The sequence below is a fragment of the Pseudoalteromonas piratica genome (assembly GCF_000788395.1).
Classification (GTDB): domain Bacteria; phylum Pseudomonadota; class Gammaproteobacteria; order Enterobacterales; family Alteromonadaceae; genus Pseudoalteromonas; species Pseudoalteromonas piratica.
The window spans coordinates 57,672-173,014 of the sequence record NZ_CP009888.1 but is presented as its reverse complement, the minus strand read 5'-3'; the positions used below and the strand labels follow the sequence as shown (position 1 = coordinate 173,014).

Below are 115,343 nucleotides of genomic sequence, written 5' to 3'. Positions count from 1 at the left end.
TTTATTGGCTTAATCGGAGTCGGGTGTCTGGTTAAAGAGGCATATGACTTTATTTATGGTGGCGATGTGAATGTGGTTGCTGGATTACTTATGTTGTTTGCTAGCCTTACAATATTTAAAAAGCAAGGTGCACAAAACACATAAAAAAGGCGCCTAAGCGCCTTTTTTTATGTGTTTACAGATCAAATGGGGCGACGCCTACACCTTCAATGCGATAACCTACTTTGGCCAGTTCGCCTTCCCAGCTTTCGGTTTTCATTTTCCCGGTGACAGAAATGGCATCGTAAAGGCTTTCGATTGGTACGCCATCTTTAAAGGTTACGTGCACAATCTGATTTGGTGGTGGTGGTGGTACATGAATACATGCACCGAAATACGGCACTAATAAAAACTCGGTGATCACTTGATCATCACCCTCAAGTGGCACAACAAAGCCAGGCAATGTCACCATGGTATTATTCAGCTCTTTAACAATGGGGGCGTTTAAATCGGGTTGCACCCAATTGGCTTCAGAATTTTCATTGTGCGCGGCTTGTCCTTCAACTGGTGATGAAGAATAGCCTTTAGGAATAAGATCTTCCCAGTAAAGCTCTTTTGCTTTTCCATTGGCAAACAGCTGATTACTTAATAACGTTATTAAGGCGAAAAAAGTAAACAATAGCGAATGTCGTTTCATATAATTCTCAAACTTTTATGGTTAAGCCATCGCTCAATGCGTAACGATATGCTTTGTAAGCAGGTAAACAACCAAATAAGGTACCAAGCAAAATAATACCAGCCAATAAGCTCATTTGATATTGGCTAAGTGCCATAAGTTGCAAGTGAATACCGCTGATGCTGCCAAGCATGTTAGCAAGCAACACAATTACAAGATAATAAAATGCGATAGCCAGCAAGGTGGCGCATACTGTGATTAATAGTGCTTCTAACCCGAGCAGAGTGAATATAGTACGCGGTGTAGCACCCACTGAACGTAAAATCGCAAGTTCGCGGCGGCGTTGACTGAGACTTGCCAATAAATTAGTCAACATGCCAAGTAAAGCGATGACGACAACAGCACCCGAGATAACCAATAAGGCTTTTTCAAATACACCGACTACTTCCCATAACTGGCGTAGGGTGAATTTGGGCATAATCGCCAGCAATGGCTCTTGCTTATATTGGCTGATATTGCGTTGTAGTTGCAGTGCAAAAATCGGATTTTTGAGGCCTAATAAAAATGCGCTGATTTGTTTTGGCTGACCAGTGAGTTCCGCATTTGATAGTGCAGGCAACTTGCTATGTTCATCACGCTGTTCGCTGTGGTGTTGATGATCATCATGGTGGTCATGGTCATGATGCTCATCAGCTTGATGCTTTTTACTAATGCTGGTCGCAGTTGCTGAGCCATGAATATTATCAATTGCCACTAGTGGCACATGCACGCTGTTATCTACCGCTGTGCCGGTGGCCGCTAAAATACCGACTACTTTAAATGGGTGATCGTCATGATGGTGAAAACTTGTATTGCCAGCGCCATGCGACAGTACAATCGAGTCATCTAAATGGTAATGCAGTTTTTTAGCTACGTTGCTGCCAAGCACCACATGATTTACTTGTTCAAAAGCGTGCCCTTTTGAGAATGCGAGGTTTTGCTTATTGGCATAACGGTAATGAGCAAAGTAGTCATTATTGGTACCAATAACGCTAAAACCTTTATGGCTATCACCAAGTGAAAGTGGAATAGCCCATTTTACTGAGCGCTTGCTAGTAATATCTTGATAGCTTTTGAAGCTTAAATTGTTAGTTGGGTGACCGATGCGAAATACTGAAAAAAGCAATAGTTCGGTGCTGCCGGTGCGGGCACCGACAATTAAATCGGTGCCTGATACGGTATTATAAAAGCTTGCTTTGGCATCAACACGGGCGCGTTCAATAAGCAGTAACAAGGTAATACTGAGCGCTATCGCAATGGTCGTAATCGCAATACTAGAAAAACGGTTAAGTAAGCTTTTGCGTGAGAGGGTTAATAAGCTCATAGTGCTTTCTCCTGCATAAAACTTGAAAGTGCCACTTGCCTATCAAATAAATTTGCGAGCGTTTGGTCGTGGCTGACAAACAAAATACTGGTTTGATTATTATTAGCTTGCTCAAAAAGCTGGTTAATAAATCCTTCTCGGGCGTCGTTATCAAGGGCTGAAGTTGGCTCATCGGCAATGATTAGTTCTGGTTCACCAAGTAATGCTCTGGCAGCGGCAACGCGTTGCTGTTGCCCGATACTGAGTTGATTGACTGGCTTAGCAATATTGTGTTCACTTAAACCAAGCGCCATTAATAATGTAGTTGCTCCCTTTTCGACACTGCCGTATTTGACTGCAGCTTTTTCAGTACGTATTTTTGAGAACTCACACCCTAGTGTCACGTTTTCGGTCGCCGATAAAAAAGGGATTAAATTAAATTGCTGAAAAATATAGCCAATATGATCTGCGCGAAAGCGATCTTTCTGTTTTTGTGAAAGGGTAGAAAAAGCGGTGTCTAAAATCGAGATTGAACCGCTTTTATGTTGCTGCACTCCGGTAATTAACGACAGCAATGTTGATTTACCACTGCCGCTTGGGCCGTAAATAAATACATGTTCGCCTTTTGCTAAGGCAAAATCATGCAGTACAAATTGGCTGCGAGCGCCTGGGTAAGAAAAAGTGAGATTATTAATCGCTAGCATTGGTGCACAAAATTAATTTAAATTGGTGTGATACTATAACAACAACACCTTGAAACCAATCTTTTGCGATAGTGATTCATGCGCTTGCTTTTTTTGTTCAATTATTGAGTTTAGAGTGACTTTTCACTAAAATTGGCGCACCCCAATTTAGAGCGTATAACGCGCTTTTCTAGTATCAAAAATATCTTTTGGAGTTTCCATGAGTTCATATAAGGTTTTGGACGTAAATGACGATTTACCGATCCGTACCAAAGGTAAGGTTCACAGCGGTAAAGTTCGCAGTGTTTATTGGTTAACCGAGCAAGACAGCGTTCGTTTAATCGAAGAAAAGGGATATAACATTCCAAAAGATACACCACTTGCACTGATGGTTATTTCAGACCGTATTTCAGCCTTTGACTGTATTTGGCAAGGTGAAAACGGCCTAAACGGTGTGCCTGGTAAAGGTATTGCACTTAACTCCGTGGCGTCTCACTGGTTTAAATTATTTGATGAAGCCGGCCTTGCGGGTAACCACATTGTTGATATTCCACACCCTTATGTATGGATTGTACGTAAAGCAGAAACTGTTCGCGTTGAAGCAATTGCACGCCAATACATTACGGGTAGCATGTGGCGCGATTACGCAAAAGGCGTTCGCAACTTCTGTGGTATTGATTTACCAGAAGGGCTAGAAGCTCACCAAAAATTAGATAATGTGCTTATTACACCTTCGACTAAAGGTATTATTAAAGGTGTACCAGAAGTGCCAGAAGTTGATGATGTAAACATTACGCGCGAAAATATCGAAAACAATTTAGCAGCATTTAATTTTAAGTCGGCAAGCGATATCGATTTATACGAGAAGTTACTAACTGAAGGCTTTAAGTTAATTAGCGAGCAACTTGCTGAGCTTGACCAAATTTTTGTGGATACGAAATTTGAGTTTGGCTACGTTGAAGAAGTGGATGGTTCGCAAAAGCTTATTTATATCGATGAAGTTGGTACGCCAGATTCATCACGTATTTGGGATGGTCCAGCTTACCGCGAAGGTAACATTGTTGAGAACTCAAAAGAGGGTTTCCGTCAGTTATTAATCAATAACGTACCGGACAGCGATGTATTACTTAATAAAGATCGCATGGACGAACGTGAAGAACTTGCCAAAGGTTATAAACTACCGGTTGATGTGATGATGCAAGTATCAAACACTTACGTTGGTATTGCGAGTAAAATCGTTGGTAAACAGTTAGACATCCCAAGCGACCCGCGTCAAGAAGTGATCGATATTCTTGATAAAGAGTATGGTCTCATCGACTAAGTTTTAATGCGCCTTAAATAACCTTTATTTAGGGCGCTCTCTTTTGTTCCACCTTATTTATCTACTCAGCTATTTCTTACTTTCTATTTCTTTGGCGCTTTAGCCTAATGATAAGGCTTTTCCCAACGCATTTTTGCCGTGTTTGTGACATTTTTATGTGATGTTAATTTTGTTTACAAAGCTAATGTAAACGAATGTAACTGGGTTTTTGTGGTTATATAAAATAGAGTTGAAAATAGGACTTATTTTCATTTAGGTATTAAAAGTCAGGTCTGATGAGTTTTGCTGATTATTTGGAAATATTATCCCTTTTTTTCGATTAATTGGGAGAGTTATTGCAAAGAGCGATTTAGAAGTTTAGCTCTTAAGGTGTTTGGATGTCTGCTTATATTTAAAGTGTGTATTGTTTTGTTGATCTGGAATATGTGATTTTTGTTGTTGAAATGTTAAATCTTGGTTAACGTTATTCCCGAATACAGATACGAATTAATGATTACGTGTCTTACTTAATAAAATCTGGGAAAGCTATATGAAATTAAAAACATTAACAACATCAGTACTACTGGCACTAAGCACAGTAGCTACTGCGCAAGCGGCAGATGAGAGTCGTTTTATCATCCAAGTTGATAACAACAATAAAGGCGTAGTAAAAGCGCTTGCTAAAAAACTTGGCGGTGACATTAAACTCGATTCAGATGGATTTTTTGCTGCAAGCTTCTCAGGGAAAGATTTATCTGAAGTTAAAGGTCTGCTAAACAATCCGCATATCAAACTTATTGAGCAAGACTTTGTGCGTAAGCCAATGTCACTTTACAGTGATGATGTTGGTGATGCGATGACACAGCAATTAACACCTTATGCTGTATATCAATCTCAAGCTGACCAACTCGCATTTGATGCATCTTCAGATATGAAAGTATGTGTTATCGATTCAGGCCTTGATCAATCTAACCCTGATTTTGTTTGGGGTAACATCACAGGTGATAATGACTCTGGTACGGGTAACTGGAATGAGCACGGTGGTCCTCACGGTACTCACGTAGCGGGCACAATTGGTGCAGCTGATAATGGTTTTGGTGTAGTGGGTATGGCTCCTGGCGTACCTATGCACATTATTAAAGTATTTAATGCAGAAGGTTGGGGCTATTCATCAGATTTAGCACATGCAGCAAACCTATGTAGTCAAGCTGGCGCTAACATTATCAGCATGAGCTTAGGTGGCGGTGGTTCTAATAGCACTGAATCAAATGCATTCGCTGACTTTACAGCGGCAGGCGGTTTAGTGGTTGCTGCTGCAGGTAATGATGGTAACAATGTGCGTTCATACCCTGCGGGTTACCCTTCAGTAATGATGATTGGTGCAAATGACAATAACGACCAAATTGCAGACTTCTCACAATTCCCGAGCTGTACATCAGGCCGAGGTAAACGTGCAACTGAAGATGAAACTATTTGTGTTGAAGTGACAGCTGGTGGTGTAGATACACTTTCTACTTACCCTGCAGATATGGCAACAAGTGCATCTCTTTCTGCGGATGGTGTGGCAATGAATACATCGTCAATGGAAAATGCGGGTGAAGCGACTGCGTCTACCTTCTTTATGGGTACAGCTGAGGCGGTTGATTCAGGTGCGGCTGGTAAAATTTGTGTGATTGACCGTGGTAATATTTCATTCCACGATAAAGTACTAAACTGTGAAAACTCAGGCGGTGTTGGTGCGGTAATTATTAATAACGAAGCGGGCATGCTTTACGGAACATTAGGCGACACTAATGCGACGACAATTCCTGCAGTTGGCGGTGCATTTGAAGACCGTGCTACGCTTCTTAATGCGGCATCAATGACAGTTAAAATTGGTACGAGCGATTACGGCTTTATGAGCGGTACGTCAATGGCAACACCAGCGGTTTCTGGTATTGCAGCCTTAGTTTGGTCAAACCACCCAACGTGTACAGGTACTGAAATCCGTAATGCACTTAAAGCAACTGCTTATGATGCTGGTGCAGCAGGTAAAGATGTTTACTTCGGTTACGGTATCGTAAAAGCAAAAGCAGCTGATGATTACCTAACAGCGAATGGCTGTGCTGGTGGTGACAATGGCGGCGGTGATAACGGTGGTGGTGAAGGTGATATCACGTTATCGGCACAAGGTTACAAAGTGAAAGGTTCTAAGCAAGTTGATCTATCTTGGTCTGGCACTACGGTATCTTCAATGGACGTTTTCCGTAATGGCTCTATGATTGCTACAGTATCGAATACGGGTAGCTACACTGATGCAGTTGGTGGGAAAGGTGGCGGTAGCTATACTTACCAAGTATGTGAAGCAGGTACATCTACTTGTTCAGCTGAAAAGACAGTAGTTTTTTAATTGATTTTCTAATCAACCCTAAACAAAGCCGCGTAAGCGGCTTTTTTTATGTTCTTTAGTATAGAGTTGTACTGGCGATTCCCCCTAAATAAACTATTCTAAAAATTGCAATAGTTGTGTTTGGGGCATAAACCAATGAAACTCTCTTCTCTTAGTGTATGCATCGCCTTCTCTATTAGCGCGGGTGTATATGCCGAACCAGATAATAATCGATACATTATTCAAGTCGACAATGCCAATAAAGGTGTCGTTAAAGCACTTGCAAAACGTTTTGGAGGCGACATAAAGCTCGATAGTGATGGCTTTTTTGCTGCGTCGTTTACTGGGAAGGATCTCCAAACCTTAAGAGGATTGTTAAATAACCCTCACATTAAATTAATTGAACAAGATCACCCGCGTACAGCTTTCAATTTGTTTAATGATGATATTGGCGATGCTATGACACAACAATTAACCCCGTATGCTGTCTATCAAGCGCAAGCAGACAAGGTATTGTTTGATGGTAACAGTGGTATCAAGGTGTGTGTGATTGACTCAGGCTTAGATCAATCTAACAGCGATTTTGTGTGGGGCAATATAGATGGTACTAACGATTCCGGTACAGGGAATTGGTATGAGCAAGGTGGACCCCATGGCACCCATGTCGCTGGCACAATTGGTGCTGCTGATAACAATGTGGGTGTTATAGGCATGGCTCCTGGCGTATTAATGCATATTGTTAAAGTGTTTAATGCAAGTGGTTGGGGGTATTCGTCAAGCCTTGCTCATGCAGCGAATGTTTGTGCTGCAGCAGGCGCAAACATTATTAATATGAGTTTAGGTGGTGGTGGCGCCAGTTCAACTGAATCAGCAGCTTTTGAAAACTTCGCAAGCGCTGGTGGACTTTCAATTGCCGCAGCGGGTAACGATGGCAATAGTGTTCGCAGTTATCCTGCAGGCTATTCGTCAGTAATGATGGTTGGTGCAAATGATGCAAATAATCAAATCGCTAGCTTTTCACAATTTCCGAGCTGTGAAACAGGACGTGGCAAAAAACGTAAACAAGATGAAACCATTTGCGTAGAAGTGACTGCTGGCGGTGTTGATACTTTATCTACCTACCCCGCAGGCACAGCCAGTAATTCGGCAGTATTAGCTGATGGAATAGGTATTGCGTCTAGTGCTATGGAAAATACTGGCGATGAAAGTGCTTCGCCTTACTTTATGGGGCTTGGGGATACGGTCGATAGTGGTGCAAACGGAAAAGTGTGTGTAATCGATAGAGGGAGTATTAGCTTTCATGATAAAGCGCTTAATTGCCAAAACTCGGGAGGCATTGCTGCAGTTATTGTGAATAATGAAGCTGGGCTCTTTAGCGGCACATTGGGCTCTCCAAATAACACCAGTATTCCTACTGTTGGTGTAGCATTAGAAGATAGAAGTCAAATGTTGAACGCACTTTCCATAAGAGTAAAAGTAGGTGCCAGCGATTATGGCTATATGAGTGGTACATCTATGGCAACGCCAGCCGTTGCGGGTGTTGCAGCATTGGTTTGGTCAAATCACTCTGATTGCAGTGGTGAAGAGATTCGAAGTGTTTTGAAAGCGACGGCACTTGATGGTGGGGCTGCCGGCAAAGATGTGTATTTTGGTTATGGCATAGTGCAAGCAAAAGCCGCTGATGATTACTTAATTGCTAACCCGTGCGGTGGTGATGGTGGTGGCGACCCAGGTACTACAGACCTTAAGATAACTGGTTATAAAGTAAGAGGTGTGCAACATGTCGACCTTGTTTGGTCGGGCTTGATGGGGAGCCTAGTTGATATTTACCGAAACGGCAGTGTTGTTGATTCTGTAAATAATAATGGCGAATACACAGATAACATTGGTGTGAAAGGGGGAGGGAGCTACACCTATAAAGTGTGTGAATCCGGTTCGACTCAATGTACTTCAGAACAATCGATAGTGTTCTAGTAATTAAGATACGTCATATTAAATTCATTAAATAGTGAATGTGCCTTCCTATAATTAAATAGGAGGGCACGCTATTGAAACTCGATCCTACCCGTTGGGTACCAAAGCATTATTACAAGCGCATTTTATTATGTGAGTTTGTTTTTTTATTCTTTTGTGTGCCCGTATTTTTATATTTTGTACGTGATTTAATTGCACCTTATCTTTTACTTTTTTTAGTCTCAGTGGTTGGCTGGTGTGTATTACTTTTACTGAGTGATCCGCGTTTCAAACGTTTTCGTCTTTGGAACCCAGAGCAATTAAAAATTTCACTCGATAGGGTTGTTTTAACTTTCTTGATAGCTGCATTGTTTATGGCTGTTGCCAGTTGGTATTTTACCCCACAGTGGTTTTTTACTTTGCCAACCCAACAAACTAAATGGTGGTTTTTGTTATTAGTAATTTACCCAATTTTTTCAGCGTGGCCGCAAGAAGTTATTTTCCGCACATTTATGTTTCATCGGTACAAGCGCCTTTTTAAAAGTAAAACTCTCCGAGCTTACCTCAGTGCGACCAGTTTTGCTTTGGCGCATTTATTGTTTGCGAATTGGATAGCTGTGATTGGTGCTTTTATTGCTGGTTTGGTGTTTTCATTTACTTATATTCATTCTCGTAGCACCTTATTGGTTGCGGTAGAACACAGCCTGTGGGGATGTTGGTTATTTACGGCGGGACTTGGTATGTATTTTGATAGCACAATGCGTTTATATGGTGAATAAGCAATTAAACGTTTAATGTTTAAAGTAATAGCGATAGCCAATTTGGTATTGGGTCTCTTTTTTATCGATTGCTTGGTTTAAATACCAGCGTGAAGGGCGATGAGAATCGATATAGTTAAATTCAGTTAATATAAATGATTGCTTCGAGAGTTTATAACGGTATGCAAGTGAAAAAGCATTCCCTTGTTCATCATTATTGTCACCCCAAAGGCCATCTAAATCATCCACATTAAAATGTTCAAAACGAGCGGCAATATGATGAACTGACCAAAAGTGACGGAGCATTATAAAGGCATTGTCAAAATCATTATCGACGACTCTTTCTTTATAAGGGGAGGTCATGTATGTGTTACCAGCCATAACTTGCGCTATTACTTCCCACTCTTTTGTAAAACGGTATTTTAAAGCGGAGTGAAAAAATTCAGTTGTCCAAGTGTATTGGCCATTTTCAACTAGGCCTTCCTCGGCAAAGTTATCGTAAAATCCAATATTAAATTTAAGTTTATTGTCGTATTTCCAATTTGCAGAAAGATGTAACCCAAAGCGATTATCAAGTTCTAAAAACGGGTCTGATTCAGCTGCTTGAAACTTGAGTTTACCCTCACGCGCTGGAAAGTCTTGGACAATTAACTTTTCATGTAAGAGGGTTTGCCTGCTGCCAATAGTCCAACCATGCCACGCAAGCATGGCTCCCGCTGGATCATTGTTTTGAAACAGTGACACATCAGCTGAAAAGCTGTGCTTTGACCCAGAGAATTTACCAAGTTTTTCAAGAGACAGGTTTACGCCTGTATTACGGAGTTCTTCACCAACCCAATTATTTAAACTGCTCGATGTTAACGTATATGGGGTGGACCATGCTGTGGCCACATTTTCAAAACTTATGGTTGGGTAAAAAACGCCAATTTTTGATTTTACTCGCCATCCGTTACTTGAAGGTAACCCTTTGTAATTAATATACCCTTCAGTTATGCCAATGGCACTATTACCTTTATTTGCAAACGCATTAGCGACGACAGAAGCAGACCACTTGGAATTAAGCTCTAAATCGATATGCGCGCCAAGTTGACCCAGCGCAATACCGCTACCACTGTCATAGCGATATTTTCCGTAGTCACCCGCTAAATAGCTTTTTGCATCATCACTTGCAACATGAAAGGCTCTAACATCGATTATTCCTTTTAAGCTAGCATCGAAAGCAAAAGAGTTTACGTGCCACCCAACTAGAAGTGGGCAAATTAGTGTTTTAATTAACAGTTTTTGCATTTGCGATGCTCTGCTTTTGGTATTTTGACTGAGATAACCATGCTTCAAATTCGTGCGCAGGTAAAGGCTTACTAATAAAGTAACCTTGTGCTAACTCACAATTTTGCGATTTAAGCCAAAGTAATGTTTCTTCATCTTCAATGCCCTCAGCAACCACAGTGAGACCCATACTATGAGCCAGTTTGATAGTGGAGCGAACAATAATTTTATCGTTTTCGTTTTCAAGTAAATACTGCACAAAAGAACGGTCAATTTTCAACTCTTGTACCGGAAGTTGTTTTAATTGTGCAAGTGATGAATAGCCTGTGCCGTAATCATCAATAGAGAGTTTAAAACCGCTTTTGTTGAGGTAGTTTAAAACTTCTGTTGCTTTAGTCGGATCATCTACCACGGCATCCTCAGTCACTTCCAGTGTAATGGCACAATCATCAAGTTGATGTTTATTTTTGAGAGCGATTACATAATCTGGATAAGACTTATCTAAAATATTCTCAGCAGAGATATTGATCGCAATATTTATTTTAATGCCATTTGCTAACCACTTTAAATATTGATCCACTGCAGTTTGAGTTACCCAACGCGTTAATGCATCCATTTGCCCAGTTTTTTCAGCAATACTAATAAAACTATCAGGTGGTATTAACCCTTTTTCAGGATGCTGCCATCTCACTAATGCCTCCACATGGCTAATTTCCATTGTTTTTAGCGACAGTTTTGGTTGGTAAAATAATGTAAGCTGGTTTTCTTCAATCGCCGTGCGAAGGTTATTGGTTAAGAAAAGTCGTTCTATGGCATTTTGGTCAAAAACAGGATCGTATACTTGGAAAGTGTGTTTATCATTTTTTGCACGTTGAATTGCCACATTAGATTTTTGTAATAATTCAGCAACTGAACAGTTAGGGTGTTGAGCAGAGCGCACAATACCAAATGAGTATTGAAGGTGAAGTTGAATGTTTTGAAAGTGACATTGCATCGTCAGCGCTTGCTGTAATTTCTCTATTAAGGTAGCTACATGCTGTTCATCAGCTATGAGTACAAAGTATTCAGCCCCAAGGTGGTAGCTATCAAAACCATGCTCTGTTTGAACGAGTTGGCTTGCAACTTCATTGATTACATAATCACTTGCTTGGTAACCGAGAGTATCAGCAATGTCTTCTGCACGCAGAATACATAATTGTATTATTAGAAAATCGCTTTTCGACTTCTGACGCCGCTCTATGGCGGTAATTAATGCATTTCGATTCGGAAGGTGAGTTAGCTGATCATGAAAAGCTTGAAAGCTAATCGTTTCTTCTCGCGAAATAATTGCTTTTGTCATCACGTTAAACTCACGTGAAAGCTGCTTTAATTCGCGACTGCCAGTAACATCGACGTTGCCATCGTAATTACCTTTTGTTATCGATTTTACTTGGCTAACCAAATTCTTAATTGGACGAGTAATATCTCTGGCAATTGCAACAGCGCCAAACGTTGACAGAATCACGGTAATGAAAACCAATAGAGTTAATTGCTCCCATTGGATATCAATGCTTTTAAGTAAATCAGCTCGAGACTCAAACAATACAGCTGAAATATAGCCATTGTTGGTATTTCCGAGCTCTAACCGGCTATATAAATATTGTTGTTCAGTATTAGCGATTATCCGCTTAAATACATCAGCTTTTATTGGGTAGTTTTGTTCATCTGAACTAGCAATAACATTGTAGTGTTTTCCATCAAAGCTCGCAAAACCAACATTCACATCGGTCAGAGCTGCCAGCTCATTGGCAAGCATATTATTAATTTGGTAACCAAAGCCTATCCAACCGACTAATCGCGCACCACTTTTAATAGGTGCAAAGCTTAATTGATATAATGCATTATCAATAAAGACGAGTTGGGTGGCTTCTTGTTTTAATAAATCTGTGGACTGGCTAAAGGGTTTGCCTTGCTCTTTTCCTATTCGTACTTTTTTATTTCCTTCGGCATCTGTAAACGTAACAAGCTGCGCAAAAACAGTGCCTTCACTATTTATTGCCATAGCAAGATCGCTATCAATGCGTTTTCGATGATTATTAAGTGCCACTAAAAAGCTTTTGGTATCTTCTTCTAACACCGATTTGAGGCCATAATCTTTGGCCGCAGTTTCAGCAAAAGCAGAAAGATAGTAACGACGATTGTTAAATTGAGTTTGAAAGATATCGGAAGCATTGCTCAGGCGGTTATTTAATTGAGTGCTTTCGAGCTTAATATTTGCATGGTAAGTAAAATAAAAGCTCACCAACTGTACGAGTAAAAGTAAAAATAGAAATAAAATTAGAATTTTACTTTGTAGGCTACGCACTTTTAGCAGTCTCATAATCAATTAGTACTCTTCTAAAAAATCAAATTCTTGTTGTCCAACTTGTTTTGGAATCGGCAATAGCGGCTTGGCTAAAGTTAATGTGATTGACTGTTTTTCGTTTTTGAAAGAATGTGTTTCAGTTATTTGATGAGAAGGTGTATCGAGTTGAGGGTGCCAAACAGAAACTTCGTATTCCCCTGAACTTGCAAGTGACATACTTAAGACGCCATCTGTATTGGTCTTAGCGAAATAAGGAGTATCAACGACAAGCAGAAAGCCACTCATCCAATCGTGAATATTACAGCCCATTGCGACTTCTTCTACACTGTTAATATTCTCAACTTGCTTAGATAAACCCGTTTTTAACTTAAATTCAAAACGATTTTTCCCAGACACTGAGTAAATATGGTGTGTTATGTCATCTTTGTTAGAAAAAACAATACTCTGACCTTTTTGCATAACAGTAATGTAAGGTGCAAATTTTTTATCTTTTTGATCGATTACAAGTTGCTGAGTATTAATTGATAGGTCTTTAATACCAGATTTCGGTGTGAGGTAAACGACAATATCGTTGATTGGGGTGTTATTTTTATCAACGACCTTAATATCGATTGCTAGCGCATTCGCGTTAGCAATCATCATCATTGTTGAAAGTGAAAATAAAATATTCTTCAAAAGATGTTTCCCCATGCTGTGCCCACATTGATTTACTTGTTTAATTTTCAGAGTTGATTCAATGAGCTAAAAGTAAGTTTAGACCTGTTTATAGCTAGAGCGAGGTTTTAGGGAAAAAATTGCAATATTTATTAAAAATATAAAAAAGCCAATCATTGTTGATTGGCTTTCAATAAGGTAATGCTGAAATTAATTATTCTATATTCTGAATTTGCTCACGCATTTGCTCAATCAGTACTTTGAGCTCAACTGCCGCATTAGTTACTTCAGTATTTATCGATTTAGACGCTAAGGTATTAGCTTCACGGTTAAATTCTTGCATCATAAAATCCAAACGACGACCACATGCGCCACCTTTTTTAAGGATTTTTCGGGTTTCTTTAACGTGTGACTGCAAACGGTCAAGTTCTTCAGCCACATCTTGTTTTTGCGCAAGGTAAATCAGTTCTTGCTCAAGTCGGTTTTGATCGATTTCAGCTTTGAGCTCTTCTAACCGTGTAGTAAGTTTCTCGCGCTGCCATTTCATTACTTCAGGCATTTGCTCAGTCACAATATCGACTTGTGCTAAAATTGCCGTTAGTCGAGTATCAATCATAGTTTCTAAATTTGCACCTTCAGAACCACGCGCATCAATAAAGTCCGACACTGTTTTATCAAAACCACTTAGCAGCTCAGTTTGCACTGAGTCCATGTCCATTTCTTCAGCTTCCATTACGCCAGGCCAGCGAAGAATGTCCATTGGGTTAATGTCGCCTTTCACTTGGTCTTGTAACCAAGATGCATTATTCATTATTTGTTTTGCTAATGATTCATTAATTTTCATTTCGCCAACATGTGCTGGGTTAGCATTAAACTTAAGGGCAACTTCTACTTTCCCGCGTTGTAATTGCTTACGAAGTTTCTCACGGATAACAGGCTCTAGTGCTCTAAATTGTTCGGGTAAGCGAATAAAGGTTTCTAAGTATCTTTGGTTAACAGAGCGAATTTCCCAAACGCCGTTACCCCAGTCACCCTTAACTTCGTGGCGAGCGTAGGCTGTCATACTATGGATCATGTGCGGTTTCCTAAGTTTTTAGAAATGATAATTTGTGCTTGGTCGCATTATAGCGGAAGTTGTTTAGCAGCTTACAGTAAATTTTACTTTATAAAAATATAAAGAGGGTGGCTTTTATTACTTTTACCGTAGCGAATAAAAGAATTACTTCTTATAATATGCCAAATCTTGAATAGTGAGGATATCCAATGCGTCCTAGTGAACGAACGCCCAACCAAATTCGCCCAGTTTCTTTTACTCGTAATTATACAATGCATGCTGAAGGTTCAGTATTAGTTGAGTTCGGCAATACCAAGGTATTGTGTACTGCAACAGTTGAAGCAGGCGTGCCGCGCTTTATGAAAGGGCAAGGTAAAGGTTGGATTACTGCCGAATACGGTATGTTACCGCGTTCTACACATAGCCGTTGTGGTCGTGAAGCTGCAAAAGGTAAGCAAGGTGGTCGCACTATGGAAATCCAACGCCTGATTGCACGCTCGTTACGTGCAGCTGTTGACTTGGCAGCACTTGGTGAAAATACAATCACAATTGACTGCGATGTTATCCAAGCTGATGGTGGTACGCGCACAGCTTCAATTAGTGGTGCATGTGTCGCATTAGTAGATGCGCTTACTTACATGCGTACCAAAGGTATGATTAACGCTAATCCTCTTAAGCATATGATTGCGGCAATCTCGGTAGGTATTTATAACGGCGAAGCGGTAACGGATCTTGAATATCTTGAAGATTCAGAAGCTGAAACGGATATGAATGTGATTATGACTGAAACAGGTAAGTTTATTGAAGTGCAAGGTACAGCAGAAGGCGAACCGTTCTCTTACGACGAATTAACTGACTTACTTGAATTAGCTAAGCATTCAATTCGCGAAATTATTGACCTTCAAAAACAAGCATTGGCGTAATAGGGTATAACATGAAAGATTATCAAAAAGAATTTATTGAATTTGCACTTGAAAAGCAGGTTTTAAAATTTGGTGAGTTTACACTTAAGTCTGGTCGTACTAGCCCTTACTTCTTTAATGCGGGTTTATTTAATACAGGTCGTGACCTTGCTCGTTTAGGTCGCTTCTATGCTGCTGCATTGCAAGATTCAGGTATCGACTTCGATGTGTTATTTGGTCCTGCATATAAAGGTATTCCAATTGCAACAACAACAGCTGTTGCATTAGCTGACCACCATGACCGTGATGTACCATATTGCTTTAACCGTAAGGAGAAAAAAGATCACGGTGAAGGCGGTACATTAGTAGGCTCTGCGCTTGAAGGTAAAATCATGCTGGTGGATGACGTAATCACGGCAGGTACAGCTATTCGTGAATCAATGGAAATTATCGCAGCAAATGGCGCTGACTTGTCAGGTGTTCTGATTGCGCTTGATCGTCAAGAAAAGGGTAAAGCTGAATTATCTGCAATCCAAGAAGTTGAACGCGATTTTAATACACAGGTCATTTCAATTGTAAAATTAGCTGACCTAATCACCTACCTAGAACAAAAAGGTGATATGTCAGAACACTTAGCTTCGGTTAAAGCTTATCGCGACCAATACGGTGTAGCTTAATTACATAATAATTTGATATAAAACCCCGATAATCGGGGTTTTTTTATGGATAAATAAAATGAGCGAAATAAATAAACCAAACGGCGGTGGATTACAGCGCGTATTTAAAGCCAGCTATTGTTCTTATTTAGGTATTAAAGCAGCAATAAAAGAAGAAGCGGCTTTCCGTCAAGAATTGTTTTTAGTATTAATTATGTTTCCGGCTTCATTTTGGTTGGCTCAAGACTTGATTCATTGGGCTGTATTAGTGTCGGTATTATTATTAGTACTTATCGTAGAGTTACTTAATTCTGCAATAGAAGCATTAACTGATCGCGTAAGCACAGAAAGACATGTTTTATCGGGTCGTGCAAAAGATATGGGTTCAGCAGCAGTGACTTTCTCACTATTAATAGTGGGTATTGTTTGGGGTGTAAGCCTTTATATAAAGATCTTTGCTTAATTTGCTGTGGTGTAAAATTAGCCATTTCATAAGTTATCTCGCTTTAAAAGTGATAATTATGTTACGAAAGTTGCAATTTATAGGTGTTTTGTACGCATTTCGCCCAAACGATCCAAAAAACTAAAAAAAGTTTGAAATAGGGGTTGATCCAAATTCGGATCTCTCTATAATGCGCCTCCACCAACACGGGGAACGACGCAGCATAGCAGCGAATCACGAGTTGGTTGAGTCAAGTAAAACTGAGTTTTGAAACTTTCTTAAAAATATAAGAAAAATAATCAAAATTAAGTGTTGACAAAAAATTAGGAAAGCGTAACATACGCAGCCCTAACAGCGGCGAAGCGTCGCGGCAAGCACAAGGTTGTTTGCACTGTTCTTTAAAAATTTAAGCAATCATCTGTGTGGGCACTCGTACAGATTAAGTTCTAACATACGCTTTTAGCGTAACAAAATTTAGACTTAATTGAACTGAGTGACCAATTGATACGAAAGTATCAGCACAGTCAATTCGATATCTTTTGATATCAAAATCAGAATTCATTGAGTCGGAACGTATGTTCCAAAAACACTTTTAATTGAAGAGTTTGATCATGGCTCAGATTGAACGCTGGCGGCAGGCCTAACACATGCAAGTCGAGCGGTAACATTTCTAGCTTGCTAGAAGATGACGAGCGGCGGACGGGTGAGTAATGCTTGGGAACATGCCTTTAGGTGGGGGACAACCATTGGAAACGATGGCTAATACCGCATAATGTCTACGGACCAAAGGGGGCTTCGGCTCTCGCCTTTAGATTGGCCCAAGTGGGATTAGGTAGTTGGTGAGGTAATGGCTCACCAAGCCGACGATCCCTAGCTGGTTTGAGAGGATGATCAGCCACACTGGAACTGAGACACGGTCCAGACTCCTACGGGAGGCAGCAGTGGGGAATATTGCACAATGGGCGCAAGCCTGATGCAGCCATGCCGCGTGTGTGAAGAAGGCCTTCGGGTTGTAAAGCACTTTCAGTTGTGAGGAAAGGTTAGTAGTTAATACCTGCTAGCTGTGACGTTAGCAACAGAAGAAGCACCGGCTAACTCCGTGCCAGCAGCCGCGGTAATACGGAGGGTGCGAGCGTTAATCGGAATTACTGGGCGTAAAGCGTACGCAGGCGGTTTGTTAAGCGAGATGTGAAAGCCCCGGGCTCAACCTGGGAACTGCATTTCGAACTGGCAAACTAGAGTGTGATAGAGGGTGGTAGAATTTCAGGTGTAGCGGTGAAATGCGTAGAGATCTGAAGGAATACCGATGGCGAAGGCAGCCACCTGGGTCAACACTGACGCTCATGTACGAAAGCGTGGGGAGCAAACGGGATTAGATACCCCGGTAGTCCACGCCGTAAACGATGTCTACTAGGAGTTCGGTTTTTCGGAACTGTCTTCCAAAGCTAACGCATTAAGTAGACCGCCTGGGGAGTACGGCCGCAAGGTTAAAACTCAAATGAATTGACGGGGGCCCGCACAAGCGGTGGAGCATGTGGTTTAATTCGATGCAACGCGAAGAACCTTACCTACACTTGACATCCAGAGAACTTACTAGAGATAGTTTGGTGCCTTCGGGAACTCTGAGACAGGTGCTGCATGGCTGTCGTCAGCTCGTGTTGTGAGATGTTGGGTTAAGTCCCGCAACGAGCGCAACCCCTATCCTTAGTTGCCAGCGATTCGGTCGGGAACTCTAAGGAGACTGCCGGTGATAAACCGGAGGAAGGTGGGGACGACGTCAAGTCATCATGGCCCTTACGTGTAGGGCTACACACGTGCTACAATGGCGCATACAGAGTGCTGCGAACTCGCGAGAGTAAGCGAATCACTTAAAGTGCGTCGTAGTCCGGATTGGAGTCTGCAACTCGACTCCATGAAGTCGGAATCGCTAGTAATCGCGAATCAGAATGTCGCGGTGAATACGTTCCCGGGCCTTGTACACACCGCCCGTCACACCATGGGAGTGGGTTGCTCCAGAAGTAGGTAGCTTAACCTTAGGGAGGGCGCTTACCACGGAGTGATTCATGACTGGGGTGAAGTCGTAACAAGGTAGCCCTAGGGGAACCTGGGGCTGGATCACCTCCTTATACGATTTAGAACTTTTTGTTCGAAGTGTCCACACAGATGATTGTTAGCTAAGCGTTTGCTTAGTTAATTTGCTCTTTAAAAATTTGGAAAGCTGACAAACTTTAAATTAAGTGCTTACTTGTAAGTGCATTATTTAATTTAGAGTTCTCAAAATAAAGTAAAGAAAATATGCCGCAACATTAAGTTGTTGTTGGTATCTACTTTAGTATTCAATATTTAACTTCTGGCGGAGTTAAAAACTGTCTTTAGCAATACAAACCATTTTGGGTTGTATGGTTAAGTGACTAAGCGTATACGGTGGATGCCTTGGCAGTTGGAGGCGATGAAGGACGTATTAACTTGCGATAAGCCTAGTCAAGCTAGTAAAAAGCGCTTGAGACTAGGATTTCCGAATGGGGAAACCCACCACTTAGTGGTATCACTTACTGAATACATAGGTAAGTGAGGCGAACCGGGAGAACTGAAACATCTAAGTACCCCGAGGAAAAGAAATCAACCGAGATTCCGAAAGTAGCGGCGAGCGAAATCGGATTAGCCCTTAAGCTGTAATGTAGTTAGTGGAACATTCTGGAAAGTTTGACGATACAGGGTGATAGTCCCGTACACGAAAACTTATTTACAGTGAAATCGAGTAGGTCGGAGCACGTGAAACTTTGACTGAATATGGGGGGACCATCCTCCAAGGCTAAATACTCCCAACTGACCGATAGTGAACCAGTACCGTGAGGGAAAGGCGAAAAGAACCCCTGTGAGGGGAGTGAAATAGAACCTGAAACCGTATACGTACAAGCAGTAGGAGCAGATTCGTTCTGTGACTGCGTACCTTTTGTATAATGGGTCAGCGACTTATATTCAGTAGCGAGGTTAACCATTTAGGGGAGCCGTAGTGAAAGCGAGCGTTAACTGCGCGTTTAGTTGCTGGGTATAGACCCGAAACCCGGTGATCTAGCCATGGGCAGGTTGAAGGTCAGGTAACACTGACTGGAGGACCGAACCGACTATCGTTGAAAAGCTAGCGGATGACCTGTGGCTAGGAGTGAAAGGCTAATCAAACCGGGAGATAGCTGGTTCTCCCCGAAATCTATTTAGGTAGAGCCTCGGACGAATACTATTGGGGGTAGAGCACTGTTAAGGCTAGGGGGTCATCCCGACTTACCAACCCTTTGCAAACTCCGAATACCAATAAGTAATATCCGGGAGACACACGGCGGGTGCTAACGTCCGTCGTGGAGAGGGAAACAACCCAGACCGCCAGCTAAGGTCCCAAAGTGTATGTTAAGTGGGAAACGATGTGGAAAGGCCCAGACAGCCAGGAGGTTGGCTTAGAAGCAGCCATCCTTTAAAGAAAGCGTAATAGCTCACTGGTCGAGTCGGTCTGCGCGGAAGATGTAACGGGGCTAAACATACCACCGAAGCTGCGGCTGCGAATTTATTCGCGGGGTAGGGGAGCGTTCTGTAAGCTGTTGAAGGTGTGTCGGGAGGCATGCTGGAGGTATCAGAAGTGCGAATGCTGACATGAGTAACGATAAAGCGGGTGAAAAACCCGCTCGCCGGAAGACCAAGGGTTCCTATCCCATGCTAATCAGGGTAGGGTGAGTCGACCCCTAAGGCGAGGCCGAAAGGCGTAGTCGATGGGAAACGGGTTAATATTCCCGTACTTGGAATAATTGCGATGGGGGGACGGAGCAGGCTAAACAAGCATGGCGTTGGTTGTCCATGTGAAAGTATGTAGGCTGGAAACTTAGGCAAATCCGGGTTTCTAAGGCTGAGATACGAGACGACACTCTACGGAGTGGAAGTTGTTGATGCCATACTTCCAGGAAAAGCCTCTAAGCTTCAGATTATTTCGAATCGTACCCCAAACCGACACAGGTGGTCAGGTAGAGAATACTAAGGCGCTTGAGAGAACTCGGGTGAAGGAACTAGGCAAAATTGTACCGTAACTTCGGGAGAAGGTACGCTCTTATCTGTGATGAGACTTGCTCTCTAAGCGGACGAGAGTCGCAGTGACTAGGTGGCTGGGACTGTTTATTAAAAACACAGCACTCTGCAAATTCGAAAGAAGACGTATAGGGTGTGACACCTGCCCGGTGCCGGAAGGTTAATTGATGGGGTTAGCTTCGGCGAAGCTCTTGATCGAAGCCCCGGTAAACGGCGGCCGTAACTATAACGGTCCTAAGGTAGCGAAATTCCTTGTCGGGTAAGTTCCGACCTGCACGAATGGTGTAACCATGGCCACGCTGTCTCCACCCGAGACTCAGTGAAATTGAAATCGCAGTGAAGATGCTGTGTACCCGCGGCTAGACGGAAAGACCCCGTGAACCTTTACTACAGCTTGGCACTGAACATTGACCCTACATGTGTAGGATAGGTGGGAGGCTTTGAAGCACAGTCGCTAGATTGTGTGGAGCCGTCCTTGAAATACCACCCTTGTAGTGTTGATGTTCTAACATAGGCCCCTGAATCGGGGTTGTGGACAGTGCCTGGTGGGTAGTTTGACTGGGGCGGTCTCCTCCCAAAGAGTAACGGAGGAGCACGAAGGTTTGCTAAGTACGGTCGGACATCGTACGGTTAGTGTAATGGTAGAAGCAAGCTTAACTGCGAGACAGACACGTCGAGCAGGTACGAAAGTAGGTCATAGTGATCCGGTGGTTCTGAATGGAAGGGCCATCGCTCAACGGATAAAAGGTACTCCGGGGATAACAGGCTGATACCGCCCAAGAGTTCATATCGACGGCGGTGTTTGGCACCTCGATGTCGGCTCATCACATCCTGGGGCTGAAGTCGGTCCCAAGGGTATGGCTGTTCGCCATTTAAAGTGGTACGCGAGCTGGGTTTAGAACGTCGTGAGACAGTTCGGTCCCTATCTGCCGTGGGCGTTTGAGAATTGAGAGGGGCTGCTCCTAGTACGAGAGGACCGGAGTGGACGAACCGCTGGTGTTCGGGTTGTGATGCCAATTGCATTGCCCGGTAGCTACGTTCGGAATCGATAACCGCTGAAAGCATCTAAGCGGGAAGCGAGCCTCGAGATGAGTTCTCACTTTAACTTGAGTTAACTGAAGGGCCGTTGAAGACTACAACGTTGATAGGCGAGATGTGGAAGTGCTGTGAGGCATTAAGCTAACTCGTACTAATTACCCGTGAGGCTTAACCATACAACGCCAAAGTGGTTTAGACTCGTTAGAAGTTGAATAGTCTCTGAAAAAAGAGACAAATACTAAAGTAGACATTTACTTAAAAAAAGCTTTCCAGATTTAGATTTAAGACAAGCTCTTAAGTCAACCAGATTTGCTTGGTGACTATAGCGTTTTGGAACCACCTGACCCCATGCCGAACTCAGAAGTGAAACGAAACAGCGTCGATGATAGTGTGGGTTCGCCCATGTGAAAGTAGAACATCGCCAAGCTCCTAATTAAAGAAACCCGTTGCAGAGATGCGACGGGTTTTTTAAAGCCTAAAATTAATAAAAACAAGCAAAACGAATTTTGCTTGGTGACTATAGCGTTTTGGAACCACCTGACTCCATGCCGAACTCAGAAGTGAAACGAAACAGCGTCGATGATAGTGTGGGTTCGCCCATGTGAAAGTAGAACATCGCCAAGCTCCTATTTAAAGAAAGCCTCAACACTCTGTTGAGGCTTTTTTGCATTGAGTGATTAATTATTTCACCGGGCTATAATTCACCACTCGAAGTGGGGGTCATGATGATGATTTTTGTCGATCCTTATAATTCAATTCCTGTAGCTTAGTTACATTGCTCATCTTCATAATTACTCCCGCATTATCCTACTTGCCTACATTCATGTAAGACACAGATCTCATTTCAAAGTAGAGTGAAAATGTGTTCCGATTACTTTTTATTTTCAGACTGTGAGGCTCAGAAATATTCCTGATATTCTTGCTAGTTAATGTCTCCCATAACTGTTGTATGCGAATCGAGAAAAGTGCATAAGGTGGAAATTGTTAAACGCTAATAACATTTCCACATTTCTAAATATTAATTAAACAAAAACCCTGAAAAATCTAGTTCGTCATTTTGTTACTAACCAACAGTCCAAAGCTATGAGTTTTTATATGTGCTTTTAGTTAATAGATTGCAGCTGATTTATATAATGAATTTGTCTTAGTCAGTAATAACGCCAGTTAGTATGTGAGATATTTCTTACTCTTTCTGTGGTTAGTATCTTTTTTATTACTGCTTTTTCTCGAGTCTAAACTCTAATTGTCTGATATATATGGTTTTTATATATTGTTGCAATTATGTTTCAAATAATTATTGCTATGCACTCCTTTTATGTGTTCCTAGATTAATTACACTATTAGATATCAAAAGGCTAGGGAGCAGGCTGAAAATGGAATTATTTGAACAAGATATAAAGGATATTGAAAAAAACCGAATAAGCTTTTATTTAGCTTGTTTAGAAGAGTTCTCTCAGTTTGGCTACAGCGACCCTTACATCGAACAGATCAAAAAAGATTTAGAACTGCTGAAAACTAAATCTTCATACCAAGATTCATAGTTTACGAGTTTGGGGACTCGTTAGCCAAGGCGGATGCCTTGGCTTTTTTAGTTTTAGTGAACCTCAATATAAATCAATTTACCCTAAGTAAATCATTGTAAAGAAATACCTGTTTCCTGCATTATCTTCTTGTTTTTAGTTAAGTTCTGTTTAGTCTTATTTGCTGGACAATATAATGTTAATTCATATATGTTAAGGAGTTAAATAAACTCAAGGGAATTATCATGATAAAAAAAGCACTTGCACTTGCTGTGTGCACAGCCTTGGTTGGTTGTGGTGCAGACAAAAGCGAAGAGTCTACTCAAGTTGAAAATAAGGTTGAGCAAACTATTGCTCAGACCGTACTCACTTATCCTGAAACTAAAAAAGGTGATGTGGTAGATACTTATTTTGATACTCAAGTTGCCGACCCATATCGATGGTTAGAAGATGATATGAGTGATGAAACTGCTCAGTGGGTTAAAACGCAGAATAAAGTGACTTTTGATTACCTTTCGCAAATCCCTTATCGCGATAAACTAAAAGAGCGCTTAACCAAGTTGATGGATTATGAAAAAGTCGGTGCGCCTTTTAAAGAAGGCAAATACACTTATTTTTATAAAAATGATGGCTTACAAAACCAATATGTTATTTATCGCCAAGTTGAAGGTGGTGAGCCAGAAGTATTCCTTGATCCAAATACATTCAGTGAAGATGGCACAACTTCTTTAGCAGGTATTACTTTTTCTAAAGATGGCTCATTAGCTGCGTATCAAATTTCTGAAGGCGGTAGTGACTGGCGTAAAGTCATTATTATTGATGTTGAAACTAAGAAACAAATAGCCGACACCTTAGTCGACGTTAAATTCAGTGGCCTGTCATGGGTTGGTAATGAAGGTTTCTATTACTCAAGCTATGATAAGCCAAAAGGTAGTGAACTCTCAGCTAAAACAGACCAGCATAAACTCTATTTCCACAAGCTGGGCACAAAGCAATCTGACGACAAAGTTGTATTTGGTGGGACCGATGCAGAAAAACATCGCTATGTTGGCGGTTATGTAACAGAAGACGATCGTTACTTGCTAATTTCAGCTGCGGTATCAACGTCGGGTAATAAGCTCTTCATTAAAGATTTAACTAAGCCAGATAGCAAACTAGAAACTATTTTAGACCACACTAATTCAGATACTCAGGTTATTGAAAACCAAGGTTCTAAACTTTACTTAGTAACAAACCTAGATGCACCAAATAAACGCATTGTAACGGTTGATGCAACTAATCCTTCGTCTGAAAACTGGAAAGACTTAATTCCAGAGACTGAAGACGTGCTAAACGTTTCAACAGGTGGTGGTTATATCTTTGCACGATATATGGTAGATGCTATTTCAAAAGTGCAGCAATACGATATGAACGGCAAGCTTATTCGTGATATTGAGCTTCCGGGCGTTGGCACAGCGGGTGGCTTTGGCGGAGAGAAAGAAGATAAAGAACTTTACTACTCTTTCACTAATTACAAAACACCGGGTACAACGTTTAAGTTTAATGTTGAAACAGGCCAGAGCGAAGTTTACCGTAAGTCAGGTGCTGATTTTGACCCTGCACAGTACGAATCAAAGCAAGTATTTTATAAATCGAAAGATGGTACTGAAGTACCAATGATCTTAACTTATAAGAAAGGCTTAAAGCTTGATGGCTCTAACCCGACTATTTTATATGGCTACGGTGGCTTTAATGTTAGCTTAACACCGCGCTTTAGCCCGACGCGTGCAGCATGGCTAGAGCAAGGTGGTATTTATGCTGTAGCGAACCTTCGTGGTGGCGGTGAATATGGTAAAAAGTGGCATAAAGCGGGTACGCAATTACAAAAACAAAATGTATTTGATGACTTTATCGCAGCTGCAGAGTACTTAATTGCTGAGAACTATACGTCAAGTGCAAAGCTTGCGGTAAATGGTGGCTCTAACGGTGGTCTACTTGTAGGTGCAGTTATGACTCAGCGCCCTGAGCTATTCAAAGTTGCATTACCGGCAGTGGGTGTTTTAGATATGCTGCGTTACCACACATTTACAGCGGGTGCTGGTTGGGCGTATGACTATGGTACAGCAGAACAAAGCAAAGAAATGTTCGAATACTTAAAAGGTTATTCACCTGTTCACAATGTGAAAGAGGGTGTTGAATACCCGGCGACTATGGTAACTACAGGCGATCATGATGACCGTGTAGTACCAGCGCATTCATTTAAGTTTGCTGCTGAGCTTCAAGACAAGCAAGCAGGTGTTAACCCTACACTTATTCGTATTGAGACCAATGCAGGTCACGGTGCGGGTACACCAACGAGCAAAATCATTGAACAGTACGCTGATATTTATGGCTTTACACTTTACAACATGGGTGTGAAAAAGCTGTAATTCCAGCTAATATAGTTTTAATCAAAAGCGCAAATTCGATTTGCGCTTTTTTTTTTCATAAAATTTAGAATTCTTTGGCTTAGATCATTGCCAGCCATGGCTTGCTAATTTAGACTTCTATACATCTAACGTATTAGGACTTATCCATGTTTGCATTACCAGAAATCAACCTTAAAGGAAAAGTGTCAGATGAAGAATGGCAGCTGCGAGTCGATCTTGCTGCTTGTTATCGTTTAGCGCATTACTATGGTTGGGACGATACCATTTATACGCATATTTCAGCACGTTTACCTGGAAAAGATGAGTACCTAGTAAATGCATTTGGTTTAACCTTTGATGAAATCACGGCATCAAATCTAGTAAAAGTGAACTTACAAGGTGAAATACTTGATGATTCGCCGTTTGAGATTAATCCAGCCGGTTTTACAATTCACAGTGCGATTCATGAAGTGCGTCATGATGCGCAATGTGTCATTCATCTGCATACCAATGAAACCATTGTGGTATCAAGTTTAGAAGGTGGCTTAAAGCCGATTTCACAGCATGCAATGTTCCCACTGAGTAACATTGCTTATCACGGCTATGAAGGCTTAGCTGTAAATGCTGAAGAAAAAGCACGCTTGCAGGCCGATTTAGGTAATGCGCATACGTTAATGCTGCCTAACCATGGTGCATTAACCTTAGGTCCTTCGATTGGTGAAGCCTTTATGCGTTGGGCTGATTTACAACGTGCCTGTGAAATTCAGGTGATGGCACTTTCAACTAGCCAACCACTTATTGCCATAGACCAGCAAATTTTAAATACGGTGAAAGAGCAGCAAAACAAAGTACACACAGGTAGCACGGGTGGTCAAAAATCTTGGCCTGCAATGCGTCGTTTAGCGTATCGTATCGATCCTAGCTTTACAGAATAATAAGCAAATAAGTATCAAAGTGCTTCAATGGGTTTGAAGTACTTTTTTAATCTCTAAACCTTTGCAAAGTGCAAAGTAAAAATTAAACGTTTGGCAACAATAATTAGGAGCCCAACAAATATGAAAGTAACTCGCGTCGAAGTGTTTGATACCCATTGCCCCGAACGCCCGCAATGGAACCCCGTTTTTGTTCGTATCCATACAGATGAAGGGATCTCTGGTGTTGGTGAAGCCGGCCTTGCTTATGATCTAGGCCATAGCGCCGCAGCAAATATGATTAAAGAATTTGCAGAAGCGTTTTTAATTGGTTTCGACCCTTTCCAAACTGAAAAGTTATGGTCACGTATGCTGCGCGAAAGTTTTTGGGGCCTAGGTGGCGGCCCGGTCGTTTATGCAGCAATGAGTGCGATTGATACCGCTCTTTGGGACATCAAAGGTAAAGCGCTTAACTTACCTGTATACCAACTACTTGGCGGCAAGGTAAATGACAAGCTACGTACTTATGCATCGCAACTACAGTTTGACTGGGACGATGAGTTCAAAGCACTCGTGCAACCGCAAGAATACGCAGAAGCCGCATTAAAAGCGATTGCTGAAGGTTATGATGCGGTTAAAGTAGACCCAATCATGTATGACAAAGATGGCAATACTTACTACGAGCGCACCAAAATTATTTCTCGTGGCGAAATGAAGCTTTACCGCGCACGTATGGCAGCTATTCGCGAAGCGGTTGGCGATGAAGTCGATATCATCTTTGAATGCCATAGCTTACCAGGCGCAACAACAGCGATTCAGCTAGGAGAAATCGCTGAAGAGTTTGATTGTATGTATTACGAAGAACCAGTTAACTACTTAAATCATTCGCTACACGCTAAAGTTGCCGACAAAGTTGCTGTACCAATTGCCGGTGGCGAACGTTTATATAACCGCTGGGGTGTACGCCCGTACCTTGAAGATCAAAGTGTTGATGTATTACAACCTGATATTGGTTTGTGCGGTGGCTTTACTGAGACCAAAAAAGTGTGTGACTACGCTGATATTTTTGATGTGCGCATTCAAGCGCATGTATGCGGCGGCCCTGTGGCAACTGCGGCATCACTGCACCTTGAAACAGCTATTCCAAACTTTTTAATTCACGAGCATCACACCTATGCAATTAAAAAGTGGAACCGCGAATTATGTATTCAAGATCCGCAGCCTAAAAATGGTTTCTTCGAAGTATCAGAAGCACCAGGTATTGGTATTGAACTGAACGATGACGTGATTATGAAATCGCCACGTATTGAGATTAAATAAAACTGTAAACTAAGCTCATTATAATCAGGAATACCTAGCTGTTAGATTGGCGTTTTACAATGCTAAACCAACCTAAAGTATTCCTGATTAATCTTGCTAAAAGTACCGAACGCCTTAAGAAAAGTAGCGCACGATTAGCTGCGCAGAATATTCAATTTGAACGTATTCCAGCCATTGATGGTACAAAACTCACCAACGAAGAAATTCAAGCGCATTATTCATCGCAATTAAATTCAAAACAGTATTACCGCAATCTTGGCTATGGTGAAATTGGCTGCTTTTTAAGTCATCGCTTGGCTTGGCAAAGAATTGTTGAACAAAAGCTGCCTTATGCAATTGTATTAGAAGATGACTTTCAACTAGTGGGTGATCTCAGTGCGTTATTTAGTACCATTGACTCTCTAGAGTGTGATTGGCAACTATTAAAACTTGCCGCCTACCAAAATCGAACTCGCCCTATTAAAGTAACAAAACAAGTTAATAAGCAGTTTGATTTAGTGCTCCATAAAAAGCCGCTTACTGGCTGTTGTGCCCAAGCAATTACTTATGAGACAGCGAAGCGGTTACTAAGGGTAACTGAACAATTTGGTTGTCCAGTAGATACGCAAATTCAACGCACTTGGCAAACAGGTGTTTCAGTTTATTCGCTTATGCCCTTTGTGATTCAGCAAGACGGTAAAGTAGGCAGTGAAATTACTGCTGCATGTCAAAATCAAGTTATACGAAAGCATATTTTTAAGCGCAAAGTACAACAATTAAATGATATGGTTAACCACTACAAACAAACACAAAAGGCGCAAAATACGATTTTATCTTGGTAGTAACTAACTGCTAGCGTTATTGTTATTTGAAATAAAAAACATTAAAAACAGAAGCTTCTACATAACACTACCAATCACTACATAAAACTACATTTCTCAAATATTGTCATGTTAAAAAATGGTTTCTAATACGTTTCAAGATATGATGAAAAGTATAGGAAATGTTATGAAGAAAGTTGCTTTACCACTAGCTCTTGCCAGTGTTGCAGTGCTTAACGCGCCTCCTACAGTTGCACAAAATGCCACTGTGATGAAATTAAAATCGTTTGAACAATATACCCCACGTATTATTAATGGTAAGCCTGCCGTTGAAGGCAACTACCCGTTTATGACCTCACTTATTTCTGCTCAGGCTGAGGGAATTTCTCCATTTTGTGGGGCTTCATTTATTGGTGGACGTTATGTTTTAACCGCATCGCATTGTATTGAGGGCGCATCAGCTGACAACGTTCATGTTTGGATTGGTGGCTATGATACGACTAAACCTGAATCAGGTAAGCGTTTTAGTGTGGCACAAATCTATGAACATGAAAGCTATGGTGATGTTGGTCTGAATAACGATATTGCGATTGTTGAGTTAACAGAAGAAGTAACTGGGATCACGCCAATAAAGTTAGTTACGCCTGAAATGGAAGCGAATCTAAAAGACGGTTCTGAACTTATCGTAATGGGTTGGGGTAATATGAACCCAAATGGTAATGAAGCGCCAGAGTACCCTGAAATTTTGCAAGAAGTGACCGTTCCTCTTTACAACCGGGAACAATGTATTGCTGATTATACGCAAGATGGTGAAACCGGTATTACTGATAATATGATCTGTGCAGGCTTTGTTGAGGGTGGTAAGGATTCTTGTCAAGGCGATAGTGGTGGACCACTGATTTATAAGCATCAGGATGAATGGTACCAAGCTGGCGTAGTTAGCTTTGGCGATGGTTGCGCAGCGCCAAATGCTCCAGGTGTGTATGCGCGTGTTTCTAAATACAATGATTGGGTTGAAGCTAAAAAATCAGGTGTTTCTTACCAACAAATTACACGTCAGGGTTATGTTGAACAAACGTTTGATGAACAAGCTGTGTTCACGATTAAGAATGTTGGTTCAGATAGCTTTATGGTGACTAACGCAACGATTCAAGATAGCCAAGGGCTAGAATCAGTTGAGGTGGCTGAAAATCAATGTGATGGTAAAACACTTTCTTTTGATCAAACTTGCGACATCAATGTACGTGTTAAAACCGCACAAGAAGGCAACGCAGGCTTTATTTTAAAGTTAGACACGAATGATGCTGTTAATAAAGAAGCGGTACTGTTTTATGGTGCTAAAGTGCTCGCACAAGTATCTAACAATATGAATGAAATTGTGGGCAGTGATAATAACCATGTTAAATGGTGGAGTGGTGGCGACCTTGCTTGGCAAGTACAAACGAGTAAAGCTTCGCAAGGCGATTCAGCAATGGCTAGTGGCGATATTACCGATTATCAAGACAGTGTACTTTTAGCTACCATTGATAACGATCGTATTGAAAAGTTTAACTTTAAGCATTTAGTGTCTTCAGAAACTGATTGGGACTTTTTAACAATCCGTCACAACAATGAGTTAGTTATTAGTACATCGGGTATTGAAGCAACGGAATTTACAGCCCAAGAAATTACGTTAAAAGAAGGGGTGGATCGTATTACGATGATCTACAGCAAAGACGAAACGGATATCGATCCAAATGGTGATGACAAAGCTTATATTGATGAAGTGAGTACTGTACTTAAAAATACAGCGCCAGAGAGCAAAGTAAAACAAGCTAATATTACCGTTGAAGAAGAAAAAGCGTTTGTGTTAGATGCAAGTGATAGCACTGATGCAGAAGGTGATAGTTTAAGCTATCAATGGGAAGTGACGTCAGGAAGTATCACTATTCCAGATGCAACTAAAGCGGTCGTTAATTTAACGGCACCCACTTACAAAACAGCAAAAAGCTTGGCATTTAAAGTGACTGTAACCGATGCGTATGGTGCAACGAGTAGTAAAACAGTTAATGTAACAATCAATAAAAAACCAAAAAGAAGTAGTGGTAGCAGCGGTATACTTGCCCTTCTATTAGGTCTTGGATTGGTTGCACGCAGAAAACTAGTTTAAATTTATCCACATTGGAGTAGCCAGCAACTATTGCTGGCTTTATGATTATGAAAAAAATTTACCCCATCTTTTTTATGTTGCTAGTGAGCTTACTGGCGTCAGCATGCAGCGGCACAACGTTATCAAATAAAATGACTGAAGCAGAACGTAACAATCTCGAAAAAATTTACAGTTTTGATCTGTCAGCAGAAACCATAACATTTGTTGTGAAGTCGACTGGTTGCACAAATAAAGACGATTTCGAGTTACTTTATCAAGCACACCAAGGACATCATGAGTTTGCATTAAAGCGTCTTAAACAAGATATGTGTCGAGCAATGCCTCGAGCCTACCCTGTGAGCTTTAAACTGCCTGCTGAGGGGATATCGTCTGACAACTTAACAGTGCTTAATGCCATTGATGAAAATACGCCTGTTAAAGGGATTAAAAGAGGGCGATAATTAAGTTAAAGAAATAACGCTGCGGATAGTCGAGGAAAACGTTTGCAAACCTTATTCTTACGAATATACGGATCAGTCATTGTGGCAATTAGCTTAGTCTTGTTGCTAACTTATTTTGTATTTTCGGAGATTAACCATCATCGCTATCAGCAGCATTTAGCTGAGCAGCTTTCAGGTACCTTGTACTTAATTAAGCAAGGGATAGAAAGACAAAAAGATACCGCAGATCGTGAGCGCTGGCTTGAATTGGTGGCGTCTTTAATGAACGTCTCACTGTCGGTTTCCTCGCCATCAAAAGTGCCTAATCAAATCAACATATCCTTACAGCAAAACGAGCAAAATAGGTATCGCGTCAGTTATCCAATCAATGCACAACAGCAACTCGATTTGACTTTAAATGGTGTCAGTGAGCACCTTGTTACGGGTACCGCATTTTTATTGTTAAATGAGTTAGGTTTGTATCCCGCACAACAGCGTCAAATGATTTTTCAATCGATTAGTAGTGAATTCAACTACCCAATTCATCGCGTGAGTAGCGATAGTCAAGTACTGGATAGCGAACAGTTAGAGCGCTTAACCCGAGGTGAAATGGTTATTATATGGCAAACTGAGTTTGATAGTAGTTTGTCGTTTGATGTCTTTGCTCCTTGGGGAAATTCACAAGACTTACTTAAACTAGGCACGATAAACGTTTTCGAACAGTATCCAACGTGGTTATTGGTATCCGGTTTTGCCGCTGTATTGGTGGCGTTGGCATTATTAATCCTGCTCATTCTTCGCTTGATTGTAAATCGATTGACTTACATTCAGCATAAGGTAGATGCGATAGAACCGGAATTAATTGAAGCAACCAAAATGCCAGAACACCTTGATGTGATAAATCAATTAACCTGGAAAATAGACCAAATGGCACTGCGCATTAAGCGGTTAATTGCGCAAAAGCATCAAATGTTTCGTGCAGTGTCACATGATTTAAGAACCCCTTTATCTAAAGCGCAGTTCAGATTAGAAGCCCTGAGTCAGATTGGCGTAGATAATACGCTCGTTGAGCAAACAAAAGCTGATATGAATCAGCTTAACTTATTAATTGGTGACTTACTGAGTTACGAAAAAATCAGTGAAAGTGAACGAATTACAAAAGAAACGTTAGAACTTAACCATTTTATTATGACAATTGTAGATGGTATGACAATTGTTTTCCCTAAGGTAAAGTTTTCCTTTGAAGCCCAAAACTTCTGTGTGGCAGCGATAAATAAGCAGTTATTTACACGTATGTTAGAAAACCTATTAAATAATGCCGCCCGTTTCGCAGAGTCATCTGTTGTTGTGGCGTTATCGAGTAACGATACAACCACTGTATTAGATATTATTGATGACGGCCCCGGGGTAGATGAAAAAAGTAAAGCACATATTTTTGAGCCTTTTTATCAGCAAGATCAAAGTCGAAGCGCTAACTGTTCGGGCTACGGATTAGGATTAGCAATCGTTAAACAAATTGTTTCGCAACATGCTGGTGAAATAGAGCTGATGGCAACCTCACAAGGCGCCCATTTTCGCATCAGGTTACCCAATCAAGCAGAAGGAGAAGAGTCATGAGATTACTCTTTTGCATTGTTTGTTTGTTTTGTCTAACCGATGCTGTAGCGCAATCTAGCGATGCTAATACAACAAAGTCAGCACCAATAAATAAAGCGCTCAAAGATCAAAAAACTAATAAAAGTAACATTGACTGGGGCGATTGGGATAAAAAATTTAAACCCCAGCAACGTTATGGTGTAGGTATTAAAGGACAATTACAAAATGCTATCAGCGAGCTTGATAAGAGTAATCTATTAAACGATAGCAGTGGTGTATCAAATACGTCTCAATCTGCTCAAAATAAAAATGCCAAAAGAAAAGATATAAAAAAAATGAAGCAGGAATTGAGAGCACTTGAAGAAAAAGTAAAACAAGAGATTGAACATAATGAAGACTATTAAGAAAACTCCATTAATTTTAGGCCTTTTAGTAACATCACAGTTGTTATTACCTTGTTTTGCTAATAATAAAAATGACAACATCAATGCATTTGATCAAGCAATGCAACATGTCGAACGAGGAGAATGGGTAGCCGCAGAGGCTTTACTAAATTACCAATTATCACAATCACCAGAACAACATCGTGTGCGTTTAGAGTTAGCATTAACGCAGATGCAATTAACGAAATACTCAGAGGCTAAATCACACCTGTTAGCCTTAAGAAAGGTGTCTGAATTACCCGATAATGTCCGTTTTAATATTGAATTACTGCTTAATGAAATCAATGAAAAACAGCAACAAGTTGCGCCAACATCAGCCCATCAATGGGGGCTTGTTGGTTCATTGGCAACAGGTTATGACGATAATGTTAGGTTTAGTTTTGGTGATTACTTTTTAGATGATGATCCGTATCTAGATAGTTTTTATTTTGTATTGCCAGATGGTAAAGAGTACTTTATTTCAGAAAAAGGCTATCTCTATAGTCTCGATGGCGAGATTGTAATGCCTGATGAATTAGGTATTGATATAGCCCCTTTCATTGAAAAGCCAAACACAACTTTTATTGAATCGACCGCACTGGTTAAATACAACTACATTGGTGATCGTGTTACCTGGAAAAACAATTTATTAATTCGCAATATTGATAATTATGATTTTAGTGATTATGACAAACTACTCTATAAATTAGACTCAGAGCTTGTTTGGCCAATATCCAGTGATAAAGAAATTGGGGTGCAGCTTGAACAGCGCAACCAGTTTAGAGGTGGACAACCGCAAATAAAATCGAGTGCAATCAAACTTGGGTACCGATTCTTTTTTGATACAAGTGAATGGCATGTTTATGGTCAATATATGGATCGTACTTTTGAAACCATAGAAGTGAAATTTGGAGATTTTTCGTATACCAATTATGGTTTTGATAATACATCATGGGCGCTTGGCGTTGAGTGGAATAAACTTTTTTACAACAATCGTTTATTAGCCAAGGTACAATTCGAGTTAAAGAATAATGATGCTAGCGATGGACTAAACTACCAAGGTGGTATTTTAAAAACGGCATTAGTCTATCAAATAACCGATGAGTGGAGTGCGGTTGGCTATGCGCACTTCTTTCAGCAAGACTATAAACAAAGTGACTTAGAGAATGTATATGGTTTAGAAGCTGGTAGTGATATAGCCTCGATTGATAAAAGCTTACGTATCGGCGCAAAAATCGAATATCAGATGAATGAACACTTATCGACATTTCTTTCTACTGATTGGGGAGAGCGCTCGTCAGATATTTATTGGGGAGTTCATAGCAATACAGTTCGCATTAAGCTTGGTTTTAATTATGAATTCTAAAGTGGCGGTAAATGGAAAAATATAATCTGATAATTGTTGAAGATGACCACGAGTTAGCTAGCTTAACGCAGGCGTTTTTTCAGCAGTTTGAATTTAATTGTAAAGTAATTAGTGAAGGCCAACGTGCAGTTGAGCAAATTATTGCTGAACAACCTGATTTAGTACTACTAGACCTCATGTTGCCTGATATCGATGGCATGCAAGTCTTCCAACAAATCAAACCGAGCTATAGCGGCAAAGTCGCCATGCTAACTGCGCGTGGTGATACCATAGATCAAGTGCTTGGTCTGGAATTTGGCGCAGACGATTATATTTCTAAACCCATTGAACCACGCCTTCTTTTGGCAAAGTGTCGTGCATTATTACGCCGTGAGGCGGCAGGTGAAGTGAATAAGGAACATAACCTTTCTATTTGTGATATCACCATTAACAAGCATAAGCGAGAAGTACAAAAAGCGGGTCATGCAATAGAATTTGCAGCGCCTGAGTATGATTTATTATTGTTACTTATTGAACATCGTGGTGAAGTGATTAGTCGAGACTTTATTTTTAAATCGCTTTGGGGAATGGATTATGATGGGCAAAATCGTCAGGCAGATATTTATATTTCATCGATTCGCAGCAAGTTAGAAAATGACCCCAATCAGCCAAGCTTAATTAAAACAGTTCGCTCTAAAGGGTATTTGTTTACTGGTTAATTTCATCAGATTAAAAGCAAAAAGGGTATCAAGTGATACCCTTTTTCTTTTTTGATTGGCGTTAGCAAATTAACGCATTGTCACAAATTCTGCTGAGCCAGTTGGGTGAGAGAGAACGAAACGAAGTTTCGCAGTCTCTCGAACGCTTTTCAGGGATGAAAAGCCGGAATATCGCGTCAGGACGACTTTTTACTCAGTTCTTAACGCATTGTCAACTGTTACTCCGTACATTTAAGTCTGGAAATATTCTGGAAACCTATACTTCATCTAATATAGAAGGCTTTTCCAGAAAAAATGAAAATTAGAAAAAAAATTTATATTTATTCGAGTTCTGGAAAGTAGTTTTCCAGATTTTTTAATTATTAAATTTATGAATTTCCAGTTTACGAGCCATAATATTTGTAATATTAATGATGTAACAAGATTCAATCAAACGATGCTTAAGCGTGTTAAAGTTAGTTGATCTCAAAGTAACCAAAATAAAAACAAGGATTGTTTAAATATGAAGTTTCTCATTGTGGTATTTTATTTCGTTGCATGGTTCGCAATAGCTGAGCAAAAAGTGATCCCCGACTACGATACTGCAAGAGAGCATTGGTTTTGGGACAAACTATATATTTATGGTGGTGAAGGGTTATATTGCTCCATCCAATATAACGACAAAGGGTATTTTGTAAATCATAAAGGCAAATTACAAAAGATGACCCTAGAGCACGTGTATTCAGCTGATTGGATTGCGGATTATCATAACTGTGATAACAGAGATTCTTGTGAGGTTGATTCGTATAAAAGTGCAGAAGCTGACTTACATAATCTGTGGCCTACTCATGGTGGCGTTAATTCCTCTCGAAGTAATTATCCATTTAATGAAATTTCTGATGAGGTGTCTGAAAACAGATATTTTGATAAAGGCTGCCCTGATTTTGAAAGAGTCTATGGAGAAAGTAAGGATAAAATTTTTGTTGAGCCTCAAGATATTGTTAAAGGTCGGATAGCACGCTCAATGCTTTACATGAATTCAGAGTATGGGTTGCCTTTGAGGGGAATGGAAAAGTTAATGTTACGATGGCATATTAAATACCCAGTTGATAGTGAAGAGCTTTGGAGAAATTATGCTATCTATAGATTACAAGGTACATATAACCCTTGGATTAGTGAAATCAAGTAACGTTTAAGAACGATATTTGAAAACTGTAATAGCCAAAAGAATTTACATTCATGTCTACACATTCATTTTAAACTACATGAGAAATATCTTACGGTATTTAGAGTTCGAATAGCGCTCATTGAAATATAGTCTTTTGACGCTATTACTCGAGACGAAGGATCTTCATCTATATTAAGGAAAGTAGAAAATTTGACTTTCTCTAATAAAACTCATATGCAGTGATTGACAATGTAATAACTTTCTTTATGGGAGTTTTAGGAGTCGATGCCCAGTATTCAATCTAATTTCAAGTTAGATGGATTAGGAACTTGCTTTGTCCATCGGTTGTTGGTTTCTAGCACCAAGTCACTAATATTTAAAGCTAGCTGCTCATTTTTTTTGTCTTCATCTAAGCCTGCATACTCAGCTACATTGAAATCAAAGTGAGTAATCTGCACTTCAATTTGTCGCTGTGCATTTCTATAAATTGACCATAGCTCTTGAGGTTTACGTAACTGTAACCATGCAGTGCAAAATGCAGCTACAGCGGATAAGATTGATGGTAACACTTTTGCGTAAAACACTCCTTCTCCCAAGCCGACTAAAAGAGGGGCGGATAGAGTGCCAAACATGATAATTCTAAAACACCAAAGTGATTCTTTTTTATTGTGATCTGCTTTTTTCTTAAAGTGCTCTGCTTGCTCTGTGCCGTATTCTCTAGCTGACATTTTTTCACTACCTAATTAGTATCTATTTGAAACAATACCATGAATCTCTCGTAATTGATTATTATGGGGGTACTCTTCAATTAATACTTCTAACAGGTCTATTAAACCACGGTTTAAAGCTCCTTTTTCTGCCTCGTATGCGGCATGGAACCATTTATCTAACTCTGTTCCAGAGTTTTTCAATCGACTTGGTTTACCGCCAGCCTTCAGCCAAATATAGTCAAGCCTATCATAAGCGAGATTGGCACTGATTTCCGAAAACTTTTTTATAATCTCACTTTGGTGAGGTAGTGGTGAAGTACCTGCATTGATTGAAAACCAAAACTTATTACTGGAATTCAATAGTTCTGAACAAGCTTCTACTGCAGGCTTGAAGTATGGTGTCTCTGTCATCCAACCATAACTACTTTGATATAAGCAATTGGCAACTCTGTTCCAACGTTTTTCTAATATTAAATTCCCAAGCATATGAGCATTAGAGTGGAAGCCATTCGAGTGTGATTTTTTAAGCCAATTCAAGACATCATCTTCTCGATGAGCAATCGATTGTGATAAGTACGACAAAATAAAAGCAGGTTCGATATGTTTGCCAGTCATATGGGACTTCAATTCATCGATAAAATAAGTTTCTGCGTCACTTAAATGTTGTAAAGCCTGAGGATTAATTATAACTTCTTTAGTCATATCTTTAGCTAGAATAGAACTTTTTGAGGGGTCGAGTTGAGACCAAACTTTATTTCTATCTGCACTTGATAATAGATACTTCGAGATATTCTTAGACACCTGCTCAAAAGCTCTAGGTAGAATATTAGTTTTAAGACAATCACAGAGTTTCGCTAGAAAAGCCTCTCTTTCTATATTTGGAGGATAAAAAGTTCCTCCTATGTCTAACTGTTTTTGCCACAGTTGAAACGCATTATCTTCTGCGACATCAATGAAGTTGAGAAGAGAAGGCTCCTTTAGGGATCGCTCAGCTAACAAATCAATAAATGGAGAAAAAGTATTATCTCTGAGTAGGTTAATTGCATGTTTATGGGATAAATTTTGAACTATGAATGGTACACCTTCAGTCCAATTGGGCATGGAGTTTCGTTGTTTTTTGTATACTTGCTCTTCATCATACAGATTGAAAACAGCCCAGGCATGAAGCTTTGCCCATTCTTGAGAAAAAGAAAATTGCTCAAGCGCTATTAAACTATCTTCCGTTAGCTCACTCTTTTTTGCACTTTCAAACAATATTTCCTGAAGATCTTGTCGCACAGAAGGTAGCCGTAAAAAAATTTTTTGAAAGTGGGCTATAGAAAGCCAATACAACACATGAATACTAGTTTCTGATTTATTAACTAGAGTGCAGATCCCATTGACTACAGACTGTGACCACCATGGTATTGATTTATCCGGCAACGCTCTTTCAAAATACTTGTATAGCTCTTCATTACTAAGAGTTGTTAGGTTGTGCTCTATCCAAGTTGATAGTTCCACTTTCGGCATAGCACCCTCTGGAACCGCGTCACTTGATAAATTGGACATAGTCAAAATATCAGAAGCGCCGTCTTTACTAGTCATTAGCTTTTTAATCGTATTTAAAAGCTCGCTTTTTATAGCTTTAGTATTTTTTGGTGAAGGAAAGCAAGTGATTAAAGCCCTAAGCGCCACAATCGCATTAGTTAATGTGGGTTTTGCTCTAAACTGTTCTATGTTATCAGCTGCTCTTCCTAAAATGTTCAATACTTTCAAATCACCCGTTAACTTGGAACAGTCAAGCAGTAGTTGATGAAGTAATTGATCATTTTCAGCTCTATCAATCAGGTAGTTAGTTGCCCGAGAGCTTTCAGTGGTCATTGTACTATTAATTAAGGATACGTTAGGCAGATACCATTGATTCAAAACTGATGCGGGAACACAGTAAAGTTTAGGCAACTTAGTATTTGCTAATGCTTGAGGTGGTGTAAATGCGCTTCTAACAGAAAACTCTTTACGTGCTTCACTCCACAAGTTCGTCCATAGATGAGCGATTAATAAGGGGAAGCTCTCGTCAGCTTCTATAGCTAGGATGTTATCACTACAAATCAGTTTGTTTGCGACATTTTGCAACAAACTGGAGTAAGGTGGTTTGCTACTTGCATTGTTAACTAATTGATAAATAAATCTTTTTATGCAGTTTACGTGAGGTATCTTATCCAGCTCCCAGAGTAAAACCGTACTTTTAACCATACCATTTCGCGGCGCGTTCGAATCAGGCTCAATACTCCATAATGCCCACCAGTTACCAACAGGTCCACAGTTAATTGCTGGCCACCATTTTTCTTTAGGTGTAACGTATCCCGCAGGTTTGTCAGTCAAACCAAGTAATTCAGGCGGAAGAGGAGAGTTTCCCTCCCAAAATAGCAAATCATGACTATTATTTTTGCAGCCATAAATAGCCTTTAATGGTTCCATTATCATATATTGTCTAGCATCCAAGACAGTGGAGCTGTTAAATCCGAGTCCTTGTTACTTTGCTCTGGAGCAATCACCCAGCCCTGATATTCAGGCCCCTCATCAATGAAGTCATCATCATTGCTATTTGGTTGAAGAGTTTTACCTAAAGAAGATACCCCCCATATTGATGTTATCTCGTTCGGCCAAGTTGTTTGGATAAAAGAATAGAATAGCGGTAATTTACTTTTCAAGGCTTCTGAAGGTAGTTGGCCTTCTTCAAGTACTTCATCAAAACAAGATAACACTATTGCTAACGGAGGCTTATTTTCCTTAGAGCTCAGATTTAAGCCTGCTACATGACATAACATCTGAAGAAGTTCTATCCAATATACGTTAGCGTCCCAAATTTCAGGTCTTGAAGTTTCATTTGGTGTATTCGTTGGTATAGAAGTTAGCTTTGACAAAGCATCAGGATATGTTTTCTCTCCACTAAGGCGAATGAATATTAACCACCCATCTGTACTTTGTAACCTTCTACGCCAATCTGATGAGATCTCTCGCTGCTTAAAAACTTGATATAATTGCTCGCCTCCGTAATCAGGCCAGTACAGATCAATTGATATCTGATTGCTATCAATTAACGGGAAAAGTATTTCAGAGTACTGGTCGGCGTGAGTGTGTTCAGCTGAATTGCCGTCTTCCAGCTGGGTTAATACATCTTCTAAAGCACTCAAATTAACTGACGCACCATCACCAGTCCTGATTTTTAACTTACCTGGTCTTCGTTTTAGTCGCCCAAAGAGCTGTCCTGCATAGTGTGTCTTACCACTATTAGGACCACCAAGAAGCAGTATTTCAGAATTTCTCATGGTGCCCCCTGTAAGCGAGAAATGGAGTGTTCACTAGAATAGGCTCTGTGATAGGCTCACAAAACCTAGGTACCCAAGCCTCACTTAAGATTGATTCTAACGCTATTGTAAAAGAAGTAGGATTTTCTACTGTCACTTCAAATTCTTTAGCATGAGGAATATTGCTTTCTAAAGCTCTTTGAATTGCTTTTTTTATTCCCTCTGTAGGTTGTTTGTCACTTTTCGCCCAAATAAGCATTGTTGGCCTAGAACCGACAGATTCACCTAATCGTTCGATAATGGTTCGTAGCTCTCTTCTTGCCACACTGCGTTCTTCTCCAGCAAGCTTTTCACAATCAGCAAATATTAAGAATGCATCACTCTGAGAGGCTGTCCATTTTGCTCCTACCGAATCTATCGCGTCGACATCAATAGCCCACCTTGTAAACCACTCTCCAGGGGCGTCGGTAAGAAATATATTCTTTGTTTTGTTTTTGGAGTCTTGTAGGCCAAGGTGAAGAATACCAGGCGTTCGGTCTACTCCTCGTGGAGTATGAGGAGGAAATGATGGCAATTGCTTTTCATTGTTAATTCGAGCCCATGATGCTACTGACTCCCATGCGCCAAGAGTCTGAGAGCCACAAAACTCAAAACTATTGTATTTTTCACCTGACACTAACTGTAAATAATTTGCTGCCAGAAAAGTCGTTTTACCAGTGTTTTGGGCGCCAAGTAATCCAATAAAAATAGATGGACCTTGTTGATATAAACGCGATAAATCTGAGCTTCCTAAAGCTGAAGATGACCAAGGTACTCTAAAAGCAATATCGTTTTCTTTTTTTTCTAGGTCAATGTTGTCAACTTCTACATTACTGCTCCATGAAGAACAATCTTGATGATTGAGTTCTCCCATACAACATGTATCACCCTCATGCACGAAGCAATTTGGGTTTGAGCACTGACTCATACCTATGCCTCCGTAACTAATCGGTATGCTTGTTCCTGCCTAAAGATTGCTCTTGATAGTTCTGGTAAACTACAACGCCACTCTTGAGGAATAAAAGATTCCTGTATCAACGAATTCAAATCGCAATTTTCATCAACCAAAGCTCGAACAACCAACCCACCAATATTGAAATTATTTTCATCTGTTCTAGAAGTAAGTGTTTCTAACCAACAAGGATCGAGCTGTGAACGCTTGTTTCGAATTTCAGTCAATATTTCATAAAAACTGTAGTCGCTGTTATGACTACATTTAGGTAATTTGTCTACCGCTTCAGCTAATGTGAATACAACACTAGCGGGTGATGGCAGTTGTATTTCTTCGAGCAAATCATAAGGCATTAAAACTGCGGCTATTTCAGGAAAGTAATAACGATAGCTCTCTTTTTGAGATGTTGAATAGAGAGCCTCAGCCCACCATAAAACATTTAGCCTCGTTTGCTCTTGCATTTGATAACCCAAAAATATTTTTTGTTGCCTTTGGAGGACTAACCTTTGTTCATTCAAAACTTTTTCGAGTGAGTTTTTTAGTGAATTAAGACTTTCCAACGAGCTATTGCGGCTAGCAATAATTTGTTCTTCAATGTTGTTATGCTCAGAAGTTAGTATTTCAGACATTCTACTAGCGAAATCGCCAACCCAATTATGACTGTTATTGTGAGCCCAATATCTATTAGGGTTTTGGCCTGTAGCAGTTTGACCATTTTTATTGGTATATTGTGGACCTGCAACCCCAGCTACACGCTCATAAAGGTCATTTTCGTCAAAGCTTTTTTCAACAGTAGTTTGTTTAGGTAGCGAATCAAGTTTAATTGGCTTTTCTTTAGGAAATGACAATTCAGGCCCAGTGACGATGGCGTTTTGTTCAGCAATACGGCCTAATGACTGTAAAAAGTTTTTGAGTGCAGCCTCTTCTTTACCATGCCTTAGTAAAGGGAATGCATCGCAAGCAGTTAGCCACATTATTGCAGCATTATTATCTTCTTCTGATACTTGAGAACAAGCCTCTAGAATTATTGCTCTATATAGGTTGACTGGTTCATCAGTATATGCGGTCAAGAATGCTTTCCACTCATTCTGAAGAAGCTCTTTTGCTTTGTTTATAGGCAACTCATCTAGTGAAACATTAGGATTTAAACCACATAGAATTGCTGGAATAAGTTGGCAACGGTTTTCACTAAAGTATTCAGCTAGCTTTTGAGCTGCTTGCTCGATCTTAGCATAACGTTCATCATTTCCGTCGATGCTATCAATAAGCCCTAAACCTAAAAATGAATCCAAAATTTTATCCATACTAGCTCCTTAGTATAGTTTTTTGTTAACGGATAATTGGGTTAAAAAGCTTTTAATTAAATCGCTTTCAGGATAATCATGAGTAACTATATTCAACAAGTCAGTGGGTTTCACCGCTGCACCATTTATTGATTTTTGCCAAATGTTCAACCACATATCTTTTGGCCTAGAATTGCTTGCAATATCACTGTTTCTCCCGCCAGCTCTCTTCCAAAGAGCTCTAGCATCTGAAATATCTGGGTATTCTTCTGCTAAAAAGCCGATTAGATCATCAGTTGAAACATTCATCGACTCGACTTTATGGTGATGAGTAAACATATCTGCATTATCTCGAAGAAACCTTAGCATGCACTGAGCAGATGCTTGAGAAGCAAAATGTCTGTATTGATCATCTTTAAATGTATCACCAAAATCAGAAACTGCTTTTACAACAAGTACAGGAATTCGATTTATATTACCTAGTGCACCTAGTGCACTTGCTTCCATATCAACACCAAGAACTTTGCGCATAGAATGAGAAAGCCTCGAAAACAAGCCTGAATCCTCAACAACTGCAGCCCCAGTTGCTATAGGAGCGACATGAATTTTAAATGGCTCAGGTTCAGGCAAACCTTTCGGATGCCACAGATTTAACTCGTTGGCTTTTTCGAGCCCACTATCAGTTAAAGTAAGCTCCCTAGTCACTAACTTTTTCTTTAATAATCGAGCTAATACAGATTGCCAATCTGCGCATTTGCTATCAAATTCGTCATGTTCAAATGGTTTAATTTGATTTGCCAAACATTGAATTACCCAATTTTCTTGATTTTCGAGTGGGTACTTAGGCCGAGATATTGGCCAAGCGGATAAATCGACGGAGAGGTTTTGCATTCTTTGAACAATTTCTGTGTCAGGGCGGTATTGAAGCATATCACCCTGAAAAACCTCGATATCACCTTCTTTAATGAGTTTACCTGAATCGTAAGACCAAAGCCTTTCCGCAAAAATAACATCGCCAAGGGAGACTTTTCCTCTTCGGCCTGCACATATCCCCGTCATTGCAATACATTTAAAATCGGACTCGGAAAGCATACTATGAACTAGAGCGCTTGCTTCCTCCCGTCCCATATAAGAGGCCCAAGTAACACGGACAGATATTTCTATATTGTCTCTACCAAGAAAACGAGCGTCAGCAGCTAGCCTCCCACTTGCTAGTGTTTTCTCTACCCAACCAGTACCACAAATACCTTCTTTGATTTGTAAAACTTGCTGAAATTCATCCTTTAATGCACATACAATTAGGACATCAATTTGTTCTTTTTCTTCCATGTTCATCCGTTTCTAGACTTAGTTACTCGGGAATAGCACTATTCTAGATGTTACATGGTGACAGATGCTTTATTTTTCAATGGCGTTTTTTCAGATAATTCATTTCTATTCATGATATTATTAACATTGAGATGAATTACCTCCGATGTTTGTTATCGAGATGACTAACCATCTTTGCCGTGGTGTATCAAGTCTAACTCATAATGTTTTAGTGAGTTTATATAAACCTTTATTAGTTTATTTTCTCAAGAGTTCCCTAAAGCTTTTAAGCATTCAAAAGAGTAAAACTTTCTGTCGAATTTTTTGAAAAACATTAGTTTGTCTATGCTGATTAATCTAGTACGGAAACTCTTCTGTATTTGAGCGCAAAACTTAATGCGTTGTTTGCTTCGGCTACTAAATAATTAATAAAGCTTGTTTTAGATTAAGCTGAATTGCAGGATTTCAATTCTGCTTTAATTAAATAAAATGCGTGCCGTGGAACTATTTTTTCACATTTGTTAACCCAAGATCATATATTGATAGTTAGATAAACTAATACGGTAAATGAAATTGAAACTTTTTAGTCTAAATTGTTTATGTTCAGAAAAAAGATTGTTGACCGTTTCTTATCGCAATGATGCTTAAGTATGTCAAGTTATACTTGAACGCCTAAGGTTTGTTGGAAATCTCATCAATTTAGGTAATGGTGAGTCATACTCTGCTACAGTTAGATTTGATTACACAAAAAAGTCACGTCTTACAAAAATATCTATTTGATTATATATTTCTGCTTTTAATTAAATTTAATTCGGCTTCTAAGTCATTTATTTTCTTCAAAAATTGGTGGTTTGATAACGCTAGGGCGTTATGAGTCGCAGCCATTAGTGACATTTGTTCTTTAAGGCTAGTTATTTCGTTACGATATTTTGCTTTTATCCGTTTTTCGTTGGCAAGCTTCTCACGAAGTTTAGTTACATCGGAATTTTGTAGGGCTTGCTTTTTCGTGATAGTTTTTGATTTTAGTAGCTTTATTTTTTTGATTACGTCTTTGTAGTAATAAGCAGATCCATTACCCAGGTTGGCTTCTTCTTCGACTGCTATAATGCTTAACCCACGTTTAGCATCAATACGAATCGTATTGCCAGAAAGTATTCTCTCAATGGCGTTCAGTAGCTCTAATTTTGTATTTTCTGACTTACTCAAATCTGTCTGATCTCGATTTCGGGTTTGTAAGGAGTGTAACTGATCTCAAAGTAATCCATAACCTTCTCAGCCGCACGTAGCTGGGTAATAAAATGGCTTAGCTGTGATTGAGATAGTTTAATATGCTCCTCCATTTTTGTTATGGTTTCAACAATCCATTGATGCCTTTTTTGCCAAGCTTGTGCTTTAGCCTCGTCAATGACGACATTCTCGCAGTTAAAACAATTGATTGGTGATACAACTTTCTCCATTCGGCATTCATAGCCAGCCATACAGTATGAATGGAGTGTACCAGCGATAGACACTCGACCTGCAGAGACTTGTGCATATAATGCATCCCAAGATGAATATTTTACAGCGGTATTTTGTCTGTCTTTTACTACGTCTAGGCCTTTTTTACCAAATAGTTTGTCATCTGAGTTATACCACTGAAATAGTAATTGTGTTGTGACTTCTCTATCTACCTCTCTTAGTAAATTATTGAGCTCTGAGTCCACCGTTACATGCTTTATTTTTGCTGCCACGCCACCTTCTGTATACCACTGTGCCATTGGTAAATACAGGTGCTTATATTGCTGTTTTATAGCGACGTCAGAAAGTAGGTTGTGTCGTTTACCAAACACTGCAAAAGTTCGTCTGAGTTGATGGGTTGTAAGTGCCCATGGCTTGCCGATGATAATTTTTTGCGTATAAGCATGTATATTAAGATTTGGGTTTAGGAGTTTAAACTCTTCATAATCTTGCTCATTTACGATGGCGCCAGCTTCTTCTACAAGTCTTTTATAATGTCTAACAAATGGAGGTCCAGTAAATATGTTGGGTGTTTTACCTCTAATTTTTTGCACTAGCCAAATACTTGAAGCTCTTTCGTTATCTAATCTATCATCAGAGAGCATTAACTGAATACGCATATTTTGGGTTAAATCTGAAGCAAGCTCAATTGCTTTCCCTGCTATTGGAGAAGTTAGCCATTCTGCTTTTACTGGAACAGCCGGTGTCATTTTACTATGCATTGATTGTAACGAATAAAATGTCTGATCTTTAAGCTTTAGTGTTTTAAAGCTATCAGAATGTAGTCCATAAAGCTCACTTCTTCTCATGCCTGAAAATGCACCACATACTAAAAAACAACACATCAAAAGATGAGAGTAGAGCCAATCAAACTCAGTGATTTTAAGTGGAATTAAGCCTTTTTCTTCAATGTTTGATGCGTAACTTTGAAGAATATCTGTTGGTCTTTGTGGTTTAGCTTTACATATTTCAGCTTTGTAATGAGGAGAACTAGATGTTAACCAATTCCACTGGCCCGTTTTTATTTTACGATCGACAGCGGCTTTCCCTATTGTGTAGTTTTCTTGTTGCTCGGTATGGATATCTAGTAGCGTTTGTCTGATAGGGTAATAATTATCAATATACTCAATCGCTTTTGAGTATATGAGCTGCATCAAGCGAGACGGTATAGCGTAAAACTGCTCACTTTGCAGTTTAGTTGGGCAACCTAGTTGGCGACCTAATTCTCTAATTGGTGTAGTTAAAGGTAATGACAATTTTATGGGGGTTAGGTTTCTAACAGCTTCAACCCAGTTTATTGCAAACAGGAGTTTTGCCGTATATGGTCCACTCATTTTAAGTGACTTTAAGTAATCACAAAATCTCGCAAATTGTATGGGGTGGTTAAGAATGCAAATTGACTCTGCCTTAACAGACTCTAAGTATTTGTAAACTTGGGTCAAGTTAAGGTTCCTTTCTAAGAATGTCGTTGTTTTTATCATGGTACCTTGCCTTAAAGTGCCAACAGCAAATAAACCAAGGAATGCGAGTAACTTTTGCTCCTGTAACAAAGGAGTCGTTGTTAAATGGGTAAAAGATGCCCGTTTTTTTGAAACGATTTTAACATCGACATAATGTGTGACGTCCCAGCTCTTGTCACCGAAATGACTTAACACATAGCCATCTTGATCTATCATTACGGGGATCTTGTTGAGATTATCCCAATCTTTACTTTCGTAATACTTGATAGCACGTTCTACCAAAACGGTGTTCTCTTTTATGATTTCCTCTGGAGTAGCTAGTAGTGGCCTCATAATCACCTCTTACAAAACTAAATTAAGTGTATCGGGCCAAAATGGGTGGCGGCCAACTTTATGTAACTTTCTCTCTGCTTGTCTTCTCACTTTTAAGTCGATACTAAAAAGCACATGTTTTATTCTGGTGAGCACTCGCTCAAAGTTGTTTTTAAAATGTGACATGTTGAGGTGATCTTCTTTTGCATCCTCTAACGCTTCGTAAAAGCTCAACAGACACCAGATATCATCAACTTCTTCGACTAGCACTTGGTTTGGGCAGGAAAAACAATTCAATAAGTCTGCACAGGCGAGGTGACTCATATCTACACTGTCGATAGAGGCCTTTCGCCGAAAACGATCTCCTCGGCTGTTGAAAGGGTCTTTACATCCAGTGCCTAAAGGTGTTTTTTGACCATTCCCAGACTTGGCATAGCGGTTTACAAACTCATCGTATGGGAGTACTTCAAGATTCATTTGCTCGAGAGTTTGTTCGCGAGCTTTATCTATGTCGCCACATTTGATGGCATTTTCTAATGTATTAGCTGTGGCTTGTAATTGAGCGTTATTTTCCGACTCGTTACCTTTGCTATAGTGTTTTCTTACTACATCTGGAGTGTTATTGAGCAATATTGATGTTTCGAGTGAATTCCCTGTAAGTGCCAAGTAATTTGCAGAACCTGTAGCCCTGAAACGCCTAGCCTCAGGCCTAAGCTCTTGGCCATTATCGTCAGTTAAGCCAAAGGTCTTAATTAGCCAATTCATGTTAGAGCGAATATGTGTTGGACAGAGAGGCTTATTTACTTCGTCGATACATTGATGAAGTAGTCTATTGGTATTAGGAAACAGCGTATGCGTTAGAGTGATAAGGTCATTAATAAAGTTGAGCGCATGCTTTGGAATGTCAGCACTGAGGTTGTCGCCTAGTTCGATTGTAACAAACTTATTAGCCCTCTTTTTTAGTACCGTTTGCACAAACCATTTCCCTTGTTGTCCTTTTTTTGGGGAAGCTTTAGGTATGTCCATATCTCTTATCGTGCTGGCGTTAGCCCAAGTGTAGTAGGCAAGTAAAAAGTAGGCAGCACAGTAACATTTTGTAATCGCGCTACTTACATAGACTTTTATGTCTCCGAAAGAAAAGCTCGCATACTGTTCATGCCTTCCTGCTTTGATATATTTTTTAGGCGATGCTTGTATTTGCTTTGAAAGCTGAAAGTAAAGGCTTTGTAGTATCTTAATAAGTTTTTTAAGTTCAATCTCTGAATAAGCTTGTGTCGGGTTTATTTGACTACGAAATAATTTGAATTTAGAAAACCACTGCTCAACAGGGCGGTCAAGCATTCTCATTATTGCTCGTAGACCACTTAGTTCTCTGTTTGCTGAATTTGAACTTGTAGAGCCAATTCTGACATTGTGGACTAAGTACGCTTCGAATGCGTTGATACCCTCTTTTGAGTCAGGGTTTGCAGGAATACTGTCACAGACTTTTACGTATTTCGTGAAGGTTCTGTACAGCGAATGCAAACTTGTGTCTGTATATTTTGTATTGCTCTTGAATGCCCGATACCACTCAATAACTAGCTCATCACGATTCAGCAAAGTGCTCTTTTGCAATTCAACAATTTTAGGAACTCCTTTAAACCTAAATCGTTGAAAATCAGGGTAAACAAATTGATTACCGTAGATGTTCAATTTAAGTTTGAGGTCAAGATTTAACTTTGATTTATTAATCACTATGGATCCTCATACTCATTAACAACAGAGTCCATTACTTGGTCTAAAAAACACACGGCGCGTATAGATGCTTTGTTTCGGTTTATAAAGTTCAGATACCGCCACGTTGTTTTTTCGTCTTTATGTCCCATCCAACCCATGATCAGTGACATCGCATCAAAGGGTGATAACCCAATATTTTCATCCAAGAGTGACGCGAGGCGAAAGGTACCGTAGGTTGCCCGTAAATCATGTGTTCTGTGCTGAAAGTGCACATTGAGTTCATTTCGAATATGACTACGAGTTAAGTTGAAATGACGCTGTATCGCATTAGGGGTATATGGTTTTCCTCGATTGGTAATCAGCAATTCTGCAATTGGTTTATCACCTTTACACTCTCTATACTGGCGCCTTTCACTAATCAGGTATCGATGCATTTTATTCATAAGTACAGTTGGCACTTCGATGGTTCTGACAGAACCAAATTTAGTATTTACGCCATTGTGTGGTCCTATGCTGATTTGAACGTGATATGTATCTGAGTTACACCTTTTAACTAAGCTTACGGGGAAAGTGCAGGCCTCTTCAATACGCAGACCGCACATGAGTTGCAGTAGTTGATGAATTTGAAATTCAATAGACTGCTTTTTGAGTGCTCGTGAATATAATTTTACTTCATCTTCGGTGAGTGGGTTTAAGCTTTGTTCTGGTGTTCTCCTTGGCACTTTGATCCTCAAATCAGAACTTCTTACTACGTAATTACGATTGATATGTGCCAACATTCCTGTAGTTTTGACACTAACAAACTCCACCTCAAAAGGCTTGTTTTCTTTAGAAAACTGAATTAGCCCTTCGTAATATGCCCACTCGTAAAATTTTATAACATGGTTTATGTAAATCGATGCTGTTGAATTACTTAGCTCACCTGCTTTCACTGCAGCTAAAAGGTCTTGGTTTCTAAAAAGGTATGTTGGCTTATTTGATTTGATGGTTGGAAAGTCTTTCCAAGAAAGCTTATGGCTTTCTAAAAAACGCCAATATCGGCTTATGGCACGCACATTTGAATTGATGTTCTTTGCGCGTTTTACGTTTATGAGGTGATTCATCCAAAGGTTAATTGCCGTGACGTATTCTCCATTTTCATAAAAGGTTGGAAAGCCTTTTAGCTGAATGCTTGATTTTGTCCCGCAAAACGGTGTTTGGATCTCTGTTTCAAAGTCATCGGATTGAACAATTGTGAGCATAAAAAAGCCGACCAATAACTGTACATTAATTAGTCAGCTTAGATAATTTTCCAGAGTTAGCAAATGTAAAGTTTCACTTTTCCAGAGAAAAATTTACATAGTAACAAATTCTTCCGAACCGGTAGGGTGAATTGCCACAACTGAATCAAAATCAGCTTTGGTTGCCCCCATCTTCATGGCAACACCAAAACCTTGGATCATTTCATCAACAGCAAAACCAATGCCGTGTAAGCCAACTATTTTCTCATTAGGGCCTTGGCATACTAGTTTCATTTTACATGGTTGGCGGTGTTGCGTTACAGCTGTGTACATTGCAGTAAAACTTGAGGTATATACTTTAATGTCATCATCGCCAAACTGTTCACGTGCATCGGTTTCAGTTAAACCGATGGTACCAATTGGCGGGTGACTAAATACTACGGTTGGCACTAAGTTGTAGTCCATTTTGGCGTTTGGCATTTCAGGGTTAAATAAGCGCTCAGACAATAAACGGCCAGCTTTTACAGCCACAGGTGTTAGCTCAATACCGTTTTCAATAATATCGCCTACGGCGTATACGCCTTCAGCTGTGGTATTTTGGAATTCATCTACTTTTACGTGACCTGATTCAGTTAATTCAACGCCTGCTGCTGCAATATTGATTTTATCGGTAGTTGGTTGACGACCAATCGCCCAGATAACTTGGTCAACATTCACGCTGTTACCATTTTCAAAATGCAGTGTTAAAGAACCGTCTGATTCTTTAGTAACTTCTTTTGGCGTAGCGTTAGTGTGAAGTGTTGGACCTTCTGATTCAATTACTTCCATCAGAGTATCAACAATAAGTGGGTCAAATGTGCGAAGCGGTGTATCACGGCGAACGCATAAATGCGTTTCAGTGCCTAAACCGTGCATTACGCCTGCAAGTTCAACTGCAATATAACCAGCACCTACAACTGCTACGCGCTTTGGCTGCTCTTTTAATTCAAAAAAGCCGTTTGAGTCGATGCCGTATTCAGCACCAGGAATATTTGGAATGCTAGGGCGACCGCCAACAGCAACAAGAATATGGTCGGCAGTGTAGTGCTCACCATTCACTTCAATGGTTTTGTTATCGACAAATTTTGCGAATCCTTGGATTACGGTAACGCCATTTTTTGCTAAGTAATTATCATAGCCATTATGAATACGGCCAATGTAAGCTTCACGACTCTCAAGTAATTTAGCCCAATTAAATTCTTTAATTTTAACATCAAAACCGTAGTCTGGAGCGTATAGTTTGATCGCTTCAGCAACCTGGGCACCATGCCACATTACTTTTTTAGGAACACAGCCAACATTTACACAGGTGCCACCTAGCGGGCCTGCTTCTACTAGGGCGACGTTTGCACCGCGCATTGCTGCTCGGTTTGCTGATGCAATGCCACCACTGCCACCGCCGATAGCGATATAATCAAAATGCTTTGCCATTTAAAGTTCCTTAATTTTTTAGTCTTTGTTTTTAACTGATATAGGTATTCTAACCGATAACACAATAGCCTAACTTGCAATTTTTATCGATTGCCCCAATCTAAATTAACAATGACAAATTAATAAGAAGCGTTTTATGACTAATCCATTAATTGGCCTTGAAGGGTTACCACCATTTTCACAAATTAAACCTGAGCACATTGTGCCTGCATTAAAACAGGGTATTGCGGATTGTAAGCAAACGATTGAGCAAGTATTAGCGCAAGAGTCGTATACTTGGGATAACTTTATTGTGCCATTAGATGAAGTCGACGATAAATTAACGCGACTTTGGTCACCAGTGTCGCATATGCACTCAGTAGTAAACAGCGAAGAACTGCGCGCAGCCTATGATGAGTGTTTACCGCTGATCTCAGAATATTCTACCTTTGTAGGTCAACATCAGGGGTTATTTTTAGCAACGAAAGCGATTGCCGAAAGCGATGAGTTTGCAAACCTTACAGAGGCGCAGCAAAAAGCGATTAATAATAGCCTGCGTGACTTTAAACTTTCAGGCATTGCATTGCCTGAAGAAAAACAAAAACGTTACGGCGAAATTGTTGCACGTCTTTCTGAGCTTGCAGCTAAGTTTGGCAATAATGTGATGGATGCCACACTTGCTTGGCAAAAACACATCACAGATGAAGCGGATTTAGCGGGTTTACCAGAGTCTGCAATTGCTCTTGCAAAACACACAGCGGAAAGCAAAGAGTTGGAAGGTTGGTTATTTACCCTCGACTTCCCATCGTACTTACCTGTTATGACTCATGCGGATAATCGCGAACTGCGTAAAGAAACCTATATTGCATTTAGCACCAAGGCATCTGATCAAGGGCCTAATGCCGGTGAGTTTGATAACAGTGAGATTATGGCTGAAGAACTTGCGCTTAGACATGAGCTGGCACAATTGCTCGATTTTGAAACGTTTGCCGATAAGTCACTAGCAACAAAAATGGCAGAATCACCACAGCAAGTGTTCGATTTTTTAAATGACCTTGCAGCTAAATCAAAACCCCAAGCACAAGCAGAGCTTGCTGAACTGACGGCCTACGCAAACGAAAAGCACGGCATTAGCCAGTTAGAAGCGTGGGATTACACCTATTACAGCGAAAAGCTTAAGCAGGAAAAGTATGCAATTTCAGATGAAATTTTGCGTCCTTATTTCCCTGAAGACAAGGTGTTGAGTGGCTTGTTTGAAACCGTTAACCGTCTATTTGGTATTAATGTTAAAGAAGTACAAGGTGTTGATACTTGGCACAAAGATGTTCGCTTTTTTGAAATTTTTGATAACAGCGGCGAAAAGCGCGGTTCATTCTATTTAGACTTATACGCACGTGAACATAAACGTGGCGGTGCATGGATGGACGACTGTATTGGCCGTAAAGTGCGAGCTAATGGTGAAGTGCAACTGCCAGTGGCTTACTTGGTATGTAACTTCAACAAGCCGGTTGGCGATAAACCAGCGTTATTTACTCACTACGAAGTAACCACTTTATTCCATGAGTTTGGTCATGGCATTCACCATATGTTGACGCAAGTGGATGTGGGCGCTGTATCGGGTATTAATGGTGTGGCGTGGGACGCGGTTGAATTGCCAAGTCAATTTTTAGAAAACTGGTGTTACGAAGAAGATGCACTTGCTTTTATTTCGGGTCACTATGAATCAGGTGAGCCGCTTCCTAAGGATTTACTTGAAAAATTACTCGCGGCTAAAAACTATCAATCAGCAATGATGATGATTCGTCAATTAGAGTTCTCATTATTTGATTTCCATATCCATGCTGATTTTGATCCTGCTAAAGGGGATGAAATTCAAACAATTTTAAATAAGGTGCGCGAACAAGTTTCAGTAGTTAAAGCGCCAGAGTTCAACCGTTTTCAACATGGCTTTAGTCACATTTTTGCTGGTGGCTATTCAGCAGGATATTATTCGTACAAATGGGCTGAAGTACTCTCTGCAGATGCCTTTTCGCGCTTTGAAGAAGAAGGCATTTTTAATGCAGAAACGGGGCAATCATTTTTAAATAATGTGCTTGAAATGGGCGGCTCTAAAGAACCTATGGAGTTGTTTGTTGCATTTAGAGGGCGAGAGCCAAGTGTGGATGCCTTGTTGCGCCACAGCGGCATTCAGTAAGAATCTAGGGTCTGTTGATCTTTGCTGTTCTATTTTTGTTCTCTTTGAGCGTGCTTTTATCGCGGCGCTCGATGTGTGGCCTAGTAATCTAAGCGAATATCGAGCAACAATGATAAAAGTGCGCTCAAAATAACCGTTCGGCAGCGCTTGATTGGGCTTTCTACTGTGTTATCGGCTGACTTACATAGAACAACTATGCCACGCAGCCTCTGTCTTGTATAAAACCCAATCAAACTGCTGCAAAAACGAACTTGAAAGGTCAACAGACCCTAAAAAGCCGCTAAAATTTAGCGGCTTTTTTTATGCATTTCATTTGGTTAAGTCTATGCTTAATTTTAGCTATTAAATAATATAGGTTTGGGCATGTTAACCAGCGTACTTGCTATTGATGATGACAAGCTAATTCACCAGATTATAGAAAAAACACTCACCGAAAATAACCAAGTTAGTCATGCATATAATGGTGAAGAGGGTATTCAAATAGCAAGGGATACTCATCCTGATATCATTCTGCTCGATGTTGAAATGCCGGGTATTAACGGTTTTGAAGTCTGTTGCAAGTTAAAGCAACAAACTGAAACGAAAGACATTCCAATTATGTTTTTATCGTCGCGGAGCTCTCTTGAAGAACGCATTAAAGGTTATAATTCAGGTGCCGACGATTACATTGTTAAACCCTTTGAAACACAAGAGTTGCTTGCCCGTATAAAGGTTTTGTATCAATACAAAAAGCAATCGCAAACCTTAAAGCAAGACATTGAGCATGCACAAAATACTGCTGCAGTTGCAATGACAGACTACAGTGATATGGGACGTGCAATGCGTTACGTAAGCCAAACTTATGGCGTGAAATCGTTATCTCGTTTATCGGAGTGCTTTTTCGAATTTTTTTATCCACTTGAATTAAATGTTGTTACAGCATTCTGGTTAGAAACGGGCAATGAGTTCTTTTCAAATAATAGTGCGGTGTGTCCACTTGAAAAAGAACTGATGTTCAACGCTAAAGAAGGTGAGCGGTTTATTGATTTTGGTGCAAGAACAATTATTAACTACCCAAATGTTTCTTTGTTGATAAAAAATATGCCGTTAGATGACCCCTCGTTATATGGCCGTTATAAGGATCTTTTTCCACATATTTTAGAAGCAACAAATGCAAAATTGGGCACCCTTGAACTGCATAATCAGCTCTCAGAACAGGCTCAACAAATTACTAAAACATTCGAACTCGTTGATAGTACATTAAGAGAGCAAATTCAAAGTTTGTATAGTAATAGTAAGGTTTCTGTTGAATTGATAGAAACACTTTATCGACATTTCTGCGAGTCGGTCCCTCGACTTGCCTTAGAGGTCGATCAGGAAGAGTATATTCTTGGTTCCGTGGAAGAGACTGTTGAAAAATTACGAAATCACTTAACAATGGGGAATGAAATCCAAAGCTCCTTTAACGAAGTGATGACGTATATGGCGCATATTATGGCTGAGCGCCAAAAGATTATTGAAATGCTAGAAGAAGAACAGCAAAGAGAAGAAATAAACGAAGTAACGTCACAAGACGATATTGAGTTATTTTAGTGAGTTTGCATATTCACGTATAAAAATACTTTGCTAATCACTATAATGGTTTTATCCCAATATTTAGCAATGGATTTTCTGTGTTAATTGCTAACAGCATTCCTGAACAAAAAGATTACCTTGAACAGCTTGATAAGCGCTTTGCGTTATCTGAGTGGTTATCAAATAATCCCCTTTTTTCACTTCATTATGATCAAGATGGTTTGGCGTTAACCAAAACGGATGAGCCAAAGCTTGGTGCTATTCGAGTTGATTTTGTAACAGGAGCCGCTGCGCATAGACGCAAATTTGGTGGTGGTAAAGGGCAGGCTATTGCAAAAGCCATAGGCTTAAATAAAGGTAAAGGGATCACACCGCATGTACTTGATGGTACAGCCGGATTGGGTCGGGATGGTTTTGTTTTGGCATCCCTTGGCTGTACAGTGACGTTACATGAACGTCATCCAGTTGTTGCTGCACTCTTATTTGATGGGTTAGAGCGCGCTTATCTTGATGCTGAAATTGGCAGCTGGATGAGCGAGCGTATGAAAATGGCGTTTGGCTCGAGCCATCAACTCTTGCCCGAAACGCAAACTGATATCGATGTTGTGTACCTCGATCCTATGTTTCCACATCGCGAAAAGTCAGCCGCGGTAAAAAAAGAAATGCGGGTTTTTCAATCGCTAGTTGGTTCTGATTTAGATGCAGATCTGCTGTTGTCACCGGCGTATGACTTAGCAACGAAACGCGTAGTTGTTAAGCGTCCTGATTATGCCCCCTTCCTTGACGAGAAAACGCCTTCAATGCAAATCAAAACCAAGAAAAATCGTTTTGATGTTTATGTCAAAGCTGCGATGACTGAAACAAAAATGTCATAATAAAGTCATATACTTATGGGGCATGTTAATTGATTAAGAGTGCCCTATGCGCGTTTCCAGTTTCACCCGATTATTATTAGTCGTATTAAGTGCCATCAGTATTGCATTAGCAGCCGTTCTACTTTGGGCAAGTCAAACAATTAATGCCCTTAATCAACAAACAACTTCATATAATCAGCTTAAAAATACGGTAGTGGTTGATCTTGCTAATAGTTTACAAGATTACCTAGCCTATGGTGATAACCAGTACTTAACTTTGGCAAAATCACATATTGCATCGGTGGAGCAAAATTTATCAATTTTACCTGCCTCTATCTCGTTTTCTCTTCAGTCGCAATTAACACAATTACAAAGTGGTATCGACGGTAAATATCTGTCCCTTGGTAAACTAAGCGGTAACAAAAACGCTTTAATTGATAACGCACTTAATGAAATGGCGGATTACGCCAGTGCATTAAGCCAGTATGCGCAAAAAGCGCAAACTTCGAGTGATCAAACACGTTTTTATGTATTAGCAAATGCCTATCAAACAAACGTAGTGCAGTTGGTTATGGCATTGAAAGAAAATAACTTAGAGAGCACTAATCTAGTACTTAAAGAGCTTACCCGTATTGCAAAAGAAATTGAAAATCTTCCTCTGCTAGGCGTTTTTGACCCCACTATTGATGAAGATGAACTGATGCTCACGGGCGACGAACCTGAAGACCTAGGCGAAGAAATACAAGCCGAACTCGTTAGCTTGCCAAATCGCTTACCAAAAGAATTAGCAAATACCAAGCGTTTAAATGAACAACGTGAAATGGGGATTTCATCACTTAGACAAGAAATTAGCAGCTTAACAAACAGTATTTTAGTTGCTGAAAAGCAGTTACGTGATGAACAAAGATTAATTGAAGAGCGAGTATTTTATACCTTGTTAGTCGCTGTGTTGGGGCTGTTTGTGATTGCTGCTGTGGTGTATTTTACGCAGAGAAAGCAAGTGCTCACTCCTGTTAGGGCGCTCAGAAATGCGTTCTCTAAATTAATTGAAAACGATAACCTAGAGCACATTCATGTTGATAACCCAAAAACTGAAATGGGTGAAATTGCACATTACTTCAACCAGCTGATTGAAAAGCAAAAAATAGAAGCAGAAGAGCGTGCTGAAACATTGCAGTTAGTGAGCGACTTTTTAGCAAACATGAGTGAGCAACTAAAAGTAATGCTAACGGCATCAGAACAATCAATAAATGAAGTTGTGCAAAGTGAAAGCTTGTTAAGCCAAGTGACTGAAATTGGCGAACAAGTAAACGAAATTAATGGCACGGTAAAAAATAATGCTGAGCTGACATTTAGCGCAATGGAAACCAGTGTGAGCCAATCCGAGTCAATGCTGGTGGCGAGTAACAAAACGCAACAGCAAGTGCAGACTGGTATGGATTCAGTTGAGCAGTTATTGAAAGGGGTTAATGATGTTGCATCTGTGCTTGAAGTAATCAACTCGATTGCAGAACAGACCAATCTACTTGCCCTTAATGCGGCTATAGAATCAGCTCGTGCGGGTGAACATGGACGCGGCTTTGCGGTGGTTGCAGATGAAGTTAGGCAGCTGGCAAAACAAACCCAAAATTCATTGCAGAGTATTAAGCAGCAGTTAGATGGTTTAACCTTGAGCTCACAGCAGGTGTCGCAACAAATGGTAGACCTTGCGCAAAATGCAAGTCAGCAAACCGAATCTGCAACGCAATTAAAAGAAACGGCAAGTGGTGTAGCCGACAATGCTCTGTCCGCTTCAGAAGTGGCGAATCAAGCAAGTAATTTTGCTTTAGAGCAAAGTAATTATTTGAGCGAGTTTTCTCATGCTATGGCGCAATTAAAAGCCCGTGTACAAGATTCCAATAAACAAGTTCAAGGTATTCAAATTGATCTTGAACAAAAGATGGTTCAAATACGTACCTCATTAGGTCTACAATAAATTAACCATATTTTGGAGTGAGTAAAATGATTGAGATTAATCAAACCCTACCAAGTCATACATTTAATTTATTAACAAACGAAGGTATGACAACGCCAACAACTGCTGAATTATTTGCTAATAAGAAGGTTGTGTTATTTGCGGTTCCTGGTGCATTTACACCTACTTGTTCAGCAAGCCACCTACCAGGCTTTGTGGTACACTTCGATGCATTAAAAGAAAAAGGCGTCGATAGTGTAATTTGTCTTTCAGTGAATGATGCCTTTGTAATGAAGTCTTGGGGCGACAGTGCAAATGCTGAAAACATTACCATGTTGGCAGATGGCGATGGTGCATTCACTAAAGCACTTGGGCTAGGTATGGAAACAGGTGTCTTTGGTGGCTATCGTTCACAGCGTTATGCCATGCTTGTTGAGAACCAAACGGTTACTCAACTGTGGCTAGAAGAACCTAAAGCCTTTACTGTTTCAAGTGCTGAATCTGTACTTGCGAATATTTGAAACAAATAAGACTTGTTTTTATTACCCTTATACTCACCTTTTTCTTTAATTAAATTAAGCAGTTAATTGCCTTGCAATTAGCTGCTTAACGCTTACAATGCGGATTTTTAACATTCTGTATAGTCGTGGAGTTCATATGTTAGCACCTGCAATGGTTGAAAAGTTAAACGAGCAAATTAATCTGGAGTTTTATTCATCAAACCTTTATCTACAAATGAGTGCATGGTGCGAGGATAAAGGATTTGAAGGTGCAGCAGAGTTACTGAGAAAGCATGCCTTAGAAGAAATGGATCATATGAACCGCTTGTTTACATACGTGAGTGAAACAGGCGCAATGCCAATTTTAGGTACTATTGAAGCGCCACCGCATGAGTTTGCATCGCTTGGTGATGTATTTCGTGAAACGCTTGAGCATGAATGTCAAATTACAAAAGCGATTAATGAACTGACTCATGTGGCATTCACAACACATGACTATTCAACCTTTAACTTTTTACAGTGGTATGTTGCTGAACAGCACGAAGAAGAGAAATTATTTAAAGGCATTTTAGATAAAATTGAGCTGGTTGGTGAAGACGGTAAAGCACTTTTCTGGATTGATAAAGATCTTGCTGAGCTAGCAACAAAAGGCACGTCATCAATTATGGAGCCTGGTGCTTAATTCTGCTTGTTGTCATTAAGGTTCAGGTTTCAGAGACTTTGCTGAATCCTGAATCCTGAATCCTGAATCCTGAATCCTGAATCCTGAATCCTGAATCCTGAATCCTGAATCCTGAATCCTGAATCTATTCAAAAATTACATTTGCACTCTGTTATTAATGTGCGTAAAATGTGCGCTCTTTCGACCAAACAAACTTTGTTTTCCTTGCCTTAAACCGACTGGTCGAAACGGTAAAAGGCTAAATTAACCGTAAGGAATACCCATGCGTCATTACGAAATCGTATTCATGGTTCACCCAGATCAAAGTGAGCAGGTTCCAGGTATGATCGAGCGTTATACTGGTTCTATCACTGAAGCTGGTGGTCAAATTCACCGTTTAGAAGACTGGGGTCGTCGTCAACTGGCTTACCCAATCGAAAAGCTTCACAAAGCACACTATGTTCTAATGAACGTTGAAGCACCAACTGAAGTAATCAACGAGCTTGAAACTTCTTTCCGCTACAACGATGCAGTACTACGTAACCTAGTTATGCGTACTAAAAATGCTGTAACTGAAGCTTCTCCTCTTGCTAAAGAAGAGAAGAAAGAAGCTGCAGAAGCTTAATCGTTTTTGAGACTTGTATGACTGATAACCAGTTCGTTTTGTCTGGCACGGTTTGTAAAAAACCTAAATTCAGTCAAAGCCCAGCCGGAATACCACACTGTATTTTTGTGTTAGAACACAAATCTACGCAAATGGAAGCAGGACTTAATCGTAGTAGTTATGTTCGCATTCAAGTGGTTGCTAGTGGCGAAGGCTTAAAACAACAAACTCAAGATATTGATATGGGCACGCAACTTACTGTACGCGGTTTTATTAACCGTCACGAAGGCCGAAATGGCGTGAGTCAGTTAGTGTTACATGCTCATCATATTGAAAGAATTACTATTGGAGATTTATCTCATGGCACGTTACTTCAGACGTCGTAAGTTCTGCCGCTTCAAAGCGGAAGGCGTACAACAAATCGATTATAAAGATCTAGCTACTCTTAAAAACTACATCACAGAAAGTGGCAAAATCGTACCTAGCCGTATCACAGGTACTAGCGCTAAATATCAGCGTCAACTAGCTGCAGCTATCAAGCGCGCACGCTACTTAGCCCTTCTTCCATACACTGACTTACATAAGTAAGCAGCGGTTTAACTAGTTTTTAAAAGGTGTAGAGACATGCAAGTTATTCTACTAGATAAAATCGGTAACCTTGGTGCGCTTGGCGACCAAGTTTCTGTAAAAGCAGGTTACGCACGTAACTTCCTTTTCCCTAAAGGTAAAGCAGTTCCAGCAACTAAAGCTAACATTGAATCTTTCGAAGCACGTCGTGCTGAGTTAGAAGCTAAAGTAGCTGAAGAACTAGCAGCAGCACAAGCTCGTGGAGAGAAACTAGAAGCATTAGCTGAAGTTACTCTTGTATCTAAAGCGGGTGATGAAGGTAAACTATTCGGCTCTATCGGTACTCGCGATATTGCTGATGCTATCTCAGCTGTAGGCCTAGAAGTTGCTAAATCAGAAGTTCGTCTACCTAACGGTACTATCCGTGAAACAGGTGAATTCGATGTAGCTATCCAGCTTCATTCAGAAGTAACAACTACTATTAAAGTAATTGTTATTGCTGAAGCTTAATCAAGTTTCTTGATTAGTAAAAACCGAGCTTAGGCTCGGTTTTTTTATCTCCGAAATCCAACCTCTCCACGTAAATCTTGTCCCTAATACTGTTCACTTAGATTTACAAAATAAATTAACATATAACCGAAAAGTATTGATTTGAATGATTATTACGCGATAATGACAGCGTTGTCACAATTTATTTGGCGTGAAAAGGTTAGAGAGTGCGAAATCTAAAAACTAAAAAAGCGGGTGGTTTTACACTGATTGAGGTCATGATAACGGTGGCCATTATCGGAATTCTATTAGCTGTGGCATTACCCAGTTACAGTGAATATGTTAAAGATGGTCGACGTGCTGAAGCGCAACAATATCTTATGCAACAAGCTGGCGTATTGGAACGTAACTATACGCGTTTGGGGCGATACCCAAATGCGCAAGCGATTACATTTAAACAGTCTGACTACTATGCATATACCTACAAACCTGTAAGCGATACTGAGTTTTCATTAACAGCTGCACCTAAGGGGGCTCAAGTAGGTGATAAGTGCGGCTCCCTTTCAATCAATCAGCAAGGCCTTACCTCCGCCAGCATCGCATCGTGTTGGAAATAGCATGAAAAGACACATAGGTTTCACGTTAATTGAAGTTATGACGGTTGTAGCAATTATCGGCATTCTATCTGCTGTTGCCACGCCAAGTTTCATTAAATATATCAAACAAGATCGCATTATTAGTACTGCAAACGAGTTGATGAGCACATTCAAAATGGCGCGAAGCGAGGCCATAAAGCGCGAAAAAATTGTGACATTAACAGCGCAAGATTCAAAGTGGCTTGCCAGTGTTGATAATCAAACATTTGTTATTTTTGATAATGATAAAACAGGTGTTTTGGTGTCAGGAATTACAACACAAACCGTAACCGCACTAGGTGAGTTTCCTGTCACAAGTATTGAAATTAGCGATCGCGATGGTGACACAACCGATCGGTGTTTTCGTGTTTACGCCAGTGGTCAAAGTCGCATCGAAAAAGGGAGTTGTTGATGAATAAAGTAAATAAACAGAGAACACAGGGAGGCTTTTCCCTCGTTGAGACTATGGTTGCGCTTGTTGTTTCCAGCTTTGCGTTACTTGGTATGGCTGCAGGCCAATTGCAGTCGCTTAAGTATGCATCTAACTCGTTTGATTACACCCTATCGTTATTACAGGCAAATAACGCAGTAGAGCAAACGTGGGCAAACTTGTGCGATTTACAAAAAGGCACTGTTGCTTTTGCGGATGTGGCACCGGCGTCACAATTTAATAAATACACAATCGATTTTGCAAATAATTTCAACAGCGATAATTTTCGCGTTGGCGTAAGTTGGTCGGATAAGCGTATGACTGATAATTTAGCTAATCGCGTTGAAATTGAAGCAAGCTTTCCTGACATTTCAGGGAGTTGTTAGCCATGAAAAAGTTCATACACAAGGGTTTTACATTGGTTGAGTTAATGGTTGCTTTGGCGGTAAGCAGCTTTCTAATGGCTGGTATTACATTTGTTTATATTGCTCTGAGTGAGTCGGTAGATACTTCAAAAGAGCTTGAAAATGCGCAAGAAGTTTTAAGATACAGCTCAGAAGTATTTACCCGAAGTTTAAAACAAACAAAGTCATTACCCACCATTCCTAATGCGACTAGCCTTGTTGTGCAGCAAGAGACAGAAGGTGCAACAGCATGTAATAGCACCAAACCAGCGGTGCCGTTTAGTGAGACATTTACCTTAGTTGATAGTCAGTTACGTTGCCAAGTAAATGCTGAAGCTGAGCAAGTGCTGTTAACAGGATTAGAAGGTATTAGTTACCGCTTAAACGGTGACTTAGTGGAAATCACGCTTACACCTGAAAGTTTAAATGTGGACATGCTCGCGAATGGATTTCAAATTGATGTTGCTCTCAGTGGCAAGATACTTGAGGAGGCGTTGAACTGATGAACAAGCAACAAGGCTTTACCTTACTTTCAGTAATGATTTTAACCACAATGACAAGCATTATTGTGTTGAGTTCATTGCGCGATAACTTTATTCAAGAGCGCTTAACTGGTAATTATCAAAAGAAGATGAATGCCCGTTTAGTGTCTGAAAAAGGCATTTTTGATACACATAAGCGTGTTTTAGCTGAGTTGGCTAGTAACCCTGTAACTACCCTTGAACAGCTTATCAATGATACTTTGGGTGAAAACAATTACATCACAGGGCGCGCACAGACAGATGATATGTCTTATGCGACGCGACTGGGTGTAAATAGTGATGGCCTATTGGAATTAAGCAGTGACGGTAAACGCTTTGAAGGGGCCAATAATACAGTTGCGTTATTTCGACTAAGAAAAGGCGGCGCGGCTTCTACCTTTGGTTCAGCGATTATCGGCTGTGAAGGTGTAGGGTTAGGCGCCAGTGGCAGAATTGATAGTTATAACTCTGATGAAGGTGACTATGACGCCAGCACAGCGTCTGCAAACTCAGGCGTAACAACAATTCACCATGATTCTGATATTAATTTAACAGGTGCAGCTGATGTGTGGGGAAGCATTGCGGCAACCGGGAGTATTAATTTAGGGGGGAGTGCAAAAATCTATGGTGATGCCCATGCTAACCACAATATTGTGATTGATGCGGGCCCTGGTTCACCTGATTTACCGGAAGGTTTTGACAGCGATATCACAGTGGGTGGTGATGTGCTTGCAATTGGCAATGTGGAGCTTATTCAAAACCAAGTTGGTGGTGTGATTCGTACCATGGGCGATTTGTACTTGGGTAGTGGTTCTTCAACAAAAGTACGAAACCAAGATAATAATGGCTTAGATGTGATGTACCGAGGTGAATTAACCCATCGCGGTAATGCACTGCCATTTCAATACTATCAAAATGATGTACCTTATACCGATGCAATGTTTAATCAATCGCCAAATGTACCAAGTGTTCCTGAGGTTGATCCAAATAATTTACCCGAAGATCATGACTACCAAGATCCAGCAACAAACTGTGATCCTATTGGCATCAGCACTGTGGTTGATGAATTCAAAGATGCCACAGCGAGTGATCTATTACTAACTAGGGGCCAAACTGTATATGAAGTGACGCCGCGAGGTGGCCAGCTTGTATCTGGTTGGGAGTCGTGGATGGGTGAAGAGCCAGCAGCATTATCCACTTATAGTGAAACGCTTCCTAGTGGTGAGCTGGTAAACATGCTTAAAGTGAAAGACTTTACGGTAAATGGTGGTGGCTTTAAAGTGTCTGGTGGTGATGTTTATATGCTAGTCGACGGTGATTTTACCATTGGTACCAGTGGCACAACTGTTTTTGAGATTGAAGCAGGTTCAAGCTTAACGATTTATGTGACAGGAAAAACAACCATTAAAAAGCCAGTGATATCTGAACAGGGAATGTCTGATGGAGGCGTTCCTGTCTTTTCAATATACTCATCTTATACAGGAAAAGATGGTGTTGTGATTGATGCTACTGGAAGCTTATATGCGGCTATATATGCACCAGAAACAGATGCAAAAGTCGCAGCAAGCGGCGGGTTAATGGGGTCTATTCGTGCTAAAACAGTGAGCCTGTCAGGCGATACCGGTATTCACTATGATACGCGTTTAGGTGAAGTCGGTAATGTCACTACCTGTTGCGGCACCACCTCATTAGAATTTGTAGGTTGGCGCTATTTATAATCTCATAATGTAACTATCTGTTTTAAAACGCCCTTTAGCTGGGCGTTTTTATTTTCTCAAAAAAATTTATTTTCATTTAAACCTTTCCAAACCCAGCTTACGTCTAATAAAGTAATCAACAAGATAACAACACAAAGGAAGTTGACGTGTTAATTGATGCAGAGCAGCGCTTTGTTAAAGAACAAGAAGCAAACTTTGATCTGCAGTTAATCGAAAAAGTGAATAGAGGGGATAGACAAGCTTTTCATGACTTGTATAACCGCCACTACAAGCGCGTTTTTGCTCTTACTTTACGTTTAACTGCAAATGAAAGTCTCGCAGAGGAAGCACTGCAAGAGGTGTTTGTTCAGTTATGGCAAAAGCTATCGAGTTTTGATGGCAAAGCTAAATTTACAACCTGGCTACACAGTGTTGCTGCCAATATCACGATTAGTTATTTGCGAAAACAAACTAATTGGCTGCAAAAAGTTGTTAGCTTTGAACAAGCTGGAATGCCAGAACAAGAAGTTGAAATGTGTAATGACCTAAATGGGTTAGATAAATACATTGTACGTTTACCTGAAAAAGCACGTCTGGTTTTCGTTTTGTTTGCGGTTGAAGGGTATCGCCATGAGGAAATTGCAGAGCAATTGAATATGGCGGTGGGGTCATCAAAAGCTCAATACCATAGAGCACGTAGTTTATTAAAAGAGTGGATGAGTAATGAAACAGACTAATTTAGACAAAATGTTAGATGACGCAGTCGCTCAACTGCCGACAGAAATCACCCCTAAAAAAGATCTGTGGCAAGGTGTTGAAAACGCAATTGCTAAGCAACCAACACAGATTGAAAAGAAATCCCATGTTTGGCAGCAAATTACTGCTATGGCCGCATGTATGTGTTTGGGCTTACTGAGCTACCAAGTATTTTTCAATCAGCAGAGTAATCAGTATGAAGCGGGATTACAGGCGATGACACAAACCTTTAAACAAGAGAAACAAGCGTTACTTGTTAAATACAGTGATCAGAAAGCGCTAGCGGATAATTGGCAATCACAGTTAGCAGAATTAGAAAATGCTGAAAAAGCGATTAAATTAGCATTAGAAAATGAGCCTGAAAATGCCACGCTGCTTAGAATGTTATCGCAAGTATATCAGCAGCAACTTGATTTAATTAACAAAGTTCACAAGCCAAGCTGGCAACAAATTTAAGAGGAATCATTATGAAGTTATTAGCCATTGCATGTACAAGCTTACTCTCATTTTCATTACTGGCAGGTGAACTTGTTGATAAAACAATTGATGTACCTGAAAACAACAAAATCTTTATTGAAAATGATCAAGGCAAAATTATCGTAAAAGGCTGGGATAAGCAACAAATGCAAGTTTCAGGTACCTTAGATGACCGAGCGAAAGGATATACTTTTCGCAATAGGCAAGGTGGTCGTACAGAGTTTATTGTTGAAATGCCTAATCGTTATCAAAATAAAAATAGTAAAGGGTCAAACCTGACTATTTATGTGCCACAAACCAATTTGGTGAATATTGAAAGTGTGAATGCCGATATGGACATTGAAGCTCTCAATAATGGATTAGTATTAGATACAGTAAATGGTGATGTAGATGTTGTAAATGTTTCAGGTCGCATCAGTTTAGATACGGTAAATGGTGATATTAAATCGGCAAATCTAAATGGTCGTATTCATATCGAAACGGTAAACGGTGATGTGAATGATGCTAACTCACAAGGTGAAATACGCTTTGAAGCTGTTAATGGTGACTTAAGAAGTACTACTAAAAGCCAAGATGTTCGTATCGAAACGGTGAATGGTGATGTTGAAATTAACGCTGAAACGATCAAAAACCTTGATATCACAACGGTTGGTGGCGAAGTAGAAGTGAAGATGGAACAACTTGCAAGCGGCGCTAATATCCAAGCAGAAAGCGTGAATGGCGACATTGTATTGAAGTTACCACAAGGCCTTTCTGCTGAAATCGAAGTGAATGCCCATGCGGGCGGTAAAATTCGCAACAGTCTATCAAACGATAAAGTGAAAAAGGCAAAATATGGTCCATCGAGCTCACTGGAGTTCCAGCTAAAAGATGGCGATGTAGATATTGAAATCGATACTGTTAATGGTCGCATTGAGCTGAAATACAACTAAACACAGCTTATCGACAATAAAGCCCAGCCCAATGCTGGGTTTTTTTATTGGTTCTGGTTAGAATAGTCAGATTCTCTTCGAGTTAAAGCGCATCATGGCAAAAGCAGATAAACAGTTAGATACCCTAAAAGTCCCTCCGCACTCTATTGAAGCAGAACAGTCTGTTTTAGGCGGTTTAATGCTTGATAATGAAGCATGGGATCGTGTTGCAGAACGTGTTGTTGCACAAGATTTTTACACCCGTACCCACAAGCTTATTTTCCAAGCGATGGAAAAGCTGGTTGAGAGCGGTCAGCCTATCGATTTAATTACCATTTCTGAAACGTTAGAAAAAACCAATGAATTGGATGCGATCGGTGGCTTTGCTTATTTAGGTGAAATCGCTAAAAACACCCCAAGTGCTGCCAACATTAATGCTTATGCTGAGATTGTTCGCGAGCGTGCAGTTGTGCGTGAAATGATCCATGTTGCCAATGAGATTGCTGATGCGGGTTATAACCCTGAAGGTCGTGACAGTCATGATTTGCTTGATCTAGCTGAGACCAAAGTATTTAAAATAGCTGAACAACGCACTAAAAGCTCAGATGGTCCGCAGAATATTCACAATATTCTAGAAAAAACTATTGATAAGATTGAAGAGTTATATCAATCACCGCAAGATGGTGTTACTGGTGTGAGTACCGGCTACTCCGATCTCGATAAAATGACCGCGGGTATGCAGCCTTCAGACTTAATTATTGTTGCAGCTCGTCCGTCAATGGGTAAAACCACCTTTGCTATGAACCTTGCTGAACATGCGGCAATGACCCAAGATAAACCAGTGCTTATCTTCTCGTTAGAGATGCCATCAGAGCAAATTATGATGAGGATGCTCGCATCACTTGGCCGTATAAACCAAACAAAGGTACGTACCGGTCAGCTTGATGACGATGATTGGGCGCGCCTTTCATCGACTATGGGATTGTTGATTGAGAAAGGTAAAATGTACGTCGATGATTCTTCAGGCTTAACGCCAACAGAACTTCGCTCTCGTGCACGTCGTATTGCGCGTGATAACGGTGGTATCAGTATGATTATGGTGGATTACTTGCAGCTGATGCGTGTGCCAAGTTTGCAGGATAATCGTACCCTCGAAATTGCCGAAATTTCACGCTCACTCAAAGCGCTAGCAAAAGAATTAGAATGTCCTGTAATTGCGCTTTCTCAGCTTAACCGTACGCTTGAACAACGTGCCGATAAACGCCCAATTAACTCTGACTTACGTGAATCAGGCTCTATCGAGCAGGATGCCGATTTAATTATGTTTATTTATCGTGACGAAGTATATAACGAAGACTCAACCGATAAAGGTGTTGCCGAAATCATTATCGGTAAACAACGTAATGGCCCAATTGGTAAAGTGCGCTTGACCTTCCAAGGCCAGTTCTCGCGTTTTGATAATTACGCAGGTCCGGCAATGGATGATGAATATTAATGCGTTTAGCGTGTGCCGAAATTAATCTCAGTGCGCTAAATCAAAATCTCGCGCGTGTTAGGCAATTAGCACCAAAATCTCGTGTTATGGCTGTATTAAAAGCCAATGCTTATGGTCATGGTCTTGTTACTATTGCACAAAGTCTTGTTGATGCGGATGCATTTGCAGTCGCACGTATTGACGAAGCATTAGCATTGCGTGCTGGTGGTGTAGTAAAGCCAATTGTTTTACTTGAAGGAGTGTTTCGCTCTGAAGACTTAGCGATTGCTGCGACTAGTAACTTTCATATCGTTGTACATGACGAAGCTCAACTTTATATGTTGGAACATGCTGAACTCGTCAGCCCTATTAGTGTTTGGCTCAAGCTTGACACTGGCATGCATCGTTTAGGTATTGAACCTAGCCTATGTGATGATTTCTATAGACGTCTCGAATCATGTAAAAATGTTGCAGCTAATATTAAATTAATGACGCATTTTGCTTGTGCTGATGATACCCAAAACAGTAAAACAACAGAGCAAATGGCTCATTTTTTCCAAAACATTAAAACGGTACACAATGAACTTTGTCTTGCAAATTCAGCAGGTATTGTTGGTTGGCCAAAAAGCCATTGCCATTGGGTGAGACCTGGATTGATGTTATATGGCGTATCGCCAATGCTAGCTGCTACGGGCAAAGATCATGCGCTTAATGCAGTAATGCGCCTCACTTCAAGCATAATCGCAATTCGCAACGTAAAAGCAGGTGAAACGGTTGGCTATGGCAGTGCATGGCGAGCTTCAAACAACACGCGAATTGGTGTCGTTGCTATGGGTTATGGTGATGGTTATCCAAGACATGCTCCTAATGGTACACCGGTTATAATTAATGGAAAGCGTTTCTCTATTGTGGGTCGAGTGTCAATGGATATGATTACAGTGGAACTGGGAGATGATCATTCGGTTATGTTAGGTGATGAAGTTGAGCTTTGGGGACCTAATTTACCAGTAGAAGAAATTGCTCAATTCGCGACTACCATACCTTATGAGCTATTATGTAATATTACGCCTCGCGTAGAATATAAATATATTCAAGAGTAGGTTTTAGCTTAAAAATTTAAAGGCGAGTGTTAAAACATCTCGCCTTGTAATGTTGCCACTAAAGTGCGAGCACCACCATAATCTCGGTGCTCACCAAGATAAATGCCTTGCCAAGTTCCCATATTTAATCGTCCATCAGAAATCGGGATACTAATACTCGATCCTAAAGTGCTGGCTTTAATGTGTGCAGGCATATCATCATCACCTTCATAGTCATGCTTATAGTAGCTTTGACGTTCAGGTACAAACTTATTGAAATGGCTTTCCATATCCATACGCACAGTAGGATCTGCATTTTCATTGATTGTTAGGCTTGCAGAAGTGTGTTGAATAAAGAGGTGTAAGATACCAATACGGTAACGACTAATTTCAGGGAGTTGAGCATTGATGTCATTATCAACTAAATGAAAACCTCGCGAACGAGGCTTCAAAGAAAATGTTTTTTGCAACCACATAACTAGAGTTTGTCGAAACAAACCTCAATATGGGCAGAGCCAAAATCTGAAGTAAATGGCATAATCAATTTTGGTCCATCACATTTATGCGTAATGGTGTGATCTTTGCCTGATACAACAACAGGTGTCGCCATATCAAATTCGTAACCTTTATCACCGAGCAAATTTTTTGCCCCGCCAGCAACCATATTAGTGATTTCACCCACCATATCCGTTACTTCTTCATTTATTTTTTCGGGGCGTTCGCCAAGCATACGCTCCATTACAGTCATTGCCAATTCACCGTCAAAGGTAATTGAAAGGGAACCTTTGGTTTGAGGACCAACCATGCCGATCAGGCCTGACACATCGCCAACAGCCACTTCAGTTTTCTTAATATTTGGCTTACCAGGTGTTAAGTCAGTTTGTGCCATCGTAGATAACACATTGAGTAATGAAGAAATAAAAGGGTTAATGAATTCTACATTCATGTTTTTGTCCGGTTCCGTTTTTTAGGCGATTATCATCTTTAATTCAAGAATGAAGTTGCGGTTTTTGCAAACAAAATCTCATAATTATTGGCACTTAGTACAAATACCACGTGCTTCGATTGTTTGAGATTCGACTTTAAAGCCAAGTTCAGTTGCTTGGTTGTTTAACTCGTGTGCAATTGCATGAGAGTGAAGCTCTTCAACATGACCACATTTTTCGCAAACAAGTAATTGCACTGGGTGCGTGTGATCAAAGTGATGACACAGCATAAATGCATTGGTACTTTCAATTTTATGAATGAAACCCATTTCAGCCAAAAAATCGAGCGCCCTGTAAATAGTAGCAGGTTTTGCATTTGGCTCTGTTTGTTTTAGCTGTTCTAACAAGTCGTATGCACCGACACCAGCTTGAGTTTCAGCGAGTAAGCGAAATACTTTTTCACGAATTGTAGTAAAGCGAACCCCTTTGTCGTTACATACGACTTTCGCTTTTTCAGTTAATGCTTCAACGGTCATAAATTTGTTCCTCGATATCAAAGTCATCTTACCACAATAAATTTAACATTTTGTAGTTAAGTCTTTATTTGTCAGCTTGTTTATGAATATAAATTGAGCAAAGGTGAAAAATCGAGTAGAATCGCGACCCCGTATTTACTGAGGTGTACTGTGAATAGACGTTTTTCTGTAGCCCCAATGCTTGATTGGACAGATCGCCATTGTCGAACTTTTCATCGACAGTTAACTAAGCATGCAGTGTTATATACAGAGATGATAACGACTGGTGCGATTATTTTTGGCAAAGGTGATTATTTACACTTTGGTCAACACGAGAAACCTGTCGCCTTGCAGTTGGGTGGTTCCGATCCCAAGGCGTTAGAGGAATGCGCAAAACGTGCTGATGAATATGGCTATCAAGAAATTAACCTGAATGTAGGTTGTCCGTCCGACCGTGTGCAAAATGGTCGTTTTGGTGCATGTTTAATGGCTGAGCCTCAATTAGTGGCTGATTGTATTGCAGCAATGAAAGCAGAAACAAATGTTCCTGTAACGGTTAAAACGCGTATTGGCATTGATGAGCAAGATTCTTACGAGTTTCTAACAGCCCTAATTGAAGCGAATTACAATGTTGGTTGTCGCGACTTTATTATTCATGCTCGTAAAGCGTGGTTACAGGGCTTAAGTCCGAAAGAAAACCGTGAAATTCCACCACTAGATTATGATCGTGTTTATCAGCTTAAACGTGACTTTAATGACTGTCATATTTCACTTAATGGTGGAGTAAAGACCATTGAAGAGTGCTTAACGCATTTACAGCATATTGATGGTGTGATGATTGGTCGCGAAGCCTATGCGAATCCATATATGCTGGCAGAAGTTGATAGGGCTATTTACGGTAATGAACAAAGCGAACTGCTTTCACGCCACCAAGTGGTGCGTAACATGTTTGATTACATCGAATCAGAAATGACGAAGGGTGCTAATTTTTGGCATGTAGTAAGACACATGCTTGGTATTTTCCAAGGTCAGCCGGGTGCCCGTTCATACCGTCGTCACTTATCTGAGAATGGCCATAAAAAAGATGCACAAATCTCATTGTTAGAGGAAGCGCTGGCATTCGTACCTGAATAAGACAATCCCGATATAGGGAAACGCTAATTCCGCTTTCGGGAAATGGTAAGGCTAAATAGTGGTGAAATTAACCATTGTTTAGCCTTTTTTTATAACTTAAATTAAGGGGTGGTTGTTATAATCAATTAAATCAACAGCTTATGTTTTTGGCATGCTCTTTGTTATGTATGAAGCAAGATATGAATTTTTGAAGCAAACGTTATGTTAGCAAAATTAGTTACTACAGCGTTGTTACTTATCAATTTACTGTTTCAGAGCATAGTTGCAACACAGGCAGAAAAGCAGACGCATATTGCACAAATATGTGAACAAGTACCAAGTGTTGCGAGTGTTTTGCATTTAACGTGTGAGCAAGGAGCTTAAAATGTTGGATTTATTTGATTTATTTAGCCTATTTTTATTACCAGTTATTAGCTTACTAATTACTGTGGGCGTTTGGCATGGTTTTATGGGGCAGCGCAGTGTGTTTCTATCAAAATAGTGACAGGTGCGCGCCATTCCTTTCCTTTAAACATTTCATTTTTTAATTGCTCTTCGTTATATTCAAAAAAAGTTTTCCTAAAGTCTTTTAGCTCAGCAAACAATGAATCTGTTTGTCACATTTCAATTTCTTTTCTTTTTCAAATTAAACTCATATTAATGTTTTTACGTCAGTAGCTGGATAACTACATTGATTGATGATGCCGCATATAATTTTACTTTCTAACAGTTGGTTAAAAATACTATTTAGTTGGTCAAATTTACTAATTTTATAGTTTTGCTAATCAAGAGGTTTGTGTTAAGTTCTTGTTTTATATTTATTTTTTACTTTTGGCATAAAGGTTGGAATAGAAAGGTGTGAGAAAAATATCAGTCATCAACAGGAGAGAGTTATGGGAATTTTTACTCGTTTAACAGATATCATCCAAGCCAATGTTTCAGCTGCGTTAGATCGCGCAGAAGATCCTGAAAAGCTAGTTCGCCTTATGGTACAGGAAATGGAAGAGGCACTAGTCGAGCTTCGTTCAACTTCAGCAAGTCTTATTGCAGAAAAGAAAACATTACAGCGTAAGTTATCAAAACAGCAATCATCATCTGATTATTGGCACTCGCAAGCTGAAAAAGCAGTACAAAAAGACCGAGAAGATTTAGCCAAAGCAGCATTAATTGAAAAGCAAAAAGCCAATAAAGAAATCGATGCAATTGCGCCAGAAATTGCACGAATTGATGAAGTGCTCAACAAAGTGTCAGCAGACAGTCATTCGCTGCATGAAAAATTAACTCAGGCAAAAGCTAAGTTAAAAGAGTATCAAATTCGCTCTCAATCGGCTGAGGTTCGAGTGAAAGCAAAGACGCAACTTCACAGCGAGCAAATTGACAGAGCACTTGAGCGCTTTGCTGAAATTGAGCATAAAGTTGATCGAATTGAGGCACAAATTGAATCGTATGAGGTAACTCAGAGTTCAAGCTTAAAACAGCAGTTTGATGACTTAGAAAAAGATGAAGTGTTAGACGCTGAACTAGCAAGCTTAAAAGAGCAAGTTGCTAAAAAAGCAGCTTAGGAGGTAGTGATGAGTATTCAAGTTGATAACAGTAGTTTTTATAAAGACCGATTAAATAAAAAGGTGTCTGGTGTATGCGCGGGGTTAGCGCGTGGAAATAATTTACCCATCTGGGGGGTGAGACTCGGGGCTGTGGCTGCTTTATTTGTATTTCCAGTTGCCACATTGCTTGCTTATTTTGTCGCAGCAACGGTGCTTCCAGCCAGATATTATTAATGTATAAAATGTCAGGGGCAGTGTTAATACGCCCCTAACAATTTACAATAATTAATAATTTTCAGGTACTTTTTGCATCTTCCTCTGTAGTATACTGGTTTAAAACATAGAGGGATTAACATGTTAAAACGCTACCTATTTTTTGTAATTTCGTTTTTTTCTTTTTCATTAGCTGCCAATCAAGTTTTGGTTTCTGACTTTACTGTGCGTGAATTTATTCCAGGCGCACCTTCCAGCGTTGGGTACCTAAAAATAACCAATCACTCAGATAAAGAGTTAGTACTAAGTTCAGTGTCACTTGATAAACTTGGTCGAGTTGAAATTCATAACCATATTCAAAAAAATGGCATGATGAGTATGGTGAAGCTTGATAAGTTGGCAATTGATATGCATTCAACTAAGGTGTTTCAGTCAGGTGGCTTACATTTAATGCTGTTTTCACCCAAAGCGAAATTGATTAAGGGTGAGACGATCAATGCAAAGTTTCATTTTGCATCAGGCCTTACTGTTGATGCAAAGGCAACTGTTGTAGGCATCAATGAGAGCATTGAGAATGAACATCAGCATCACCACCATCATTAGGAGGGGATATGCAACACAAAGGTAAAATAGCAGCTGCGGTTGCGTTTGTTTTTTTGTTTTTTTATTTAATTTCTGTTTATTGGAGCATTGAACCTGAAATTTTTAATGTTCAGCAACGTGCAGAGCAGGCCGCACAAGAACAGCAACAGCAAGTTGTAACAGGGTTTGTTACAACCACAGCAGTTATAGAAGTTGCCAGTGCGTTATTGAATAAGCCTGGTGGTTACTTAACGAATGATGTTATGCCGCCATCTGTGGTTATGGATAATATGCCATCATGGGAATTTGGTGTACTTGAAATGACGCGTGACATTACCTTGGCAATGCGTAAGGACTTTAGCCGTTCGCAGTCTCAGTCTACCGAGCATCCGGAACTTAAAACAGCACAACCGCAATTTAATATCAATTCAAAGGCATGGATATTACCAAGTGCTGAAGATGAATATCAAAAAGGCATCGACGCATTAATTCGTTACCGTAAGGACATTGCAAACCCTATCGATTCCAGCGCACAGTTTTATGCTCGCGCTGATAACTTACGAGCCTATTTAAAAGAGGTGGAAAAGCGTTTAGGTAGTTTAAGCATGCGATTAAGTAGCAGTGTGGGGCAAGATAAAGTGAATACGGATCTTGCTGGTGACTCAGCAGCAAGAAGAGCCAGCTATGCACCTTCTCATCAGCTTGTTAAAACGCCTTGGCTGGAAATTGATAATGTATTTTACGAAGCGCGTGGTGCTAGTTGGGCATTGCTTCATTTTTTTGCTGCCATTGAAAAAGACTTTGCTGATGTGCTAGAAAAGAAAAATGCATTGGTGAGTGTGCAGCAAATTATGCGTGAGCTGGAAGCTACACAAGAAAATGTGTGGAGCCCTATGGTTTTAAATGGTAGCGGATTTGGCTTTGTTGCAAATCACTCATTAGTTATGGCCAACTATTTATCGCGAGCTAATGCGGCAATAATCGAATTATCAGAATTACTCTCTCAGGGATAAAATAATGAAAAAAATAATGTTTGGTGCGGCGTTAATTGCTGCAACTTTGGCTCCGCAAGCAAAAGCCGATACGCTACTTGGTTTATATGTGGGTGGTGATTATTGGGCTGCACAATCTTCAGGCGGTTTAGGCACTTCTAGTGATCTACAAAACTTTAACTTTGAAGATCAAGAATATGGTAGCTATTACGCTGCCCTTGAACATCCCATTCCGTTAGTGCCAAATATCAAACTCAAGTATAACCAGCTTGAGCTTAATGCCGATGCAACCTTAAATACCTCGTTTGGCTTTGGTGATAAAGTATTTAAAGTTAACTCGATTGTTACCGGTGACAGTGATCTAAGTCATGTTGATTATGTGCTTTATTACGAAATTTTTGACAATGATTTGGTATCAATTGACTTAGGTTTATCCGCAAAACAATTTGATGGTTACATTGCCGTTAAAGGCGATGACCAATCAATGGGCATGAGTGAAGAGTCAGTTGATTTTAATGGAATCATCCCGATGGCATACGGTGCAGTGCAATTTGGCTTACCATTTACAGGTTTAAGCGCGTTTGCTGAAGGTCAGTTATTAGCAATTGGTGATAGCAAAATTCAAGACTATCAAGTTGGTGTAGCATGGGAGTTTATTGACAATATGGCTGTTGATGTTGCCGTTAAAGCTGGTTACCGTGCTATGTTGTTAGAGCTTGATGACGTTGATGATATTTATACTGATGTTGAGGTTGATGGCTTCTTCGCTGGTTTGCAAGTTCACTTCTAAAAGCATATCAATTTTGCCAACTTTAGTTGTTGGCAAAATTGACCTCGAAGCTTTTTTCTAACGCTTTTCTTAAACACTCAAGATATTTACTACTTAATTTATTGCTGGTCAATCGTGCCAAAGAGTACCCTGTTTGGGTGAATTTATAGTAGGTTAAGATGCTGCCTTTACGTTTTGCTGTGAGTGTTAATGTTCCATTAGCAAAACTTAGAGTTTGACTTTCTCCGCTTTCAAACGCTTTGGACTCTATTTCCTGCATATAGATTAATTCAATATCAATTAACGTCAGAATATCGGGATAATTAAGGCCTGCACTACTGAGGTTTACGTAGCTCTTTTTGTTTGGACTCAGAAAGTTGAGCAAGCTGGGAGTGAGGTAACTACCAGTTATTACTTGATGAAAACCATCATTTGCAGACTTACCAGCACAGCTTGTGGCTAATTGAAAAATATCCGCCTCTTTTGGGGTGATATGCTTTAATGTGATTAGGCTTTTATACGAGAAAGACCCCGGGTTTATTACTTCACCGGCAAGTACTTTTGCCCATAATTTTTGAATATTTTTGTTACTGGTATCTTCTGCCAGTTCTAAAAAACGCTCAATCCAATCAGGATCAGGCTCGCCTTGCGAGGTCACAGGAGGACAATAATGTTGTGCTAACCCTAATATGGCCTCAATATTGTTTTGTTTTCTCACTAGGGCGAGTTTGCGGCGCTTTTGTGCTCGTTGCAGTATACTATCAGTACTTTTGTAATTCGGGATTGGGCTAACTGTTTTAGACACTGTGTCTTGTTCTAAGCGCTTTGAAGTTGTTTCTGTATTTGACTTGGTCTGTTCTACGCCAACTTTACTTTTTATGATTTGCGCTAAATGTTGTTGTGCGGTAACAGGTTTAATTGGCATTTTGAGTTTCCAAACTTTGACTCTTACAAAGCGAGTTGAGGTTTCTTAATCCCAAGTCAATCGCATCGTGCGTTTTATATTTATAATACTGAGTTAAAATACCGCCAAGAAGAGGGGTGTTAATACCTCCCTCAATTGCCCACGTTATTTGTAATTGATCGGCAAAAAAATCAGCTGTGATGCTGCCAATATTGGTATTTTGTTCATAAACACTGGTGTAAGAGATGGTGTGATTGGTCATTGCAGTTACAGTCATTTCACCAATGTTGTCACCGCTTTGCCATTTTAGGTAAGCGCCAATCTTGTTGCTATTTGCCAGCTCTAACGCTTGCCAGCTCTTCTCATAAGTAGCAAACGGAGTCCATAAGTGCCACTGAGCTAAATCAAGAACCCAATTTTCGAATTGCACTTGTTTACAGTGGCTCGTAATCGTTTTCGCAACTGTGTAACTATTTGGCAGCAGAACACTTGTAATAGCAACAAGCAGTAGTATGCTGAAGAATGTGCGAATGAAATACCGCATGTCACTCCGTCATTTAATAAAAAATCTTATCAATCATAGTATTTTTAAAGATTATAATTAATAGTCTATACTAGGTAAGTGACTGATGCTAACGTTGCTTTAGTAATGAGAACAACTGGCTAGTGGATAGCAAGTTTAACCAATAAGAAAAAATGTATAGTGACCAGAGAAAGAGTTCAAAGGTCTTGTGACGACGTAGAGGTTTCATGACACAACCTGCCGAAGAACAGTTTTTATTCTTAAATGAAGATGATAACGAAACCCCTGAGCAATACTCTGGATTTTGGGATGTATTAATTGTAGACGATGAACCAGAAGTCCATTCTGTAACACAGTTGGCATTATCGGGCTTATCATTTTGGAATAAACAACTCAGATTTCACCATGCTTACAGTGGTGATGAAGCGGTTAGAAAACTAGCAGAGATTCCTAACATTTCAGTTGTCTTGCTTGACGTTGTTATGGAAACAGATGACGCAGGGCTTGTCACTGTTAAACGTATTCGTGAAGAGCTTAATAATTCTCAGCTAAGAATTATTTTACGCACAGGTCAGCCAGGGTATGCGCCTGAAGAAAACATTATCCGTGAATACGACATCAATGATTACAAAACAAAAACTGAGCTCACTCGCGCAAAACTCGTAACTTCACTTGTTACTGCGCTGCGTTCATATCAACAACTTTGCGAATTATCCGAGCACAATACCGGCCTTGAAAAAGTGTTGGATGCGGCTAAATCAATCAATGGCTTAGAGGACTTAAGTGCGTTTGCATCACAAGTTATTGAACAAATAGCTAGGTTACTTGATGGCACAGGTGATGGCGTTATAGTGAGTGCGGAAGCTGGTCGTTCTGCAGTTCTTGGTGGCAGTAATGAATATAAAGGCTCGCTTTGGCAAGGGATTGAGCAAATTGATAACAGCCGAGCTCTGGGCGTCTTGCAGCAAACTTTACAAAATAAATCCCACCAAATTTCAGATCATGATAGCTGTTTTTTTGTTGAAGACGATAAATCACAATTTGCGATTTATCTCGAAACAAAAGAGATGGTCCATGAACAACAAATTAAGCTAATTGAAATCTTTTTACAGAACGTATCAGTAGCGTTTAAAAATGTTCGTATGCTCAGCGAGTTACGCGATGCAGCATATAAAGATAAGTTAACTAAACTGCCAAATCGCAATGACTTTATAAATCAAATTGAACGTTATTTTTCTGAGAGTGTTAACGCCTACACTTTATACTTTATTGATATCGCTGACTTTTCATCTATAAATAACGGTTTAGGGCAAGATGTTGGTGATCTCTTACTGCAAGCAGTTGCCACGCGTATTCAAGAAGATATTGTAGGTATTAAGTATTTTGCACGCATTGGTGCCGATGTATTTGCTGCTTTGGTTGAATCAGAAAAAGTCACACCAGACTCGCTAAACCACGTTTTATCTTTACCTTTCCTTGCAGGCGAGCACTTATTGCCAGTCAACTTCCATTTAGGTGTTTGTGAACAGCAATATTTTTATAAAGACGGAAAAGATACGCTTAAGTCATGCTATATCGCCCTAAATTTAGGTAAGAAACACCTGCGTTTTAATTACGAGTATTACCTTCCTGAGATGGAAGAAAAGATGGCGTGGCAGCTTGGAGTATTAAAAGAGTTACGTCATGACTTTAGTGAACATAAGTTAGAGGTGTGGTATCAACCGCAAATCTGTTTATCAACCCGTGAAGTTATAGGTTGTGAGGCTTTGTTACGATGGCCAAATGAACAGGGGAGCTTCATTTCTCCCGCTATTTTTGTGCCTTTAGCTGAACAATCAGGTTTAATCATACCTATCGGTCAGTGGGTGTTAGAACAAGCATGTAAAACACAAAGCGAACTGTTAGAACTCGGCTTTGATATGCGTATTGCAGTTAATGTTTCTGTACCGCAATTTCGAGATCCGCAATTTGTCACCAAGGTCAAAGAAACACTCGCAAAATACAACATAACGCCGCATAAAATCGAATTAGAAGTAACTGAAAGTATCGTAATGGATGAGCCTGAAATCGTCATTGAAGCGCTCACTGAATTAAAAGAGCATGGTTTAGAAATTGCAATTGATGATTTCGGCACTGGATTTTCTTCGCTTTCGTACTTAAAAAAACTGCCACTTAATCGCATTAAAATAGACAGAGCCTTCGTAAAGGATATCCCTGAAGATACAGGTGCCATTGCTGAGCTAATTGTGTCATTGGGTAAAAAGCTTGGTTTAAACACCATTGCAGAGGGAATTGAGAACGAAGATCAGGCAAATTGTTTGCGCCTAATGGGTTGTGAAGAGGCGCAGGGCTTTATGTTTGCAAAGCCTATGCCGTTTAAAGAGCTACAAGAATTTTTGCTGTCTAAAAAATAAACACTAGAGGCTAGCCTTAAACTCAGCTATAATTTGCGGCCATTTTATTCTAGGGGCATTTTATGGCTGCTTTATCAGCAGAGCGTAGTCTTTTTTCATATCCTAAATATTGGGCCGAATGTTTTGGTCCAGCACCTTTTTTACCAACCAGCAGAGAAGAAATGGATGCCCTTGGTTGGGATTCGTGTGACATTATTATTGTAACGGGTGATGCCTATGTTGATCACCCTAGCTTTGGCATGGCAGTAATTGGCCGTGTGCTTGAAGCGCAAGGCTTTCGTGTCGGTATTATTTCACAGCCAGATTGGTCATCGAAAGATGCTTTTATGTCGCTCGGTAAACCCAATTTATTTTACGGTGTAACTGCGGGTAATATGGACTCGATGATCAACCGTTATACCGCAGAAAAGCGTTTACGCCATGATGATGCGTATACGGCCGGTAATGTTGGTGGTAAACGCCCTGACCGCGCGGTGATTGTATATAGCCAGCGATGTAAAGAAGCCTATAAAGATGTGCCTGTGGTTATCGGTGGCATTGAAGCAAGTTTGCGCCGTATTGCCCACTTCGATTATTGGTCTGAAAAGGTGCGTCGCAGTGTTATTTTCGACGCCAAAGCAGATATCCTCATTTACGGTAATGCAGAAAGGCCTTTAGTTGAAGTGGCGCACGGTATTGCTGCGGGTAAAACCATGGATGAAATGCATGACATTCGCGGTACTGCGGTTATTCGTAAAGAGCCATTACCCGGCTGGCGCGGTTCAGATTCAACGGCGATTGATAAAATTGGTAAGATAGACCCAATTCCAAATCCTTATGGCGCAGATGACGTAGGTTGTAGTAAATCAGAATTTAAGCAAGCGGGTATTGATCTTGGCGCTGAAGCTAAACCTATCACTATTCAACCGCCGCGTTTAAAACCGTGGGAAAAAGTGTATGTAAAGCTGCCAGCTTATGAGCAGGTAAGTGTTAACAAGCCTTTGTATGCCCATGCGTCACGTATTTTACACCAAGAAACCAACCCAGGTTGTGCCCGCGCACTTTTCCAGCGCCATGGTGACCGTTCTGTTTGGGTTAACCCTCCCGCGTTTCCACTTGAAACACAAGAGATGGATGACGTGTTTGGTTTACCGTATCAGCGTGTTCCTCACCCAAGCTATGGAGATGAGAAAATACCTGCCTACGATATGATCAAAACCTCGGTTAATATTATGCGAGGCTGCTTTGGTGGCTGTTCATTCTGTTCAATCACAGAACACGAAGGGCGCATTATTCAAAGCCGTTCAGAGCAATCAATTATTGACGAAATTGAACAAATTCGTGACAAAGTACCGGGCTTTACAGGTGTTATTTCAGACTTAGGTGGTCCAACAGCAAACATGTATAAATTGCGCTGTAAGAGCAAAAAAGCTGAAAGTACATGCCGCCGTTTATCCTGTGTTTACCCTGATATTTGTAAACATATGGATACTGACCAAACGCCAACGGTAAACTTGTATCGCAAAGCGCGTGAAGTTGAAGGTGTGAAGAAAGTGTTAATTGCATCAGGTGTGCGTTATGACTTAGCAATTGAAGATCCTAACTATGTTAAAGAGTTAGTGACACACCATGTGGGTGGCTACTTAAAAATTGCGCCAGAACATACTGAGAACGGCCCATTATCTAAGATGATGAAACCGGGTATGGGTACGTATGACCGCTTTAAAGAGCTTTTTGAAAAATACTCAAAAGAAGCGGGTAAAAAGCAATATTTAATACCGTATTTTATTTCAGCACACCCAGGAACTACCGATTTGGATATGGTTAATATGGCATTATGGTTAAAACGCCATAATTTCAAATTAGATCAAGTTCAGAATTTTTATCCCTCGCCAATGGCAAATGCAACCACCATTTACCATACCGAAATGAACTCGCTCAAGAATATAAAGAACAACAAGGAAGTTGTTAGTGTGCCTAAAGGGGCGCGTCAACGTCGCTTGCATAAAGCGATTTTGCGCTATCACGACCCAGCCGGTTGGCCAATGATCCGTGAGGCATTAAAGAAAATGGGCAAGGCGAAACTTATTGGTAACGGTCCTAATTGCTTAGTGCCTGCAGAATCAAGAGATGAGCAACGTAAGTCTGGTCAGAGTAAAGGTGGTAGGCCTGCACTTTCTCGCCATACGGGATTTGGCCAGTTTAATAAAGCGAATACAAAACCTAAGGTGGGTGGCAATAAGTCGCGTGGTGGTAAATCAGGTAACTTTAGTAAGAGCAGAAAAAAAGCCAGCTCATAAGAGTTGGCTTTTGAATGTTACTTTACTCAATCGGAATTCCCTTCCTGAAACTAACTATACGGTTTTAAGCTTAAGCTAAACTGAATGAGTGAGCTAAAAAATGGCGAGTTACAAACTCGCCATTTTAGTATTTGAATTTGATTACTCTTTCTCAAATGGCACGCCATTTTGCATCCACTTTGGTGCTGGCTTACCTTTAAGGTGGTGATCAAAGTATTCCATCATACGAATTGAGAAATCTACTTGGTTCGGAAACTTCTTCAAGTGGTGTGGTTCACCTTCGTATTGTAAGAAAATCACATCTTTACCTGCACGGCGAAGCGCTAAATAGTATTGAATACCTTCCTGCCACGGCACTGCACCATCTTTATCACCAAACATAATCATAATTGGTGTATTAACTTTATCGGCGAAAAATACCGGCGAGTTTTCAATATATAAATCTAAGCCTTCAAACAAGTCTTTGCCAATGCGGCTTTGTCCGGTTTCGTACTGGAATTGACGCGCAAGACCTGATTTTAAACGAATGCCACTGTATGCACTGGTCATGTTTGATACTGGTGCACCCGATACAACCGCTTTAAACATATCTGTTTGCGTTACCATAAAGGCGCTTTGGTAACCGGCCCATGAGTGACCTTGTAAACCAATCTTGTCTTTGTCTGCAACACCCATATCAATCAGTTTTTGTGCTGCGTTGATCATAGTTTGAGTTGATGATTTACCTGGGTGACCAATTTCAAAACGGATATCTGGTAAGAAAATCGCGTAACCATTTGAAGTAAACATCGGGAAGTTCGGTCTATGGTTTAACTCCATTTTCGGGAAGTCATACATGCGTTGGCTCATATAGCGGTAGAAATAAATGACCACAGGCACTTTATCGCCTTTTTTATAGCCGGCAGGTTTTATTAGCACGCCTTGTAAATCTTCACCATCAAAGCCTTTATACTCTACCAGTTCAGGTTTACTTGCCCATGCAAAATTCTCTTTTTGTGGGTTCAGGTTAGTTAATTTAGTTGAAGTGGAAAGCGATGTGTCGCTTAACCAAAAATCAGGAAATTCATGATAACTTTGACGCGTATAAATTAACGTATCAGCATTTTTCGCTTTCTTTACTAGGTCAAAACGCGCTTCGCCAGTTAAAACCTGTTCCAACTGATTGTTAGCTAAATTAAGCTTAGCAACGCCCGTTTGTTTGTTATCTAGGTTAAAGCTTGAAAGTAATAAGGTATCGTTTAAATCAAAAGATAGTTTGTTTTTATCTAAGCTTTTAACGCGATAACGTGTTTCGGATTTATAGCCATGGGTTAAACGTGCACCTTGCTGCGTGTTTACATCAAATGCCCAAATATCGTATTTGTCATATACATAAAGGGTATTACTATCACTGCTCCAGCCTGCAAAACCATAGCCAGGTTGCTCGCTAGGATAATCGTGTTGGTCGTCGCCAAAAGTGGCACGAATGCCTTTGGTTATCGCATTCAGCTTGGCGTTTTTGAGTGATTTAAGCTGAACTTGACCCTTATCGAAGTATGCAGCAAATTGACCATTAGGTGAAAGCGTCGGACGTGCGCGGGTATTTTCGCTAATTTTAACGCTGTTACCTGTTTTAGTATCTACTGCGTAGTAATCTGCAAAGAAACCGTCATACATAATTTTGTGAAGATGCGGTTTATTGCTATAACCTAGTAAAAATTGCTTTTCAGTGTGTAATCTAACATCTGTAACTTGCTCAGTTTCGAGCTGTACGGCTTTACCGCTGTTTAAATGAAATACCGCTTGGTAATGGCGGTTTTTGTTCTTTTCATTCCACTGTTGAATTTCGCGCGGCTTTATTTCGGCATCTTTGTGATGCCATACTTTTAAACCTTTTTGGTCACGAATTACATCGTAATCAAAAAGGTCGTTTTGCGCTTTGTATTTTTTCTTTTCAATTTTGGCTGAAAGCATTGGGCGCGTTTCAAAATAAAGGCGCTCGCCAGTTTCAGACCATTTTAAGTTAGCTGTTTTACCGATGAACCAATTCTCGATAGGGGTTTCGATTTGCTTTAATTGGTTGTTTTCACTTTGCCATAAGTAAAGTGAATGCTCACGACGACGTTTATCATCATTAACGTAATTACCTACAGAAAGCGCTAACATATCATTGGTTGGATGCCAAACGAGTTTGTTTGCCACAACCCCAGGTTCTGTAAATAAGCTGCTCATTGCAAAGTTTGGCAGGGCAATTTGGCTAATGGCGTTTTTATCGCCTTCTTTGCTTACTTGGCTCACAACAAGCTGCGTGCTACTTGGTGCAATGGCGTAAGTAAGAACATTCTCAATTGAATGCTGTTGTTCGTTTGCTAAGTTCACAATATTAAGGGTGTAAACTTTATCTTTTTTATCCGCTTTTAACTTCGCGTCTTTATCGTCTTTTTCTTTTGCTTTTTTATCTGCTTTTTTATCGTTTTTGGCTTCGTCTTTTTTCTTAACTTCTGTGCGATATGCCAGCCAGTTACCATCATTTGAAATAACGAAATCTTCAACACGTTCAAAGGTGATAACCTTGCCTGTTTCGCTATTTACTAACGATAAATCATTTTTTAGCTTTTTCTTTTTATCTTTTGATGCACTTTCTCTGGTAAGTAGGTCTGGTTTGACTGTAAACGCTACCCATTTTTCATTTTTATTAATAACTGGAGAGGTGCCACGTTCAATTGTTGCGAGCAGTGCTTTGTTGTTAAGTGTATAGACCTGTCCTTCGCTATTACCTCGATATGGTGTGGCGCTAAATGCAAGTAAATTTCCCTGCTCAGAAAGTTGAGATGACTTTGCGTATTTAAAATCAAATACGTCTTTAAATTGAAGAGATTCGCTGGCGCTTAATGCAAAACTGGTTGCTAACGCTAAGCTCGAAAGTGTAAACGCAAGTTTCATTAATGATTACCTAGTGCTAATTGTTAGCTCTAGTGTAAACAGAAACCAAAAAGAAGAAAGGGAATGCGATAAGTTGCAAAATAGTGCGTTGAAGTAAAACGTTTACTTCAACGCGAGGGTATTAGTGCCAAGCTAAGGTGAAAAGTGACCACTGCGCGTCAAATTGCGCGGTTGGTTTTGCTTTAAAATCAGAACGCACAAATTGGTTCATTTTACCTTCAACGTAAGCAAGCAAAAGGTTAGCAAGTTGCTCTTCTGCAAGGGTAAACGTTTTACCTTCGCGTAATTTGCGTTCGCGTAACACTTGTTTAAGTTGTGTTTCTAGCTTTTCAAATAAGCCTTGAATACGCTCGCGTAATCGTTCTTGCTCACCTTGCAGTGCATCACCAGTAAGAATACGTGTAATACCAGGGTTTTTTTCAGCAAAACTGAGAAGTAGCAATAAAATGTTGTGAATACGGCTATGGGTGTCTTTTTCTTTTTCTAAGATAATATTGATATTTGAAAGCAGCGCGTTTTCAATGAATTCGATTAATCCTTCAAACATACGTGCTTTGCTTGGGAAGTGGCGGTATAGCGCCGCTTCAGAAACACCTACCTCAGATGCTAGTTTTGCCGTGGTGATGCGTTGTCCCGGACTGGTTTCAAGCATTTGCGCAAGTGCTTGTAAAATTTCTTCCTTGCGATTACTACGTTTTGTGGCAGGCATTTTTATCCCTTACTTCTTATCATTATTATCAACCTCAAGAGCCGTTTATCTTAATTACTTCTGATTTTAGATGCCAGCTTTTTTACTTTTTAGCCGCCAGTTTTGATGCGATTTCTTTTAATATTAAATGGCTAATTTGCTGTTTTGATTGCAGCGATAAATGGCGTTCGCCCTCCGGCCAAAAGAGTGTCATCGCATTGTTTTCACTATTAAAACCAATGCTAGAATCGGACACATCGTTGGCACAAATCATATCGAGATTTTTATTTTTTAGTTTGCCTTTAGCGTAGTTAGCAACATCATTTGTTTCGGCGGCAAAACCGACTGTAAACGGGCGGTTTTCTTCAAGCGCTGCAACTGACGCGATAATGTCAGGGTTTTTGCTGAGCTCAATGGTCATGGTATCGCCCTGTTTTTTAATTTTATTATTTGCAGTCGTCGTTGCCTTGTAATCGGCAACTGCAGCACAGCCAATAAATACATCTGAATTAACAGCTAACTCCATGGCAGCATCATGCATCTGTTGTGCACTTTCAACATCAAAACGATTAACTTCACTTGGTGTGGTTAAATTAACTGGGCCACTAATTAGATTTACCTTGGCCCCCAGCGCTTTTGCTGCACACGCTAGTGAAAAGCCCATTTTCCCTGAGCTGTGATTAGAGATAAAACGCACAGGATCAAGCGCTTCACGGGTTGGACCCGCTGTGATAGTCACAGTTTTACCTGCCAGCAGTGGGGTATCTTCGCGCATTAAACACAACTCAACTAGCTCGTTTGGTTCAAGCATTCGCCCTTTACCTACATCACCACAGGCTTGCTCGCCACTGGCAGGTCCCCAAATAGACACGCCATATTCACTTAATTTTTGTAAGTTTTGCAGGGTTGCAGGATGGGCGTACATTTGCTGATTCATCGCCGGTGCAATTGCTACTTTAGCAGGTGTTGCGAGTACTAAGGTGGTTAAAAGATCATCGGCCATTCCATGCGCCATTTTGGCGATGGTGTTAGCACTGGCTGGTGCAATTAAAATAAGATCAGCCCATTTTGCAAATTCAATGTGACCCATCGCCGCTTCAGCCGCAGGGTCAAGTAAAGATGTCGAAACTGGGTTTCCTGATACGGCTTGCATGGTAAGCGGGGTAATAAACTGTTGTGCAGAGTCAGTCATTACTACCTTAACTTGCGCACCGTTTTCAGTTAAACGTCTTGTTAATTCGGCACATTTATAAGCAGCGATGCCGCCTGTAATTCCCAATACTATTTTCTTCGACATAATAATTAATGACATTTTTTAAATTAGCCAAACCATACCATTTTCGATGATTTTTGGCGAGGCTGGCTATACTATTAAATGAACGCAAAGAGCTTAACAAGGATTGTTAAATGCAAATAAATCAAATGCCCATTGAGGCAAGACCTAGAGAAAAGCTATTAAGTAAAGGCGCATCGAGTTTAACCGACGCAGAGTTATTAGCTATCTTTTTACGTACCGGTATTAAAGGGCTAAATGCTATTGAACTTGCCGATACATTGCTCAAACAACAAGGCTCACTTGGTCAACTCCTGTCACTGGAGTGTGATTCATTCTGTCAGCAATTAGGGCTCGGACCCGCAAAATATGTTCAGCTGCAAGCTGTGCTTGAACTGAGTAAACGTTTTTTTGCTGAGCAACTTAAGCGAGAAGCCGTATTTGATTCGCCTTATTCGGTAATAAACTACCTAAAATGCGAATTACAAAAAGAGCACAAAGAATGTTTTTACTTGCTGCTGCTCGATAGCCAAAACAGGCTTATTAAATCGATCAATTTATTTCAAGGTACGATTAACGCAGCATCGGTTTATCCCCGAGAAGTCGTTACCACAGTGCTTAAATACAACGCGGCAAATGTGATTTTGGCACATAACCACCCAAGTGGCATAGCTGAACCTTCAGAGGCGGATAAATTAATTACAAAGCGATTATCAGACGCGCTTGCTTTGATTGATGTGAGTATTTTAGATCACATTATAATTGCTGCTGGTAATACTCACTCCTTTGCAGAGCATGGACAAATTTGAAGGAAAAAAGAAGGTTAATTAATGCTTTTTTGTAAATAGCTGTTTTTACAGTTATTAATATTATTGAAAATTATTCTCAATAGCATTAAAATTTGTAGTGTAATTAATTTTGAAAGCACTCACTTATTATGTACGTTTGTATTTGTCATGCAGTTACTGAAAAACAGATTAAACAGGCCGTAACCGATGGTATGGATTCGATGCGAGATGTGCGTGGTTGTTTAGGTGTAGGCAGTCAATGTGGTAAATGTGTGTGTCATGCAAAGGATGTAATCACACAGTCGCAGCAAGAATTAGCTATTAAAGTAAGTGTTGATTACACCAGCTGCCAAAAAGTAGCTTGATTCAAAATATAAGATTCCTAAATAAAAAACCGCGTAAATCGCGGTTTTTTTATTACTCAAGATAAAGATTGCTTACTTGTGATAATCCAAGCAAATCTCAACTTCATTTTTTGAACCCATGGTAACAGCAACACGCTGATGAATCTCTTGCGGTTCAATATCTAAAATACGGTCAAGTCCTGCATATGCAACACCGCCAGCTTGCTCTACTAGCATTGCCATTGGGTTTGCTTCATAAAGTAAGCGTAGCTTGAATGGCTTTTCTGGGTTTTTTGTATCTTCAGGGTAAGTAAATAAGCCGCCGCGACATAATAAACGGTGAACATCACCTACCATGCAGGCAATCCAACGCATATTAAAGTTTTTCTTGCGCGGACCCTCTTCACCAGCAAGACAATCAGCAATGTAGTTTTGCATTGGTGCTAGCCAATGGCGCTGATTTGATGCATTAATTGCGAATTCTTTAGTATCTTCAGGAATAGTTACTTTATCTTCAGTAAGTAAGAAACTGCCGTGCGTTCTGTCTAATGTAAATAAACGCGTGCCTTTACCAATAGTTAACGCCAACATAGTTGAAGGGCCATAAAGCACATAACCTGCTGCGACTTGGTGCTTACCCGCTTGCATGAAAATGCTTTGATCATCAGCGGCTTTGTCTTTTGGCGCTTTCATAATTGAAAAGATAGTACCAACTAACGAGTTAATATCGGTATTTGAAGACCCATCTAGTGGATCAAATGCAACGATATATTCAGCATCAGGGTTGCCAGCAACAGTATAATCTTCTTCTTCAGACGCGATGGCTTTTACATAGCCAGACTCAAGTAGAATATCTTTGAGTAATTGGTTCGATAAAACATCAAGCTTCTTTTGTGTTTCACCTTGAATGTTTTCATCTAAGGTTGAACCTAAAACACCTGATAATTCACCTTGGCTTACACGGAATGAAATTTCCTTACAAGCAGCAAGAATTGTTCTGATCAATGATAAAAGATCACGAGGACAGCCGTCTTCGATCAATACTGGTGGAAGTCTACGCATTATATAATCCTGACTATTAGCTTATTGCCACATAAAGTGAGAGGGTGGCAACAGGCAACCTTTCGGTAGCGCTCAGTTAAATTTGTATACAATTGTACATCAGCTTGTGTATCATTTAAGCACCATGCACCATTGATAATGAAATAACAAAGAAGATGCAAAGATTAGTACAACCATTTCTGCTGATCTGTGCTTTGTTACTGTTAAGTATACCAAAAGCGCAGGCAACCCTGAAACCCATTGATGCATTTACTAGCGAAATGAATCGTTACCCGGGCTATTTTACCTTTTATTATGACAATACTTCGGGCAAGGTTTATTTAGAAGTAGATAAATTAAACCATGAATTTTTACTACAACTCAGTATGCCATACGGTTTAGGGTCGAATGATATAGGACTTGACCGTGGTCAGTTGGGCGATACAAAAGTTGTGCAGTTTGAAAGACATGGCAATAAGCTTTTACTAAAACAAAACAATACTTACTACCGAGCAAACAGCAACAATAAAGCTGAACTACAGAGTATTCGTGAAGCATTTGCATCAAGTGTGTTACACGGTTTTGAAATCAAAGCTGCGAGCGATAACCATGTTTTAATTGATTACACACCTTACCTATTATCTGATGTGCATGGTGTGTCAAGAACCTTAGCGGGTCGAAATCAAGGTAGTTTCAGTTTAGATAAAAGCAAAAGTGCAGTTTATATGCCGCGCTCAAAGTCGTTTGCTAAAAATACCGAGTTAGAAGCGATTGTTAGCTTTAATGGCACAAAGCCGGGTAAATATGTAAAACAGGTTGCACCCGATCCGTATTCAATTTCAGTCCACTTACACCACTCGTTTATAGAGCTACCGGACGATGGCTTTAAACCGCGAAAATTCCACCCGCAATCGGGCTTTTGGAGTGAAGAATATAAAGACTACGCAGCGCCTTTATCTGAGTCGATGTATGTGCGTTATATTCCAAAACATCGCTTAGCGAAAAAAGACCCAACAGCTGAAATCTCCGAAGCCGTTAAACCGATTGTTTACTACCTCGATCCTGGTGTGCCAGATCCGGTAAAAACAGCTTTACTTGATGGTGCTAAGTGGTGGCAGGCAGCCTTTGAAGCGGCGGGTTATAAAAACGCGTACCAAGTAAAAATGCTACCTGAAAATGCAGATCCGATGGATATTCGTTATAACGTAATCCAATGGGTGCATCGTGCAACCCGTGGTTGGTCATATGGTTCAAGTGTCATCGACCCGCGCACAGGCGAAATTATTAAAGGTCATGTAACGCTTGGTTCACTGCGTGTACGCCAAGATATTTTGATTGCAGAAGCACTGGCAGCGCCTTACTTAAAAGGTGATGAAACAGTCGAAAAATTACATGCGATGGCCCTTGACCGTATTCGCCAGTTAAGTGCCCATGAAGTAGGTCACACTCTAGGTATTGCGCATAATTTCTCTGCGTCAGTAAAAGACCGCGCTTCGGTCATGGATTATCCGCATCCACTAGTGAGCTTTAATGAGGATGGCAGCTTTAATACTGAAAACGGCTATGGCAAAGGCTTAGGTGTGTGGGATATTCAAGTTGTGAAATATGGTTACTCAGATTTTCCGATTTTGAGTGAAGCAAAAGAGCTTGAAAAAATTTTAGCGGAAAATAAGCGCCTTGGTCTTGAGTTTATTTCTGATAGTGATGCGCGTGCGCAAGGCGGTGCACATCCAACAGCGCATTTATGGGATAACGGTGAAAACCCGAGCCAAGAGCTTCAACGAGTGCTTGCTATTCGTGAAAAAGCGATATCGAAGTTTGGCCTTCATAATATTAAAAACGGTACGGCGCTATCGCAGCTAGAAGAAGTGTTTATTCCACTTTATTTATTCCATCGTTATCAAACGGAAGCGGCGGTTAAATTGATTGCTGGCATTGATTACGATTATGAGTTACGTAGTGGTGATACTTTTAAAGGCAACAAGCTTGTTGATGTTGCTAAGCAAAAAGAAGCACTAAGCGCGTTATTAACAACGCTTGATGCTGACCAGTTAGTGGTACCTGAGCACGTACTTGATGTGATTACACCAAAAGCTTACGGAGAATACAAAACGCGTGAAAGTCTAGTTGGCCGTACAGGTTTAACACTTGATCCGTTAGCATTACCGGAGGTTTCTGCAAATCATTCACTTTCTTTATTGTTAAACTCACAGCGTCTTAATCGCCTTCATTTCCAAGCGATGCGAGACAGCAAACAGCTAAGTGCGCGTAATGTGTTATTTCAACTTTGTGAGCAAGTGTTTTTCAGTAACCAAAAGCAAGGCATGTTGCATCAAGTTGCACAGCGCATTCAAATGGTGACGGCATATCATTTAGTCAATGCAGCGCTTAGTGATAAAACCGACCCAGAGGTACAGGCTGAGTTAGTTGGTCAAATTACCTTTATTAGTAGTAAATATGCACGTACTAACGATAACTTCAAAAAACACATCGCCAATGTGTTAACCAAGTCGATAGAAAAGGGAAGCTGGCAGGGTAACTTCAAACCATTACCTATGCCACCAGGCTCACCTATTTAACACCTAATTGGTAAGTTATGGCATACTAAGCCCATTAGCGAAATCTAATGGGCTTTTTTTTTGAACTGTTAAATTTTTTAAAGCTCATATCGAATTTATACGACAAGAATTAACAACAATGCATATTCATATTTTAGGTATTTGCGGCACCTTTATGGGGGGCATCGCAGCCATTGCAAAATCCTTGGGCCATAAAGTTACTGGCTCAGATCAAAACGTTTACCCACCAATGAGTACTCAGCTTGAGTCGTTAGGCATTGAACTCATTCAAGGTTACGATGTTGCACAGTTAAAGCCAAAACCAGATATTGTAGTGATTGGTAATGCCATGAGCCGTGGTAATCCATGTGTTGAATATGTGCTTGAAAATCGTATTCCATATACTTCCGGCCCTGAGTGGTTAAAACATAATGTATTGCAAGATGCATGGGTGCTAGCAGTTTCAGGTACTCATGGTAAAACCACCACAGCCAGTATGCTTGCATGGGTATTAGAATACGCTGGTCTTGATCCAAGTTTTTTAATTGGTGGCGTTGTACAAAACTTTGGCCTGTCGGCGCGCATTGGCAAAACACCGTTTTTTGTCATTGAAGCAGATGAATATGACACCGCATTTTTTGATAAGCGCAGTAAGTTTGTGCATTATCTGCCGCGCACCTTAATTCTCAATAACCTTGAATTTGACCACGCTGATATTTTTGAAGATTTAGCGGCAATTCAAAAGCAGTTCCATCATTTATTACGCATTGTACCAGGGCAAGGTAAAGTGATTTGGCCAAGCGATGATATAAATATTCAGCAAGTTATCGAAAAAGGTTGTTGGAGTGAGCAAGAGCAACTTGGCAATGACTGGGATTATCAACTTATTAACGCCGATGGCAGTGAGTTTGATGTACTGCTTGGTGGCGCTATCGTTGGGCGTGTGAGTTGGCAAGCAATTGGCGAGCATAATGTTAAAAACGCTTTAATGACGATTGCAGCCGCGCGTCATGTAGGTATTCCTGTTGAAACATCAATTGCGGCGCTGGCTGAGTTTATTTCACCAAAGCGCCGTATGGAATTAAAAGGCGAGGTTGCGGGCATTAAGCTCTACGATGATTTTGCCCATCATCCCACTGCTATTAAAACAACCTTAGCAGGGCTCAGAGCAAAAGTGGGCCAAGCGCGTATTTTTGCCGTATTAGAACCACGTTCCAATACAATGAAAATGGGCGTGCATCAAAATACATTATTAGCGTCACTCGAAAATGCCGACGATGTGATTTTATTTGAGCCAGAGAACCTAAGCTGGTCACTCAAAGACGTTGCCAATAATGCTGGCGCTTTATGTTTTAACAGCACAGATGAGATCATTAAAACGCTACTTGAAAAAGCAACTAGCGGCGACCATATATTGGTAATGAGTAACGGTGGCTTTGAAAATATTCATAATCGTATTTTAGATGCGCTCGCCAACAAATAGGCTTTTTATGACGCAAAACCATGAATTTAATGAAACCATTACCGTTGCACTTAGCGGTGCTTCAGGCATGCCGTATGGTTTAAAATTAATTGAAACGCTAATTTCGTTAAATCATCAAGTATTTGTTTTGGTATCAAGCGCAGCCCGCGTGGTGCTTGATACGGAATCAGACGTAAAACTGTCGGGCAACGAAGAAAAGGCAACGGAGCAACTATCTAGCTTATTCAATGCCAAGCCAAATCAGGTTAAAGCATTTGGCAAAGATAACTGGTTTAGCCCTGTAGCGTCGGGTAGTGCTGCACCTAAAAAGATGATTGTCTGCCCGTGTAGCGCAGGTACTGTATCGGCGATTAGTCATGGCGCATCTGATAACTTATTAGAGCGTGCAGCTGATGTAGTGATTAAAGAAAAAGGTCAATTAATGCTGGTGGTGCGCGAAACACCGCTTAGCGCGATTCACCTTGAAAATATGCATAAGCTGGCGCAACTAGGTGTAACTATCATGCCTGCAGCACCTGGGTTTTATCATAACCCAAGTTCAATTGATGACTTGGTTAACTTTATGGTGGCGCGCATTTTAGATCATTTATCTATTGAGCATACTCTGGCTAAACGTTGGGGCTACGGCTGCTAATTAATCCATCCAAAATTGGAACGCAAAACACAATGACAAAAGCTCTCGAAATTGTTGGTTTAGAAAAAACCTACAGTAACGGTGTTCAAGCTGTTAAAGGAATTGATTTAACGGTCGAGAAAGGCGATTTTTTTGCGCTGTTAGGTGCTAATGGTGCTGGCAAATCGACCACAATAGGCGTGATTTCTTCGCTTGTAAATAAAACTAAAGGCACGGTAAAAGTCTTCGGTCATGATATTGATACTGACCTTGGTAAGGCTAAAACTAATTTAGGGTTAGTACCGCAGGAATTTAACTTTAGCCAGTTTGAAACACTTAACCAAATTTTAGTGAACCAAGCCGGTTATTATGGCGTGCCACGCGCAGAGGCACATAAGCGTGCTGATGAGTTACTGGCGCAACTAGGCCTTGCAGATAAAAAAGATAAGCAAGCGCGCACCTTATCTGGTGGTATGAAACGCCGTTTAATGATTGCACGTGCGTTAATGCACAAACCGCAGCTGCTGATTTTAGATGAACCCACCGCAGGTGTAGATATTGAGTTGCGCCGTTCAATGTGGGAATTCTTAAAAGAAATAAACTTGCAGGGTGTGACCATTATTCTCACTACTCATTACCTTGAAGAAGCGGAAATGTTGTGCAAAAACATTGCGATTATCGATAAAGGTCAAATTATTGAAAACACCAATATGAAGTCACTGTTGGCAAAACTTGATAAAGAAACCTTTATTCTTGATTTAAAGCAGCCAACATCAGCATTCTCACTTGATGGTTACACAACTCGTGAAATTGATGACCATACCATCGAAGTAGATGTGGAAAAATCACAAGGGTTAAATGGTGTATTTGATGCACTAAGTACATCCGGTAATACGGTATTAAGCATGCGTAATAAGGCGAACCGATTAGAAGAGCTGTTTGTTGCAATTGTAGAAAAGGGGCGCGAACAATAATGAGTAATCAATTTACCGCTTTAAAAACCATATGGATCAAAGAGTGTATTCGTTTTACCCGTATTTGGGTGCAAACACTTGTGCCGCCAGCAATTACCATGTCACTGTACTTTGTTATTTTTGGTAATTTAATTGGTTCGCGCATTGGCGATATGGGTGGCTTTAACTACATGGAGTTTATTGTACCGGGTCTGATTATGATGTCGGTGATTACCAACTCTTATTCCAATGTGGCATCGAGCTTCTATTCGACCAAATTTCAGAAAAGCATTGAAGAGTTACTCGTTTCACCTGTGCCAACCTATATTATTGTTCTTGGCTATATGGGTGGTGGTATGGCACGCGGCTTATGCGTTGGCATTATCGTTACTATTTTGTCGCTGTTTTTTGTTGATATTCAAATTCACAATATAGCGGTTATTTTTGCTACTGTATTACTTACCGCAGCTGTATTTGCACTTGGCGGTTTAATTAATGCTGTTTACGCCAATAGTTTTGATGATATCAGCATTATCCCAACATTCGTTTTAACGCCGTTAACTTATTTAGGTGGTGTATTCTATTCAATTACTTTGCTCCCTGATTTTTGGCAAGGTGTATCTCAATTTAATCCGATTATTTATATGGTGAATGCTTTCCGTTACGGTTTCTTAGGTGTTTCGGATGTGGATATCACAACGGCATTTGCAGTGATAGTTGCGTTTATAAGCGGTTTATTTGCTGTGGCATACCGTTTAATTGATAAAGGGGTTGGCATTCGCCACTGATAGAAATATGTCTGACGCAAATTCAAGAAGTATTAGCTCGAATCAACACGGGCTAAATGAAAAGTTAGAAGAAGTGGTGCGCAAACATCTTAGCACCGAGTTTAAAAAACCAATTGCAGCACATACGCAAACGGCTTTTGATGAGGTAAATAAGAAGGTACAGCAATTTGCAGGGCCGATTATTCTCGATTCGTGCTGTGGTGTGGGCGAGAGTACAGCTAACCTTGCACGAAAGCATCCTGAAGCCTTGGTCATTGGTATTGATAAGTCGGCGCACCGTATTGAAAAACACGATGTCGAATACAAACAAACTGAAAATGGCCAGTACTTATTAGTGCGCGCTGATTTAAATGACTTTTGGCGCTTGGTGGTTGAACATCAATGGCAAGTGACACACCATTATTTGCTGTATCCAAACCCTTGGCCGAAAGCGAAGCATCTCGGTAGGCGCTGGCATGGTGCACCGGTATTTCCTTATATAGTGAAAATTGGCGGTCAGCTTGAAGTGAGAAGTAATTGGCAAACGTATGTAGATGAGTTCGCCTTTGCCTTAGGCTTAGCTGGCGTTGATGTGTCTGTTGCGCCTTACAGTGCAGATACTGCAATTACCCCATTTGAGCGTAAATATTGGGCCAGTGGCCAACAAAGCCACCGACTGCAAATTGATCTTAACTCGCTTTAGCGGGAACTTCTTGTTGAGCTAGCGATTTTGCTGGCTCAGCAAAGTAATAGCCTTGCATATACTTAATTCCCGCTTTTGCCAATTTATCTACCACCAATTTATTTTCTACCCCTTCTGCAATAAGTATTAAATTTACCTTATTAGCAAAACTCGCAATATGTTGGATAAATAAGAAAACCTCTTCATCTTTAATGATTTGTGAGACGAGTGAAGCGTCGATCTTAATGCCATCAACCTCTAACTTTAAAATGTTAGATATGTTTGAATAGCCAGTTCCAAAATCGTCGATAAATACTTTGGCTCCATGGCGTTTAACCATGGTAATAAACCCTTTTACTTCATTAAAATTGGCAACAGCTTCGGTTTCAATGAGCTCAAATGTAATATTGTGTGGCGTTGGGTAGCGTTTTAATTCATCGTCAAAAAAAGCGGCAAGGCTTGGGTCGAGCATATCTTGCGCTGTGATATTCATGCTCCAGCAAGTATCTGTTTTTCGAAAGTGATCGACACATTCAAGAAAAATTATGCGTGTTAGCTGTCCATCCATGCGACTGCGATTAACGACGGAAAGAAAGTAGTCTGGCTCGTACAACTTATTATTCATTTCTATGCGAGCAAGCCCCTCATACATCAAAACATCATTGCCATCAGATGTCACGATTGGTTGGAAGAAGGCTTGTACTTGAGAGTTGTTAAATGCATCGCGAACATCTTTCGCTATTTTTATATTATGCTGGTATTGGCTCTTAAGTGCGTTCATGGCATCGGAGTAAAATACTACGTGTTCACGACTACGTTTTGCTTGTTCAACCGCAATGCGTGCATTTTCAATTAGCAGCGTTTTATTGCCAGATGCGATACCCGTGCAAAGTGTTACATAAATAAATGGATCGCATAATATGGGCGTGTTTTTGCTTAGGTTTTCAATTTGTTTTATGCATTCAGTGCGATTGTTATACGATGTTAGTAGCGCGATTTTATTACTAGATAGGCGATACAAGGTGCATTCGCTGGTTTTTAATTTATCTAAGCGAGTCAGTAGTTTATGCATCACGGTATCGCCTATATGTGAACCATAAAAGCTAATAATTTCTTCTAAGTCACTAACTAAAATAATCGCAAGCTGCATGTGCAGTTGCGAAGAATTGTGAAGCTTTCTTTCTAAAGCAATATGATTGGCGTAGCCTGTTGCAGGGTCGCGCGTTAAATTACGTTTTAGAATAAAGATGTAAAAAGCACCTACTAGGGTGGCAATAAAAAAGAAAAAGCAGGCGGTGATAACAGCCTGAGTGACACTGGCTGTGAGTTGTTCATTGAGATCTTTGATGGTGATATCTGCACCAGTTAAATAGGTTCGGCCATCATCACTTTGGAATGGCAAGAAAATGGTGCGGAAATGGCCCCATTGATCTTCACTGTGCTCAAATACGGGGCCTGTAGAATAGAAGGCTTTTTTATTTAATTCTGTTGCTTCAGAGTAGAGGTCGTAAAAGTAGGTTAGTTTATTATTCTTAACATCATCATTGGTATAACTTGATGCTGAAAAATAAACCTGATCGCCTTCTGAAATCATTGCGTAAACATATTCCAGTTCTAGCCGTGTAGCAAATTCAGACAACTGTTTACTTTTCAGAAGGTAGGCCTGCTCATCGATATGTTCAGGACCTGCTATGTTGTTATGATAATCTTCACCAAGAATGAACTTTACACTTTGTGCTGCATTTAATAAGCGTGCGTCGACATCTTGCATGATGTCATTGTAGGTATGAGAGTAAACATAATAAACGTAGCCAGCCAAACTGGCTAAAAAAAGAAAACAGGCAAAAATAATCCAACGAATTCCTTGGTTTGAGTAGTGCATGCAGATCCTTGCTTAACTTATTTTGCTGCAACTGAAAAATACTGCTTTACTGTATAGCGAGCAAAGGGTTATGTTAATTTTAGTACCCAATAGTAGTAAATTTAGTCGGATTTTTACAATACTTGATGGAGATATTGTGCAAATTGCGAGACTTTTTCTTGTAATTGAAGTAGAGTTGACCACCTTTTTTTATGAATATGTTTGAACACTTTTTGGGTAAAGTGAGTAGTATGGTTGATGAAACACGTCAAGCAGTGCGCCCAGCGATAGCGTCTGAAGAAAGCTTAATGCGAATTTTTACGGTGCCAGAAGCGCCGGGCTCGACTTTGGCTAAAATTGAGCAGGAAATTTCGAGTAACCTCGCTGGTTTTCTAAATGAAAACATTGCCGCGGTGGAAAAACCACTGCATGAGATTGAAAAAGATTTTCAGTCGGCAATAATTCCTGAAGAACCTCGCTTTGTTTCAGAACATGCGCAAGAGCTGATGGAAAAGCTGGTTGCACATTCGGTTCATACATCAGCCCCGAGCTTTATTGGTCATATGACATCCGCGTTACCGCATTTTGTTTTACCTCTGTCTAAGTTGATGGTGGGGTTAAACCAAAATTTGGTAAAGATTGAAACATCAAAAGCTTTTACACCGCTTGAACGTCAAGTACTCGGTATGATGCATCATATGGTTTATGGTAAAGACGATACCTTTTACCGTAAGTCGATGCATAATGCTAAAAATGCGTTAGGGGCATTTTGCTCTGGCGGCACAGTTGCAAACATTTCTGCACTTTGGGTTGCTCGAAACAAGTTACTTAAACCTGATGGCGATTTTACGGGTATTAATAGCGATGGTTTAGTTGCTGCAATGATGCATTATGGCTACAAAGGTTTAGCTATTTTAGTGTCTGAGCGAGGCCATTACTCTCTTGGTAAAGCAGCTGACGTTTTGGGTATTGGTCGCAGTAATATCGTATCGATTGAAACTGATGAAAACAATCGAGTAAATGTTGCTAAAATGCGTGAAAAGGCGAAAGAATTGGCCGATAAAGGCATTAAGGTGATGGCAATCGTTGGTGTTGCTGGAACCACTGAAACAGGCAATATTGACCCATTACATGAATTAGCTGACTTAGCAGAGGAAATTAAGTGTCATTTCCATATTGATGCTGCTTGGGGTGGTGCGACATTACTCTCTAATAATGCTAGAAGTTTACTTGCAGGGTGTGAGCGAGCGGATTCAATCACCATCGATGCACATAAACAAATGTATGTCCCAATGGGGGCTGGCATTGTACTTTTCAAAGAGCCAGACACAGTTAATGTCGTTGAGCATCATGCTGAATATATTCTACGTAAAGGTTCAAAAGATTTAGGTTCGCATACGCTTGAAGGCAGTCGTCCTGGTATGGCGATGCTAGTGCATGCCTGTTTATCAATTATTGGTCGTAAAGGCTATGAAATGTTGATTGATAAAAGCCTCGAAAAAGCCCGCTATTTTGCCGAACTTATCAAGCAAACAGAGGACTTTGAGTTAGTTACTGAGCCTGAGCTTTGCTTGTTAACGTATCGCTATGTACCTGAAAAAATTAAAGAGGTGCTTAAAACAGCTGATGAGCAAACCAAACTCGATATTTACGCAGCTTTAAACCGCTTTACAGCAAGTATGCAAAAACGACAGCGTGAAGCAGGGCGCTCGTTTGTATCACGTACACGGTTAACGCCATATCAGTACGATAATTTACCCACTGTGGTATTTCGCGTTGTGCTTGCGAATCCGTTGACTTCAAATCAAATTTTGCATGATATTTTGGCAGAGCAACGCGTTTTAGCTGAGAAAGATCCGATCTTTAAAAAGTATTTAGCAAAGTATCTTTAATTTGGAAAGGTCTAAGATTTAAGAATGGGGAGCAGGTGCTCCCCATTTTAATTTAGGCTTCAGTTTCAATATCGACGATTAAATCTGACGTAATTGACTCTAATGCTTCAACCACATCATCTTTACTTAACCCTGATGGGAGTTCTACACGAGCTTCAGCATTAAATAAAGGTACTCCCCAATTTGGTGCACTTTGCTGTTTAGAGGTGAAGTGTACAATTGACGCGCCTTTATGGCGAAGCACGCTAGAAAGCTCTTGCACAATACCGGGCCTATCATTGCTAGTGATAACAAAATTTAGCAGTTGGTTGGTGTCTGTGACTTCTTCTTTGCCCGCTTCAATTTTTACATCTAAATCAGGAATAGCTTGAATTGCACTTTCAAGTGCTGATAAATGCTCTTCGGCCACTTCGAGCTGTAATATACCGGCAAAATGCCCGCATAAGTGACTTAAATTACTGGCAAGCCAGTTACCATGGTTTGCAAGCACCGCTGAGGATAGTTCATCTACTAGACCTGAGCGGTCAGGACCAATAATTGTTAATACTAACTGCTTCATATATATGTCTCTTATTCTAATTAGCGCAACCCACACCACAGAAAGTTAAGGAATAATTGTTAGCTAATTCAAGGGATTAAATAAAATTGTGGCGTGGATTAAGTATTGTTTATTGGATGTCTTTTGTCCAATTTATTTTGTCAAATTTTGTTAATGTTACACTTGTAACTTTTCGGTAATAAAAACGAAATATTACACTGGTTGTAACATTTCTGTCATCTTGACAAAATATAATGCACGCCAACTAAAACTTAATTCTATCTTTAAAGGGCAAGTGGATGAGTTCCAATCCGCCAAGTGTTGATTTCAACACTAATAGAAACAGACTGATCAAAGATAAATTAGCTAAATACAGCATTACAGCAGGTGGTACATTAGTGCTGGTTGCGTTGTTGCTAATCTTCTTTTATCTATTGTATGTAGTTCAGCCAATTTTCGCTTCTGCACAAGTTGAAGTGAGAAATCAATTCACACTACCAGCAAACCAAGAATACATTGCAGGTGGCATGGAAGAGCAAGGCGAAATTGCTTATTTATTCACGCCAACGGGTGAATTAAGTTACTACCAAATCAAGGGTGAAAAATTTGGCGATAAACTGAAAAATTTCGCTGTTGAGTTTGATGCCCCAGTGACTAGTTTTGCACGCACCGCGCCTCATCAAGGCATGTATGCATATGGCTTAGAAAATGGTGCCATCAAAGTTGTTGAGCCTAAGTTTGAAGTCGGTTTTGCCAATGACAAACGCACAATTAACCCAAGCATCGCCTATCCAATAGGTGAAGATGAAATCGTTATTGATGATGAAGGTGCTTCAATTCGTCAATTTGCTTTTAGCTATGATGTTGAAGATAGCCGTCTTGGTGTGTTGGCCGTGACTGGAGATAAACGTTTATTATTTAGCATGTTATCAGCTGAAGAAAACATGTTTTCTGGTGAAATGGAATGGTCAAGCGAAGTTACTGAAATCCCGGTAGAAGGCAAGATTGATGAATTGCTTATCTCTCCTGATTTTAGTCGTGCATTTGTACGTGTTGCTAACAAAGTTTATATTTATAACACCCGTGATATTGAAGATATCACGCAAATTCAAGTCCTTGCAGCAAACCAAGAAAACGCTAATTTAGTGAAAATGCAGCTACTTTCAGGCGCTAACTCATTAATGTTAGTAAATGATAACGGTGAAATCTCACAATGGTTTGAAATCAATAGTGAGCAAGGCCGTAAATTTGCAAAAATCCGCGCATTTGCAAGCAATGATAGCAATATTTCAGGTTTGTACAGTGAGTTCTACCGCCGTACCTTCTTCAGCACGAATACGCAAGGTGAGTTATCGCTTTATTACACAACTAGTGAGAGCGAACTTTGGTCAGGCAAAGTAAGTGATGCTGGCATCGATTTCTTCTCTATCTCACCACGTTCAAATGCAGCATTAATGCTTTCTGGTAATAAACTTATCGTTATCGATATTGAAAATGAGCACCCAGAAGTGTCTTGGTCTGCGCTTTGGCAAGAAGTGTGGTACGAAGGTTATCCTGAGCCTGCATATATCTGGCAGTCGACCTCAGCGAGTGATGACTTTGAATCAAAACTATCTCTCGTACCAATCTCATTTGGTACCATTAAAGCGGCAATGTACGCGATGCTATTCGCTGTGCCAATTGCGTTATCTGCTGCAATTTACACGGCGTATTTTATGTCGCCAGAGTTGCGTCGCTTTGTGAAGCCAACCGTTGAAATTATGGAAGCATTGCCTACGGTAATTCTAGGTTTCTTAGCAGGTCTTTGGTTGGCACCACTCATTGAATCTCACTTACCTGCAATTATGTTGATTCTGTTGTTAACGCCAGTAGCCATCTTATTAACGGCATTTTTCTGGCAAAATTTACCAGAATCAATTCGCCACAGAATCCCTGATGGTAGCCACGCAGTTTTATTAATCCCAGTTGTATTATTAGCAGGCTACATTGCATTTGCACTAAGCCCTGCAGTAGAGCTTTGGGTGTTTGATGGTGATGTGCGTCGTTATATTACTAATGAATTAGGCATTGATTTTGACCAGCGAAACTCGCTTGTTGTGGGCATTGCAATGGGCTTTGCGGTAATACCAACCATTTTCTCAATTGCTGAAGATGCGGTATTCAGTGTACCTAAACACTTATCAAATGGTTCACTAGCACTAGGTGCTACACAGTGGCAAACACTTGTACGTGTTGTATTACTAACGGCAAGTCCAGGTATTTTTTCTGCGGTAATGATGGGCTTAGGTCGTGCCGTGGGTGAAACCATGATCGTATTAATGGCGACGGGTAACACACCAATTATGGACTGGAGTATCTTCCAAGGTATGCGTACCTTAGCAGCTAACATTGCAGTAGAAATGCCAGAATCAGAGGTAGGTAGTACTCACTATCGTATTCTATTCTTAGCGGCGTTTGTGTTGTTTATTTTCACCTTTGTCTTTAACACGATTGCTGAGTTTGTTCGTCAGCGTTTACGTGAAAAGTATAGTTCACTGTAAGGTTAGGAGATTTAATAAATGAAGCAGTGGTTTAAATCTGGCTCACCTTGGATTTGGATGACAGGTGGTGCTGTAAGTATCAGTTTGATTTCTGTAATTGGCTTACTAGCGATGATTGCAGGTCGTGGTTTAGGTTTCTTTTGGCCAGCCGAAGTAACGCAGTTTGAAATGCATCGTGGTGATGTGAAAGAAACGGTTATTGGTGAAATTTACGACCGTGAAATGGTGCCTGTAGAACGTTTACAAGCAGCAAATATTGATTTGCACGGTTTTACTGGCGAAGAAGTTGAGCGATTACTGATTAAAACTGGTAACCGTGAATATGTAGACTTGGATTTCCGTTGGATTTTATCAACCGATATCGTTGAACAATCTACACCGAGTCAACTAGCTGTGTTCGAACGTAGCAAAAACGGTAACTTCTACGGTTACATTGAAAGTGTTATCAAAGATGGTAAAGCGGTTGATGAAGCGCAAAAGTTAACTGTACTTGAAGAGTTAGTAGAGCGTGCCGTTGAACTTAATGAATCTGCACTTGATCTGCAAAATGGTCCAATTGGCCATATTAACTATGACTTAGAGCGTTTGCGTTTAAAAGAAAAAGCACTTGATCTTAAAGGCGAACTAACGCACGAAAAAGTGGCGGAATTTGAAGCTCAACGTAAAGAGTACCGCGAACAATACCTTGTGCTAGAAAAAGAGCTGTTTAAGTTCCGTGATGCAGCAAAGCGTGACCAAGTGATTGTTAAAGATATGCGCGGCGAATTAGTTACTATCCCACTTTACCAAGTGCTTGATGTAACATTACCAAATGATATGGGTTTAATGGCTAAAATAGGTCATTACTTTAAGCAGATTGGTAAATTTGTTAGCGATGACCCTCGTGAAGCAAACACGGAAGGTGGGGTGTTCCCTGCAATTTTCGGTACTGTATTCATGGTTATGCTAATGGCTGTTATCGTGACGCCATTTGGTGTAGTTGCTGCAATTTACTTACACGAATACGCTGCGAAAAACTCTATTACCAAAATGATCCGCATCGCGGTAATTAACCTTGCGGGTGTGCCTTCGATTGTTTACGGTGTATTTGGTTTAGGTTTCTTTGTATACATGCTTGGTGGCAGCATTGACCAATTATTCTACCCTGAAGCATTACCAGGCCCTACGTTTGGTACACCAGGTGTTATTTGGTCAGCACTAACGCTTGCGATTTTGACTCTACCGGTAGTTATTGTATCAACAGAAGAAGGTTTATCACGTATTCCAAGTTCTGTGCGCCAAGGTTCATTAGCACTTGGTGCAACTAAAGCGGAAACTATTTGGCGTATCATTGTACCGATGGCAAGCCCTGCTATTATGACAGGTTTAATTCTTGCTGTTGCACGTGCAGCTGGTGAAGTAGCACCGCTGATGCTTGTTGGTGTAGTTAAAATGGCGCCAACGCTACCAGTTGATATGAACTTCCCGTTTGTACACTTAGATAGAAAATTTATGCACTTAGGTTTCCACATTTATGATGTTGGTTTCCAAAGCCCTAATGTTGAAGCGGCACGTCCGCTGGTATATGCCACTGCATTTTTACTTGTGGCAGTTATTGTGGCACTGAATATCACTGCAATTGGTATTCGTAACCACTTACGTGAAAAATTCAGGTCGTTAGAACACTAATTGTTCTGCGGTGATAAAAGTTTAATAGGTTTAGTAAAAATGATTACTGTTGCTCCAGAAATGAATCAATCTGCAACTAGCTTACAGCTTGATTTAGAAAACTTATCGGCAGAACAAACTGCTCTTGAAATTAAAGATTTAGATCTTTACTACGGTGATAAACAAGCGCTGAGCAATATCAGCATGAAAATCCCAAAGGGTCAGGTAACGGCATTTATCGGCCCATCTGGTTGTGGTAAGTCAACGCTACTACGTTGTATTAACCGCATGAATGACTTAGTTGATACCTGTCGTATCGACGGTCAAATTCTGCTTCACAACCAAAACATTTATGATAAAAGTGTTGACGTTGCAGCACTACGTCGTAACGTAGGTATGGTATTCCAGCGTCCAAATCCATTTCCTAAATCAATTTATGAAAATGTGGTTTATGGTTTACGACTTCAAGGTATTAAAGATAAGCGTAAATTAGATGAAGTTGTTGAGGCATCATTACGTGGCGCAGCATTATGGGAAGAAGTAAAAGATCGCTTACATGACAGTGCTTTTGGTCTGTCAGGTGGTCAGCAGCAGCGTTTGGTTATTGCACGTGCCATTGCGATTGAGCCTGAGGTGTTACTGCTTGATGAACCAACATCAGCACTTGATCCAATCTCGACGTTAGTAATCGAAGAACTAATCAACGATTTAAAAAATAAGTATACTGTTGTTATTGTTACACACAACATGCAACAGGCAGCACGTGTGTCGGATCAAACAGCGTTTATGTATATGGGTGAGCTAATTGAATACTCAGATACTAATACTCTGTTTACCACACCGAAGAAAAAGAAAACAGAAGACTACATTACAGGTCGTTACGGGTAAGGATTAAAGTTATGGATCATAATATCTCAAAACATATTTCAGGTAACTTTAACCAAGAGCTTGAAAACGTTCGCAATCATGTACTTGCAATGGGTGGTTTAGTTGAGCAGCAATTAAACTCTGCACTTGATGCGGTAAACGATAGTAATGCTGAATTGGCAAAAAAAGTTGAAATTGGCGACTACAAAGTAAATGCGATGGAAGTGAGCATTGATGAAGAATGTACACGCATTATCGCAAAGCGTCAGCCAGCAGCAAGCGATCTACGCTTGGTTGTTGCGATTGCAAAAACCATTGCGGATTTAGAACGCATTGGTGATGAAGCGCGTCGCATCGCAAAGGTAGCGCTTGAATCTACTGCAAAAGATCAACAGGGTCTATTAGGTAACATTGACAATATGGGGCGTCATGTATCGCAAATGTTGCACGATGTGCTTGACGCATTTGCCCGAATGGATGCAGAAGCTGCTTTCCAAGTACATAAAGAAGATGCCAAAGTTGACCGTGAATATGAAGCGCTTACACGCCAGATTATGACGTATATGATGGAAGATCCGCGCTCAATTCCTAAAGTAATGGACTTAGTATGGTCAGTTCGTTCACTTGAGCGCATTGGTGACCGTTGCCAAAATATTGCTGAATATGTAATTTACTTTGTTAAAGGAAAAGATATTCGTCATATTGCACAAGATGATATTGAACGCGATATTATTGGAAACTAAGAAAAAATAGTTTTAAGAAAAGGGTAAAAGCGGTTTCGCTTTTACCCTTTTTTGCTTTGAAGTTCACAACAATTTTAGTCTATTAACTAGCGTAAATTTAATTGTTTGATAATCTAAATTAAGGAATTTCAACTTACTGTAATACTTGTATGTTAAAGCCTTTCCTCGGTTGGCTGATTCCTGTAAAATTTGTGCGCTTTTAAAATTTAAGGGTCAATTATGGCTAGTAATGCATTTTTAGGGGTTTTTGCTAAATCTCCTATCAAACCAATTGAAGAACATATTAAAATTGTTCATCAAGCCAGTGCTTTGTTAACGTCTTTCTTTGAACATGCGTTTAATAAAGAGTGGGAACAAGCATCTGAGATCCGCATTAATATTCGCGACTTAGAACGCAAGGCGGATGTGCTTAAACGTGATATTCGCTTGCAACTACCGCGCGGATTATTCCTTCCTGTTGAGCGTACAGACCTTCTGGAACTGATCACTCAACAAGATAAAATTGCTAACAAAGCTAAGGACATAGCAGGCCGTGTATTAGGTCGTGAAATGGAAATTCCTGAGCAAATTCAAGCTGATTTTATTACTTACCTAAATCGTTGTATTGACGCGACGAAACAAGCTTCTAAAGCCATCAATGAACTCGATGAGTTACTAGAAACAGGTTTCCGTGGCCGTGAAGTAACGTTAGTTGAAAATATGCTAGAAGAACTCGACGCAATTGAGCGTGATACTGATGAAATGCAAATTACATTGCGCCGTCAGTTGCGTGAAATCGAAAATGAATTAAACCCAATCGATGTGATGTTCTTATACAAGATCCTTGAGTGGGTGGGTGATTTAGCAGATATCGCTGAGCGTGTAGGTTCACGTTTAGAGCTAATGCTAGCACGTTAATTAAACTAATTTAAAAAGTTAAGTTAAAGGTTACTTGATGGATATTATTGCAAATTACGGCTCCACTTTGGTGATTATTGCGGCCGTAGTGGGATTTATCATGGCTTATGGTATTGGTGCGAACGACGTTGCCAATGCGATGGGTACATCGGTTGGCTCTAAAGCGCTAACCATTAAGCAAGCGATTATTATCGCGATGATTTTTGAGTTTGCAGGTGCTTACCTTGCTGGTGGTGAAGTAACATCAACCATTCGTAAAGGTATCATTGACTCTTCAGCCTTTGTTGCTATTCCAGAATCACTGGTTATAGGTATGATTTCAGCGCTGTTAGCTGCAGGTGTATGGCTATTAGTGGCGTCATACCTTGGTTGGCCAGTATCTACTACACACTCAATTATTGGTGCGATTGTAGGTTTTGCACTCGTTGCTGTAGGCACAGAGGCAATCCAATGGGGAAAAGTAGCGGGTATCGTAGGTAGTTGGATTGTAACACCTGCTATCTCAGGCTTTATTGCATACCTTATTTTTATGAGTGCACAAAAACTAATTTTTGATACTGACTCACCACTTAATAATGCGAAACGTTATGTGCCTATTTATATGGGTCTTGCAGCATTTGTTATGGCGTTAGTTACTATCAAGAAAGGTTTAAAGCACGTTGGTTTAGAGCTAGGTACTGTTGAAGGTTACAGCATTGCAATTGGCGCAGCTGTGGCTGTGGCAATATTAGGTAAAGTATTAATTGCACGCCTAAAAATGGACCCTGCAGCTGACAAAGAAATGCAATTCAACAATGTTGAAAAGGTATTCGCAATTCTAATGATTGTAACTGCATGTTGTATGGCATTTGCGCACGGTTCAAACGATGTTGCAAACGCGATTGGTCCTCTAGCTGCGGTAGTAAGCATTGTTCAGCATGATGGTGAAATCGTTAAGAAATCAGCGCTAGTATGGTGGATTTTACCGCTTGGTGGTTTAGGTATTGTTATTGGTTTAGCTATCCTTGGTAAGAAAGTAATTAAAACCATTGGTGAAGGTATCACACACCTTACGCCAAGCCGCGGTTTTGCTGCAGAATTAGCTGCCGCATCAACGGTTGTTATTGCTTCAGGTACAGGTTTACCAATCTCAACAACACAAACGCTAGTAGGTGCAGTACTGGGTGTAGGTATGGCACGCGGTATTGCAGCACTTAACTTAGGTGTTGTAAGAAATATCGTTGTTTCTTGGGTTATTACCTTGCCAGTGGGCGCGGTATTAGCTATTGTTATCTACTATGTATTGGCGGCTATTTTTGGCCTTCAAGTGTAAAGACTTTTAGCTTGAAAAGACCCCATGTGCGAACACGCAATGGGGTCTTTTTTTGTCCTAAATTTAATTAGTTTATTAAATTAACCCGAGTTCAGGTTAAATTACAAAGACATATTTGATTTTCGGATGTTAATTTGTTTTTATCGTGATTAATTCGAATTTAATCGGTTATAACGATGAAAAACCTGCCAAGTATCAAACAACTTCAATATTTACTCGCGGTGCATCAGCACCAACATTTTGGCCGTGCTGCTGAGGCATGTTTTATTGGTCAATCAACGCTCAGTAGTGCAATTCAAAACCTAGAAGAAACACTAGGTTGCCAGCTAATTGAGCGTGAAAATCGCAGCATTATGTTTACCGCAATTGGTGAGGAAGTTGTTGAACGAGCGCGAAAAATTATTGACGATACCATCAGCGTAAAAGAGCTCACAAAAAGCTTTCTTAACCCGCTGCAAGGCCAATTAACCATCGGTATTATTCCAACGGTAGCAAGCTTTATTGCCGCCGACCTTTATCATTTATGTGCCACAGAGTTTCCCGAACTAGAGTTAGTGTTAATAGAAGACACCAGTGATAACTTGCTGGATAAGTTAGAGAAAGGACAGGTTGATGTCGCGTTACTCGCATTGCCTTATAACACTAAAAAGTTCCATACCCATATCTTGGCGCAAGACCCGTTTAATATGGTAATGCATCAGGATTATGATGTTGCAAAAGGCATTACAGATTTTAATTTGTTACCACCTGCCTCCGTGTTTTTATTAGAGCGAGAACACTGCTTAACCGATCATGCGTTGAGTGCCTGTCATTTAAGTAAAAGTGAGTGTATCAATCCATTTGAAGCTGCGAGCTTACACACTTTACTCAGTATGGTTGAAAGGCAATTAGGTGTGACCTTCTTGCCGCAGATGGCAATTAATGCCGGTATTCTTGCCCATAAGCCTATGGTGTTTAATGCCGCTCAAGATACCGCGTATCGTGACATTGGTATTCTTTGGCGCAAAACGTCAGGGCGTATTCGTGACTTCCGTTTGTTGTGCGACAAGTTAAAGCCTTTCTTTGCTGAAAAATGTGCTCGTTAAAAAAAGATTCAAAAATTTAAAACTTTTTTCGAACAGTACTCGACTACTTAAACAGAGAAACAATTAGCTGGGGAATATGTGTTCTTTCAAAGCGAAAAAGGGTTAATAAAAAAAGCGCAGCAAGGTGACAAGCGTGCATGGCTTTCATTAGTTAAGCAATACGAGAAACCGATTTATCACACTTGTTTGCGTATGGTAAGTAACCCAGATGATGCACTCGAAATTATGCAAGAGAGCTTTATGAGTATTTATCGTTCATTGGATAAATACCGTTTTGAGTCGAGTTTTAAAACATGGGCGATTGCGATTACTAACCGACGTTGCGTTGAGTTTTATCGTGCTAAAAAAGTGCTTGATGAAGAAAAGCAAGAGATGCTTATCGCAGAAACACAAGAGCCTGAATCAGCAGATTTCATGGTGTTTATGGCACAGCAAAATAAGCAGGTTTTGCAATTATTAAATGGTTTACCTTGGGTGCAAAAAGAAGTGGTTGAATTAAAGTTTTTCCAACAATTTACCTTTGAGCAAATAGCAGAGCAGTTAGGTGTATCAACCAATACAGTAAAATCCCGTTTATATTCCGCATTGTCGAAACTGCGTCAAGATTTGGAGGTGCTAAATGGCTAATCTCGATATTATTTTCCAAAAGTGGCTTGAAAGTGGACAGCTTTCAGCAGAAGAGAAAAGCTTGTTAGAACAAGATGCTGTTTACGCTGAATTACTGGCAAATAGCCAACAGTGGCAAACGCTCGCAAATGAGTATCAAGAAACACCCGTACCGAACTGGCAAAGGGAAGCAACGTGGTTTGAAAAGCCAAAGCCTGCATCAATCAGTAGCCGATTTGTTACATGGTTTGCCCCAGTTGCGTTTGCCTGTTCGTTTGTAATGTGCTCATTAGTCTTTTTTAGAGCCGAAATTAGTTACTCAGATGAAGGCTTTGCAATTAACTTTCATGAGTCAGAAGACGCACCTGCGGTTACTTACGAGCAATTACGCACACTGCTTGCAGAGCAACAAAAGTCAAACGCTGAGGCGACCTATGCTCTCGTTAAAGAAGCAATTGACCAAGGGCGACTTGAGCGCAAGGAAGATATCGGAGCATTAGTTGCTGATTTGAACCAAATTCGTAAACAGGATCAGGCGTTAATTCGTCTGCAACTCAATGAACTGGCACAACAGGTTGAACATCAGCCTAAGTCATCAATTGCCAAAAACCAATTATGGGAGAATTAATTATGAAAACGAACGCACGTTTTTTGATTCCATTAACGTTATTAACCTCACAAGCGGTATTGGCTGCGCCTGAAAGTGATGTAATAAGTAAAAATCAAAGAGAAATTAGCATAATGAGCAATATCCTTAAAGCATCGATTGATGCTGAAAAAGGGATTCGCATTAGGCAAATTAAAGGCGCTTATTTAGCTGAACAAGGTTATGTTTTTAATATTAGCGCAAAAGGTATTTCAGGTAGTTTTGGCGGGTGGCGACAATTTTTTACCGAGCCGGATTTAGATTTTGAAGATGATGAAGTTGTCATTCGCGCCACAGAAATGACTGTCGAGTTAGCGAATGAAACATATCAAAATGCCATGGAGGCACTAAGAGAATCTTCAGAAAGAATGCGTGAATTTGCAGAGCAAGAACGAGAGATTGAGTTCCAAATCAGGGAAGTAGAGCGCGCGCGTCGCGATTTAAACCTTGAGCGAAGACATACGCAAAAAGAGCAAGAAGATAAATCGGTTAAAAAGGAAATCGCTAAGCTTGAAGCCAAAATAGCTAAGTTGGAAAAAGAAAAAGCAGAAGTACGTGATAAGCGTGACGATGCCAAAGATAAGATTAAATCAACCACAAAGGAAAAACAGCAACAAGCTGCTGAAGTACGCAAGCAAAATATTCTTGTAGTCAGTAACACACTTGCTCAAACTTTGTGTGATTATGGCGCTGGATTAAAAGGACTTAACAAAAATCAGTATGTAAATTTTATTATTGATAATGCGACCGGCAATAAAGAAGATTTAGTCTTTGTGTTTAATAAAGCGCAAATCAATAAATGTGTTGTGGGTGATATGGATGCAAAAAAACTCCTGGCAAGTGCTAAGAGTTATACATTCTAAATCGCAAAGTCTCCAAAAACGCGATGGAAAAAACAAAAAAGCCGCTTAACTTGCGGCTTTTGAATTTAATAAAGTGTCTGCTTTGACGTTGGGTAAAAAGAGCAGATAAACAAGTACAACTAGATTGAAATAAGGAATTGCTCCTAATACTGCAAATATTACTTTTGGGTAACCTTTCTCTGTGGCTTTTAGATAACAAAAGTAGCAAATCAGGACATTTGCGAACAGCAATAAAAAAATAAATAGTGCCATAGTCCCTCCCGTTTTAACTTCACGCATTCAACTCATTTGAATGGCTTTATTGTATGTCCATATGGGATTAGTTTAGCCTATTGTTTATCCGCTTTCCTATTGTTTTGTTAATTTAGTTTGTAAAAATTGTTAAGCAATTGAGTTTGTTGATATGTTTTTTTGTTTTCGGATTTCTGGCGCTGAAATGGGTTTACCAATGAAGTATCCTTGCGCATAGTCTACGCCAATTTCCTCAAGTAATTCAAAGGTTTCTTGGTCTTCAACGTATTCGGCAACACAGGTTTTTCCAAGTGAATGGCTAATGTCTTTTATCGCATTTACCAAAGCTTTATCAATGCTGTCTTGGGTCATATCTTTAACAAATGAGCCATCAATTTTAACTTGATTTGCAGGTAGTTGTTTTAAGTAGCTAAAGGTACTAAATCCAGTGCCAAAGTCATCAATGGAAAACTGACATCCTATTTTTTGTAGTTGTGTGATCATCGCAGTAGTTGCCACTAAATTGCTAATACTGGCTGATTCGGTAATTTCAAAAGTAAGCCTTTCTGGGCTTACATTATGCAACTTCAAACTTTCTGCAATTATATTTAATAGGTTGGCGTTATTAAATGCTTGAGCAGATAGATTAATTGCAACACGATTAAGTTCTGGGTATTCACCTAACAGTGCAATCGTTTTTTCAATGACATTTTGGTCAAGTAAATCAATATCTGTCACCAGTTCAAGTGAAGGGATGAATTGATTTGGGTAGATAATCTCGTCATTAACAATCAAGCGAACAAGCGCTTCGTAATAACTGACTTTCTGTTCTTTGTAGCACCAAATTGGCTGAAAATGCATGGTTAAGCTTTGCGCTTTCAATGCTTCTTTAATGCTGTGTGCCCATGTAATACCCGACAACAGTTGCTTAGTGTTGGCGTCTGATTCTGAATAGCAATGAACAATGTTACGACCACGGCTTTTGGCCACATAGAGCGCAATATCAGCTTGTTTTAAACACTCACTGGCGTCACAGTTTTTACTATTAATTTGCGTTAAACCTATTGAGCAGCTAATAGAGTAATTTTGATCACCAAAGCGAAAGCTTTGGTTTTCAATGGTTTGACATAAGCTTTCACCGATCATATGGGCATCGAGTAAATCGGTATTTTCTAAAATAATGGCAAACTCATCGCCACCTAATCGACAGACTAATGCATCACCTGAGACGCACTGCTCAAATAGCTTAGCAACTTTTTTAAGAACTTTATCGCCTTGTTGATGGCCTTGCGAATCATTAATAATTTTGAAGTGATCTAAGTCGATATACAGTAGCGCATGCTCTTGTTTATCAGCAACTTTTTTACAAAAATGATTGAGTTGTTGATCGAAAAAATAGCGGTTGTGTAAGTTAGTTAATGTATCGTGATGCGCTAAATGTTGTAGGCTGAATTCAGCTTGCTTGCGTTCATCAATATTATCAATACTTAGGGTAATGTTACTTTTTACATGCGCTTCTTTTATCGACTGTAATTTACATTCAATCCAGATCTGATGTCCTGATTTATGATTAATTTGCAGTTCTGCTTTATTCTTGCTGCCAGGTATTACCTTAATTGATGTAATGAGTTCATTTAATTTGATAGCATCTTTTTCGGAAAAAAAGCTTGCGAGGGGTTTTCCAATACTCGACTGAAGCCCATTACCAGTGAGCGCTTCCCATGCCGGGTTCAAAAAGCAAATATTCTGAGCTTGGTCAATTTCAATTACCGCAGTATTTAGGTGCATTAAAATACGCTGGTGTGCCGAGAATAAATCCTTATATCCTTGTTGGCTTTTACTGAGTAATTCAACTTTTTCAGCGAAATCATCATAGCTCACCATAAAATCTTCGCGTCGCGCCGCCTGTTCGCACACTTTATTGATAATATTATGATTGAATGGCAACCGAATAAAGTCAGTGACACCAAGTAAAAGTAATCGCTCTGCGAAGTCAGCATCTTGGCTATCAATTATGGTGACAACTGCTTGATTAGGGCGATGAATTCTGAGCTCTTGCAAAAAGCGATTAACACGGTCAAAGCTACCATGTGTTGCATCAATCAATACAATGGCATATTTATATTGTTGGATTAGGGTTTGGGCATTTGCACAGTTATCTACGGTGGTAATCGAAAAACCTAATTCTAAATCGTGAGTAATCTGTGCCGCGCGTTCTTCGTTTGACTCGACCAGCAGTAGGGGTAGACGACTGCTTTTGTCCATGTGTTCAGAAAGAATATTAGCCAATAAATGAGGAAGCGTTTTTAATTTATCGTGCTGTAAAATTGCATCAATGCCATAAGCACGGGCTGTTGTTTCGGCAATTCGTTCGCAATAAGTTGGAGGGATTAAAACGATCGGTGTATTTTTTGCTGAGGCCAGTAATCCTGAACGTACCATGCGTGAAAAACGCCAGCCATCTATTTCACCAATCGCTAAGTCGGTAATTATCAGATTTACAGGCTGTTTTTTTAATAGATCGAGGGCTTCGAGGCTATTATTTTTAAGCTCAATATCAAAAACATCGACATCTTTTAACGCATCAACTAGTTGGGTTGATAGCTTAATATCTGGCGTAACTACCAGTAATTTAAGCTTATTCGACATTGAAACTGTACCTCTAAATCAGTTCACCGCTCCATGGTAATGTTGATTTTCAAATGCCAGAAGATACCGAGTTTAGGGGTTTAACTCAAGTAAAAATGGCAATTTCAATTTGGTCAAAAATCTATCTCTTTTAATACAGTAGGTTATATTTTGTGCTGCCTGTTTTCCTTGATTTAAATCACTACTAACACTAGAATCGGCGCGACTTTAACCAAGTATCCCCTGAGTACTGACAACCAAGTGAGAATACTAGATGCGTGTTGCTGATTTTAACTTTGAATTACCTGATGAACTAATTGCTCGCTTTCCAATGGAAGAGCGCACAGCAAGTAGGTTATTAAAACTAGAAGGTAATAGTGGCGAAATTACGCACCATACGTTTGCTGATGTATTGGACTTTGTTAATCCTAACGACCTGATTATTTTTAATAATACGAAAGTTATTCCTGCGCGTATGTTTGGCCAAAAAACATCAGGTGGTAAAGTTGAAGTGTTAGTTGAACGTGTCGTCGATAAACACACAGTGCTTGCGCATGTGCGTGCCAATAAATCTCCTAAAGTAGGTAATGAGCTTATTTTAGAAGGGAGCGCAACTGCGGTAATGCAAGGTCGCCAAGGTGAACTATTTGAACTGAAGTTTGAAGGTGAAGAGGGCGTGCTTGATATTCTAGACCGCATTGGTCATATGCCTCTTCCGCCATACATTGACCGCCCTGATAATGAAAAAGACCGTAACCGCTATCAGACTGTTTATGGTGAAAAGCCTGGGGCGGTTGCTGCGCCAACAGCGGGTTTGCATTTTGATGATTCATTACTTGAAAAATTAAAAGCAAAAGGGGTTGATTTAGGCTTTGTCACTTTGCATGTC

General features: G+C 40.1%; 100 protein-coding genes and 4 rRNA genes (2 of these 104 cut by a window edge). 73 read left to right on the top strand and 31 right to left on the bottom strand.

Annotation, left to right across the window (positions count from 1 at the left end; genetic code table 11):
• Window positions 1-144, top strand: the 3' portion of a protein-coding gene (locus tag OM33_RS00755; RefSeq protein WP_038637466.1) for a hypothetical protein. 36 nt of this gene lie to the left of the window's left edge; the window shows 144 of its 180 coding nt (coding positions 37-180); its start codon lies beyond the left edge, outside the window; the stop codon is at window positions 142-144.
• A 31-nt stretch (window positions 145-175) separates the two neighbouring features.
• Here the strand turns inward: OM33_RS00755 and OM33_RS00750 are convergent, their stop codons facing one another.
• The 3 genes from OM33_RS00750 to OM33_RS00740 are packed head-to-tail and all read right to left on the bottom strand — an operon-like array spanning window position 176 to window position 2,701.
• Window positions 176-676 carry a DUF3299 domain-containing protein gene (locus OM33_RS00750; protein WP_038637463.1) on the bottom strand — a complete coding sequence of 167 codons (501 nt, stop codon included), beginning with the start codon at window positions 674-676 and terminating at the stop codon, window positions 176-178.
• 7 nt (window positions 677-683) lie between these two features.
• Window positions 684-2,018: an ABC transporter permease gene (locus OM33_RS00745; protein ID WP_038637461.1), complete on the bottom strand. Its 1,335-nt coding sequence runs from the start codon at window positions 2,016-2,018 to the stop codon at window positions 684-686.
• Window positions 2,015-2,701: an ABC transporter ATP-binding protein gene (locus tag OM33_RS00740; protein WP_038637458.1), complete on the bottom strand. Its 687-nt coding sequence runs from the start codon at window positions 2,699-2,701 to the stop codon at window positions 2,015-2,017. Before OM33_RS00740 ends, OM33_RS00745 begins: the two co-directional genes overlap by 4 nt.
• A gap of 199 nt (window positions 2,702-2,900) precedes the next feature.
• Here OM33_RS00740 and OM33_RS00735 point away from each other — a divergent pair, with 199 nt between their 5' ends.
• From OM33_RS00735 to OM33_RS00720, 4 genes are all read left to right on the top strand, one after another.
• Window positions 2,901-4,001, top strand: coding sequence for a phosphoribosylaminoimidazolesuccinocarboxamide synthase (locus OM33_RS00735; protein WP_038637455.1), 1,101 nt, complete (start codon window positions 2,901-2,903; stop codon window positions 3,999-4,001).
• Between the two features lie 529 nt (window positions 4,002-4,530).
• On the top strand, window positions 4,531-6,369 hold the full coding sequence (locus OM33_RS00730) for a S8 family serine peptidase (protein ID WP_038637451.1): 1,839 nt from the start codon (window positions 4,531-4,533) through the stop codon (window positions 6,367-6,369).
• A gap of 135 nt (window positions 6,370-6,504) precedes the next feature.
• On the top strand, window positions 6,505-8,322 hold the full coding sequence (locus OM33_RS00725) for a S8 family serine peptidase (protein ID WP_038637448.1): 1,818 nt from the start codon (window positions 6,505-6,507) through the stop codon (window positions 8,320-8,322).
• A gap of 74 nt (window positions 8,323-8,396) precedes the next feature.
• Window positions 8,397-9,080: a CPBP family intramembrane glutamic endopeptidase gene (locus tag OM33_RS00720; RefSeq protein ID WP_052140836.1), complete on the top strand. Its 684-nt coding sequence runs from the start codon at window positions 8,397-8,399 to the stop codon at window positions 9,078-9,080.
• Between the two features lie 12 nt (window positions 9,081-9,092).
• Here OM33_RS00720 and OM33_RS00715 read toward each other — a convergent pair whose 3' ends face one another.
• The 4 genes from OM33_RS00715 to OM33_RS00700 form a co-directional block, all read right to left on the bottom strand.
• Window positions 9,093-10,346, bottom strand: coding sequence for a hypothetical protein (locus OM33_RS00715; RefSeq protein ID WP_052140835.1), 1,254 nt, complete (start codon window positions 10,344-10,346; stop codon window positions 9,093-9,095).
• A complete protein-coding gene (locus OM33_RS00710) occupies window positions 10,327-12,684 on the bottom strand; it encodes a bifunctional diguanylate cyclase/phosphodiesterase (protein WP_199922471.1) in 2,358 nt (785 codons plus the stop codon). Before OM33_RS00710 ends, OM33_RS00715 begins: the two co-directional genes overlap by 20 nt.
• A gap of 6 nt (window positions 12,685-12,690) precedes the next feature.
• The gene (locus OM33_RS00705) at window positions 12,691-13,344 is read right to left on the bottom strand and encodes a cupredoxin domain-containing protein (RefSeq protein ID WP_199922470.1); all 654 of its coding nucleotides are present in this window, start codon (window positions 13,342-13,344) and stop codon (window positions 12,691-12,693) included.
• A 193-nt stretch (window positions 13,345-13,537) separates the two neighbouring features.
• Entirely contained in the window at window positions 13,538-14,398 is an 861-nt protein-coding gene (locus tag OM33_RS00700; RefSeq protein WP_038637445.1) for a YicC/YloC family endoribonuclease, read from the bottom strand.
• Window positions 14,399-14,586: 188 nt separating this feature from the next.
• Between OM33_RS00700 and rph the strand changes: the two genes are divergently transcribed.
• The 19 genes from rph to OM33_RS00610 all read left to right on the top strand — a co-directional run bounded on the left by rph (window position 14,587) and on the right by OM33_RS00610 (window position 36,239).
• The gene (rph, locus tag OM33_RS00695; RefSeq protein ID WP_038637442.1) at window positions 14,587-15,300 is read left to right on the top strand and encodes a ribonuclease PH; all 714 of its coding nucleotides are present in this window, start codon (window positions 14,587-14,589) and stop codon (window positions 15,298-15,300) included.
• An 11-nt stretch (window positions 15,301-15,311) separates the two neighbouring features.
• The gene (pyrE, locus tag OM33_RS00690; RefSeq protein WP_038637440.1) at window positions 15,312-15,956 is read left to right on the top strand and encodes an orotate phosphoribosyltransferase; all 645 of its coding nucleotides are present in this window, start codon (window positions 15,312-15,314) and stop codon (window positions 15,954-15,956) included.
• A 58-nt stretch (window positions 15,957-16,014) separates the two neighbouring features.
• The gene (locus OM33_RS00685) at window positions 16,015-16,398 is read left to right on the top strand and encodes a diacylglycerol kinase (RefSeq protein ID WP_038637438.1); all 384 of its coding nucleotides are present in this window, start codon (window positions 16,015-16,017) and stop codon (window positions 16,396-16,398) included.
• 572 nt (window positions 16,399-16,970) lie between these two features.
• Window positions 16,971-18,503 (top strand): 16S ribosomal RNA (locus tag OM33_RS00680).
• Between the two features lie 275 nt (window positions 18,504-18,778).
• Window positions 18,779-21,659: ribosomal RNA gene (locus tag OM33_RS00675) — 23S ribosomal RNA — on the top strand.
• Between the two features lie 136 nt (window positions 21,660-21,795).
• Window positions 21,796-21,910: ribosomal RNA gene (gene rrf / locus OM33_RS00670) — 5S ribosomal RNA — on the top strand.
• 82 nt (window positions 21,911-21,992) lie between these two features.
• Window positions 21,993-22,107 (top strand): 5S ribosomal RNA (gene rrf, locus OM33_RS00665).
• Together the 16S, 23S and 5S rRNA genes form the textbook arrangement of a ribosomal RNA operon.
• 749 nt (window positions 22,108-22,856) lie before the next feature.
• Window positions 22,857-23,024 carry a hypothetical protein gene (locus OM33_RS22440; protein WP_199922469.1) on the top strand — a complete coding sequence of 56 codons (168 nt, stop codon included), beginning with the start codon at window positions 22,857-22,859 and terminating at the stop codon, window positions 23,022-23,024.
• 224 nt (window positions 23,025-23,248) lie between these two features.
• Window positions 23,249-25,411 (top strand): prolyl oligopeptidase family serine peptidase, encoded by a 2,163-nt coding sequence (locus OM33_RS00660; RefSeq protein ID WP_038637435.1) that lies wholly within the window; start codon window positions 23,249-23,251, stop codon window positions 25,409-25,411.
• A gap of 146 nt (window positions 25,412-25,557) precedes the next feature.
• Entirely contained in the window at window positions 25,558-26,325 is a 768-nt protein-coding gene (locus OM33_RS00655; RefSeq protein ID WP_038637432.1) for a class II aldolase/adducin family protein, read from the top strand.
• A gap of 120 nt (window positions 26,326-26,445) precedes the next feature.
• Window positions 26,446-27,621 (top strand): mandelate racemase/muconate lactonizing enzyme family protein, encoded by a 1,176-nt coding sequence (locus OM33_RS00650; protein ID WP_038637428.1) that lies wholly within the window; start codon window positions 26,446-26,448, stop codon window positions 27,619-27,621.
• Window positions 27,622-27,680: 59 nt separating this feature from the next.
• On the top strand, window positions 27,681-28,442 hold the full coding sequence (locus OM33_RS00645; protein WP_038637425.1) for a glycosyltransferase family 25 protein: 762 nt from the start codon (window positions 27,681-27,683) through the stop codon (window positions 28,440-28,442).
• Between the two features lie 166 nt (window positions 28,443-28,608).
• Window positions 28,609-30,570, top strand: coding sequence for a serine protease (locus OM33_RS21890; protein ID WP_052140832.1), 1,962 nt, complete (start codon window positions 28,609-28,611; stop codon window positions 30,568-30,570).
• A 47-nt stretch (window positions 30,571-30,617) separates the two neighbouring features.
• Window positions 30,618-31,010 (top strand): hypothetical protein, encoded by a 393-nt coding sequence (locus OM33_RS00635; RefSeq protein WP_199922468.1) that lies wholly within the window; start codon window positions 30,618-30,620, stop codon window positions 31,008-31,010.
• 42 nt (window positions 31,011-31,052) lie between these two features.
• Window positions 31,053-32,606: a sensor histidine kinase gene (locus OM33_RS00630; protein WP_199922467.1), complete on the top strand. Its 1,554-nt coding sequence runs from the start codon at window positions 31,053-31,055 to the stop codon at window positions 32,604-32,606.
• On the top strand, window positions 32,603-32,989 hold the full coding sequence (locus tag OM33_RS00625; RefSeq protein WP_038637415.1) for a hypothetical protein: 387 nt from the start codon (window positions 32,603-32,605) through the stop codon (window positions 32,987-32,989). The genes OM33_RS00630 and OM33_RS00625 overlap by 4 nt, the downstream gene beginning before the upstream one ends.
• A complete protein-coding gene (locus OM33_RS00620; RefSeq protein ID WP_038637413.1) occupies window positions 32,976-34,373 on the top strand; it encodes a tetratricopeptide repeat protein in 1,398 nt (465 codons plus the stop codon). The genes OM33_RS00625 and OM33_RS00620 overlap by 14 nt, the downstream gene beginning before the upstream one ends.
• Window positions 34,374-34,384: 11 nt before the next feature.
• A complete protein-coding gene (locus OM33_RS00615) occupies window positions 34,385-35,071 on the top strand; it encodes a response regulator transcription factor (RefSeq protein ID WP_038637410.1) in 687 nt (228 codons plus the stop codon).
• A gap of 502 nt (window positions 35,072-35,573) precedes the next feature.
• Window positions 35,574-36,239, top strand: coding sequence for an endonuclease (locus OM33_RS00610; protein ID WP_038637408.1), 666 nt, complete (start codon window positions 35,574-35,576; stop codon window positions 36,237-36,239).
• Between the two features lie 275 nt (window positions 36,240-36,514).
• On the opposite strand, the gene OM33_RS00605 is transcribed toward OM33_RS00610, so the two are convergent.
• The 11 genes from OM33_RS00605 to gorA all read right to left on the bottom strand — a co-directional run bounded on the left by OM33_RS00605 (window position 36,515) and on the right by gorA (window position 51,472).
• Complete coding sequence (locus OM33_RS00605) at window positions 36,515-36,946, bottom strand: DUF4231 domain-containing protein (RefSeq protein WP_038637404.1); 432 nt, start codon at window positions 36,944-36,946, stop codon at window positions 36,515-36,517.
• A 15-nt stretch (window positions 36,947-36,961) separates the two neighbouring features.
• Window positions 36,962-39,385 (bottom strand): GAP1-N1 domain-containing protein, encoded by a 2,424-nt coding sequence (locus OM33_RS00600; protein WP_199922466.1) that lies wholly within the window; start codon window positions 39,383-39,385, stop codon window positions 36,962-36,964.
• Window positions 39,386-39,387: 2 nt separating this feature from the next.
• Window positions 39,388-40,236, bottom strand: a complete 849-nt coding sequence (locus tag OM33_RS00595; protein WP_038637399.1) for a TRAFAC clade GTPase domain-containing protein — start codon at window positions 40,234-40,236, stop codon at window positions 39,388-39,390.
• Window positions 40,223-41,128, bottom strand: coding sequence for a TRAFAC clade GTPase domain-containing protein (locus tag OM33_RS00590; protein WP_081991101.1), 906 nt, complete (start codon window positions 41,126-41,128; stop codon window positions 40,223-40,225). Before OM33_RS00590 ends, OM33_RS00595 begins: the two co-directional genes overlap by 14 nt.
• Window positions 41,129-41,184: 56 nt before the next feature.
• Window positions 41,185-42,510 carry a GTPase-associated system all-helical protein GASH gene (locus tag OM33_RS00585; protein ID WP_038637393.1) on the bottom strand — a complete coding sequence of 442 codons (1,326 nt, stop codon included), beginning with the start codon at window positions 42,508-42,510 and terminating at the stop codon, window positions 41,185-41,187.
• Between the two features lie 9 nt (window positions 42,511-42,519).
• The gene (locus OM33_RS00580) at window positions 42,520-43,818 is read right to left on the bottom strand and encodes a 5'-methylthioadenosine/S-adenosylhomocysteine nucleosidase family protein (protein WP_052140831.1); all 1,299 of its coding nucleotides are present in this window, start codon (window positions 43,816-43,818) and stop codon (window positions 42,520-42,522) included.
• Window positions 43,819-44,577: 759 nt separating this feature from the next.
• Window positions 44,578-45,003, bottom strand: a complete 426-nt coding sequence (locus tag OM33_RS00575) for a hypothetical protein (RefSeq protein ID WP_038637388.1) — start codon at window positions 45,001-45,003, stop codon at window positions 44,578-44,580.
• A complete protein-coding gene (locus OM33_RS00570) occupies window positions 45,000-47,087 on the bottom strand; it encodes a hypothetical protein (RefSeq protein ID WP_038637385.1) in 2,088 nt (695 codons plus the stop codon). The genes OM33_RS00575 and OM33_RS00570 overlap by 4 nt, the downstream gene beginning before the upstream one ends.
• A 9-nt stretch (window positions 47,088-47,096) precedes the next feature.
• A complete protein-coding gene (locus OM33_RS00565; protein WP_052140830.1) occupies window positions 47,097-48,800 on the bottom strand; it encodes a hypothetical protein in 1,704 nt (567 codons plus the stop codon).
• Window positions 48,800-50,023 carry a tyrosine-type recombinase/integrase gene (locus tag OM33_RS00560; RefSeq protein ID WP_038637383.1) on the bottom strand — a complete coding sequence of 408 codons (1,224 nt, stop codon included), beginning with the start codon at window positions 50,021-50,023 and terminating at the stop codon, window positions 48,800-48,802. Before OM33_RS00560 ends, OM33_RS00565 begins: the two co-directional genes overlap by 1 nt.
• Window positions 50,024-50,116: 93 nt before the next feature.
• Window positions 50,117-51,472 (bottom strand): glutathione-disulfide reductase, encoded by a 1,356-nt coding sequence (gorA, locus tag OM33_RS00555; protein ID WP_038637380.1) that lies wholly within the window; start codon window positions 51,470-51,472, stop codon window positions 50,117-50,119.
• A 136-nt stretch (window positions 51,473-51,608) separates the two neighbouring features.
• Between gorA and prlC the strand changes: the two genes are divergently transcribed.
• From prlC to alr, 20 genes are all read left to right on the top strand, one after another.
• Window positions 51,609-53,645, top strand: coding sequence for an oligopeptidase A (gene prlC / locus OM33_RS00550; RefSeq protein WP_038637377.1), 2,037 nt, complete (start codon window positions 51,609-51,611; stop codon window positions 53,643-53,645).
• Between the two features lie 363 nt (window positions 53,646-54,008).
• Window positions 54,009-55,217, top strand: coding sequence for a response regulator transcription factor (locus OM33_RS00545; RefSeq protein WP_038637375.1), 1,209 nt, complete (start codon window positions 54,009-54,011; stop codon window positions 55,215-55,217).
• Between the two features lie 80 nt (window positions 55,218-55,297).
• Window positions 55,298-56,074: a class I SAM-dependent methyltransferase gene (locus OM33_RS00540; protein ID WP_038637372.1), complete on the top strand. Its 777-nt coding sequence runs from the start codon at window positions 55,298-55,300 to the stop codon at window positions 56,072-56,074.
• Between the two features lie 46 nt (window positions 56,075-56,120).
• Window positions 56,121-58,028, top strand: a complete 1,908-nt coding sequence (locus OM33_RS00535; RefSeq protein WP_038637371.1) for a methyl-accepting chemotaxis protein — start codon at window positions 56,121-56,123, stop codon at window positions 58,026-58,028.
• A 26-nt stretch (window positions 58,029-58,054) separates the two neighbouring features.
• The gene (locus tag OM33_RS00530; protein ID WP_038637368.1) at window positions 58,055-58,528 is read left to right on the top strand and encodes a peroxiredoxin; all 474 of its coding nucleotides are present in this window, start codon (window positions 58,055-58,057) and stop codon (window positions 58,526-58,528) included.
• 136 nt (window positions 58,529-58,664) lie between these two features.
• On the top strand, window positions 58,665-59,189 hold the full coding sequence (gene ftnA, locus OM33_RS00525) for a non-heme ferritin (protein WP_038637367.1): 525 nt from the start codon (window positions 58,665-58,667) through the stop codon (window positions 59,187-59,189).
• A 262-nt stretch (window positions 59,190-59,451) separates the two neighbouring features.
• Window positions 59,452-59,793, top strand: a complete 342-nt coding sequence (gene rpsF, locus OM33_RS00520; protein ID WP_010561955.1) for a 30S ribosomal protein S6 — start codon at window positions 59,452-59,454, stop codon at window positions 59,791-59,793.
• A gap of 17 nt (window positions 59,794-59,810) precedes the next feature.
• On the top strand, window positions 59,811-60,158 hold the full coding sequence (gene priB / locus OM33_RS00515) for a primosomal replication protein N (protein ID WP_038637364.1): 348 nt from the start codon (window positions 59,811-59,813) through the stop codon (window positions 60,156-60,158).
• Window positions 60,133-60,360, top strand: a complete 228-nt coding sequence (gene rpsR, locus OM33_RS00510; RefSeq protein WP_010561953.1) for a 30S ribosomal protein S18 — start codon at window positions 60,133-60,135, stop codon at window positions 60,358-60,360. Before priB ends, rpsR begins: the two co-directional genes overlap by 26 nt.
• A gap of 36 nt (window positions 60,361-60,396) precedes the next feature.
• Window positions 60,397-60,849, top strand: coding sequence for a 50S ribosomal protein L9 (gene rplI / locus OM33_RS00505; RefSeq protein WP_038637361.1), 453 nt, complete (start codon window positions 60,397-60,399; stop codon window positions 60,847-60,849).
• 206 nt (window positions 60,850-61,055) lie between these two features.
• Window positions 61,056-61,445 (top strand): type IV pilin protein, encoded by a 390-nt coding sequence (locus tag OM33_RS00500; RefSeq protein ID WP_038637359.1) that lies wholly within the window; start codon window positions 61,056-61,058, stop codon window positions 61,443-61,445.
• Between the two features lies 1 nt (window position 61,446).
• On the top strand, window positions 61,447-61,875 hold the full coding sequence (locus tag OM33_RS00495) for a GspH/FimT family pseudopilin (RefSeq protein ID WP_038637356.1): 429 nt from the start codon (window positions 61,447-61,449) through the stop codon (window positions 61,873-61,875).
• Window positions 61,875-62,279, top strand: coding sequence for a type IV pilus modification PilV family protein (locus tag OM33_RS00490; RefSeq protein WP_038637354.1), 405 nt, complete (start codon window positions 61,875-61,877; stop codon window positions 62,277-62,279). The genes OM33_RS00495 and OM33_RS00490 overlap by 1 nt, the downstream gene beginning before the upstream one ends.
• A 2-nt stretch (window positions 62,280-62,281) precedes the next feature.
• Window positions 62,282-62,800 (top strand): PilW family protein, encoded by a 519-nt coding sequence (locus OM33_RS00485; RefSeq protein ID WP_038637351.1) that lies wholly within the window; start codon window positions 62,282-62,284, stop codon window positions 62,798-62,800.
• On the top strand, window positions 62,800-64,536 hold the full coding sequence (locus tag OM33_RS00480) for a DUF7305 domain-containing protein (RefSeq protein WP_038637349.1): 1,737 nt from the start codon (window positions 62,800-62,802) through the stop codon (window positions 64,534-64,536). The genes OM33_RS00485 and OM33_RS00480 overlap by 1 nt, the downstream gene beginning before the upstream one ends.
• A 146-nt stretch (window positions 64,537-64,682) precedes the next feature.
• The gene (locus tag OM33_RS00475) at window positions 64,683-65,252 is read left to right on the top strand and encodes an RNA polymerase sigma factor (RefSeq protein WP_038637346.1); all 570 of its coding nucleotides are present in this window, start codon (window positions 64,683-64,685) and stop codon (window positions 65,250-65,252) included.
• The gene (locus OM33_RS00470; protein WP_038637343.1) at window positions 65,239-65,727 is read left to right on the top strand and encodes a hypothetical protein; all 489 of its coding nucleotides are present in this window, start codon (window positions 65,239-65,241) and stop codon (window positions 65,725-65,727) included. Before OM33_RS00475 ends, OM33_RS00470 begins: the two co-directional genes overlap by 14 nt.
• An 11-nt stretch (window positions 65,728-65,738) precedes the next feature.
• Complete coding sequence (locus OM33_RS00465; protein WP_038637340.1) at window positions 65,739-66,680, top strand: DUF4097 family beta strand repeat-containing protein; 942 nt, start codon at window positions 65,739-65,741, stop codon at window positions 66,678-66,680.
• Window positions 66,681-66,774: 94 nt separating this feature from the next.
• A complete protein-coding gene (dnaB, locus tag OM33_RS00460; RefSeq protein ID WP_038637337.1) occupies window positions 66,775-68,154 on the top strand; it encodes a replicative DNA helicase in 1,380 nt (459 codons plus the stop codon).
• Entirely contained in the window at window positions 68,154-69,233 is a 1,080-nt protein-coding gene (alr, locus tag OM33_RS00455; protein WP_038637334.1) for an alanine racemase, read from the top strand. Before dnaB ends, alr begins: the two co-directional genes overlap by 1 nt.
• 29 nt (window positions 69,234-69,262) lie before the next feature.
• Here the strand turns inward: alr and OM33_RS00450 are convergent, their stop codons facing one another.
• From OM33_RS00450 to OM33_RS00440, 3 genes are all read right to left on the bottom strand, one after another.
• Window positions 69,263-69,688 (bottom strand): secondary thiamine-phosphate synthase enzyme YjbQ, encoded by a 426-nt coding sequence (locus OM33_RS00450; RefSeq protein ID WP_038637331.1) that lies wholly within the window; start codon window positions 69,686-69,688, stop codon window positions 69,263-69,265.
• A 2-nt stretch (window positions 69,689-69,690) separates the two neighbouring features.
• On the bottom strand, window positions 69,691-70,158 hold the full coding sequence (locus OM33_RS00445) for a chemotaxis protein CheX (protein ID WP_038637328.1): 468 nt from the start codon (window positions 70,156-70,158) through the stop codon (window positions 69,691-69,693).
• Window positions 70,159-70,242: 84 nt separating this feature from the next.
• On the bottom strand, window positions 70,243-70,674 hold the full coding sequence (locus OM33_RS00440) for a transcriptional repressor (RefSeq protein WP_038637325.1): 432 nt from the start codon (window positions 70,672-70,674) through the stop codon (window positions 70,243-70,245).
• 150 nt (window positions 70,675-70,824) lie between these two features.
• On the opposite strand from OM33_RS00440, the gene dusA reads away from it, so the two are divergent.
• From dusA to OM33_RS00410, 7 genes are all read left to right on the top strand, one after another.
• Complete coding sequence (gene dusA, locus OM33_RS00435; RefSeq protein WP_267884429.1) at window positions 70,825-71,787, top strand: tRNA dihydrouridine(20/20a) synthase DusA; 963 nt, start codon at window positions 70,825-70,827, stop codon at window positions 71,785-71,787.
• A 201-nt stretch (window positions 71,788-71,988) separates the two neighbouring features.
• The gene (locus OM33_RS22435; RefSeq protein ID WP_199922465.1) at window positions 71,989-72,150 is read left to right on the top strand and encodes a hypothetical protein; all 162 of its coding nucleotides are present in this window, start codon (window positions 71,989-71,991) and stop codon (window positions 72,148-72,150) included.
• A 509-nt stretch (window positions 72,151-72,659) separates the two neighbouring features.
• Window positions 72,660-73,328, top strand: coding sequence for a phage shock protein PspA (gene pspA / locus OM33_RS00430; protein ID WP_038637321.1), 669 nt, complete (start codon window positions 72,660-72,662; stop codon window positions 73,326-73,328).
• Window positions 73,329-73,337: 9 nt separating this feature from the next.
• Window positions 73,338-73,544, top strand: a complete 207-nt coding sequence (locus OM33_RS00425) for a PspC domain-containing protein (RefSeq protein WP_038637317.1) — start codon at window positions 73,338-73,340, stop codon at window positions 73,542-73,544.
• 120 nt (window positions 73,545-73,664) lie between these two features.
• A complete protein-coding gene (locus tag OM33_RS00420; protein WP_052140829.1) occupies window positions 73,665-74,126 on the top strand; it encodes a copper chaperone PCu(A)C in 462 nt (153 codons plus the stop codon).
• 8 nt (window positions 74,127-74,134) lie between these two features.
• Entirely contained in the window at window positions 74,135-75,118 is a 984-nt protein-coding gene (locus tag OM33_RS00415; RefSeq protein ID WP_038637315.1) for a DUF2333 family protein, read from the top strand.
• A 4-nt stretch (window positions 75,119-75,122) separates the two neighbouring features.
• Window positions 75,123-75,887, top strand: coding sequence for a TIGR04219 family outer membrane beta-barrel protein (locus tag OM33_RS00410; protein WP_038637312.1), 765 nt, complete (start codon window positions 75,123-75,125; stop codon window positions 75,885-75,887).
• A 22-nt stretch (window positions 75,888-75,909) separates the two neighbouring features.
• Here the strand turns inward: OM33_RS00410 and OM33_RS00405 are convergent, their stop codons facing one another.
• Together OM33_RS00405 and OM33_RS00400 are read right to left on the bottom strand one after the other, a co-directional pair.
• Window positions 75,910-76,791 carry a TIGR03899 family protein gene (locus tag OM33_RS00405; RefSeq protein WP_038637309.1) on the bottom strand — a complete coding sequence of 294 codons (882 nt, stop codon included), beginning with the start codon at window positions 76,789-76,791 and terminating at the stop codon, window positions 75,910-75,912.
• Window positions 76,781-77,314 (bottom strand): SRPBCC family protein, encoded by a 534-nt coding sequence (locus OM33_RS00400; RefSeq protein ID WP_038637307.1) that lies wholly within the window; start codon window positions 77,312-77,314, stop codon window positions 76,781-76,783. The genes OM33_RS00405 and OM33_RS00400 overlap by 11 nt, the downstream gene beginning before the upstream one ends.
• Window positions 77,315-77,520: 206 nt before the next feature.
• On the opposite strand from OM33_RS00400, the gene OM33_RS00395 reads away from it, so the two are divergent.
• Complete coding sequence (locus OM33_RS00395) at window positions 77,521-79,707, top strand: two-component system response regulator (protein ID WP_038637304.1); 2,187 nt, start codon at window positions 77,521-77,523, stop codon at window positions 79,705-79,707.
• Window positions 79,708-79,769: 62 nt separating this feature from the next.
• Window positions 79,770-81,986 (top strand): YgiQ family radical SAM protein, encoded by a 2,217-nt coding sequence (locus OM33_RS00390; RefSeq protein WP_038637302.1) that lies wholly within the window; start codon window positions 79,770-79,772, stop codon window positions 81,984-81,986.
• A 141-nt stretch (window positions 81,987-82,127) separates the two neighbouring features.
• On the opposite strand, the gene OM33_RS00385 is transcribed toward OM33_RS00390, so the two are convergent.
• From OM33_RS00385 to coaBC, 3 genes are all read right to left on the bottom strand, one after another.
• The gene (locus OM33_RS00385) at window positions 82,128-84,908 is read right to left on the bottom strand and encodes a S9 family peptidase (RefSeq protein ID WP_038637299.1); all 2,781 of its coding nucleotides are present in this window, start codon (window positions 84,906-84,908) and stop codon (window positions 82,128-82,130) included.
• Between the two features lie 121 nt (window positions 84,909-85,029).
• The gene (gene slmA / locus OM33_RS00380; protein WP_038637297.1) at window positions 85,030-85,617 is read right to left on the bottom strand and encodes a nucleoid occlusion factor SlmA; all 588 of its coding nucleotides are present in this window, start codon (window positions 85,615-85,617) and stop codon (window positions 85,030-85,032) included.
• Between the two features lie 82 nt (window positions 85,618-85,699).
• Complete coding sequence (gene coaBC / locus OM33_RS00375) at window positions 85,700-86,908, bottom strand: bifunctional phosphopantothenoylcysteine decarboxylase/phosphopantothenate--cysteine ligase CoaBC (protein WP_081990977.1); 1,209 nt, start codon at window positions 86,906-86,908, stop codon at window positions 85,700-85,702.
• A 95-nt stretch (window positions 86,909-87,003) separates the two neighbouring features.
• Here coaBC and radC point away from each other — a divergent pair, with 95 nt between their 5' ends.
• Window positions 87,004-87,678 (top strand): RadC family protein, encoded by a 675-nt coding sequence (gene radC, locus OM33_RS00370; protein WP_038637294.1) that lies wholly within the window; start codon window positions 87,004-87,006, stop codon window positions 87,676-87,678.
• Between the two features lie 128 nt (window positions 87,679-87,806).
• Window positions 87,807-88,022, top strand: coding sequence for a bacterioferritin-associated ferredoxin (locus OM33_RS00365; protein WP_010561924.1), 216 nt, complete (start codon window positions 87,807-87,809; stop codon window positions 88,020-88,022).
• Between the two features lie 72 nt (window positions 88,023-88,094).
• Here OM33_RS00365 and OM33_RS00360 read toward each other — a convergent pair whose 3' ends face one another.
• On the bottom strand, window positions 88,095-89,063 hold the full coding sequence (locus OM33_RS00360; RefSeq protein ID WP_038637290.1) for a class 1 fructose-bisphosphatase: 969 nt from the start codon (window positions 89,061-89,063) through the stop codon (window positions 88,095-88,097).
• Window positions 89,064-89,218: 155 nt separating this feature from the next.
• Here OM33_RS00360 and OM33_RS00355 point away from each other — a divergent pair, with 155 nt between their 5' ends.
• The 6 genes from OM33_RS00355 (at window position 89,219) to trmB (ending at window position 96,119) form a co-directional block, all read left to right on the top strand.
• Window positions 89,219-91,621 carry a zinc-dependent metalloprotease gene (locus OM33_RS00355; protein WP_038637288.1) on the top strand — a complete coding sequence of 801 codons (2,403 nt, stop codon included), beginning with the start codon at window positions 89,219-89,221 and terminating at the stop codon, window positions 91,619-91,621.
• Between the two features lie 118 nt (window positions 91,622-91,739).
• Entirely contained in the window at window positions 91,740-93,083 is a 1,344-nt protein-coding gene (gene mpl, locus OM33_RS00350; RefSeq protein ID WP_038637285.1) for a UDP-N-acetylmuramate:L-alanyl-gamma-D-glutamyl-meso-diaminopimelate ligase, read from the top strand.
• Between the two features lie 7 nt (window positions 93,084-93,090).
• On the top strand, window positions 93,091-93,717 hold the full coding sequence (locus OM33_RS00345) for a flavin prenyltransferase UbiX (protein ID WP_038637282.1): 627 nt from the start codon (window positions 93,091-93,093) through the stop codon (window positions 93,715-93,717).
• A 32-nt stretch (window positions 93,718-93,749) separates the two neighbouring features.
• The gene (locus OM33_RS00340; RefSeq protein ID WP_038637279.1) at window positions 93,750-94,670 is read left to right on the top strand and encodes an ABC transporter ATP-binding protein; all 921 of its coding nucleotides are present in this window, start codon (window positions 93,750-93,752) and stop codon (window positions 94,668-94,670) included.
• Window positions 94,670-95,437, top strand: a complete 768-nt coding sequence (locus OM33_RS00335) for an ABC transporter permease (RefSeq protein ID WP_038637276.1) — start codon at window positions 94,670-94,672, stop codon at window positions 95,435-95,437. The genes OM33_RS00340 and OM33_RS00335 overlap by 1 nt, the downstream gene beginning before the upstream one ends.
• 7 nt (window positions 95,438-95,444) lie before the next feature.
• Window positions 95,445-96,119, top strand: coding sequence for a tRNA (guanine(46)-N(7))-methyltransferase TrmB (gene trmB, locus OM33_RS00330; protein ID WP_038637273.1), 675 nt, complete (start codon window positions 95,445-95,447; stop codon window positions 96,117-96,119).
• Here trmB and OM33_RS00325 read toward each other — a convergent pair.
• On the bottom strand, window positions 96,106-97,980 hold the full coding sequence (locus tag OM33_RS00325; RefSeq protein ID WP_038637271.1) for an EAL domain-containing protein: 1,875 nt from the start codon (window positions 97,978-97,980) through the stop codon (window positions 96,106-96,108). The two genes, trmB and OM33_RS00325, sit on opposite strands and share 14 nt — an antisense overlap.
• Window positions 97,981-98,210: 230 nt before the next feature.
• Here OM33_RS00325 and panP point away from each other — a divergent pair, with 230 nt between their 5' ends.
• The gene (gene panP / locus OM33_RS00320; RefSeq protein ID WP_038637269.1) at window positions 98,211-99,851 is read left to right on the top strand and encodes a pyridoxal-dependent aspartate 1-decarboxylase PanP; all 1,641 of its coding nucleotides are present in this window, start codon (window positions 98,211-98,213) and stop codon (window positions 99,849-99,851) included.
• 52 nt (window positions 99,852-99,903) lie between these two features.
• On the opposite strand, the gene OM33_RS00315 is transcribed toward panP, so the two are convergent.
• Complete coding sequence (locus tag OM33_RS00315) at window positions 99,904-100,410, bottom strand: glycine cleavage system protein R (protein WP_038637265.1); 507 nt, start codon at window positions 100,408-100,410, stop codon at window positions 99,904-99,906.
• Between the two features lie 278 nt (window positions 100,411-100,688).
• Between OM33_RS00315 and OM33_RS00310 the strand changes: the two genes are divergently transcribed.
• From OM33_RS00310 to OM33_RS00265, 10 genes are all read left to right on the top strand, one after another.
• Window positions 100,689-102,929 carry an ABC transporter permease subunit gene (locus tag OM33_RS00310; protein WP_038637262.1) on the top strand — a complete coding sequence of 747 codons (2,241 nt, stop codon included), beginning with the start codon at window positions 100,689-100,691 and terminating at the stop codon, window positions 102,927-102,929.
• An 18-nt stretch (window positions 102,930-102,947) separates the two neighbouring features.
• Window positions 102,948-104,597: a phosphate ABC transporter permease PstA gene (pstA, locus tag OM33_RS00305; protein ID WP_038637259.1), complete on the top strand. Its 1,650-nt coding sequence runs from the start codon at window positions 102,948-102,950 to the stop codon at window positions 104,595-104,597.
• Window positions 104,598-104,636: 39 nt separating this feature from the next.
• Complete coding sequence (pstB, locus tag OM33_RS00300) at window positions 104,637-105,464, top strand: phosphate ABC transporter ATP-binding protein PstB (RefSeq protein ID WP_038642820.1); 828 nt, start codon at window positions 104,637-104,639, stop codon at window positions 105,462-105,464.
• An 11-nt stretch (window positions 105,465-105,475) separates the two neighbouring features.
• Complete coding sequence (gene phoU, locus OM33_RS00295) at window positions 105,476-106,186, top strand: phosphate signaling complex protein PhoU (RefSeq protein ID WP_038637255.1); 711 nt, start codon at window positions 105,476-105,478, stop codon at window positions 106,184-106,186.
• Between the two features lie 219 nt (window positions 106,187-106,405).
• On the top strand, window positions 106,406-107,083 hold the full coding sequence (locus OM33_RS00290; RefSeq protein WP_038637252.1) for a TIGR00153 family protein: 678 nt from the start codon (window positions 106,406-106,408) through the stop codon (window positions 107,081-107,083).
• A gap of 37 nt (window positions 107,084-107,120) precedes the next feature.
• A complete protein-coding gene (locus tag OM33_RS00285) occupies window positions 107,121-108,395 on the top strand; it encodes an inorganic phosphate transporter (protein WP_038637248.1) in 1,275 nt (424 codons plus the stop codon).
• Window positions 108,396-108,571: 176 nt separating this feature from the next.
• Window positions 108,572-109,480 (top strand): hydrogen peroxide-inducible genes activator, encoded by a 909-nt coding sequence (locus OM33_RS00280; RefSeq protein ID WP_038637245.1) that lies wholly within the window; start codon window positions 108,572-108,574, stop codon window positions 109,478-109,480.
• Between the two features lie 78 nt (window positions 109,481-109,558).
• The gene (locus OM33_RS00275; RefSeq protein WP_038637242.1) at window positions 109,559-110,107 is read left to right on the top strand and encodes an RNA polymerase sigma factor; all 549 of its coding nucleotides are present in this window, start codon (window positions 109,559-109,561) and stop codon (window positions 110,105-110,107) included.
• On the top strand, window positions 110,100-110,714 hold the full coding sequence (locus tag OM33_RS00270; protein ID WP_038637239.1) for a hypothetical protein: 615 nt from the start codon (window positions 110,100-110,102) through the stop codon (window positions 110,712-110,714). The genes OM33_RS00275 and OM33_RS00270 overlap by 8 nt, the downstream gene beginning before the upstream one ends.
• A gap of 2 nt (window positions 110,715-110,716) precedes the next feature.
• Window positions 110,717-111,595: a hypothetical protein gene (locus OM33_RS00265; protein ID WP_038637235.1), complete on the top strand. Its 879-nt coding sequence runs from the start codon at window positions 110,717-110,719 to the stop codon at window positions 111,593-111,595.
• Between the two features lie 45 nt (window positions 111,596-111,640).
• Here the strand turns inward: OM33_RS00265 and OM33_RS00260 are convergent, their stop codons facing one another.
• Window positions 111,641-111,847, bottom strand: coding sequence for a hypothetical protein (locus OM33_RS00260; RefSeq protein WP_038637232.1), 207 nt, complete (start codon window positions 111,845-111,847; stop codon window positions 111,641-111,643).
• 129 nt (window positions 111,848-111,976) lie between these two features.
• Window positions 111,977-114,475: an EAL domain-containing protein gene (locus OM33_RS00255; RefSeq protein WP_038637229.1), complete on the bottom strand. Its 2,499-nt coding sequence runs from the start codon at window positions 114,473-114,475 to the stop codon at window positions 111,977-111,979.
• A gap of 253 nt (window positions 114,476-114,728) precedes the next feature.
• On the opposite strand from OM33_RS00255, the gene queA reads away from it, so the two are divergent.
• Window positions 114,729-115,343: the 5' portion of a tRNA preQ1(34) S-adenosylmethionine ribosyltransferase-isomerase QueA gene (queA, locus tag OM33_RS00250; protein ID WP_038637226.1), read on the top strand. The gene runs 423 nt beyond the window's last position; the window shows 615 of its 1,038 coding nt (coding positions 1-615); its start codon is at window positions 114,729-114,731; the stop codon falls past the right edge of the window.

Bases quoted from the DNA above. Each gene is read 5' to 3' on its own strand.
- OM33_RS00750 (WP_038637463.1), bottom strand. From the start codon at position 676: ATGAAACGACATTCGCTATTGTTTACTTTTTTCGCCTTAATAACGTTA.
- OM33_RS00745 (WP_038637461.1), bottom strand. From the start codon at position 2,018: ATGAGCTTATTAACCCTCTCACGCAAAAGCTTACTTAACCGTTTTTCT.
- OM33_RS00740 (WP_038637458.1), bottom strand. From the start codon at position 2,701: ATGCTAGCGATTAATAATCTCACTTTTTCTTACCCAGGCGCTCGCAGC.
- OM33_RS00735 (WP_038637455.1), top strand. From the start codon at position 2,901: ATGAGTTCATATAAGGTTTTGGACGTAAATGACGATTTACCGATCCGT.
- OM33_RS00730 (WP_038637451.1), top strand. From the start codon at position 4,531: ATGAAATTAAAAACATTAACAACATCAGTACTACTGGCACTAAGCACA.
- OM33_RS00725 (WP_038637448.1), top strand. From the start codon at position 6,505: ATGAAACTCTCTTCTCTTAGTGTATGCATCGCCTTCTCTATTAGCGCG.
- OM33_RS00715 (WP_052140835.1), bottom strand. From the start codon at position 10,346: ATGCAAAAACTGTTAATTAAAACACTAATTTGCCCACTTCTAGTTGGG.
- OM33_RS00710 (WP_199922471.1), bottom strand. From the start codon at position 12,684: ATGAGACTGCTAAAAGTGCGTAGCCTACAAAGTAAAATTCTAATTTTA.
- OM33_RS00700 (WP_038637445.1), bottom strand. From the start codon at position 14,398: ATGATCCATAGTATGACAGCCTACGCTCGCCACGAAGTTAAGGGTGAC.
- rph (WP_038637442.1), top strand. From the start codon at position 14,587: ATGCGTCCTAGTGAACGAACGCCCAACCAAATTCGCCCAGTTTCTTTT.
- pyrE (WP_038637440.1), top strand. From the start codon at position 15,312: ATGAAAGATTATCAAAAAGAATTTATTGAATTTGCACTTGAAAAGCAG.
- OM33_RS00685 (WP_038637438.1), top strand. From the start codon at position 16,015: ATGAGCGAAATAAATAAACCAAACGGCGGTGGATTACAGCGCGTATTT.
- OM33_RS22440 (WP_199922469.1), top strand. From the start codon at position 22,857: ATGGAATTATTTGAACAAGATATAAAGGATATTGAAAAAAACCGAATA.
- OM33_RS00660 (WP_038637435.1), top strand. From the start codon at position 23,249: ATGATAAAAAAAGCACTTGCACTTGCTGTGTGCACAGCCTTGGTTGGT.
- OM33_RS00655 (WP_038637432.1), top strand. From the start codon at position 25,558: ATGTTTGCATTACCAGAAATCAACCTTAAAGGAAAAGTGTCAGATGAA.
- OM33_RS00650 (WP_038637428.1), top strand. From the start codon at position 26,446: ATGAAAGTAACTCGCGTCGAAGTGTTTGATACCCATTGCCCCGAACGC.
- OM33_RS00645 (WP_038637425.1), top strand. From the start codon at position 27,681: ATGCTAAACCAACCTAAAGTATTCCTGATTAATCTTGCTAAAAGTACC.
- OM33_RS21890 (WP_052140832.1), top strand. From the start codon at position 28,609: ATGAAGAAAGTTGCTTTACCACTAGCTCTTGCCAGTGTTGCAGTGCTT.
- OM33_RS00635 (WP_199922468.1), top strand. From the start codon at position 30,618: ATGAAAAAAATTTACCCCATCTTTTTTATGTTGCTAGTGAGCTTACTG.
- OM33_RS00625 (WP_038637415.1), top strand. From the start codon at position 32,603: ATGAGATTACTCTTTTGCATTGTTTGTTTGTTTTGTCTAACCGATGCT.
- OM33_RS00620 (WP_038637413.1), top strand. From the start codon at position 32,976: ATGAAGACTATTAAGAAAACTCCATTAATTTTAGGCCTTTTAGTAACA.
- OM33_RS00615 (WP_038637410.1), top strand. From the start codon at position 34,385: ATGGAAAAATATAATCTGATAATTGTTGAAGATGACCACGAGTTAGCT.
- OM33_RS00610 (WP_038637408.1), top strand. From the start codon at position 35,574: ATGAAGTTTCTCATTGTGGTATTTTATTTCGTTGCATGGTTCGCAATA.
- OM33_RS00605 (WP_038637404.1), bottom strand. From the start codon at position 36,946: ATGTCAGCTAGAGAATACGGCACAGAGCAAGCAGAGCACTTTAAGAAA.
- OM33_RS00600 (WP_199922466.1), bottom strand. From the start codon at position 39,385: ATGGAACCATTAAAGGCTATTTATGGCTGCAAAAATAATAGTCATGAT.
- OM33_RS00595 (WP_038637399.1), bottom strand. From the start codon at position 40,236: ATGAGAAATTCTGAAATACTGCTTCTTGGTGGTCCTAATAGTGGTAAG.
- OM33_RS00590 (WP_081991101.1), bottom strand. From the start codon at position 41,128: ATGGGAGAACTCAATCATCAAGATTGTTCTTCATGGAGCAGTAATGTA.
- OM33_RS00585 (WP_038637393.1), bottom strand. From the start codon at position 42,510: ATGGATAAAATTTTGGATTCATTTTTAGGTTTAGGGCTTATTGATAGC.
- OM33_RS00580 (WP_052140831.1), bottom strand. From the start codon at position 43,818: ATGGAAGAAAAAGAACAAATTGATGTCCTAATTGTATGTGCATTAAAG.
- OM33_RS00570 (WP_038637385.1), bottom strand. From the start codon at position 47,087: ATGAGGCCACTACTAGCTACTCCAGAGGAAATCATAAAAGAGAACACC.
- OM33_RS00560 (WP_038637383.1), bottom strand. From the start codon at position 50,023: ATGCTCACAATTGTTCAATCCGATGACTTTGAAACAGAGATCCAAACA.
- gorA (WP_038637380.1), bottom strand. From the start codon at position 51,472: ATGGCAAAGCATTTTGATTATATCGCTATCGGCGGTGGCAGTGGTGGC.
- prlC (WP_038637377.1), top strand. From the start codon at position 51,609: ATGACTAATCCATTAATTGGCCTTGAAGGGTTACCACCATTTTCACAA.
- OM33_RS00545 (WP_038637375.1), top strand. From the start codon at position 54,009: ATGTTAACCAGCGTACTTGCTATTGATGATGACAAGCTAATTCACCAG.
- OM33_RS00535 (WP_038637371.1), top strand. From the start codon at position 56,121: ATGCGCGTTTCCAGTTTCACCCGATTATTATTAGTCGTATTAAGTGCC.
- OM33_RS00530 (WP_038637368.1), top strand. From the start codon at position 58,055: ATGATTGAGATTAATCAAACCCTACCAAGTCATACATTTAATTTATTA.
- ftnA (WP_038637367.1), top strand. From the start codon at position 58,665: ATGTTAGCACCTGCAATGGTTGAAAAGTTAAACGAGCAAATTAATCTG.
- rpsF (WP_010561955.1), top strand. From the start codon at position 59,452: ATGCGTCATTACGAAATCGTATTCATGGTTCACCCAGATCAAAGTGAG.
- priB (WP_038637364.1), top strand. From the start codon at position 59,811: ATGACTGATAACCAGTTCGTTTTGTCTGGCACGGTTTGTAAAAAACCT.
- rpsR (WP_010561953.1), top strand. From the start codon at position 60,133: ATGGCACGTTACTTCAGACGTCGTAAGTTCTGCCGCTTCAAAGCGGAA.
- rplI (WP_038637361.1), top strand. From the start codon at position 60,397: ATGCAAGTTATTCTACTAGATAAAATCGGTAACCTTGGTGCGCTTGGC.
- OM33_RS00495 (WP_038637356.1), top strand. From the start codon at position 61,447: ATGAAAAGACACATAGGTTTCACGTTAATTGAAGTTATGACGGTTGTA.
- OM33_RS00490 (WP_038637354.1), top strand. From the start codon at position 61,875: ATGAATAAAGTAAATAAACAGAGAACACAGGGAGGCTTTTCCCTCGTT.
- OM33_RS00485 (WP_038637351.1), top strand. From the start codon at position 62,282: ATGAAAAAGTTCATACACAAGGGTTTTACATTGGTTGAGTTAATGGTT.
- OM33_RS00480 (WP_038637349.1), top strand. From the start codon at position 62,800: ATGAACAAGCAACAAGGCTTTACCTTACTTTCAGTAATGATTTTAACC.
- OM33_RS00470 (WP_038637343.1), top strand. From the start codon at position 65,239: ATGAAACAGACTAATTTAGACAAAATGTTAGATGACGCAGTCGCTCAA.
- OM33_RS00465 (WP_038637340.1), top strand. From the start codon at position 65,739: ATGAAGTTATTAGCCATTGCATGTACAAGCTTACTCTCATTTTCATTA.
- dnaB (WP_038637337.1), top strand. From the start codon at position 66,775: ATGGCAAAAGCAGATAAACAGTTAGATACCCTAAAAGTCCCTCCGCAC.
- alr (WP_038637334.1), top strand. From the start codon at position 68,154: ATGCGTTTAGCGTGTGCCGAAATTAATCTCAGTGCGCTAAATCAAAAT.
- OM33_RS00450 (WP_038637331.1), bottom strand. From the start codon at position 69,688: ATGTGGTTGCAAAAAACATTTTCTTTGAAGCCTCGTTCGCGAGGTTTT.
- OM33_RS00445 (WP_038637328.1), bottom strand. From the start codon at position 70,158: ATGAATGTAGAATTCATTAACCCTTTTATTTCTTCATTACTCAATGTG.
- OM33_RS00440 (WP_038637325.1), bottom strand. From the start codon at position 70,674: ATGACCGTTGAAGCATTAACTGAAAAAGCGAAAGTCGTATGTAACGAC.
- OM33_RS22435 (WP_199922465.1), top strand. From the start codon at position 71,989: ATGTTAGCAAAATTAGTTACTACAGCGTTGTTACTTATCAATTTACTG.
- pspA (WP_038637321.1), top strand. From the start codon at position 72,660: ATGGGAATTTTTACTCGTTTAACAGATATCATCCAAGCCAATGTTTCA.
- OM33_RS00425 (WP_038637317.1), top strand. From the start codon at position 73,338: ATGAGTATTCAAGTTGATAACAGTAGTTTTTATAAAGACCGATTAAAT.
- OM33_RS00420 (WP_052140829.1), top strand. From the start codon at position 73,665: ATGTTAAAACGCTACCTATTTTTTGTAATTTCGTTTTTTTCTTTTTCA.
- OM33_RS00415 (WP_038637315.1), top strand. From the start codon at position 74,135: ATGCAACACAAAGGTAAAATAGCAGCTGCGGTTGCGTTTGTTTTTTTG.
- OM33_RS00410 (WP_038637312.1), top strand. From the start codon at position 75,123: ATGAAAAAAATAATGTTTGGTGCGGCGTTAATTGCTGCAACTTTGGCT.
- OM33_RS00405 (WP_038637309.1), bottom strand. From the start codon at position 76,791: ATGCCAATTAAACCTGTTACCGCACAACAACATTTAGCGCAAATCATA.
- OM33_RS00400 (WP_038637307.1), bottom strand. From the start codon at position 77,314: ATGCGGTATTTCATTCGCACATTCTTCAGCATACTACTGCTTGTTGCT.
- OM33_RS00395 (WP_038637304.1), top strand. From the start codon at position 77,521: ATGACACAACCTGCCGAAGAACAGTTTTTATTCTTAAATGAAGATGAT.
- OM33_RS00390 (WP_038637302.1), top strand. From the start codon at position 79,770: ATGGCTGCTTTATCAGCAGAGCGTAGTCTTTTTTCATATCCTAAATAT.
- OM33_RS00385 (WP_038637299.1), bottom strand. From the start codon at position 84,908: ATGAAACTTGCGTTTACACTTTCGAGCTTAGCGTTAGCAACCAGTTTT.
- slmA (WP_038637297.1), bottom strand. From the start codon at position 85,617: ATGCCTGCCACAAAACGTAGTAATCGCAAGGAAGAAATTTTACAAGCA.
- coaBC (WP_081990977.1), bottom strand. From the start codon at position 86,908: ATGTCATTAATTATTATGTCGAAGAAAATAGTATTGGGAATTACAGGC.
- radC (WP_038637294.1), top strand. From the start codon at position 87,004: ATGCAAATAAATCAAATGCCCATTGAGGCAAGACCTAGAGAAAAGCTA.
- OM33_RS00365 (WP_010561924.1), top strand. From the start codon at position 87,807: ATGTACGTTTGTATTTGTCATGCAGTTACTGAAAAACAGATTAAACAG.
- OM33_RS00360 (WP_038637290.1), bottom strand. From the start codon at position 89,063: ATGCGTAGACTTCCACCAGTATTGATCGAAGACGGCTGTCCTCGTGAT.
- OM33_RS00355 (WP_038637288.1), top strand. From the start codon at position 89,219: ATGCAAAGATTAGTACAACCATTTCTGCTGATCTGTGCTTTGTTACTG.
- mpl (WP_038637285.1), top strand. From the start codon at position 91,740: ATGCATATTCATATTTTAGGTATTTGCGGCACCTTTATGGGGGGCATC.
- OM33_RS00345 (WP_038637282.1), top strand. From the start codon at position 93,091: ATGACGCAAAACCATGAATTTAATGAAACCATTACCGTTGCACTTAGC.
- OM33_RS00340 (WP_038637279.1), top strand. From the start codon at position 93,750: ATGACAAAAGCTCTCGAAATTGTTGGTTTAGAAAAAACCTACAGTAAC.
- OM33_RS00335 (WP_038637276.1), top strand. From the start codon at position 94,670: ATGAGTAATCAATTTACCGCTTTAAAAACCATATGGATCAAAGAGTGT.
- trmB (WP_038637273.1), top strand. From the start codon at position 95,445: ATGTCTGACGCAAATTCAAGAAGTATTAGCTCGAATCAACACGGGCTA.
- OM33_RS00325 (WP_038637271.1), bottom strand. From the start codon at position 97,980: ATGCACTACTCAAACCAAGGAATTCGTTGGATTATTTTTGCCTGTTTT.
- panP (WP_038637269.1), top strand. From the start codon at position 98,211: ATGGTTGATGAAACACGTCAAGCAGTGCGCCCAGCGATAGCGTCTGAA.
- OM33_RS00315 (WP_038637265.1), bottom strand. From the start codon at position 100,410: ATGAAGCAGTTAGTATTAACAATTATTGGTCCTGACCGCTCAGGTCTA.
- OM33_RS00310 (WP_038637262.1), top strand. From the start codon at position 100,689: ATGAGTTCCAATCCGCCAAGTGTTGATTTCAACACTAATAGAAACAGA.
- pstA (WP_038637259.1), top strand. From the start codon at position 102,948: ATGAAGCAGTGGTTTAAATCTGGCTCACCTTGGATTTGGATGACAGGT.
- pstB (WP_038642820.1), top strand. From the start codon at position 104,637: ATGATTACTGTTGCTCCAGAAATGAATCAATCTGCAACTAGCTTACAG.
- phoU (WP_038637255.1), top strand. From the start codon at position 105,476: ATGGATCATAATATCTCAAAACATATTTCAGGTAACTTTAACCAAGAG.
- OM33_RS00290 (WP_038637252.1), top strand. From the start codon at position 106,406: ATGGCTAGTAATGCATTTTTAGGGGTTTTTGCTAAATCTCCTATCAAA.
- OM33_RS00285 (WP_038637248.1), top strand. From the start codon at position 107,121: ATGGATATTATTGCAAATTACGGCTCCACTTTGGTGATTATTGCGGCC.
- OM33_RS00280 (WP_038637245.1), top strand. From the start codon at position 108,572: ATGAAAAACCTGCCAAGTATCAAACAACTTCAATATTTACTCGCGGTG.
- OM33_RS00270 (WP_038637239.1), top strand. From the start codon at position 110,100: ATGGCTAATCTCGATATTATTTTCCAAAAGTGGCTTGAAAGTGGACAG.
- OM33_RS00265 (WP_038637235.1), top strand. From the start codon at position 110,717: ATGAAAACGAACGCACGTTTTTTGATTCCATTAACGTTATTAACCTCA.
- OM33_RS00260 (WP_038637232.1), bottom strand. From the start codon at position 111,847: ATGGCACTATTTATTTTTTTATTGCTGTTCGCAAATGTCCTGATTTGC.
- OM33_RS00255 (WP_038637229.1), bottom strand. From the start codon at position 114,475: ATGTCGAATAAGCTTAAATTACTGGTAGTTACGCCAGATATTAAGCTA.